We start from the raw sequence: 111,874 nt of genomic DNA, 5'->3' as shown, positions 1-111,874 counted from the left end.
CCGCCGCGAAGCCCCAGCCGGCGCGGCCGCCGATCGACCCCGACAAGAACTACGCGACGATGCGCGTGTTCTACGCCACCGACCGCGCCGCCGCGGACGACTTCGCCAACCTCCCACCGGCCGAACGTTACGGCGGCGCGCGCGGCAAGCTCGACTACGGCCTGGCCGAGGTCAGCATCCCGCGCGGGCACGTGCCCGGCCTGCTCGAGGCGCCGTCGGTGTGGCGGCTGGAGTTCAGCGAGGATCCGTCGCGGCACGTGGTGCTGATGTCGGTGACGCGGCGCAGCGGCCCGCTGTTCTTCCGCGAGCTGTCAGACCGCGTGGCCCGCTCCGGCGGCCGCAACGCCTTCCTGTTCGTGCACGGCTACAACGTCAGCTTCGCCGACGCGGCGCGGCGCACCGCGCAGATGGCCTACGACCTCTCCTTCGACGGCGCGCCGGTGTTCTACAGCTGGCCCTCGCAGGCGGCGCTGACCGGCTACACGGTGGACGAATCGAACATCGAATGGTCCACCGCCCACATCAAGCAGTTCCTGGTCGACTTCGCCGAGAAGTCGGACGCCGAGAACCTGTACCTGATCGCGCACAGCATGGGCAACCGCGGCCTGACGCGCGCGCTGCAGATGCTGATGCTCGAGCGTCCGGACCTGCGCGGGCGTTTCCGCGAGATCATCCTCGCGGCGCCGGACGTCGACGCCGAAGTCTTCCGCCGCGACCTGGTGCCGGCGCTGCGCCAGGCCGGCCAGCGCGTGACGCTGTACGCCTCGTCCAACGACCTGGCGCTGAAGGCTTCGAAGGAAGTGCATGGTTACGCCCGCGCCGGCGACAGCGGCGACGGCCTGGTGGTGCTGCCGGGCCTGGAGACCATCGACGCCTCGGGCGTGGACGAAAGCATCCTCGCGCATTCCTACTTCGTCGAATCCAAGCCAGTGATCCGCGACATCCTCAACCTGCTGCGGCACAGCCTGCCGGCGGGGCGGCGCGAGGGCCTGGTCGGCGAAGAGGGCGAACGCGGGCCGTTCTGGCGCTTCGAGAAGACCGAAACGCCCTGAGCCGCGCTACTTGCCGATGCAGAAGCTGCTGAAGATCCGCCCCAGCAGCGCATCGGCGTCGACGCGGCCGGTGATCTCGCCCAGCGCGTCCTGGGCCTGGCGAAGTTCTTCGGCCGCGAGTTCGCCGGCGCCGTGGTGCAGCTGGGTCGCGGCGCGTTCGAGCCAGGCGGCCGCGCGGTCCAGCGCCTCGAGGTGACGGGCGCGGGCGCTGAAGGCGCCGTCGCTGCCTTCGCCCTGGCCCGCGGCCTCGCGCAGTTCGCGCCGCAGCAGGTCGAGGCCGTCGCCGGTCTGCGCCGACAGCCACAGGTGCCGGCCATCGCCGCGGCGTTCGGCCGCCACTGAATGTCCGCTCAGGTCGCACTTGTTGTGCAGCCACAGCACCGGCACGCCGTCGGGGAGCGGCAGCGCGGCGGCGTCGGCGCGGCTGTCGTCGAGCACGGCCAGCACCAGGTCGGCGCGCGCGAGTTCGGCGCGGGCGCGGCGGATGCCTTCCTGCTCGACGCGTTCGGGCGTGTCGCGCAGGCCGGCGGTGTCGACCAGGGTGAGTTCGATGCCGTCCACGACGATGCGCTCGCGCAGCAGGTCGCGGGTGGTGCCGGCGATGTCGGTGACGATGGCGCGCTCTTCGCCGGCCAGCGCATTGAGCAGGGACGACTTGCCGGCATTGGGCGCGCCGGCGATCACCACGTGCAGGCCATCCACCAGGCGCTTGCCGCGTTCGGCGGCGGCGCGCAGCGCGGCGAGCTCGCCGGCGACGGTCTGCAGGCGATCGCGCAGTTCGGGCGCGGCCAGGAAGTCCACTTCCTCTTCCGGGAAATCGAGCGCGGCCTCGATCCAGACGCGCAGCCCGGTCAGCCCGTCGACGACGGCGTCCACGCGCCGCGAGAACTCGCCCTCCAGCGAACGCCGGGCTGCACGCGCCGCGGCGTCGCTGCCGGCGCTTACCAGGTCGGCCACGGCTTCGGCCTGGGCGAGGTCCAGCCGGCCTTCCAGGAACGCGCGTTCGGTGAATTCGCCGGGCCGCGCGGCGCGCGCGCCGAGGTCGAGGCAGCGGCGCAGCAGACGCGCCAGCAGCACGGGGCTGCCGTGGCCCTGCAGTTCGAGCACGTCTTCGCCGGTGTAGGAATGCGGCGCCGGGAAATGGATCAGCAGGCCGTCGTCGATCAGCTCGCCGTCGCCGTCGCGGAAGCGCAGGTAGTGCGCGTGCCTGGGCTGCGGCGCGCGGCCCAGCAGGGTGGCGGCGATGGCCCGGCAGCCGGGCCCGCTCAGGCGCACGATGCCGACGCCGGCGGCGCCGGCGGCGGTGGCGATCGCGGCGATGGTGTCGCGGGAGCTCATGCCGGAATGGTGGCAGAAAACCCGGCCGCCGGAATCACGGGCGCGGCCGCGCAAAGAAAAAGGGAGGCGGTTTCCCGCCTCCCTTCGTGCCTGCGGCGCGGGGCGCCCGGTTTATTTCGCGGCGACCGGGGTGCCCGCTTCCGGCTTGTCGCCGTGGCGCTTGGTGATCACCCACTGCTGCAGCAGGCCCAGGATGCCGTTGGTGCACCAGTACAGCACCAGGCCGGACGGGAAGAAGGCCATCATCACGCCGAACACCAGCGGCATGAAGGTCATGATCTTCTTCTGCATCGGGTCCATGCCCGGCGTCGGCGTCATCTTCTGGGTCAGGTACATCACCGCCAGGTTGATCGCCGGCAGGATGAAGTACGGATCCGGCGCGGTCAGGTTCTGGATCCAGCCGATCCACGGTGCCTGGCGCATCTCGACGCTCTCGAGCAGCATCCAGTACAACGCGATGAAGACCGGGATGGTGACCAGGATCGGCAGGCAGCCGGCCGCCGGGTTCACCTTCTCCTTCTTGTACAGCTCCATCATCGCCATCTGGAACTTCTGCTTGTCGTCGCCGTAACGCTCCTTCAGCGCCTCGATGCGCGGCTGGATCGCGCGCATCTTGGCGAAGCTGCGGTACTGCTTGGCCGACAGCCAGTACAGCGCGATCTTGATGATCAGCACCGTCAGGATGATCGCCCAACCCCAGTTGCCGGTCAGGTCGTGCAGCGGCTTGAGCACGTAGTCGAACATCGGCTGGGCGAGGAAGGTGAAGATGCCGTAGTCCAGCGTCAGCTTCAGGCCGGGGGCGATCTGCTCGAGTTGCTTCTGCAGCTTCGGGCCGACCCACAGCACGGACTCGCGCGTGGTGCTCAGGCCCGGCGCGACCTGGATCGGCGCGCTGACGCCGCGCACCAGGTAGCGGTTGTTGTCGGGCAGGGGCGCCATCTCGAAACGCTGCGCCTCGGCCTTGTTCGGCACCCAGGCCAGCACGAAGTGGTGCTGCAGCATCGCGATCCAGCCACCGGTGACGTCGCGCGACTGCGCGCCGTCTTCGAACAGGTCGGCGATGGCGATCTTCTCGAACTTCTCCGACGGGCTGTACCAGGCGGCGCCGACGAAGCTGTAGGCCTCGGGATTGGTGAGGCCGGACGTGCTCGACTTCTCCGGCGGCACCACGCGCTGCAGCTGTTCGTAGGGCGAGGCGCTCCACGGCTGCGCGCCCTGGTTGCGGATCTCCAGGCGCTGGGTGATGGCGTAGGAGCCGCGCTCGAGCACCAGGGTCTTGCGCACGGTCACGCCGCTGGCGGCGTCGGTCCAAACCAGGGGCACTTCCAGGGTCTGCGCGCCGTCGGCCAGGCGGTAGTCGCTGCGGCCGTCCTCGGTGCGGAAGACCGCCTCGTGGTTGGGCGCGCTGCTGCCGGCGGTGGCCAGCAGGCCGGACTGGGCCACGGAGTAGTGCGCGGTGGTGCTGTCGAGCAGGCGCACCTTGGTGTCCGGCTGCTCCTTGGTGACCGGGTAGGCCAACAGGTCGGCGCCGACCAGGTTGCCGCCGCGTGGATCGAGCTGCAGGCGCAGCACATTGGTGGTGACGGTGATCGGCGCGAGCGTCGCCGCGGCCGGTGCGGCGGTCGGCGGCGTACCGGCCGGAGCGACCGGGACCGCGCCAGCCGAGGGCAGGGCCGCTGCCGACGGAGTCTCGCCGGCGGTAGGCAGGCTCGCGGTGGCCGGGGCGTCGACGACAGCGGGCGCCACGGGACCCTTGTTCCATTCCATGAACAGCAGGACGGCGACAAAGAGCCAGGCGATCAGCAGGAAGGAGCGGGTCTGGTTCATGGGCAGGCGGCGGGCGCCGGCGGGAGAGCCGGGGCCGCGCAGGGGGTCTCGGTCAGGAATCGGAGGCGGGGCGTTCGCACGCGCCCGGGGAGGCCGGCATTGTGCCGGGCGTGGCCGCGGGCTTCAACGACCGGGCACGTTCCAGCAGCTGCAGGAACTGGGTGCGAAGCTCGCCGGATTCAAGTTTCGCGGCGCCGGGCTGGGCGATCAGCACATAGTCGCCGGCCGGCAGCGCGGCGCGCTGGTCGCGGAAGACTTCACGCGCGAGCCGCTTGATGCGGTTGCGGCCGACCGCGCGCTTGTCGACCTTCTTGGACACGGCTACGCCGAGCCGTGGCGCGGTGGCCTCGGCCCGGACGTGGGCATGCAGCTTCAGGTGTGAGCTGGAGAGCTTGCGCCCCGCCTTGAACACCGCCTGGAACTCGGCGGAAGCGCGCAGGCGCGCACTGGGCGGGAACGGGCTCGGTGCCGCGGGTGGGAGCGTCATCACGGTCCCGGGGAACAACCCGCGAGTCGCCGCCGGGAACCCGGCGGCAACGGGGTCAGACCGCCAGGCGGGCGCGGCCCTTGGCACGACGACGCGACAGCACCTTGCGGCCGTCGGCGGTCTTCATGCGGGCGCGGAAGCCGTGGTCACGCTTACGCTTGAGGTTGCTGGGCTGGTAGGTACGCTTGGTGGCCATGGTGGCACCCCGGTTGAAGTTTTGGGCGGAAAAGACCGCGGACTATAGCCATCCTCCCCCTGGGCCGTCAAGCCAAATCGGCATGGCGGGCGCTGCCCCGCGGCGCTAGACTGCGCCCCCGACCACTTATCCACAGCAGCGCCCCGGCGCCGCTGTCGCTTGGACTTTCGCTTGAACATGGATGCTGCCTGGCCCCGCTGCCTGGAACGACTGGAAGCCGAACTGCCGGCGGACGAGGTCCACACCTGGCTCCGCCCCCTGCAGGCCGAGGCCCACGCCGACGGCCTGACCCTCTACGCCCCCAACGCCTTCGTGGTGGACCGGGTGCGCGAACACTACCTGGCCCGCATCCGCGAGCTGATGGTCCACTTCGTCGGCGGACCGGCCCCGGTGGCCGTCGCCGTGGGCTCGATCAAGCGCGCCGAAGCGGCGCCGGCGCCGGCCGCGGGCGGCTCCCGGCCGGCCGCGCCGCCGGTGGAGTTCGCCGGCAACCTCGACAGCCACTACACCTTCGACAACTTCGTCGAGGGCCGCAGCAACCAGCTCGGCCGCGCCGCCGCGCTGCAGGTGGCCCAGAACCCGGGCCGCGCCTACAACCCGCTGCTGCTCTACGGCGGTTCGGGCCTGGGCAAGACCCATCTGATGTACGCCGCCGGCAACCTGATGCGGAAGAACAACCCCGGCATGCGTGTGCTCTACCTGCGCTCGGAGCAGTTCTTCAGCGCGATGATGAAGTCGCTGCAGGACAAGTCGATGGACCAGTTCAAGCGCCAGTTCCAGCAGGTGGACGCGCTGCTGATCGACGACATCCAGTTCTTCGCCGGCAAGAACACCACGCAGGAGGAGTTCTTCCACACCTTCAACGCCCTGTTCGACGGCAAGCAGCAGATCATCCTCACCTGCGACCGCTACCCGCGCGAGGTGGAGAACCTGGAAACGCGGCTCAAGACCCGCCTGACCTGGGGCCTGAGCGTGGCGATCGAACCGCCCGACTTCGAGACCCGCGCGGCCATCATCACCGCCAAGGCGGTCGAGCGCGGGGTCAAGATCCCGGACGACGTCGCCTACCTGATCGCCAAGCGCATGCGTTCGAACGTGCGCGACCTGGAAGGCGCGCTCAACACCCTGGCGGCGCGCTCGAACTTCATGGCCAAGCCGATCACCGCCGAATTCGCCCAGGAGACCCTGCGCGACCTGCTGCGGGCCCAGCAGCAGGCCGTGTCGATCAGCAATATCCAGAAGACCGTGGCAGACTACTATCAGCTGCGCATGGCGGACCTGTTGTCGAAGCGGCGGACGCGCTCCCTGGCGCGCCCGCGGCAGATGGCGATGGCCCTTTCCAAGGAACTGACCGAGCACAGCCTGCCCGAGATCGGCGATGCCTTCGGTGGCCGCGACCACACCACCGTGATGCACGCCTGCAAGGTGATGCGCGAACTGCGCGAACTGGACGGCAAGCTGCGCGAGGACTGGGACAAGCTGCTGCGCAAGTTGAGCGAATGAGCCGTGGAACCCGTTTGGGGACGGCCTGTGGACAAGTTGGGGACGCCGGAAACGGCAAAAAACTATCCACAGCTTGTCCCGGTGCCCCGGGGGCCTGACCCACACGCTTGTCGCTGGCTGAAAACCTAATAGATTCAATGCGTTGATGGTGTTATCCGGCGTTTTTCGCGGCTCTACCACCACCAGTTTTTTGTTATATCCACTCTTTGGAGCTTGGGGATCCGCATGCGTTTCAGCCTGACGCGAGAAGTTCTGCTCAAACCCCTTCAGCAGGTCGTGAACGTGGTCGAACGCCGGCAGACCCTGCCCGTTCTGGCCAACCTGCTGGTCAGCGTCGAAGGCCACAAGCTCTCGATGACCGGCACCGACCTCGAGGTCGAGATGGTCGCGCGCACCGACGTGGACGACGCCCAGGCCGGCGAAACGACCATCCCGGCGCGCAAGCTGTTCGAGATCGTGCGCGCCCTGCCCGACGGCAGCCGCGTCACCATCAGCCAGGCGGCCGAGAAGGTCACCGTCCAGGCCGGCCGCAGCCGCTTCACCCTGGCCACCCTGCCCGGCAACGATTTCCCAGCGGTCGAGGACCTGGACCTGGTGGAACGCATCCGGGTTCCGGAAGCCGCGCTCAAGGAGCTGATCGAGCGCACCGCGTTCGCCATGGCCCAGCAGGACGTGCGCTATTACCTCAACGGCCTGCTGCTGGACCTGCGCGAGACCTCGCTGCGCTGCGTGGCCACCGACGGCCATCGTCTGGCGCTGTGTGAAGCCCCGCTGCCGGCCGGTGCCCAGACCCGCAAGCAGATCATCCTGCCCCGGAAGGGCGTGCTGGAGCTGCAGCGCCTGCTCGAGGGCGGCGACCGCGAGGTCGAGCTGGAAGTCGGCCGCAACCACCTGCGCATGCGCCGGGAGGACGTGACCTTCACCTCCAAGCTCATCGACGGCCGTTTCCCGGACTACGACGCGGTGATCCCGATCGGCGCCGACAAGGAAGTGAAGGTGGACCGCGAGGTCCTGCGGGCCGCCCTGCAGCGCGCCGCGATCCTGTCCAACGAGAAGTACCGCGGCGTGAAGCTGGAGATCAGCCCGGGCCAGCTGCGCATCGTCGCGCACAACCCGGAGCAGGAAGAGGCCCAGGAAGAAGTCGAGGCCGAAACCAAGGTCGACGGCCTGTCCATCGGCTTCAACGTCACCTACCTGCTGGACGCCCTGAGCGCCCTGCGCGAGGAGCACGTCATCATCAACCTGCGCGACGCCAACTCCTCGGCCCTGGTCCGCGAGGCCAGCCACGAGCGCAGCCGCCACGTGGTGATGCCGCTGCGGCTGTGACCCGGGCGCGTTCCGTTCCCCCTCACCGCCCGGCCCGTGCCGGGCGGTGCCGTTTTGAAGCCCTGGGTTCGCGCGGGCCCGATGGCCTGGCGCCGCCGCCAGGAGGCCCCGCGTGCAGCTGACCCGGCTCGACATCCGCCGGCTGCGCTGCCTGGAGCTGGCCGAGTTCCGCCCCGCCCCCGGCCTGAACCTGATCACCGGCGGCAACGGCGCCGGCAAGACCAGCCTGATCGAGGCCGTGCACCTGCTGGGCTATGGCCGCTCCTTCCGCGGCCGGGTGCGGGACGGCCTGATCCGCAGCGGCAGCCCGAACCTGGAGCTGTACGCCGAATGGCTGGACGGGCAGGGCCGTCCCCGCCGGGCCGGCCTGCGCCACGCCGGGGGCGACTGGGAGGCCCGCCTGGACGGCGCCCCCGCCCCCAGCCTGACCGAACTCTGCGCCGAACTGGCCGTGGTGACCTTCGAACCGGGCAGCCACGAGCTGATCGCCGGCGGCGCCGAGCACCGGCGCCGGTTTCTGGACTGGGCGCTGTTCCACGTGGAACCGGGCTTCCTGCCGGTCTGGCGGCGGTATGCCCGCGCCCTGAAGCAGCGAAACGCCCTGCTAAAGCGCGGCCCGGCGGCGTCTGCCCTGGTGCCCTGGGACCGGGAGCTGGCCGAGGCCGGGGAAACCCTGAGCGCCTTGCGCGCCGACTACCTCGCCCGGCTGGAGCCGGTACTGGTGGCCACGGCCGGGGAGTTCCTGCCGGAGCTCGGGGCGGCGGGCCTGCGGTTCCTGCCCGGCTGGCGCCGCGACGAGAGCTCCCTGGAGGACGCCCTGCTGCTGGGCCGGGAGCGCGACCTGGCCTTGGGCTACACCTCCCAGGGGCCTCACCGCGCCGATTGGCGGGTGGACTATCTGGGCCTGCCCGGCCGCGAGGCCCTGTCGCGCGGCCAAGAGAAACTGACCGCCTTGGCCTGTGTGCTGGCCCAGGCCCGCGCCTTTGCCGCCGACCGGGGGGAATGGCCGCTGGTCTGCCTGGACGACCTTGGTTCGGAGCTGGACCGACCCCATCAACACCAGGCCCTGGCTTCGGTGCTGGCCTCGGGCGCCCAGGTGCTGTTGACCGCCACGGAAACCCCCGATCTGCCCGAAGGCCTGACAGCCAACGCCGTGTTCCACGTGGAACGCGGCCAGCTGACCCGGCGCTGAGGCCGGCCCAGGCTGCGCCAGCCGCCCGCCTGCGCGGTATACTCGGCACACATTATTTATAGGCGCGCGGCCGTCCCTCCGGGAGGTCGAACGCCCCAGCGTGGACCAACGCGAGACTGCCCCCGCAATGACCGATACCCCGAACCTGCCGCAAGCCCCGAACAGCACCTACGATTCCAGCAAGATCACCGTCCTGCGCGGCCTGGAAGCGGTCCGCAAGCGTCCCGGCATGTACATCGGCGATGTGCACGACGGTACCGGCCTGCACCACATGGTCTTCGAGGTCGTGGACAACGGCATCGACGAAGCTCTGGCCGGCCACTGCGACCACTTGATCGTGACCCTGCACAACGACGGGTCCTGCTCGGTGTCGGACAACGGCCGCGGCATCCCGGTCGACATCCACAAGGAAGAGGGCGTGTCCGCGGCCGAGGTCATCATGACCGTGCTGCACGCCGGCGGTAAGTTCGACGACAACAGCTACAAGGTGTCCGGTGGCCTGCATGGCGTCGGCGTGTCCGTGGTCAACGCGCTCTCCTCGAAGCTGTGGCTCGACATCTGGCGCGACGGCCAGCATCACCAGCAGGAATACGCGGTCGGCGAACCGGTGTATCCGCTCAAGGTGGTCGGCCCGTCGGCCAAGCGCGGCACCGAGCTGCGCTTCCTGCCGAACCCGGAGATATTCACCGACACCGAGTTCCACTACGACATCCTGGCCAAGCGCCTGCGCGAGCTGAGCTTCCTCAACTCGGGCGTCAAGATCGAGCTGATCGACGAGCGCGCCGACGGCAAGCGCGACCTGTTCGAGTACGAAGGTGGCATCCGCAGCTTCGTGGAACACCTTGCGGCACTAAAAACCCCGCTGCATCAATCGGTTATCTCCGCAAGCGGCGAAAAGGACGGTATCACCGTCGACATCGCCCTGCAGTGGACCGACGCCTACCAGGAAACGATGTTCTGCTTCACCAACAACATCCCGCAGAAGGACGGCGGCACCCACCTGCAGGGTTTCCGCGCTGCGCTCACCCGCACGCTGACCAACTACATCGAACAGAACGGCATCGCCAAGCAGGCCAAGGTCGCGCTGAGCGGCGACGACATGCGCGAAGGCATGATCGCCGTGCTGTCGGTGAAGGTGCCCGACCCGAGCTTCTCGTCGCAGACCAAGGAAAAGCTGGTCAGCTCGGAAGTGCGCCCGGCGGTGGAAGCCGTCATCGGCCAGAAGCTCGAGGAATTCCTGCAGGAGCGTCCGAACGAAGCGCGCGCGATCGCCGGAAAGATCGTCGACGCCGCGCGTGCGCGCGAAGCCGCGCGCAAGGCCCGCGACCTCACCCGCCGCAAGGGCGCGCTCGACATCGCCGGACTGCCGGGCAAGCTCGCCGACTGCCAGGAAAAGGATCCGGCGCTGTCGGAACTTTTCATCGTCGAGGGTGACTCGGCCGGCGGCTCCGCCAAACAGGGTCGCAACCGCAAGACCCAGGCGATCCTGCCGCTCAAGGGCAAGATCCTCAACGTCGAACGCGCGCGTTTCGACCGCATGCTCGCGTCCGCGGAAGTCGGCACGCTGATCACCGCGCTCGGCACCGGCATCGGCAAGGACGAGTACAACCCGGACAAGCTGCGCTACCACCGCATCATCCTGATGACCGACGCCGACGTCGACGGCTCGCACATCCGCACTCTGCTGCTGACCTTCTTCTACCGGCAGATGCCGGAGCTGATCGAGCGCGGCCACGTCTACATCGGCCTGCCGCCGCTGTACAAGATCAAGCAGGGCAAGAACGAGCAGTACCTCAAGGACGACGGCGCGCTCAACGCCTATCTTGCCAACAACGCGGTCGAAAACGCCGAGCTGCGCCCGGCCGAAGGTGCGCCGCCGATCACCGGCACCGCGCTGGAAAAGCTGCTGCTCGACTTCGTCGCCGCGCGCGAGACCATCGCCCGCTTCGCCCACCGCATCGATCCGCCGGTGCTCGAGGCGATGATGGAAATGGCGCCGTTGAGCGCCGACGACTTCGCCGCCGAAGGCCGCCTCGACGCCTGGTGCCGCGAGCTCGAACGCCGCCTCAACGCGACCGGCCTGGGCCGTGCGCGCTACAGTTTCACCGTGCAACCGGCCGCCGGCGAAGGCCATTCCGGTGCGCTGCTGGTGCACCGCCAGCACCACGGCCTGGCGTCCACCCAGGCGCTGGCCGCGAGCCAGCTGCTGGGCGGCGAACTGCGCATGGTCACGGAAGTGGCCAGCGCCCTGCACGGCCTGCTGCAGCCCGGCGCCAGCGTGTCGCGCGGCGGCAAGCAGCAGCCGGTGTCCACTTTCGTGCAGGCCCAGGAATGGCTGCTCGAGGAAGCCAAGAAGGGCCGCACCATCCAGCGCTTCAAGGGCCTGGGCGAAATGAATCCGGAGCAGCTGTGGGACACGACGGTCAACCCGGAGACGCGCCGCCTGCTCAAGGTGCGCATCGAGGATGCCGTCGCCGCCGACCAGATCTTCGCCACCCTCATGGGCGACGTGGTCGAACCGCGCCGCGAGTTCATCGAAGACAACGCCCTGCGCGTCGCCAACCTCGACGTCTGACCCCGGCGGGCGGGCCCCGGCCCGCCCGTTCCGGCTTCCGGCCGGTCATGTAAACTGCCGCGACGCCCGCCCCGACCGACAAGAAGCGGGCCCGACGCCGCGCACGGGGACACCGGAACAACATGAGCAAACGCCACCTTTACCTGCTGGCCTTCGCGATCGTCGCGGTCGCGTTCGCCGCGATGTACTACAAGTGGAGCGTGCTCAAGTTCCCGCTGCAGCCCAACGCGCAGGTCCAGGTCTGGACCGTGCAGGCGCACGTCGAGTTCCAGCCGCGCAAGGGCGCCAACACCGTCACCCTGCAGCTCCCGGCGAACACGCCTGGCTACACCGTGCTCGACGAACGTTTCGTCGCCCGCAACTACTCGCAGCTCGAGGAAGCCAACAGCGACGGCCGCGAAGTGCAGTGGGCGATCCGGCGCGCGCTGGGCGAGCAGGACCTGTACTACCGCGCCACCATCGTGCGCGCCGACGACCACCAGCAGGCCGGGCTCGACTTCGACCCGCTGATCGGCGAACCACCGGTGCTGGAGGAACCCTACGCCACCGCCGCGCAGACCCTGCTCGATCAGGTGCGCGACCGCTCGTCCAACACCGTCACCTTCGCCCGCGAGCTGGTGCGCCGCCTCGGCGAAAGCGGCGAGCTGAGCGAAGAGGTCAAGCTGCTGGCCGAACGTTACGGCCAGGACGACGTCGCCCGCAGCGAGTTCATCGTGCAGCTGCTGGCCACGCGCAACATTCCGGCGCGGGTGATCTACGGCATCCAGCTCACCGACGCCGACGCCGACCTCGAAGCGAAGATGCAGACCTGGCTGATCGTGCACGACGGCCTGGCCTGGGCCACGCTCGATCCGCGCACCGCCGCCGAAGGCACGCCGCCCGACCTGTTCACCTGGAGTGCCAGCGGCAAGCCGCTTCTGTCGATCGAGGGTGAGCCGCCGTCCGCACTGATGTTCACCGTCAGCCGCAATCTGGCCGACGCCATGGCCACCGCCGAGCGCCGGCTGGAAGTGCAGGACGCCAACCTGGTGCGCTACTCGCTGCTGAGCCTGCCGCTGCAGGCGCAGGAGACCTACCGCATCCTGCTGATGGTGCCGATCGGCGCCTTCATCATGCTGCTGCTGCGCAACCTGGTCGGCATCAAGACCTACGGCACCTTCATGCCGGTGCTGATCGCCCTGGCCTTCCGCGAGACCGCCCTGGTCGCGGGCATCTCGCTGTTCGTGGTGGTCGTCGGCTTCGGCCTGCTGGTGCGCTTCTACCTCGAGCGCCTGCGCCTGCTGCTGGTGCCGCGTCTGACCGCGATCCTGATCCTCGTCGTGCTGCTGATGGCTGCGGTCAGCGTGCTGTCGAACCGCCTGGGCATCGAGGTCGGCCTGTCCGTGGCGCTGTTCCCGATGGTCATCATGGCCATGACCATCGAGCGCATGTCGGTGGCCTGGGACGAACGCGGCGCCGGCACCGCGATCCGCGAAGGCATCGGCACCCTGATCGTCGCGGCGCTCGCCTACGTGGTGATGAGCTGGCCGCCGCTGGAGCACCTGGTGTTCGTCTACCCGGAGACGCTGCTGGTGCTGTTCGCCCTGGCGCTGCTGCTGGGTCGCTACTCGGGCTACCGCCTCAACGAGCTGTTCCGCTTCCGCGCGCTCGCCCGCGAACCCGATCCGATCGTGCCGCCGCCGGCCGCCAGCGACGCGACCGACACCGCCACCCCGGACGCCAAGGCCTGACGCCGTGGGCTGGTTCAATCCCTTCCGGGTCGCCAAGCGCCTGCGCCAGATCGGCCTGGTCGGCATAGGCCAGCGCAACGCCCACTACGTGCTGATGCACAACCCACGCAAGTTCTATCCGCGTGTGGACGACAAGCTGTTGACCAAGAAGCTGGCCCTGCAGGCCGGCCTGCCCGTGCCGGACCTGTACGCCGTGGTCCGCGAGGAACACGAGATCGCCGAGCTGCACGAGAAGCTAAAGTGCCGCGAAAGTTTCGTCGTGAAACCCGCGCATGGCTCCGGCGGCGACGGCATCCTCGTGATCTCGGGCCGACGCGGCGACAAGTACCGGCGCGCCAACGGTTCGCTGATGAGCCGCGAGGAGTTCGAACACCATCTGTCGAACGGCCTCTCCGGCCTGTTCTCGCTCGGCGGCCAGCCCGACCACCTGATCGTCGAATACTGCGTGCAGTTCGACCCGGTCTTTGACAACGTCAGCTACAAGGGTGTGCCGGACATACGCATCATCGTGTTCCTGGGTTACCCGGTGATGGCGATGATCCGCCTGCCCACCCGCCTGTCCGACGGCAAGGCCAACCTGCACCAGGGCGCGATCGGCGTCGGCATCGACATCCCGACGGGCAAGACCAAACGCGGCGTCTGGGGCACCGAGATCATCCGCGACCATCCCGACACCGAACACAGCATCGTCGGCCTCAACATCCCGCACTGGAACAGCCTGCTGCAGATGGCCTCGCGCTGTTACGAGCTGTCGGGCCTGGGCTACGTGGGCGTGGACTTCGTGCTCGACCGCGACAAGGGCCCGCTGATCCTCGAACTCAATGCCCGCCCCGGCCTGGCCATCCAGATGGCCAACGGCAACGGACTCGAGCACCGCCTGCGCAAGGTCGAGGCGCTGCGCGACCGGGGCGGCATGTCCAGGGATCCGGCCGAGCGTGTCGCCTTCGCGCTGGCGAACTTTCCCACCACCGGCTGAACGGCGCCGCGCTTCTTAACGCCGTTTTAAGATCGTGCTCCGCGCCAGCCGGCAAGCTTGCGCCCAAGAGATGTCAGTACGGGGGCGAAGGGGAATTCCGGCCAAGCCTTGGCTTGAGCCGGCGGCGCGTTCCCCGTTACCCTAGTTGGCCCATGACCGCGCCGGGCGCGGTTGAAAGGAGTTTTTATGAATTCTCTGCACCCCCTCAAGCTGGCGGCGCTCGTCCTGCTGGTGACTTCGATGTCGGCCACGGATGTGGATGCGGCGCGCCGCGACAAGAAGGAAGAAGCGGCCGCGCTCTATCCGGACGCGACCCGCGAATCGCCGGAGGCGGTCTACACGCAGCGACTGTCCAAGCAGATCCAGAAGCTGCAGGACGCCTACAACGCCGACGGCAAGGAAGAAGAGACGATCGCCGCGGCCCAGGCCATCCTCGACAACAAGATGGCCAAGGCCTACGACCGCGGCATCGCCCTGCTGCTGGCCGGCAGTGCGTCCATCGACCTGGGGAACGACGACCAGGCGATCGACTACCTCAAGCGCGCCATCGACGAGAACGGCCTGCCGAACGACAACCACTACTCGGCGATGCTCAGCCTGGCGTCGGTCTACATCAACACCGACCGCAACGACGAGGCCGCGGTGCTGCTGCAGCGCGTGGTCGACGAGACCAAGACCACCAAGCCCGAGGTGTTCGCGCTCCAGGGAGCCAACCTCTACAACGCCGGCAAGTACGCCGAAGCCATCGCGCCGCTCAAGCGCGCGATCGAGCTCAAGACCGACGGCGAGGACCAGCAGTCGATGAACATGCTGCTTTCGGCCTACGCCGAGACCGGCAACGACACCGCCGCCATCGCCACGGCCGAAGAGCTGCACCGCAAGAACCCGGACGACAAGCGCGCGCTGATGAACCTGGCCACCCTGTACGGCAATGCCGACATGCAGGACAAGGCGGTCGCGCTGCTCGACAGTGCCCGCCAGCGCGGCATGCTCACCGACGCCAACGACTACCAGCGCCTGTACAGCACCTATTTCGGCATGCAGCGCGAGAAGGAAGCGGCCGCGGTGATCGAGGAAGGCCTGGCCAAGAACATCCTTCCGGCCGACGGCAAGACCTATGCCGTGCTGGCCCAGGCCCATTACTTCAGCGACAACGTTCCGGCCGCGATCGCCGCTGCGCAGAAGGGCGCCCCGCTGGCCAGCGATGGCGAGCTCGCCCTGTTCCTGGCCCAGGTGCTGGGCCAGGAAGACCGCAATGCCGAGGCCAAGGCGGCCGGCCAGCAGGCGCTGGCCAAGGGTCTGAAGAACCCCGGCGAAGCCTGGATGACCATCGCCCGGGCCGAATACAACATGGAGAACGTCGCGGCCGCCCAGGCGGCCTACCGCGAGGCCGCGAAGGATCCGAGCACCCGGTCACAGGCCCAGAAAAACCTGGCCCAGATCAGCCGTTGATCGGTTGGTAAACCAGGCCCCTTGGTATAAGCTAACAAGTTCCCGCCGGTCCCCGGCGGGTCACGGCTGAACGCCGGCAGACCCAGAGAGCTCGAGCCGCCACCCGCATGACGGACAAGAACTACAAATACGACGACAAGCCCCAGGGAATCAGCTGGGCACGCATCGGCGGCAACGCGTTCGCGATCGCGCTCCACGCGGTCGCCTTCATGCTGATGCTGGCCCCGGTGAATGCCCCGGACCTGGAGAAGGCGGAAGAGGAAGTGACCCAGGTCAGCTTCATCGAGCCCCCGCCGCCGCCCCCGCCGCCGCCGCCGCCGCCGCCGGAACCGCCCAAGGTGGTCCAGAAGATCATCGAGCAGCCCAAGCCGACGCCGGTTCCGCCGCCGCCGGAAGAGCCGCCGGTGGTGTTCGACGACCCGAGCCCGATCGACATCGAGGCTCCGCCGCCGGCCCCGCCCGCGCCGCCCGCGCCCCCGGCCGACTTCGCGCCTTCCGAGGACATCAGCGGCCGTGCCATGAACCCGCCGCGCTATCCCGCCAAGGAACAGCGCGAAGGCGTGGGCGGCACCGTGATCCTGCGCGTCACGATCGACGCCAACGGTCAGGTGCTCGACGTCGCCGTGCAGCGCTCCAGCCGTAATCGCAACCTCGACCGTGCGGCAATGGACGCCGCGCGCCGCTGGCGCTTCAACCCCGGCTCGCGCAACGGTGTGAAGGTGGGTGGCGATGTTCTCGTCCCCGTTAAGTTCACTCCCCCGTAACGCCCAGTCCCACATCCCGTAACGGTCAATCACAAAGAAAGGCACACTTATGCTGCAGGACATCCTCCTCAACGCCGCCGCCGCTGCCGCGGGTGGCGCTGCCAACAACGCCGAAGCCCTGTCCCAGATGGGCTTCTCCCACCTGATGAAGGCGATGATGGCCGACCCGGCCGAGTTCGCCGTCTCCTGGATCGTGCTGATCATCCTGGTGATCATGTCGTTCGGTTCCTGGTGGTACACGGTGGTCAACGCCATCAAGAACACCGTGGTGGCGAGCCGCGCCGATTCGGTCGTCCGCACCTTCTGGGAGACCCCGAATGCGCAGGACGCGATTCGCTTCATGGAAGAGCAGCCGGCCAACGAGCCGTTCTCCAAGATCGCCCTCGACTGCGCCCAGGCCGCCGCCCACCACCAGCGCCATGAAGGCAGCCGCCTGGTCGACGCCCTGAACCGCTCGGAGTTCATCGACCGCGCCCTGCGCCAGGCCGTGACCCGCGAGAGCGCCAAGCTCGAGAACGGCCTGACCTGGCTCGCCACCGTCGGTGCGACCGCTCCTTTCGTCGGTCTGCTCGGCACCGTGTGGGGCATCTACGGCGCGCTGATCAAGATCGGTGCGACCGGCCAGGCCTCCATCGACGCCGTTGCCGGCCCGGTCGGCGAGGCGCTGATCATGACCGCGCTCGGCCTGTTCGTCGCGATCCCGGCGGTGCTGGCGTACAACGCCTTCGTCCGCGCCAATCGCAACACCTACGCCAAGTTCGACACCTTCGCGCACGACCTGCACGACTTCTTCGCCACCGGTTCGCGCGTCGGCGACGCGCCGGCCAAGCGCTGAGCGAACATCGTCTAACCAGGAGCCGCAGTCATGGCCTTTTCCAGCAATTCCTCCGGTGGCGGCCCGATGGCCGACATCAACGTCACGCCCCTGGTGGACGTGATGCTGGTGCTGCTGATCATCTTCATGATCACCGCGCCGCTGATGTCGCATAAGGTCAAGGTCGAGCTTCCGCAGGCGACCCTGGAAGAGAAGCCGAAGATCGACCAGCCGCCGATCACCCTCGCGGTGACGGCGAACGGCAAGATCTACTGGAACGACGAGCCGGTCAGCCGCGACGCTCTCGACGCCCGGTTGGCGATCCTGGCGCAGCGCACCCCGCAGCCGCAGGTCGACGTCCGCGCCGACAACATCACCAAGTACGGCGTCATCGCCGAAGTGGTGAAGCAGGTGCGTATGGCCGGCATCCGCAAGGTGGGCTTCGTGTCCACTCCCGAGCGCTGAGGAGCAACGAGCATGGCTTTCACCTCCAACTCCGGCGGCGGCCCGATGGCCGACATCAACGTCACGCCCCTCGTGGACGTGATGCTGGTGCTGCTGATCATCTTCATGGTCACCGCCCCGGCCCTGTCCTATCAGATCCAGGTCGACCTGCCGCAGCGCACCACCAATCCGCCGCCGCAGCCGAAGGATCCGCCGGAGCCGATCCGCCTGCGGATCGAGGCCGGTGGCACCGTCACCTGGAACAACTCGCCGATTCCGCTTTCGGTGCTGCAGTCGTCGCTGGAGGTCGAAGCCGAACGCTCGATCCAGCCGACGCTGGAGATCGAGACGGACCCGGATGCGCAGTACGAAACGCTGGCCAAGGTCCTCTCGCGGGCCAAGAACTCCGGCATGGAAAAGATCGCTTTCGTGGATCCGGGCCAGTAAGGCCGCTTCCCGCACCCTGCAGCAACGCCGCCTCCGGGCGGCGTTTTTTTTGCTTGCGCGGCAACCCGTTCCGGGCGTAGAAGGAAATCGACCACCCCGGAAGGAGACGCGCCATGGCTTTCGCCGCCGCACGACCCGAGTCCGACACGATGGCCGACATGAACATCACGCCCCTGGTGGACGTCATGCTCGTGCTGCTGATCATCTTCATGGTCACCGCGCCATTGCTCGACCTGCGCATCCCGATGACCCTGCCCGGCCCGGCGAAGGAAGCGCCGCCCCCGGCCGAAACCCGCCTGCTGCAGGTCGAGCGTGGCGACCTGTTCCGCCTCGACGGCGCGGCGGTAACGCCGCCCGAGCTCGAACGCAGCCTCGCCGATTGGCGTCTGGTCCGGCCCGATGGCGTGCTCAAGCTCGCCGTCGATGCCGACGCCGACTACCAGTCGGCCGCCACCGCGATGGCGACGGCGCGGCGCGCCGGCATCGAGCACATCGGCCTGGTCGAACCTTGAACCCGGGGGTCGCGGCTCAGCGGCGGCCCGCTCCGGCGATGATCGCCAGGTAGGCGCGCACGGTGGGGCCCAGCCCGTCGTGCAGCGCCTCGCCGATCAGGGCGTGACCGATCGACACCTCCAGCACGCCAGGCACGCCGCGCAGGAAATCGCCCAGGTTGGCCTGCCCAAGGTCGTGTCCGGCGTTCACCCCCAGGCCCAGCGACTGCGCTTCACGCGCCGTCGCGGCGCAGCGGGCGAGTTCGGCCGAGGCGTCGCCGGCGGCATGGGCCTCGGCATAAGGCCCGGTATAGAGCTCGATGCGGTCCGCGCCCAGCTCGGCCGCCAGATGCAGGTTCGGCGCACCCGCGTCCATGAAGAGCGACACCCGGGTGCCCAGGGCCTTGAGCTCGGCCACCAAGGGCCGAAGCCTGTTGGCATCGCGGGCCAGGTCGAAACCGTGGTCCGAGGTCAGCTGGCCGTCGCCATCGGGGACCAGGGTCGCCTGCTGCGGCCGCACCGCCGCCACCAGGGCCAGGAAGCCCGGATAACCGTCCCGGGGCGGGGCGAAGGGATTGCCCTCGAGGTTGTATTCGGCCCGGCCGCCGACCAGGCCGGCGAGGGCAAACACATCGTCCGGACGGATGTGACGCTGGTCCGGCCGCGGATGCACGGTGATGCCGCCGGCCCCGGCGACCAGCGCGGCCTCGGCGGCGGCAAGCACGCTGGGTAGGGCCCCGCCCCGGGAGTTCCTGAGCACGGCCACCTTGTTGACGTTGACGCTGAGCATGGTCATCCGGGCAGCCTACCCTGACGGCCGGCGGTCGGAAAACCCTGCGCCAGGCCCGGTTCCGGGCCGGGCCTTTAAGGGATAATCCCGCGATGTTCCTGAACCGCCTGTTCATGGTCGGCCTGCTGGCCGCCGCGTGTTTCGCACCCACGGTCGCCCTCGCCAAGGCAGTGCCGGGCGCACCGCTTCTCCGGCATTTCTCCAACGACGAAACCAAGACACCGCCGAGCCACCTCGCCATCGCCACCGGCGTCAACGGCGAGATGTACATCGGCAACGTCGAGGGCGTGCTGCGCTACGACGGCGTCGATTGGCTGCTCACGCCTCTGCCCGGCCGATCGCCCGCGCGTTCCCTCGCCACCGGCGCCGACGGCCAGGTCTATGTCGGCGGCTACGACACGTTCGGCAAACTGGTGCGCAAAGACGACGGCAGCCTCGCCTACGAAGAGCTGCTGACGCGCGCCGGCCTGCGCAACGGCCAACGCCACGTCGGCATCGTCTGGGAAGTGGTTCCGATGGCGGACGGCGTCTACTTCCGCGCCGAATCGGCGCTGCACTTCCTGCCTTACGACAACACGCCGGCGAAGCGCTGGCCGCTGGCCGAGCAGGTGCGGAGTTTCTATCCCGCCGGCGGGCAGCTGTACACGCGCGTGCACGGCCGTGGCCTGTGCCGATTCATCGATGGCCGTCTCGAACTGGTGCCGGGCGGCGGCGTGTTCGCCGAGCAGTCGCTGCCGGGCCTGGTGGACCGCGGCGACTGGCGCCTGCTCGTCGGGCGCGACGGACTCTACCGCGCCGACGCCGACGGCATCCGGCCGCTCCCCGGCCCGGCCAGCCGGCTGCTGGCCGCCAAGCGCAGCTACGTCACGCAGGCGCTGGGCGACGGCAGCGTCGTCGTCGGCACCCACGACGGCGAGCTGTACCGCTTCGGCGCGGAGTTCGACCTGCGCGAACGCATCGACCTGGGCGCCTTCGGCATCCAGGCCCTCGGCCTGGATCGCGAAGGCGGCCTGTGGGCGGCGACGGAAGGCGACCTGGTGCGGCTGTCGCTGCCTTCGCCCTGGTCCTTCCTCGGCGAAGTGCAGGGCCTGGCCGGAAACCCCAACGATTTCGAATGGCACGAAGGCGCACTCTGGCTGGCCAGCAGCCGAGGCATCTCGCGCCTGACCATCGGCGCCGACGGCGACACCCGCCACAGCGCCCTGCCCTGGACCGAATACGAAGGCTACGCCCTGCATTCCAGCGAAGCCGGCCTGCTCGTGGGCCTGCGCGAAGGCCTGCAGGTGCTCGACCCGGGCGCGAACGCGCCGCGAGTGCTGTACGAACACGCCAACCACGGCGTGTACTCGATGCAGGCGTCGACCCACGTGCCCGGCCTCGTCTACGCAGTCACCGCGACCGAGCTGCTCCTGGTCGAAGAGCGCGATGGCCGCTGGCACATGGACAAGCAGATTCCGCTCGACGGCATCAGCATCAGCGGCCTCGAGGAAACAGCGCCCGGCGAACTCTGGCTGGGCGACACCCGCGGCCCGCTGCAGCACTGGACCGTCGATCTCACCACCGGCAAGGTGGCGACGCGCGAAACCTTCGCCGACGACCGCGGCCTGGCCGTGGACGCGCAGGGCGGCACCAGCGTCTTCCAGCTCGATGGCCGCATCCACGCGATCAGCGGCGAAGCCGGCTATCGCCTCGAGGGCGCGCGTTTCGTCCCGGACAAAGGCCCGCCCTTCACGCTCGTCGACCGCCCGCACGAACTGGTCGTTCACGCGACGCCGCTCGGCGACTTCGCCTACACCACCCGCCAGCTGTGGCGACGCGCCACGCCCGACGCGGAGTGGCAGCCCCTTTATCCGGGCGCGCAGGCGGCCGCCGGCTACTCCTACCTTCGCGTCAGTCGCGACGGCGTGCTGCGCATCGCCACCTGGAACGGGCTGCTGCAGTACGACCCGGACGAACACGCCGTTCCGCCGCAGCCGCTGCGCCTGAGCATGGAAAGCGTGGTCGCGCGCAGCGTCGAGGGCGGCGTGCTGCGCCTGCCGACCCGCAGCGCCAACGCGCCGGTGCGGGTGCCGCCGGGCCACAGCCTCAACCTGCGTTTCGGCATGGTCAGCATGGAAAGCGGCGCCGAGTTCCGCTACCTGCTGCACGGGGTGACGCCGGAATGGAGCGGCTGGACCGACCGCGACCTGTTCATCCGCGCCCTCGCCGCTGGCGACTACGTGCTGGAAGTGCAGGCCCGCACGCGCAACGGCCGCCAGGCGGCGTCGATCAGCTACCGTTTCCAGGTGTTGCCGCGCTGGTATGAACAGTGGTGGCTGATGGCGCTGGGTCTGCTGGCGCTGGCCGGCCTGGCGGTGGCGATCACGCTGTGGGCGGTGCGCCAGCGTACCGAACGGTACCTCGCCGCCAACCGCCGCCTGGAAGCGCGCATCGCCGAGCGCACGCGCGAGCTGGAGGACGTGAACCGCAAGCTCGCCGAGCTGGTGACCGAAGACGCGCTGACCGGTGTCTCCAACCGCCGCGCGCTCGAGAACGGCCTGCGCCGCGAATGGTTCCGCTGCCTCGACCAGCGCCGGCCGCTGTCGGTGCTGATGATCGACGTGGACCACTTCAAGGCCTACAACGACGCCCACGGCCACCTCGAGGGCGACATCCAGCTCAAGGGCATCGCCCAGCGCCTGCACCAGCAGCACGATCCGCAGCGCGAACTGCTGGCACGCTACGGCGGCGAGGAGTTCGCCCTGCTGCTGCCCGGCGTGCACCAGGAGGAAGCGGTTCGCCGCGCCGAAAGCATCCGCGCCGCGATCGCCGCCAGCGACGCCGGCATGACCGTCAGCATCGGCGTCGCCGGCTTCATGCCCGACGTGCAGGCCGAGCCCGACAGCCTGCTGCGCCGTGCCGATGCCGCGCTCTATGCCGCCAAGCGCGCCGGGCGCAACCGCGTGCAGGCCGATGGCGGCTGAGCGCCGCGACCCGCGCCAGCCCCGGCCCGAGAAGACCTGCCCGGTCTGCCAGCGCCCGTTCCAATGGCGGAAAAAGTGGGAGCGCGACTGGGACCGGGTGGTCTACTGCTCCGACGCCTGCCGCCGCGGCACGCCGCGCTGACGCCGGAAAAGGAAACGGCGGCCGAAGCCGCCGTTCGGATCGGGCTTGCCGTGCGCTCAGGCTTTCTTGATCAGCCCGATGATCGCCAGCAGGATCACCGCGCCGATGAAGGCCGTGATGAACAGGCCGACGTCGCCGCCGCCGAAGCCGATGCCCAGGCGCGGCAGCAGCCAGCCGCCGAAAAACGCGCCGATCACGCCGACGACCATGTTGATGACCACGCCGAAACCGCGGCCCTTCATCACCACGCCGGCCAACCAGCCGGCCAGTGCGCCGATGAGCAGGAAAATGAGCAGGTGCATGGGTTCCTCCCCGGATTGATTTTTTTGTCCGGCCCGGCGCGGGAGCGCCGCGACCGGACTCAGGCTACCACGCCGCTCAGGGCGCGCTGTCGCCCTGCGCGCGTGCGCGGCGGTTGGCTTCCGCGCGCTCGCGCAGCTGCCGCAATTCCTCGGGGCTCATGATGTGGCCGATGTCGCGCGTATTGCTGGAGATGCGCGACGACATCCAGCCCAGGATCCACGCGACCATCAGGCCCAGCGAACAGGCCAGGAAAAACAGCACCCCGATCGAGGGCATGCTGCGGACCATGGCCAGGCCCAGGCAGACCAGCGACGCCAGAAGGTAGAGCCAATGCATGGGACACCTCGGGGGGATTTTGCCGGGAGTTTAGCCCAAGCCGGCCCGGTCGCGGCTAGCCCCCCGCCGGTTCACAGCAGGGGCGAAAACAGGCGGGCGCAGGCCTCGCCCAGGCGCGAAAGGAAAGGCGCCTTGGGCCGGTCGGCGCGGATCTCCCGGCACTGCGCCAGGTCGGCCTGGAGCTGGGTTTCCAGGCGGCCGGCCAGGTCGGCGTCGTGAAGCAGCAGGCACAGCTCGAAGTTCAGCCGGAAGCTGCGGTGGTCGAAATTGGCGCTGCCCACCAGGCAGGTGTCCTCGTCCACGAGCAGGGCCTTGCTGTGCAGCATGCGCGGGCCGTACTCGAACACCTTCACGCCGGCGGCGATCAGTTCGTCGTAGTAGGAACGCGCCGCGGCGCTGACGATGCGCGAGTCGCTGCGTTCGGGCACGATCACCCGTACGTCCAGCCCGCGCAGCGCCGCCGACGACAGCGCCATCCGCGCCGCCTCGCCCGGTACGAAATAGGGCGTGACCAGCCAGACGCGGCGGTTGGCCTGGTGGATGGCCTCGACCTGCACGCGGTGGATCGCCTCCCAGGGCGAATCCGGGCCTGCCGGCAGCACCTGGGCGAGGATGCGGCCGGCCGGCAGGGCCGGCCAGAGCTGCTCGTCGCGCAGGGCGACGCGGGTGGCGTAGTGCCAGTCCTCGAGGAAGGCCAGCTGCAGCCAGCGCACCACCTCGCCTTCCAGCCGCAGGTGCAGGTCGTGGAAGGCGGCCGGGTCCAGGGCTTCGTTTTCCTCGTCGGTGACGTTGATGCCGCCGGTGAAGGCGACCACGCCGTCCACCACCACCAGCTTGCGGTGGTTGCGCAGGTTCACCCGCGGCCGCCACAACCAGCGCAGCCGCGCCGGGTGGAACCAGGCCAGTTCGATGCCCGCGGCGAGCAGCGGCGCGAGGAAGGCGCGCGACAGCCGCGACGAGCCGATCGCGTCGAGCAGCAGCCGCACGCGCACGCCGGCGTTCGCGCGTTCGACGAGGGCGTCGCGCAGCAGGGTGCCGGTGCGGTCGGGCTCGAAGATGTAGTACTCGACGTGCAGGTGGTGGCGCGCGCCGGCGATCGCTTCGAGCAGGGCGCCATAGGTCGCGGCGCCGTCCACCAGCAGGTCCACGCGGGTGGCGGTGGAGGCCGCGTAGCCGGTGCTGGACTGGCCCAGGCGAGCGACGGTGGCGCAGTCGGCGCTGGGCGCGAGCCCGGCGGGCAGCGCCGCGTTCAGCCCGGCGCGCGAGCGCGAGCGGCGCAGCGCCTGGCGTTTGATCCGCTGTGGGCCGAGGAAGTGGTAGATGATCAGGCCCAGCACCGGCAGCAGGGCCAGCGACATGATCCAGCTCAGGGTCGCGATCGGCTCGCGCTTCTGCAGCACGATCCAGCCCGCCAGCACCACCAGGTAGGCGATCCATACCGCGGCCAGCACGGGCTTGATCTGGGGCCAGACGTCGTGAAAGTCCATCCACTCTCCTTGCGCGTCTCAGCCCGGGAGACCGGACCGGCGTAGGCTGCCGTCATGATGTCAGACAATCCACCGTCCAAGGCGACCAAGGGCCGCGGCGCGGTCGCCAACACGGCAGGCCGCTACGCCAGGACCGTGCACCAGGCCGAAGACGACGGCTGGTTCCAGGACGGCGAACCGGCCCCGAACCCGCGCACCACCGTCACCGAAGAGCGCGCCCGCAGCGTGCTCAGCCGCAACGACTCGCCCGACCTGCCCTTCGACCGTTCGGTGAACGCCTACCGCGGCTGCGAGCATGGCTGCTCCTACTGTTTCGCCCGGCCCTCGCACAGCTACCTCGAACTCTCGCCGGGCCTGGACTTCGAAACGAAACTGTTCGCCAAGACCAATGCCGCCGAGGTGCTGCGCGCCGAACTGGCCAAACCGTCCTACCGCTGCGCACCGATCGCGATGGGCACCAATACCGACCCCTACCAGCCGGTCGAGCGCCGCTACCGCATCACCCGCGACATCATCGAGCTGCTGGCCGAGACCCGGCACCCCTTCACCCTGCTCACCAAGAACGCCCTGATCGAACGCGACCTCGACCTGCTGGCGCCGCTGGCGCGCGAGGGGCTGGTCAGCGCGGCGTTGTCGGTGACCACGCTCGACAACCACCTGGCGGCGAAACTCGAACCGCGCGCCAGCGCCCCGCACCGGCGCATCGCGGCGATCCGCCGGCTGGCCGAAGCCGGCATCCCCACCGGCGTGATGTTCGCGCCGGTGATCCCGGCGGTGAACGACCACGAGCTGGAGGCCGTGCTCGAGGCCGCGCGCGAGGCCGGCGCCACCCGCGCCGGCTTCGTGCTGCTGCGCCTGCCGCACGAACTCAAGCAGCATTTCCGCGACTGGCTCGACGCGCACGTGCCCGAACGCGCCGGGCACGTGATGAGCCTGGTGCGGCAGAGCCGCGGCGGCCGCGACTACGACGCCACGTTCGGCCAGCGCCAGCGCGGCACCGGCGCCTGGGCGCAGCTCGTGGAGTCGCGCTTCAAGCTGGCCTGGCGCAGGCTGGGCTACTCGGAATGGCGGTCCAAGCCGCTGGACTGCTCGCGCTTCATGCCGCCGCGCCCGCGTTCGCCGCAGGCCGAGCTGTTCTGATCGGGCCTAGAGCTTTCCCAACAACAGCAGGATGACGACGATCACCACGACCAGGCCGAGGCCGCCGGTCGGGCCGTAGCCCCAGTTCCGGCTGTGCGGCCAGCTGGGCAGGGCGCCCACCAGCAGCAGGATCAGGATGACTAGAAGGATGGTGCCGACGCTCATGGTGATGTCTCCGGCGGCGTTGCGCCGCCGGCTGGCGGAGCAGAGCCGGAACCCAGCATGGGCGTGCGGCCCGCGGCTTTCCGTTCGCCGCCGCACACAGTGCGTCCGGGCGGCCTGTGTGCGCTGTCGAACATACGTCCGGCGCGCCCAGGCGTATGCTGCGGATACGGGCGAATCCCGCAGCATCCTGGAGCCCGCCGTGACCGATCCGTCGTCCCGTTTCATCCCCCAGCACAACCACCTGCTGGCCGCCCTGCCGCTGGAAGTGCAGGATCGCCTGTACCCGCACCTCGAGTTGATCGCGCTGCCGCTGGGCGAGGTGCTGTACGAGTCCGGCGACAGCCTGCGCCACGTGTTCTTCCCCGTGGACTCGATCGTGTCGCTGCTCTACGTGATGGAAAGCGGCGCCTCGGCCGAGATCTCGGTGGTGGGCAACGAAGGCCTGATCGGCGTCGCGGTGTTCATGGGCGGCGAAAGCACGTCCAGCCGCGCCCTGGTGCAGAGCGGCGGTTACGCCTACCGCCTGCTGGGACAGCGCCTGAAGGACGAGTTCAACCGCCATGGCGAACTGCTGCATCTGATCCTGCGCTACACACAGGCCCTGATCACCCAGATGGCGCAGACGGCGGTCTGCAACCGCCACCACTCCATCGACCAGCAGCTGTGCCGCTGGCTGCTGCTGTCGCTCGACCGGCTGCCCAGCAACAAGCTCACGATGACCCAGGAGCTGATCGCCAACATGCTGGGCGTGCGCCGCGAGGGCGTCACCGACGCCGCCGGCAAGCTGCAGCGCCTGGGCATCATCGAATACAGTCGCGGTCATATCACGGTGCTCGACCGCAAGGGGCTAGAGCGCCTCAGCTGCGAGTGTTATGCCGTGGTGAAGCGCGAGACCGACCGGCTTCTGCCCTATATCGCCACGCGTCAGCCGCTGTGATTCCGCACGTCGCCGCCACTGCAACGTGGCGCAGCGAACCGACAGCCCACCGCGGCATCGCCCACAGTCCCCGCAAGGACGCGGGCAGCATCGCGTCCCGCCACCCCGGCCCCGACGCTGCTGCAAGGGAAACAGACTTGTTGCCCAGCCCGCTGAAAAACCGCCTGATCGCCGACCTGCCGCGACGCGAACGCGACAACCTGATGCCCTTTGCAAAACGCTTGCCGCTCGCCTTCGGCGACACGCTTTGCATGGCCGGCGAACCGCACCGGCGCGTCTACTTCCCGCTCAGCGGGTTCATTTCCCTGGTGGTGTCGGTGCCCGGGCACCCGCCCATGGAAATGGGCCTGATTGGCAGCGAGGGCGCACTGGGCGCGTCGCTTGCCCTGGGCGTGGACCAGGCGCCGCTGCAGGCGGTGGTCCAGGGAATCGGCCAGGCGCTGAGCTTCGCGGTCCGGCCCTTCCAGCGGCTGCTGCGTGAAAGTCCAGCCCTGCAGGCGAGCCTGCGCCGCTACCTCTACGTCACCCAGCGCCAGCTGGCGCAGACGGCCGCGTGCACGCGCTTCCACGCGGTCGAACAGCGGCTGGCGCGCTGGCTGCTGATGAGCGACGACCGCGCCGGCGGGGAAAGCATTCACCTGACCCACCAGTTCCTGGCCGACATGCTGGGCGTGCGCCGCAGCGCCGTCACCATCGCCGCCGGCGGACTGCAGGACCGTGGCCTGATCCACTATCGGCGTGGCGAGATCCGCGTCCTGGACCGCACCGGCCTGGAAGCGGCGAGCTGCGCCTGCTACGCCGAAGTCCGCCGGGAGTACGCCGAACAGTTTCCCTGATCCGGCCTGTGTGCGCTGTCGAACAGACGGGCCCCCGCCCGCGGCGCATGCTCCCACCGGCTGATAGCTCCGGGTTCGCGGTCTTCTCTCTCCCCCCGCGCGAGCCTGTACCGGTGGTACCGCTTCGGCGGCGCTGTTCGCCGGGGCGCGGACCCGGGCCCGACCCGCGATTGCGCGAAACGCAACCGCGGGTTGTTTTTTCAGCCGCCGAACGGCAGCAGGGGCCCGTCCAGCCAGAGCCAGCGCGCCATCCAGGCGCTCACCGCGCTGATCAGCACCGTCAGCGGCACGCCGATGCGCAGGAAGTCGCCGAAGGTATAGCGGCCCGGGTTGAGGATCAGCAGGTTGCCGTGGTGGCCGATCGGCGTCAGGAAGGACGCGACCGCGCCCAGCGCCGTGCACACCACGAACGGTTCCGGCGGAAGGCCCAGCGCGGTTGCCACCGAAAACGCCACCGGCGCCAGCAGCACCGTGGTGGCGGCGTCGGACAGGATCTGCGTGAGCAGCGCGGCCGCCCAGAACATCACCAGCAGCACCGTCAGCGCCGGCCAGTCGGCGGCGAAACGCAGCAGCTGGTCGGCGAACAGCTGGGCGGTGCCGGTCTTCTGCATCGCCACGCCGAGGGGAATGACGCCGGCGATCATCACGAAGATGCGCACCTCGACGTTGCGGTAGGCGTCTTCGATGTCCACGCAGCGGGTGAGCACCATCGCCACCGCGCCGGCCAGGAAGGCGATCTGCGCCGGCAGGATCTCGGTGGCGGCGGCGACGATCGACATCGCCATGATGCCCAGGGCCAGCGGCGCCCGCGTGCGCTGCCGGCCGGCGGCGGTGAACGGCATCAGCATCAGGAAGCCGCGGTGCGCCGACAGCTCCGACAGCGTCTGCTGCCGGCCCCAGAGCACCAGCAGGTCGCCCTCGCGAAGTACGACCTGCGACACCTCGTCGCGCAGCCAGCCGTCGCGGCGCCACAGCCCGACCACCACCACGCCCAGCGTGCGCACGAAGTCGATCTCGCCGACGGTGCGGCCCAGGAACTCCGAGTCCGGCGCGACCACCGCCTGCACGATCTGCTCTTCGCCCAGAAGTTCGGACTTGCCCTCGTCGCCGCCGGACTCGCCGTACTTGGCGACCGAATGCAGGGCGACGCCGGGCTCGTTCTTGATCGAGGCGATCTCGTCGGGCGAGGTGCGCACCAGCAGCACGTCGCCGGCCAGCAGCGGTTCGTCGCCGGCGCGGCGGCGGCGGCGCATGCCCTGGCGCAGCCAGTCCACCACCGCCAGGCGGTCGACGAAGGCCTTCTGGAACTCGGCATAGGGCTTGCCGACCCAGGGCGAGCCGTCTTCGATCAGCAGCTCGGTGTAGTAGTGGTCCAGGCGCAGGTAGTCGGTTTCGCCGGCGTTGCCGGTGCGGCGCGGCAGCACCCAGCGGCCCAGCAGCATGTAGACCAGGCCCAGCAGCACCAGCGCGGCGCCGATCGGCGTGATCGAGAAGACGTGCAGGCCTTCGCCGCCATTGCGCTCGAGCAGGTCGGCGGCGAGCAGGAAGGCCGGCGCGCTGAACAGCGTCAGCGTCGTGCCCAGCGAAGCCGCCAGCGACATCGGCATCAGCAGCCGCGATGCCGGGATGGACTTGTCGCGCGCCAGCCGCAGCATGATCGGCAGCATCATGGCCGTCACCATCAGGTGGTGCGAGACCGCGGCGAGCGCGGCGACGGCCGGAATGGTGATGGCGATCGCCCGCCATTCGCTGCCGCCGGCCGCCCGCCCGATCAGCGCGCCGATGCGGTCGGTGACGCCGGTGGCGGCCAGCCCCGCCGACAGCACGAACACCGCCGCGACGATGATCGCCGGCTCGCTGCTGAAGCCCGACAGCGCCTCCTTGCCGTCGAGGATGCCGGTGAGCGTGAGCGCCATCAGGGTCAGCATCGCGGTGACGTCCACCCGCAGCTTTTCGCTGATGAACAGCACCAGGGCGCCGGCGAGGATGATCAGGAACAGGATCTGCTGCGTGTCCATGGACATCCTGGAAGAAGCGGCGGGACAAGGCGCGGACAGTCGCCGCGGCCGGGAACGGCAGCTTGCCGCCCGGTGCGTGCCCGGCGCAAGCTGCCAACAGTCCGCAGGGAGAATTCGGGATGGGTCGGGCAAACATTACGTGGTGCGCGCTGTTGCTGGCATCTTTCGCGGCGGCCGGCGACGCGGCTGACGGGGGCGGGAAGCGCCGCGACTCCCACGTCCAGAACGAAGCCGGGCTCGCGGTGCGCCAGCCCGGGCCGCACGACGGCGAGGGCACCAGCACCGCCTATCCGTTCTTCGACGACGCCGAGGATTTCCGCGTGGTGTTCCGCAAGCGCGCCCTTCACAAGGGCGCCACCATCGGCCTGCACACCAACGACAAGGACGAGATCTACTACGTGCTCAGCGGCCGCGGCGAGCTGACGCTCGAGGGCGAGGTGAGCGAAGTCGGCCCGGGCGACGCCATCCTCACCCGCGACGGCGACAGCCACGGCTTGCGCCAGCTGGGCGACGAGGACCTGGTGATCCTGGTCGTCTTCCCAAAACGCCCCGGCGACCCTTGAAAAAATCCGGGGCCAGAGAGCATCTATCTTCCGGCGAAGATAAGTGCACTCTGACCCCGGACTGATGCCGGATCGGCGATCAGCGGGCCAGCCAGCCGCCGTCGACGGGAATCACCGCGCCGTTGACGTAGTCCGACGCGCGCGAGGCCAGGAACACCGCCGTGCCCGCCAGGTCCGCGGCTTCGCCCCAGCGGTTGGCCGGGATGCGGTCCAGGATGGACTTGTTGCGGTCGGCGTCCGCGCGCAGCTGCGCGGTGTTGTCGGTGGCCATGTAGCCAGGCGCGATGGCATTGATGTTCACGCCCTTGGCCGCCCACTCGTTCGCCAGCAGCCGCGTGATGCCGGCGATGCCCGACTTGCTGGCGGTGTAGGACGGCACGCGGATGCCGCCCTGGAAGGACAGCATCGAGGCGATGTTGATGATCTTGCCGCGGCCCTGGGCGATGAAATGCCGGCCCGCCGCCTGCGACATGAAGAAGGCGGACTTGATGTTGACGTTCATCACGTCGTCCCAGTCCTTCTCGCTGAAGTCGACGGCATCCGCGCGGCGGATCAGGCCGGCGTTGTTGACCAGGATGTCGAGGCCGCCGAGCCCGGCCAGCGTTTCCGCGACGATGCGCGCGACCGGCTCGATGCTGATCAGGTTGGCTTCGATGTTGACGAAGCGCCGGCCCAGCGCCTTCACCTTCGCCTCGGTCTCCGTGGCCGCGACGATGCCCGCCGCGGCGATGTCGGCGCCGGCTTCGGCCAGCGCCAGCGCGATGCCCTGGCCCAGCCCGGTGTTCGCGCCGGTGACCAGCGCGACCTTGCCCTTCAGGTTGAACAGTTCGGTGGACATGGTTCCCTCACTTGAGCTGGCAGATGTCGAGCTGGTGCATGTCGGTGTAGTCGAGGTTCTCGCCGCCCATCGCCCAGAGGAAGCAGTAGTTCTTCGTGCCCGAGCCCATGTGGATGGACCACGGCGGCGAGACCACGGCTTCGTCGTTGCCGACAACCAAGTGCCGCGTCGCGGCGGGCTCGCCCATGAAGTGCATCACCTTCTGGTCGTCCAGGTCGAAGTAGAAATAGACCTCGCTGCGGCGGTCGTGCAGGTGCGGCGGCATGGTGTTCCAGACGCTGCCCGGCTTGAGCACGGTCAGGCCCAGCAGCAGCTGGCAGCTGGTGCAGGTGGCCGGCACGATGTACTGGTAGATCGTGCGCTGGTTCGAAGTCTCGAGCGCGCCGCGCTCCAGCGGCACCGCCTGGGCGATCGACAGGTGTTTGAGCGCGTGCCGCGTGTGCGCCGGCGTCGAGGCCAGGTAGAACTTGGCGGGATTGCCGGCATCGGCCGAGGCGAACACCACCTCGGCGCTGCCCATCGGGACGTACAGGCCGTCCTTGGGCGCCAGGGTGAAGGCCTCGCCGTCCACGGTGACGGTGCCGGTGCCGGCGCCCACGTTCACCACGCCCAGCTCGCGGCGCTCGAGGAAGGGTTTGCCCTTGGCCGAGGCCGGCTCGGTCTGCACCGGCAGCGCCACCGGGGCCGTCGTCGGCGCGGCGCCGCCGATCACGAAGCGCTCGTTGTGCGAATAGTTCAGGACCACCTGGCCCGGGACGAACAGGCCGCTGATCAGGTAGCGGTCGCGCAGCTGGTCGTTGCTGGCGCCGGCCATCATGTCGGGGTGGGTGGCGTGGTAGGTCTTGGCGAACATGTGTCTCTCCAGGGGCGGCACCGGCGCTCTTCTACCGGTGTCATTCGAAAGCGGAACGGGCGGGGGAGGCGGTCGTCGGGGGTCAGGCCTGGGGTGGCTGGCAGGAGTCGCGCACCACCAGGTGCGGCGACACCGAAATGCCGGCCTGGGCCTGGGCCGCACGCGGCCAGTTCTCGGCCAGCAGCATCGCGGCGGCCTGGCGGCCCAGGTCGCGCACCGGCAGGCGCAGCGTGGTCAGGGCCGGCCACAGCTGCGACGCCAGCGGGCTGTCGTCGTAGCCCACCACCGACAGGTCGCCGGGAATGGACAGGCCCATGCGCAGCGCGGCCTTGTACACGCCCGCGGCCATTTCGTCGTTGCAGGCGAAGATGGCGGTCGGGCGCGGGTGGCGGGTCAGCAGCGCCTCGGCGCCGGCGACGCCGGACTCGAAGGTGTAGCCGCCCTCGTAGACGCGCTCGGGCGGCAGCTCGATGCCGCGTTTGGCCAGCGCTTCGGTGAAGCCGCCGCCACGCTCGATCGAGCTGCGGTAGCGCTTGGGGCCGGTGATCAGGGCGACGCGGCGGTGGCCCAGCGATTCCAGATAGTTCGCCGCTTCGGCGCCGGCCTGGCGGTCGTGGGTGAGCACCATGTTGGCCGGCTCGTCCATCGGCACCGAGGCGATGCGCACATAGCGGCAGCCGATCTCCTTGAGCGCGTCGGCCAGGGCCTGGTCCTCGGATACGCGCGGGATCAGGATCACGCCGTAGAGCTTCTGCTGCTGGGCGAAACGCTTGATGCCCTCGATGTAACCCTCGCTCTTTGAGTCGCAGGGATGCACCACCAGCTCGAAGCCGGAATCGCGCAGCGCGTCGAGCGCGCCATACTGCAGGTTGACGATGTACTGCGCGGTCGGGTTGTCGAACACCAGGCCGATCAGGAAGGAGCGCCGGAACGCCAGGCCGCGCGCCTGCGGGTCGGGCGCGTAGCCCATCTCCTGCATCAGGCTCAGGATCTTCTGGCGGGTGTCGGGCCGCACCAGCGGCGAGTCGTTGATCACGCGCGACACGGTCTTCTTCGACACGCCGGCCAGGCGCGCGACGTCGTTGATGGTGCTCTTGCCGTGCGTGCCGCTGCCGGTCGCGGGTGCGGCGGCCTCGTGGGCGCGGGTCTTGGCGTCGTTGCTCATGGTCATTGGATTCTAACCGTCCGTCCGGGCGTGTGCCGGTTCACTTCAACAGGCCCGGCAGGCCCAGGCTCAGGCCCGGCACGAAGGCCACCAGCAGCAGCACCACCAGCGCCGCCAGCCAGAACGGCCAGATCGTGCGCAGGCTCTGGCCGATGCTGATGCCGCCGATCGCCGTGCCCACGAACAGCACCGAACCCACCGGCGGCGTCACCAGGCCGATGCCGCCGGTGAGGATCAGCACCACGCCGAAATGGATCGGGTCGATGCCGTAGGCCCTGGCCACCGGCAGGAAGATCGGCGTGCAGATCAGGATCATCGGCGCCAGGTCCATGAAGGTGCCCAGCAGGAGCAGCAGCAGGATGATCACCAGCAGCACGGTGGTCGGCCGGTCGGCCACCGACTGCAGCGCGTCCACCGCCGCCGCCGGCACCTGCAGGTAGGCCAGCAGCCAGCCGAACACCGCCGCCGCCGCGATCACGAACAGGATGGCGCCGGTGGTGCGCGCCGCGCCCATCACGGTCTCGAGAAAATCGCGCCAGCGCAGCTTGCGGTAGACCAGGGTGGTGACCCCCAGCGCGTACACCACCGCCACCGCCGCGCTTTCCACCGCGGTGAACACGCCGGCGCGGATGCCGACGAAGATCAGGGTCACCAGGCCCAGGCCCGGCAGCGCGGCGACGAAACGCAGCGCCAGCGCCGGCCAGCCCGGGAAGGCTTCGGTACCGTAGCCGCGCCGCCGCGCCACCGCGTAGCCGGTGACCATCAGCGCCAGCGTCATCAGCAGCGCCGGCACGATGCCCGCGGCGAACAGGTCGGTGATCGACAGCCCGCCGCCGGCCGCCGCCGAAAACAGGATCAGGTTGTGCGACGGCGGCACCAGCAGCGCCACCAGCGCGGCGGTGATGCTGACGTTGACGGCGTAGTCGCGGTCGTACCCGCGCTTGATCATCTGCGGGATCATCGCGCCGCCCACCGCCGACACGTCGGCGATGGCCGAACCCGACACGCCGCCGAAAAACAGCGAGGACAGGATGCTGACCTGGCCCAGGCCGCCGCGCAGCCGGCCGACCAGGGCCGCGGCGAGGCCGATCAGGCGTTCGGAGATGCCGCCGCGCATCATGATCTCGCCGGCGAAGATGAAGAGCGGGATCGCGATCAGCGAGGCCGAGCCGGTGCCGGCCGCGGTCTGCTGCACCAGCACGATCGCCGGCAGGTCGAGCCAGAACAGCGCCGCCAGCGCCGACGCGGCCAGCGCGAAGGCGACCGGCACGCCGATCAGCAGCAGCAGGGCGAACACGCCGAACAGGATGGCGACGGCCATGGTTCAGTGCTCCCCGCCCGGACGCAATGCGCGATGCAGGCGCGACAGCGCGAACACCACCATCAGCGCGCCGCCCGCGCACAGCGGCAGGTAGGCGCTGCTCTGCGGCAGCGGCGCGCCGGCCATGCGCACGCCCAGGCCATCGACCCAGAGCACGCCGGCGCCGACCGCCAGGCAGGCGCCGATGCCCGCGACCACCGTTTCGCCCAGCACCGCCATCGCGCGCTTCGCGCGCGGCCCGGCGGCATCCGCCAGCAGCGAGAAGGCGAAATGGCGGCCGGTGCGCACGCCGGCGGCGGCGGACAGGCTCATCGCGGTGCTCAGCAGCAGCAGGGTCACCGGCTCGGTCCAGCTCGGCGAATCGTTGATCACGTAGCGCGCGAACACCTGCCAGCCCTGCACCATCACCAGCGCGACCAGGGCCAGGGCGGCCACGGCGGTCGCGGCCCGGGCCAGGTGGTCGAGCGGACCCGGAGGAGCGGTGGCGGGGAGTGACTCGGACATCGTTCGGTCTCAGGCCAGGTCGCGGATGCGACGGTGCAGGGAAGCGAGCTCGGGCGACGCGAGGTAGTCGCGCAGCAGCGGTTCGGCGGCGGCTCGGAAGGCGGCGGTGTCGACGGTGTTGAAGGCGACGCCGTGCGCCTGCGCGGCGTCGCGCGCCGCCTGTTCGGAGGTGTCCCAGGCCTGGCGCATCACGGCCACCGAGCGCCGGGCGGCATCGAGAAGCCGCTCGCGGTCGTCGGCACGCAGCGATTCGAAGCTGCGCCGCGACATCAGCAGCACGTCGGGGGCGTACGAATGCTCCGACTGCGACCAGAAGCCCGCGGCCTCGAAGTGGCGGCTGGAGTGGAAGCTGCGGATGTTGTTCTCGGCACCATCGATCAGCCGCGTCTCCAGCGCCGAGAACACTTCGCCGTAGGCCAGCGGCGTCGGATTCGCGCCCAGGTCGCGCAGCAGGCGGATGAAGATGTCCGACGGCGGAACGCGCAGCTTCAGTCCGTGCAGGTCGCGCGGCACGTCCAGCGCGCGCTGCGTGTTGTAGAAGCAGCGCGCCCCGCAGTCGTAGACCGCCAGGCCGACCAGGTCGCGCTGCGCGAAGCCGGCCAGCACCGCGGCCCCGACCTCGCCGTCGATGGCGCGGCGCAGGTGCGCCACCGAATCGAAGACGTAGGGCAGGCACAGCGCCTGCGTCAGCGGGAACGGGTTGTTCAAGCCGCCGGTGTAGACGCGGGTGAGGTCGATGGCGCCGAAACGGGCCATGTCGATCGCCTCGGATTCGCGGCCGAGCTGGCCCGAGTGGTACTGGCGCAGGCGCACGCGCCCGTCGGTCTCGCGCGCCAGGGTTTCGCCCAGCCACTCGACCGCGGCGACGGTGGGGTAGCCCTTCACGTGTACGTCGGAGGCGGTGAGCAGGCGGCCGCCGTCGGTGGCGAGGCCCGGGCGGGCGAGGGCGAGGCCGGCGCAGGCGGCGCCCAGTCCGGCGAGGAAACGGCGGCGATCGGTCATGGCGTGATGCTGTCGGAAAGGGCCGGCACGGCGCGGCAGCGCAGCTCACCGGCCGCGCCGAAACTGATGCGCGCCTGCTGCCCGGCGAGGATGTCATGGATGCCGGTGGCGGCGCCGGTGGTCACCAGCATGCCGGCGCGCAGCGGCAACCCGCGGCGCGCGCAGCGGCCCAGCGCGAAGGCCAGGGCGGCGCCGAGGCCGCCCGGCACCGAGCCGGCGCCGCCCCGACCCACGCTGCGGTCGTCGATGAAGGTCTCGCAGGCCAGGCTGGATTCGGCGCGGCGGCGCCAGTCGGCGATCTCCGGGCCCAGCACCAGGCCGGCGTTGTTGCCGAAGTCCGACACCACCACGGTCGGGCCCAGCACGTTGATGGTGGCCAGCGGACTGCCGGCGGTCTCGATGCCGATGTGCAGGGCGGCGACCAGGGCCAGCGCTTCCTCGGCGGTCCACAGGGTCTTGCCGCCGGGCGCATCGGCGCCGAGCCGGAACACGTATTCGGCCTCGACCGCCGCGAAGCCGCCGACGAAGACCGGCACGTCCACATTCCCGCCCACGGCCTGGGGCCAGACCGCGCGGGAGAAGATCGGGCCGACCAGGCGGTCGTCGCCGGAGCCGTCGCGTCGGTCCGGCGCGATGTAGCCGACCTTCCAGCCGGCGATGCGGTCGGGCCAGAGCGCGATGGCCGCATCCTGGCAGGCGTAACCGGCGGCCAGGTCCTGCGGCACCGCGCCCGGGAAGCCGGGCAGGGCCTGCCCGGCCTGCCGCGCCTGCACGAAGCGGGCGGCGATGGCGGCCGGCGCGGGGTCGGTGCCCGGGGGACTGGCTGCGCTCACAGGGATCTCCTGGCCATCAAGGCCGCGTTGGCCCCGCCGGCACTAGCCAGGACAGGGCGGGGATTGGTATAGAGGAAACCGGTGTCATTTACAACATGGCCGCACGCGGACCAAGCTCGGGCCGACGATGCGGACCGGCCTCCTGGGAGGGAGACATGCCCAAGCACCACCGACCCGCCGGCCTCGACCGGCGCGCCAGCGACCGCGTCACGCTCGCCGCCTGGCTGCTCTTCGTCCTGGCGCTGGCCGGCGTGCCGCTGGCCGAATCGAGGGCTGCCGAAACCGCCCCCCTGGCCTTCCCCGGCGCCCAGGGCTGGGCCGCGCATACCCCGGGCGGGCGCGGCGGCAAGATCCTGCGCGTGACCACGCTCGCGGCCGAGGGTCCGGGTTCGTTCGCCGAAGCGGTGAACACGCCCGGCCCGCGCATCGTGGTGTTCGAGGTCGGCGGCGTCATCGACCTGGGGCGCAAGGAAGTGCGCATCACCGAACCCTTCCTCACCATCGCCGGCCAGACCGCGCCGATGCCCGGCATCACCTTCATCCGCGGCGGTTTCATCATCGCCACGCACGACGTGGTGGTGCGGCACATCCGCCTGCGGCCCGGCAGCACCGGCCTGCCGAAGCGGGCCGGGCTCGACTTCGACGCCATCACCACCGTGCGCGGCGCCCGCGACGTGATCGTCGACCACTGTTCCCTGACCTGGGCCACCGACGAGAACCTGTCGGCCTCGAGCACGCGTTTCGAGGGCGAAAACCGCGAGGACTGGCAACGCAACGCCTCGCGCCGCATCACCTTCAGCCACAACCTGCTGGCCGAGGGCCTGGCCGATTCCACCCACGCCAAGGGCGAGCACAGCAAGGGCACGCTGATCCACGACCACGTCAATGACGTGCTGATCGTCGGCAACCTGTACGCGCACAACTACGAGCGCAATCCGCTGTTCAAGGGCGGCGCGCGCGGGCAGGTGATCAACAACCTGGTCTACAACCCGGGCCAGCGCGCCGTGCACTACAACCTGATCGCCGAAGAGTGGCTGGGCCGCGAGCCCTACCAGGCCGGCCAGGTGGTGATGCGCGGCAACGTGCTGCGCGCCGGCCGCGACACCGAGCCGACCGCCTTCTTCATGGCCGGCGGCTCCGGCGACGTCGAGGTGTTCGCCGACGACAACCTGGCGGTGGACCGCCTGGGCGCACCGCTGCCGCAGCGCGGCCGCTACACCACCGCGCCGATCCGCGTCACCGACATCGCCGCGCCGGCCCTGCCCTTCGGCGTGCGCGTGCTGCCCTCGGCGCAGGTGCAGGACCACGTGGTCGCGAATGCCGGGGCGCGTCCCTGGGACCGCGACGACATCGACCGGCGCATCGTCGCCGACGTCATCGAAGGCCGCGGCGGCATCATCGACCACGAAGACGAGGTCGGCGGTTATCCGAAACACCCGGAAACCCGCCAGGCCTTCGTGCCCGCGGACTGGGACCTGGCGACGATGGAGCCGCTCAAGCCGCTGCCGCGGCGCGAGCCGCTGCGCTGAAGAAGGCGGGCTGACGGCGCGGGGCGGGCGGCACGGCATCGTCCGCTCCGGGCGGGCCGCGCCATCGCGCGACCGGCGGCCGGTCCGGATTCCGGCATCGGGCCCGAGGTTCGCCGGCCAATCCGGGATCGCCCTCATGTACCAGGCTCCCAGCCGTCCAGCACGCGCGCGGGCGCATACGCCGCAGCCTGCGCCGCATCGAGCCAGCGTCGGTTGTGCGAGCGCGCCGCGCCCGGGCCGCGGCTGTCGAACTCGAACAGGCGCGCGTCCTGCGGCTCCAGCATGACGCGCTGGCCGTCGCGCGCCGTGTAGGCCATCGGATCCCAGCCCGCCGCCGCATCGATGTGCGCGTCCATCCAGCACGAAAGATAGACGGCGCTGCCGAGCGCGCCGGGATCGCCGTACTGGCCGTCGGAAAACGTCCTGCCGGGCCGCCAGGCCCGGCCGAGCGCGACGCTGCCGTCCGGCACGCCGGCTTCGCGCGTCAGCCGGCAGCGGTCGAACACCAGGCCGCAGTCCTGCGCCGCCGGCGTGCTGGGCACGGCGATATAGCCTTGCCGCGGTTTGCTGGCGGGGCGCGCGCGCGACTGCAGCTCGCAGTCCTGGAACAGCGCCCGCCCGCTTCCGAAAACGAAGTCCACGCTGCCGGCGATCCGGCAGCGCCGGAAAACGCTGCGGCCGGCATCGACGAACAGCGTGTCCTGGTGTCCGCGCAGGTCCACGTCGGCAAGGGTGCAGCGGTCGGCGCCCTGGTCGAGCATCAGCGCCACCGCCTGCAGGCCGTTCGGGCCCATCGGCTGGAAATCCGGCGAATCGAGATTGCCCAGGTAGTCGAAGGTGTTGGCGATGCTTAGGCGGCTCGCGGAAAAATCGCGCGCACGCACGATCACGCTGGCGCAGCCCCAGGTGCCCCAGGGCTGGCCGTCGGGCCGCGCCTGTCCGGCGGCGGCGTCGAAGAAGAGCACGCTGGCGGCGCGGTCGGCGCCGACCAGATGGATGTTGGGGCGGTCGATCACCAGCTTCTCGCGCCAGCGGCCGGCGCCCACGAGCACGCGATACGGGCGCACGCCGTCGGCCGGCGCATCGGCGACGGCGGCGGCGAGCGTGCGGTGGCTGCCGCGGCCGTCGGCCAATACGGTGGCGTCGAACTCCTCGCGGGATGCGGACCGCGGCGCGGTGCGGCACGCGGCCAGCGTGGCCGCGGCGAGACCGGCGCCGAGAAACTGTCTGCGCAGCATCGGTAGGCTCCGTCGCGCGCCGCGCGGCACCGGGGCGGCATTCGCCCCGGTGCCGAGCGGCCAGCGGACTCAGAACTTGTAGCGCAGGCCGACGAAATACTGGCGGCCGGTGTGGTGGTAGACCGACGGGCGGTCGCCCACCGAATCGATCCACTGGTCGTTGTATTCGTCGGTCAGGTTCAGGCCTTCGATGCTGACTTCGAGGTGGTCGTTGATCTTCCACGACGCCGAGGCGTCGATGGTGGTGGTTTCCGCCGTGCCTTCGACGTCGTTGTTGTTGCGGCCGGGCACCGTGGTCAGGTACTCGTCGCGGTAGGCCGCCGACGCGCGCGCCGAGAAGCGCGGGCCCTCGTAGTACAGCGTGAAGTTGTAGGCGGTCTTGGACAGGCCGGTGAGGTCGGTGTTGAGCGAGGGCACGCCGGCCGCCGTCACGTACTGGATCTTGGAATCGACGTAGGTGTAGTTCGCCTGCATGCCGAAGTTGCTCCAGAAGCCCGGCAGGAAGGTGAAGGGCTGCTGGTAGCTGAGCTCGAAGCCGGTGAGCTCGCCGCCCGGGGTGTTGACCGGGATGTTGAACTGGAACTCGTCGGTGGGCAGCGCACCGGTGCCGATCAGCAGGCTGTCGGGCAGGCCGGAAGTGTTGAACGGACGGGTTTCGCGCGAGGTCTGCACGAAGGTGTCGATGTCCTTGTAGAACACGCCGATGCCCAGCAGCGACTCTTCGGCGAAGTACCACTCCAGGCCGAGGTCGGCGGTCTTGGCGCGGAACGGGTTGAGCAGCGGGTTGCCGCCGGTCACCACGCGGTTGCCGCCGCTGACGCTGACCGTCACGCCGGGGGTCAGGTTGCCCAGGCCCGGGCGCGCCATCACCTTGGCGGCGCCGAAGCGCAGCAGCAGGTCGTCGGTGAGGTCGAACACCAGGTTGAGCGAGGGCAGCGTGTCGGAGTAGTCGCGCTCGACCGTGGTCAGCACCGGCGTCCCGCTGGTCACGGCGTAGCCGGTGGACACCTGCTCGGTGCGCACGTGGCGAACGCCGACGTTGCCGGTCACCGGCACGGCGCCGAGCTCGGCGCGGAAATCGAGCTGCAGGTAGCCGCCGTTGGCCTTCTCGCCGACGTCGCGGTTGTTGCCACGCACGCTGGCCACGTCCTGCGACACGGTGAAGCTGCCGCTGTTGCTGTAGATGTCGAACACGTCGTTGAAGGCGCCGATGTCCGGGATCAGCCAGTAGCTGTCGTTGCCGGCGCCGACCGAGGTGTTGTTGAGGCCGATCAGGCGGGTCAGGTCGGCCAGCGTCGTGCCGGGCGGCAGGGCAGGCACGGCCAGTTCGTTGGCGCGGCGCCATTCGCGCGATTCGAAGGTGTAGTCCTTGGCGTTCAGGCCGCCCTTGAGCGACATGCTGTCGTGGAAGTCCCAGTCGAAGTCCACCTGGCCGGTGTCGAAGGTGTTGATCGCCTGCTGCGGGCGCAGGCGGATCTCGGAGACGCCGTTGACGAAGCTCCACTGGCCCGGGTCGGTGACGTCGAAGCCGTTGTCGATGATCGGCAGGCGGTTGTTGCCGCGGTAGTCGTAGCTGTAGCCCTGCACGTTCAGCCGGTCCATCGTGATCGTGGTCTGGATCGGGTTGTCGAACTCCGAGCTGGAGCGGCCGAGCTGGCCGGTCAGGCTGAAGCGATCGCTGAACTTGTGCCGGATGTTGCCCACCAGCTGGTAGAAGCGCGTGTTGAGCTCGTCGTAGCGCGATTCCGACCGCACGTCCACGTTGTTGAACACGCCGTAGACCAGGTTGCCGTTGGCATCCACCTCGCCGTCCACCACCACGGTCTCGGGCTTGCCGGTGGCGCCGGTGCGGCTGAAGGACAGGCCGTTGATGAAGTTCTCGGTGCGCTTGGCGTCGAACTCCGCCCAGAGCATGTCCACGCCGAAGCTGGTGCGGTCGGTCGGTGCGAACTGCAGCGAGCCGGTGATGCCGGTGCGCTCCTGCTCGTGCTCGAGCACGCCGTAGCGCGGGATGCGCGGATGGAACGTGGCGGCGTCGAGGGCAGGCGTGTACGGCGAGGCCGGGCTGAAGCCGCCGCTGCTGTTGCCTCGGTCCCAGCGCACAGTGCTGTGGCCTTCCTCGACCAGGCGGCGGTCGGTGTAGGCCAGCGACAGCAGGGCGCCGATGGTGCCGTCGGCCCAGGTGTTGCTGATCAGGAAGGACGCACGCGGGTCGGTGTCGCCGGAGAGGTCGTTGTAGCCGTACTGCGCGGCGGTGACGAAGGTGAAGCCGCCGTAGTCGAACGGGCGCGCGGTCTGCAGGTCGACCGTGGCGCCGAGCGAACCTTCCTCGACCTCGGCGGCGGCGGTCTTGCGCACCTTCAGGCTGTTGAAAAGTTCGGAGGCGAACACGTTGAAGTCGAAGCCGCGGCCGCGGTTGGCGCCGCCGGAGCTGTCGGTGCCGCCGGTGGTGGTCAGCGCCTCCATGCCGTTGATGCGCACGCGGGTGAACTGGCTGTCGAGGCCGCGCACCGAGATGTTGCGGCCCTCGCCGGCGTCGCGGGCGATCGACACGCCCGGGATGCGCTGCAGCGACTCGGCCAGGTTCAGGTCGGGGAAATCGGCGATGTCCTCGGCGACGATGGCGTCCACCACGCCCACTTCGTCCCGCTTGATGTCCAGGGCGCGCTCGAGACTGCCGCGGAAACCGGTGACATTGACGGTGTCGAGGGTGGTGGTCTCGGCCTGCGCTTCGGCCGCGGCCAGCGCGTCCGCGTCGGCCTTGGCCTTGGCCTCTTCAGCGGTCGGTGCCGGTTCCGCGGCCTGGGCGCGCGAGGGCGCAGGAACGGCATACAGGGCGACGGCGATCGCCGAACTGAGTACGGCAAGCAGCGGGCCACGCGGGCCGCGATGGGTCGACTTCATGTTGTTCCCCTCCCAGGGATCGTGGACCGACTTTGGTGCCAGTTCCAATTTGTGTGTTGACACCGGTGGCAATCGCAGACAACGATTTCCCTGACACCGGTGGTCATCCGAGCCTAGCAAAAGATTTCGCGATCTGCGACAACTGCTCCCGGACCCTGCCGCACCGGTTTTCCGGGGGCACCGGGCCTGTCCCGGGACAGGCTGCCGAGCCGCCGGGCCGATCGCCCAGAAGGAAGGAATATGCCGAGCCGCTTTGTCTGTTTCGGGGAAGTTCTGCTCCGCCTGGGGGCTCCAGGCCGGCAGATGCTGCTGCAATCGCCGCAGTTCGAGGTTTTTGTCGGCGGGGCCGAAGCCAATGTGGCCGTGTCCCTGGCCCGCTTCGGCCATGCCGCGGCCCAGGTGGGCGTGCTGCCCGACAACCCCCTGGGTGCGGCCGCCGCTGGTGAACTGCGACGGCACGGCGTCGACACCCGGGCCCTGGCCACCGGCCCCGGCCGCATGGGCCTGTATTTCCTGACCCCGGGCGCCGTGCACCGGCCCAGCGAAGTGTTCTACGACCGCGCCGGCTCCGCCTTCGCCCTGGCCGACCCCGACCGGTACGACTGGCCGGCCCTGCTGGCCGGCGTCGACTGGCTGCATCTGTCCGGGGTCACCCCGGCTCTGGGCGAACGCGCGGCCGCGGCCGCCATCGCCGCCGCGGCCACCGCGCGCCGGCTGGGCGTGAAGGTCTCCTTCGACGGCAACTACCGGCCCAAGCTCTGGGAAGCCTGGCGCGGCGATGCGCCCGGCCTGCTCAAGCAGATCCTGGCCAACACCGACCTGCTCTTCGCCGACCATCGCGACATGGCGGTCGTGCTCGGCACCGAATTCAACGAGGCCACGACCGAGGCGCGCGTCGAAGCCGCCGCCCGCGCCGCCTTCGCCGCCTTCCCGGGCCTGGGCCGGCTGGCGACCACACTGCGCACCCAGCACAGCGTCGACCACCACGCGCTCTGCGCCCGCATGGTCTCGCGCGACGGCGCGGTATGCGCCACCGGCTCGCACGAGATCGCCCCGATCGTCGACCGCATCGGCGCCGGCGACGCCTTCGCCGCCGGCGTGCTGCATGGCCTGGCCAGCGGCCTGGACGACGGCGCCGCGCTGAACTTCGGCCTGGGCGCGGCCTGCCTGAAACATTCCCTGCCCGGCGACTTCAACCTGCTCGGCGCGGACGACGTCGCGGCCTTCGTGCACCAGGGGCGCTTCGATGTCCGCCGCTGATTCCCCGCTGCGCGCCTTCCTCCGGCTCGCGCCGGTCATCCCTGTCTACACGCCGGCAGATGCCGCGGAAGCGGTGCAGGTGGGGCGCGCGCTGCAGCGTGGCGGATTGCCCGTCATCGAGGTGACGCTGCGCACGCCCGCCGCGCTGGATGCGGTCCGCGCGATAACGGCCGAAGTGCCGGACATGGTCGTCGCCGTCGGCACCGTGCTCGACGCCGCCCAGCTCGCCGCCGCGCGCCAGGCCGGCGCGCGGTTCGCGGTTTCCCCGGGCGCCACGCCGCGCCTGCTCGCCGCCGCGCGCGAAGTCGGCCTGCCGCTGCTGCCCGGCGTCGCCACCGCGTCGGAGCTGATGGCGGCGATGGAAACAGGGCTCGACACCTTCAAGTTCTTCCCGGCCGTGCCTGCCGGGGGCGTCGCGATGCTGCAGGCGCTGGCCGGCCCGTTCCCGGCGGCGCGCTTCTGCCCGACCGGCGGCATCACGCCCGCCAGCGCGCCCGACTTTCTGGCCCAGCCGAACGTGCTGTGCATCGGCGGCTCCTGGCTCACGCCCAAGGGCCTGCTCGCCGCCGCCGACTGGCCGGCCATCGGACAGCTCGCGCGCGCCACCGCCACGCTGCGGGCATGAATCCCTGCTCCGCCTGACGCCGCTTTGCGGGAAGCCCCCCTTGGCAAGGGCGCACGCCGACAGGCGCAGGGATCGGAAGGAAAGCCTCGAGGCCTGCGATTCGCGCAGTGAATCGTGGGGCCGCTCAGCCTCCGAAAATCTGTTCGGCGCGCTGGAACAGGATCCAGCTGGTGGCGATGTACTTGTCGCCGCCCTCGGGACGGTTGCCGCGGTGCGTGTGCGTGAACGCGGCGGGGGCGATCAGCAGGCTGCCGGTCCGCGGCGCGATCTTGCGGCCCTGGTACAGGAACTCGGTTTCGCCGGCGGCGAAGCCGTCGTTGAGGTAGAGCGTCCACAGCACGTGCCGGTGCAGGGTCTCGCAGCTCGGGTCGCGCGGGTAGAGCTCGCAGTGCCAGTACGGGTAGCCGCCCTGGCCGGCGGTGTAGCGCTGCAGGTTGATCGCGCCGGGGCGCATGACGGCGCGCACCAGGTTGGCCAGCGCCTCGTCGTCCATGGTGTCGAAGTCTTCGGCGGCGATGCGGCGCAGCTTTCCGTCCGCGCCGGGCACCTGCAGCATCAGCGGCGCGATCAGCGCGTAGCGGTACTTGCGCAGGTAGGCGAGCAGGCCGGCGAACACCGCGCGGTTGAGGGCGTTCTCGGCCTCGCGCCAGGCTTGGTTGCCGGTGATCTGGATGTCGCGGCTGTCCTTGAGTTCGGGCAGCACGCCGCCGCCGACGCGCCCGGGTACCGCCGCACCGCTGGCCTCGAAGGCCGCGACGATCTGCGCGCAGGTGTCGCGCGACAGCACGTCCGGATAGATCTCGATGAAGTCGGATTCGCTCATGTGGCGTCCTGGCTGGCCCCTCTCCCCGGCCCTCTCCCGCCAGGGGAGAGGTAGAAAAGCGGGTCCTGCTTGCGGAGGATCGGCGGATCAGGCCCGGTCGTGTTCGGCGTGGTAGCGCACCGCTTCGGCGACCTCGTTGCGCGAACCCAGCATCACCGGCACGCGCTGGTGCAGGCCGGTGGGCTGCACTTCGAGCATGCGCTGGCGGCCGGTGCTGGCGGCGCCGCCGGCCTGCTCGACGATGAAGCTCATGGGGTTGGCTTCGTACATCAGGCGCAGCTTGCCGCCCTTGTCGCGGCACTTGGCGTCGAGCGGGTAGAAGAACACGCCGCCGCGGGTCAGGATGCGGTGCACGTCGGCGACCATGCTGGCGACCCAGCGCATGTTGAAGTCCTTGCCGCGCGGGCCGTCCTTGCCGGCCAGCAGGTCGGCCACGTAGCGCTGCATCGGCGGCTCCCAGTGCCGCTGGTTCGACATGTTGATGGCGAACTCCTTGGTGTCGGCCGGGATCTGGATGTCGCGCGCGGTCATGATGAAGCTGCCGACCTCGCGGTCGAGCGTGAAGGCGTGGGTGCCATGGCCGACGGTGAGCACCAGCATCGTGCTGGGCCCGTAGGTGGTGTAGCCGGCGCAGACCTGGGTGGTGCCGGGCTGCAGGAAATGTTCGTCGCCCGGCGAGGTGACGCCGTCCGGGCAGCGCAGCACCGAGAAGATGGTGCCGACCGAGATGTTCACGTCGATGTTGCTGCTGCCGTCCAGCGGATCGAACAGCAGCAGGTAGTTGCCGCGCTGGAAGGCGTCGGGGATCGGCTGGCTGTGGTCCATTTCCTCGGACGCCAGACCCGCGAGATGGCCGCCCCAGGCGTTGGCCTCCAGCAGTACGTCGTTGGCGATGACGTCGAGCTTCTTCTGCGCCTCGCCCTGGATGTTGCCGGTGCCGGCGTCGCCCAGCACCCCGCCCAGCGCGCCCTTGCCCACCGACATCGAGATGGTCTTGCAGGCGCGGGCCACCACCTCGATCAGCAGCCGCAGGTCGGCGTTGATCCGGCCGGCATGCTGCTCCTCGATCAAGTAGCGGGTCAGGGAAATGGGTTTGGCGGGCTTCATGGCGGTCCGGGCGGCTGGGGCGACCCGCGCATTGTCCGGGCCCCGCCCCGCCGCGCAACCCGCAATCCGCGAAATCCGGGGTCAGAGTGCATTTATTCTCGGCGGGGCGCCGGCCGCTCGGGCCGATGGCGAAAATAAATGCACTCTGACCCCGGATTTGGAGGGCTTGGGGCACAATCCGGGCCATGGACCCGACCCTGCCCGGTTTCGAGCCTGCCCGCCTGCTGCCCCTGGCCAGCGCCCTGGGCCTGGGCCTGCTGATCGGCGTGGTGCGCGAGCGCCGCAAGCCCGAGGTGGCGGTGGTGGCCGGCGTGCGCACCCACGCCCTGGTGGCCCTGGGCGGCGCGATCGCGATGGGCCTGCACCTGGCGGTGTTCATCGCCCTGCTGCTGCTGATCGGCGGGCTGAGCGCCCTGAGCTACCGCCGCAGCCGCGACGAAGACCCGGGCCTGACCGGCGAGATCGCCCTGGTCCTCACCGCGGTGCTGGGCGGCCTGGCGGTGGAGTTCCCGGCCCTGGCGGGCGCGCTGGGCGTGGTGGTCGCGGGCCTGCTGTACGCCAAGTCGACCCTGCACAAGCTCACCCGCGAACTGATCAGCGAGAAGGAGCTGCGCGACGGCCTGCTGCTGCTCGGCTGCGCCCTGGTGGTGCTGCCCCTGCTGCCGGATGCGGCGATCGGGCCCTTCGACGTCTTCAACCCCAGCACGCTCTGGAAACTGGTGGTGCTGGTGATGGCGATCGGCGCGCTGGGCCACGTGGCGCTGCGCGCCAGCGGCAACCGCTGGGGCCTGGCGGTGGCGGGATTTTTCGCCGGCTTCGTGTCCTCGACCGCTGCGGTCGCCGGCTTCGGCCAGCGGGTGAAGGAAACGCCGGCCATGCTGCGCGCCGCCACCGGCGCGGCGATGCTGGCCAACCTGGCGTCGCTGCTGCTGTTCGTGCCGATCCTGCTCACCATCGCGCCCGAGCTGCTGGGCCTGCTGTGGCCGGAAATGCTGGCGGCCGGCGCAGTGCTGGGCGTGGGCGGCCTGGTCGGCGTGCACCGGGGCGACGACGACGGCGTGCCGATGCCGACCGCGCAGTCGCGCATGTTCAGTTTCCGGCAGGCGCTGGTGTTCGCCGCGCTGATCACCGGCGTGCTGTTCCTCTCCGCTGCGCTCGGGGCCTGGTGGGGCCCGCGCGGCTCGATCGTCGCGGCGACGCTGGCGGCACTCGCGGAACTCCATGCGGCAGTGGCGACCGTCGGCAACCTGTTCCGCGGCGGCAAGCTCGACGCCGAGCAGGCACGCTGGGCCCTGGTGGGCCTGCTGGCGGCGGCCTGGGTTTCCAAGAGCATCGTGGCCTGGACCAGCGGCGGCCGCGGCTACGGTCTGCGCGTCTGCCTGGGCCTGGGCGCGGCCACCGCGGCCGCGGCCGCCGCGCTGGTGGTGATGGGCCAGGCCCCCTGAAACAAGGAGAACCGTGATGCGCAAGCTCGTGCTCTGCAGTGTCCTTGGTCTGGCGGCCTGCACGCCGCCGGCGCCTCCCGCGGACGAAGCGGCCCAGGCCGCGGAGACCGCGGAAGTGAGCCTGGCCGCTCCGCCGGCCGAACCGCCGCCGCCCGACGCCGCGCCGCCGGAAACGCCGGAAGCGGCGCCACCGGAAACCGCTGGCCCCGCGTCGCCGCACGCGATCCTGCGCGGCCGCGTCAGCTACCCCAGCGAAGAGCTGCCGGCCATGCGCGTCTGCGCGCTGGCCACCGAAGACGTGGGCCTGGGCTACTGCGCCGACACCGCGGTGAACGCACCGCACTACGAACTGCGCGTGCCGCCCGGCACCTGGATCCTGCTGGCCTGGCCGCAGGACACCGGTACCGAGGGCGCGCCGGGCCTGCTCAGCATGGCCAGCGAATGCCTGGCCACCAGCGGCGTGAACTGCGACGACCACGACTTCTTCGAGCTCACGCTCAATGCCGGCGAGACGCGCGAAGGCCTGGACATCAACGACTGGTACTACCCGCCGGAAGCGCCGCCGCTGCCGATGGAGCCGCGCGGCGAAGTGCTGGAATGAAGCGGGGCGGCACCGCTCAGATGATGCGCAGCGTGATCGCCTTGAGCACCGCACGCGTGCGATCGCGCGTGCCCAGCTTGTCCAGGATCTCGGACACGTAATTCTTCACCGTGCCCTCGGACAGGAACACCGCGCGCGCGATCTCCTTGTTCGAATATCCGCCGGCCAGCAGGCGCAGGATCGACACCTCGCGCTCGCTGAAGGTGTCGCTGGGCGCGGCCTGGTCGCGGTAGGCGAAACGTGCGCGCACCGGGTCGGTCGGCACCGGCGCCAGCAGGGTCTCGCCGGCGGCGACGCGGGTGATCGCCTCGAACAGGTCCTCGGGCGAGGCGTCCTTGAGCAGGAATCCCTGCGCGCCGGCCTCGGCCGCGCGCAGCGGCAGCGCCTCGTCGTCGAAGGTGGTCAGCAGAACCACCGGCGTGCCGATGCCGCGTTCGCGCAGCGTGCGCACCAGGCCGAAGCCGTCGAGCCCGGGCATGCGGATGTCGGACAGGATCACGTCCACCGGCGTCGCCGCAAGCGCGTCGATCAGGGCCTGGCCGTCGCCGGCCTCGACCGCCACCTGCAGCGAAGGGAAGCCGCCCAGCAGGGCCTTCAGGCCGCTGCGCACCAGGGCCTGGTCGTCGGCCAGGGCGATGCGCAGCACGCCCGCCTCCTTCGCAGGCGCGCTCATGCCGCCACCGGCAGCCAGGCCTGCAGGTGTACGCCGCCGGTGTCGGTGCGCGACACGTCCAGGCCGCCGCCGACGCCTTCGAGGCGCTCGCGCATGCCGCGCAGGCCGTTGCCGGCGCGCAGCTCGGCGCTGCCGCTGCCGCGGCCGTCGTCGCGGATGTCCAGGCGCAGCGTGCCGGCCTCGCGCCGCAGCACCACCCACAGGTTGTTCGCCTGCGAGTGGCGCACCGCATTGGTAAGGCCTTCCTGCACCGCGCGCAGCACCGCCTCGGCCTGCGCGACTGAAGCCACGCGCGCCTGCGGCTCGATCTGCAGGTGCATGCGCGGGCGTTCGAACGGCGTGGCCAGCGCTTCCATCGCCGCCGCCAGGTCCAGGCCCTCGTCGCGGCGCATCTGCATCACCACGCCGCGGATGTCGGCCAGCAGCTCGTCGGCCAGGCGCGCACACAGCCGCACCTGCTCGTCGGCGGAGAACCGCGGGTCGCGGGCCAGCGCCGCGAGGTTGAGCTTCAATGCGGTCAGTTTGTGGCCAGCCACGTCGTGCAGCTCGCGCGACAGGCGCAGGCGTTCGGAGTCGCGCGCGGTCTCGGCCAGCAGCGAACGTGTCGCCAGCAGGTCGGCATTGGCGGCGGCGAGCTCGTCGCGCGCCTGTTCGGCGCGGAAGGCGAACCAGGCGGTCAGCGCGGCGAAGGCCTGGAAGCTCAGGTTCATCACCGTGCCGATCACCGGCGCACGGTGCTCCCAGATGTCGCGGTACACGAAGTAGATGGCGACGTTGGACGCGGCGATCACCAGCAGCGCACCGCGCGGGCGCCACAGGTGCACCACCTGGATCGCGCACAGGATCAGCAGGATCGGCAGCGTGCTGTTGCGCGCCAGCATCATCAGCGCGAAGGCCAGGCCGTACTGCAGCAGCACCATCGCGCGTTTGCCCGCGTCGGCCACCGGCACGCTGCTGACCACCATGAACAGCAGCAGAAAAGCGACCTGCATGGCCACCAGCAGCGCCACCGGCGCAGGCGCAGCCAGCACGGGCGGCGGCGTCCAGCGGGTGAAGACCAGCTCCCAGCCGATCGCGGCCCAGGCCACGTAGGCGGCGAAGTTCAGGGGCGAAAGCAGGGTTTTCAGCGGTTCCTTCATGCCGGCAGCTTGAGCCCAGCGCAGGCACCGCTCAAGGGCCCGCAGGCAGAAAGTGACTTCCGGCACCACGCGCCGATGACCGCCGGCACCTGATCGGCCGCGCACGGCGCGGAACACTGGCGGCACACCGGAGGACACCGACATGAGCGCCTATTCCATCCTTGCCCTGCTGCACGCCGGCCTCGGCACCCTGGCCCTGCTGGCCTTCTGGACCGCGGGCCTGAGCCGCAAGGGCGGCCCGCTGCATCGCGCCGCCGGCAAGCTCTATCTGCTGGCGATGAGCGCCCTGCTCGCCGTCGCCGTGCCGATGAGCGGCGTGGTGCTGGTGCAGCGCAGCCAGGTCGGCGGCGCCTTCCTGCTGTACCTGCTGGTCATCACGGTCACCGCGGTCTGGCTGAGCTGGCGCGCCATCCGCGACAGGCGCGACTGGGCGCGCTACACCGGCCCGGTCTATCGAGGGCTGATGTGGCTCAACCTGGTCAGCGCCCTGGCGATCGCCGCCATCGGGCTGCTGCTGGCGAAGAACATGCAGCTGATCATCGTCGCGTTCGCCGGCATCGGCCTGTTCTCCTTCGTGTCGATGCGGCGTTTCGCCCGCGCCCGTCCCGAGGATCCGCGCTGGTGGCTGCGCGAGCATCTGAACGCGATGCTCGGCAACGGCGTCGCCACCCACATCGCCTTCCTGAGCATCGGCCTGCCGAAGGTGCTGCCGATGCTCGCCGGCCCGACCCTGCAGAACCTTGCCTGGCTCGGCCCGCTGGTGGTCGCCTTCGTCGCGGGCAGCTACCTCACCCGCAAATTCCTGCCCAAGCGCCCGGCGCCGAAGGACGCGCGCCAGCCGGTGGCGGGCTAGACGTCGCCGCCGTCGAGCCAGCCTTCGCCGGTGCCGCGCTGGAAGATGCTGTCGCCGGGCTGGACCGAGCCGGCCGGGAAACTTTCCTGCGCGGCCAGGCGCGCGTAGATCGGCGTGAAGTCCGGCCGCGTCGCCTCCATCAGCTGCTCGTAGCTGTCGATGACGAAATAGGTCTTCTGGAAGGTATCGATGCGGTAGCGCGTGCGCATGATGCGCTCGAGGTCGAAGCCGATGCGGTTGGGCGCGGCGCTTTCCAGGCAGTGGATGGACTCGGACTTGGACGAGACGATGCCGCTGCCGTAGATGCGCAGGCCGTCGGGCTGGCGGATCAGGCCGAACTCCACCGTGTACCAGTACAGCCGCGTCAGGTTCACCAGCGCGTCCGGGCCGATGGCGTGCGCCTTCACGCCGCCGCGGCCGTAGGCCTGCATGTAGTCGGCGAACACCGGGTTCATCAGCAGCGGCACGTGGCCGAACAGGTCGTGGAAAAGGTCGGGTTCCGCGAGGTAGTCGAGCTGCTCGGGCTTGCGGATCCACCAGGTGACCGGAAAACGCCGGTTGGCCAGGTGTTCGAAGAAGGTCAGCTCCGGCAGCAGGCCCTCGACGCCGATCAGCTCCCAGCCGGTGGCCTTGCGCAGCACGGCGTTGAGCTCGTCGAACTTCGGGATGCGGTCGGGCGCCATGCCCATTGCGCGCTGCTGGTGCAGGAACTCGTCGCTGGCGCGGCCGACCAGCACCTGCTGCTGGCGCTCGAACAGCGTCGCCCAGACCTGGTGGTCGGTCGCCGTGTAGTCCGCCCAGGGCTGCTCGACCACGGTCGTGGTGTAGACCGGCACGTAGCCCTTGTCGGTGAGCTGGTGTTCGACGCGCTGGGGCTGGTTCATGGCGGGCTCCGGAGGCTGACGCCAGTCTAGCGCCGGGGCCGCGCAAGGGGCTTGCGTTGTTGCGCGTATCGGCCAGAAAGGCGCAATATTGTTGCGCACTAAAGCCCGAATGAGCCACGAATGGACGCTCCCAGCCTCGACCGCACCGACCTGGCCCTGCTCGCCATCCTCCAGCGCGAGGGCCGCATCAGCAATGCCGAACTGGCCGAGCGGGTCAGCCTGTCGGCCTCGGCCTGCCTGCGCCGGGTGCAGCGGCTCGAGCAGGCGGGCGTGCTGTCGGGTTATGCCGGCCTGATCGACCCGGCCCGCGTCGGCCTGGGCCTGCAGGCCTTCGTGCGCGTGCAGCTGGCGCGCCACGACGCCGCGGCCATCGCCGAGTTCACCGACCGCATCAACACCTGGGACGAGGTGGTGGCCTGCCACGCGCTCACCGGCGACATGGATTACCTGCTGCAGGTCGTCGTGCAGGACCTGGCGCATTTCTCCCGCTTCCTGCTCGACCACCTGCTCAACGCCAGCGGCGTGGCGGACGTGAACTCGAGCTTCGTGCTGCGCACGGTGAAGCAGGCGCGGGCGCTGCCCTTGGGGCACCTGGCCGGCTAGGGCGCGGCCTGCCCGCCGAACTTCTGCCCGAAGAAGTCGCCGTCCTTCCAGCGCGGCCGCCCGTCCGCATTCCCCACCCGCCGCCCGATGGCGGCATTGAGCCGCGCCAGCATGGCGGCGCTGGGGTAGTGGATGGGCAGGTCGGTCTGGTCGCTGGGCTGGTGGTAGTGGCCGGTGAGGAAATCCTCGTACAGGGCCAGCGCGTCGATGTCGGGATCCTTCGCCTTGATGCCGGCGTCCAGGTACACCGCCGGGATGCCCTGGCGCACGAAGGCGTACTGGTCGGAGCGCACGAACACCACTTCCTCGGGCTTGGGGTCCGGCGTCAGGCCCACGCCCAGCTGCTGCGCGGCGGCCTGCACGTCGGCCTCGAGCGTGCTGTGTTCGATGCCGATCGGCACCACGTCGCTGACGTCGGCCAAAAACACCGGCATGTCCATGTTGATGTTGGCCACCAGCGATTCCCGCGGCACGGTGGGGAAACGCGCGTAGTAGTCGGCGCCGAGCAGGCCGCGCTCCTCGGCGGTCACCGCCACGAACAGCATCGATCGGCGCGGCGCGGCCGGGTCGGCCGCCAGTTCGGCGGCTGCCTGCAGCATCACCGCGATGCCCAGCGCATTGTCGAGCGCGCCGTTGTAGATGCCGTCGCCCTCGACTTCGGCGCCCCGGCCGATGTGGTCGAGGTGGGCGCTGAAGACCACGTGTTCGCCGGCCAGGGCGGCGTCGCTGCCCGGCAGGCGGCCGACGACGTTGCGGCTGTCCACCCGCTGCAGCGTGGTGGCGCCGGCCAGCGTCACCTCGCCCGGCAGGTCGAAGGACTGCAGCGTGCCCTTCTCGCGGCGCTCGAAGATCTCGTCGGCCGGCATCGGTGCGCCGGCCAGTAGGCGGCGGGCGCCGGCCACGCTCAGGGTGGCGGTGGCCTGCAGTCCGGGCCAGCTGTCCACCGGGCGGCCGGCGGCGTCCACCAGGCGCATGCCCGGCATTTCCCAGGTGCGGGCGCCGCGCGCCCACGGGTATTTCGCCTCGTCCACCGGATTGCCCAGCGCGATGGCGCCGACCGCGCCGCGCGCTTCCAGCTGCGCCGCCTTCTCGCGGCCCGAGGCGTGGAAGGCGCGCTGGGTGTTGGAGAACGACGCCGGCGCGCCGGAGAAGTACACGGCCACCTTGCCGCGTACGTCCACGCCGGCGAAGTCGTCGCGGCCCAGCTCCGGCGCGTGCACCGCCTGGCCGACGAAGACCAGGGGCGCGGTGACCGAATGGCTGGCGGCGTTGAAGTTCAGGCCCGGCAGGAACTCCTCCTGGAACCCGAAGGCCAGGTCGCCGTCGGCGCGCCGCACCGTGAAGGACGCGGCCTCGCGCTGGCGCCGGCCCTCGAGCAGCGGCACCGCCTGGAAATAGCCGCCGTCGTCGCCGGCCGGGGCCAGGCCGATGGCGCGGTAGCGGTTGGCGACGTAGAGCGCCGCCAGGTCGTAGCCGCGGGTGCCGGCGGCGCGGCCTTCGAGCAGGTCGTCGGCGAGGAAGCGCACGTCGGCTTCGATGCGGCGGGCGCCACCGTCGTGCACGTTCGCGGCGGGTGCGGTCGCCGCCTCCGGCGTGGCCGCGGGTTCGGGCGCCCGGCCGCAGGCGGTGAGCAGGCAGAGCGCGAGCGGAGCGAAGGCGGCTTTCATCGGCGGTCCCGGGGTAAAAACTGCGCCGACGCTAACACCGCGCCCGTCGCCGTGGAATGATGCCGGCACATCCCCGCGGGAGCAGGACATGGCCGGAACCGGAACTGTGCAGTCGCCGTCGCGCGCGGAGGGCGGGCTGCTGCTGGCGATCGTGCTCGGCGCGCTCGTGTGGTCCGGCATCGCGCCGCACGACCGCCTCACCTGGCTGCTCGAGGTGGTCTGGGTGCTGCTGGGCCTGCCGCTGGTGCTGGCCCTGCGCCACCGCTTCCCGCTGACGCGGCTGCTGTGCTGGCTGCTGGCGGTCCACGCGGTGATCCTGATCTACGGTGGCGCCCACACCTACGCGCTGACGCCGCTGGGGCTGTGGGCGCAGGAATCCTTCGACTTCGCCCGCAACCACTACGACCGCCTCGGCCACTTCGCCCAGGGTTTCGTGCCGGCGATCCTGGCGCGCGAGCTGCTGCTGAGGAACACGCCGCTGCGGCCCGGCGGCTGGCTGGCCTATCTGTGCGTCGCCGCGGCGCTGTCATTCAGCGCCTTCTTCGAGATGATCGAATGGTGGGCGGCCCTGGTCTGGGGCGGCGAGGCCGACGCGTTCCTGGCGACCCAGGGCGACGTCTGGGACACGCAGTGGGACATGTTCCTGGCGATGTGCGGGGCCGTGCTGTCGTTGGCGCTGCTGTCGCGCCTGCACGGCCGCCAGCTGGGCCAGGCGCCGCGCTAGGCGCGCGGCGCCCGCTCGCCCGGCGCGTTCTCCCAGCCGCTCATCGCATCGGCCATGACCAGATCGCGGCCGGCGTTCTTGGCCGCGTACATGGCGCGGTCGGCGCGCTGCAGCAGCTGCGAGAACTTCCGGTCGGCCGGCGCCAGCACCGCCGCGCCGATCGACAGCGTCACCGTGCGCGCGTCCTCGCCCAGCCGCAGCGGCGTGCCGGAGAACGCCTGGCGGATGCGTTCGGCGGCGCTCACCGCGCTGGCGCTGTCGGTATTGGGCAGCAGCAGGATGAACTCCTCGCCGCCCAGGCGCCCGAGCACGTCCTCGGTGCGCAAGTCCTCGCGCAGACGGTGCACGGCCTGCACCAGGGCCTCGTCGCCGGCGGCGTGGCCGAGCTCGTCGTTGATGCGCTTGAAGTGGTCGATGTCCAGCACCAGCACCGCCAGCGGGGTGCCGTGCCGGCGCGCAGCCGCCATGGCCTGCGCGCCGAGTTCCTCGATCGCGCGGCGGTTGTAGCAGCCGGTCAGGTAGTCGACCCGCGCCGCCCGCTCGAGCTCGCGCTGGCTGCGCTCGGTGCACAGCAGCAGGAAGCCGACCGTCGCCACCACCGGCAGCACCGCACCCACCGCATAGGTGAGCAGCTGCACGTGGGTGAGCTGGAAGATCGTGGTCACCTGGGTCGGGTCGAACAGCAGGATCACGGCGCGGTAGGCCATGATCGCCGCCGCCACCGCGAACGCGCCGCCGGCGACGTGGCGCAGCGGGCCGCGTGCGTCGGCGCGCCGGTACAGGATCCAGGCGCAGTAGCCCAGCACCGCCGACATCACCACGGAGATCGCGATCAGGCGTTCGGTGAAGCGCGGCTGCAGCACGCCCCAGTGCAGCGAGATGGCGAGCGCGACCAGGGTCAGCCCGCCCAGCAGCACCGGCCGCGGCGGCAGCCGGTAGAAGCGCAGCAGCGAGGTCGCGTAGGCGGCGAAGGCCAGGGCGATGCAGCCATTGGCGATCACGATCGAGATCCAGGGCGACACCTGGTCGCGCAGGCTCAGCAGCACGAAACCGGCGGGCTGCAGCAGGGTCGCCAGCACCCACCAGTTCAGGCTCGACCGGTAGTCGGCCGGCAGCGCGCGCGCGACCACCAGCAGCACCGCGCCGATCAGCAGCGTCAGCAGCGCCCCGACGAGCAGGGCCGAACGAATGTCGAAGCTCCAGTCCATCGGTGGCTGCCGCCCGGTGCGGCGACCGGCAGGGTCGCGGGGCTAGGGTTTCATCGCCCCGGCGCGCGCGCAAGCGGGCCCAGGCTCATTCCTGCGGCGGCGGTGTTTCCGGGCGCGGGCGTGGCCGGAAGGGCAGGACCACACCGTTCGGATCGGCCGGCCGCTGCCAGAGCACCGGCACGGCGTCCGGCGCCGGCGGCTCGAGTTCGTCGGCGTCCGGGGACGGCTCCGGTTCGTCTTCCCAGCTGTAGCGGCGGCGCGGCGGTTCCGGATCGGCGCACCGCCAGACGAAGGCCGCGAGGATGCCGGCCAGCGCGCCGCTGAGGTGGTACTCCCAGGAGATGCCCGCTTCCCGCGGCAGCACCGTCAGCAGCATGCCGCCGTAGAAGAAGAAACCGATCAGGGCCGCGGCGATCGCCGCACGGTCGCGCCGCAGCAGGCCCAGGAACAGCAGCAGGAACAACAGGCCGTGGGTGAGGCCGCTGGCGCCGATGTGCAGCGAAGGCCGGCCGATGATCCAGGTACCCAGCCCCGACAGGATCCAGATCAGGGGCAGGGCGCGCAGGCTGGCCCGCGGGTACACCGTGCCCACCAGCGGCCCGAGGATGAGCAGGGCGCTGGCGTTGGCCAGCCAGTGCCCGGCAGAGCCGTGCAGCAGCGGGGCGGTGATCACACCGGCCAGGCCGGGCCAGGACTGCGGCACCAGGGCCAAGGCCCTGGTGTCGCCCAGCCAGGGGCCGGCAAAGAAGATCGCGCCCAGCGCCGCCACGAAGGCCATGCTGGCCAGCAGCGCGCGCCGGAAGCGGGCGCGCACGGCCTCGGCGTGGGTCAGGTTCGGATCGTCCATCCGGGGCAGATTGGGGCCGGCGCGGCGTCGCGCAAGCCCCGCCGGATCAGGCCGCGCCGGCCGCTTCCTTGTTGCGCGGCTTGATCACCAGGCTCAGCACCATGGCCGTGGCCAGGGTGACGGCCACCACGCCCAGCGAGATGGCGATCGGGATCTTCACCACGTCGATCAGCAGCATCTTGGCGCCGATGAACACCAGCACCGTCGCCAGGCCGTAGGCCAGCAGGTGGAAGCGGTCGGCCAGGTCGGCCAGCAGGAAGTACAGCGCGCGCAGGCCCAGCACCGCGAAGACGTTCGAGGTGAGCACGATGAAGGGGTCGGTGGTGATGGCGAAGATGGCCGGAATCGAGTCCACCGCGAAGATGACGTCGGTGACCGCGATCATCACCAGCACCACGAACAGCGGCGTGTACTTGCGGCGGCTGCCCTGGCCGATCCACAGCGCCTCGCCGTGGTAGCGGCGGATCAGCGGCAGGTGGGCGGTGATCCAGCGCAGGATCGGGTTCTTGTCCATGTCCGGCTCCTGGCCGGCGGCCCAGTACATCTTCAGGCCGGTGACCAGCAGGAACAGGCCGAAGAAATACAGGATCCAGTGGAACTGGGCGATCAGGGCAGCGCCGATGAAGATCATGATCGCGCGCAGCACGATCGCGCCCAGCACGCCGAAGATCAGCACCCGCTGCTGGCTCTGCGCCGGCACGCCGAAATAGGTGAACAGCATCAGGAACACGAAGATGTTGTCGACCGCCAGCGCTTTCTCGACCACATAGCCGGTGAGGAATTCGAGCGCGATGCGTTCGGCCTCGGGCCCGGGCATGCGCTCCTGCAGGTACCACCAGAGCCCGGCGTTGAAGACCAGGGCCAGACCGATCCAGGCGGCCGACCAGACCAGGGCCTCGCGGCCGCTGACCTTGTGCGGGCCGTTCTGGCGCAGCACGAGCAGGTCGACGACCAGGGCGGCGATGACGAAGGCCGTGAACACGGCCCACATGAAGGGGGTGGCGATGGTTTCCAATGGCGTCTCCGGGAACGTGGCCTCGCAACCGCAGGCGCGCGCGACGTTCCGGGACGGAACGACCTTCGCCGCTGGCGGGCGAAGGTCTCGCTCACAGGTCCTGGGACCTGTCTGCCGTACCGGGGCTTTGGACGTGGATCCGGGCCCGTGATGACGATAGCGGCAGCGGGAGCTACTCCCCTTCTACGGGCCGGAGTCTGCCATGGAAACGGCCGGCCGCGGTGAAATTGACGTCAATCACACCCGGCTGCCGCCGGCCGGGTTTAGTCTGGGGACAGGCGGCCAATGGCCGGGGCACGGGGGCGGCATGGATCTGGACGTCCGGTCGGTGATGTTGGTGGGGGTGCTGCTGAGCGCCCTGACCGTGCTGTTGCTGGCCCAGGCCGGCCGGGCTTTCCCGGTCGAGCGGCGCCGCCACCTGCGGATCTGGACCGTCGGCCTGATGCTGCACCCGGCGGCCTGGGCGATGCTGGCCTCGCGCGGCCTGGTGCCCGATACGCTGTCGATCGCCCTGGGCAACGGCCTGCTGCTGTTCGGCTTCGCCGAGATGTGCCGGGCGGTGCGCGGATTCCAGGAGTTGCCGGAATGGCGCGGGCGGCTGTGGGGCGGCGTCGCGCTGGCAGTGCTGCTGCTGACGGTGTTCGCGGAGTGGCGACCGAACTACAGCGCGCGCGTGCTGGTCAACTCCACCAGCGCGATGCTGCTGCTGGGCGGCATCGCCTGGGCCCTGCTGCCGGCCCTGGGCCGCGGGGGGTTCAGCGCGGCGCGGCTGACCGGCATCTTCGCGGCGCTGGGCGTGGCGGTGGCGCTTTGGCGGTTCGCCGAACACGCGCTGGCGCCGCGGGTTTCGGGCAGCCTGCTCGAGGCCGGTCCCAGCGACCTGGTGGTCTTCGTCTACGCCTGCGTGGGCGTGATGTTCCTCAGCCTGGGCTTCGTGCTGATGCATACCGAGCGCGCCTACGAGGACCTGCGCCGGCTGGCGTCGGTGGACAGCCTCACCGGCGTGTTGGCGCGCAGCGGCCTGGCCGACCAGGGCCTGCGCCTGATCGCCGAGGCCCGCCGCCACGGCCGGCCGCTGTCGGCCCTGCTGATGGACATGGACCACTTCAAGTCGGTCAACGACAGCCTGGGCCACCAGGCCGGCGACAGCCTGCTGCGCCACCTGGCGGAACGTGCCCGCCGGGTTCTGCGCGGCGAGGACGCGCTGGCGCGGCTGGGCGGCGACGAGTTCGTGGCCCTGCTGCCCAATACCGACGCGGCCGGCGCGCGCGTGGTCGCCGAGCGGCTGCGCGAGGCCCTGGGCCAGCTGCACATGCGCTTCCACGGCGAGGAGGTGCCGGCGCCGCTGTCGATCGGCGTTGCCCAGCTGCGCGACGACGACGACAGCCTCGAGGCCCTGCTCAAGCGCGCCGACCAGGCCATGTACCGCGCCAAACGCGCCGGTGGCGACCGGGTCGAGCTGGCTCCCGCCGGCTGATGGCCGCGCCCGGGGGCGGGCCCCGGTACAATTGCGCGATGAATACGCCCGCCCTGCCCGTCGTCCAGCTCAAGATCGAACGCCGCTCCAACCACCCCTGGATCTTCCAGAAGATGGTGGAGAAGCCTGTGGCCAAGCCCAAGCCGGGCAGCCTGGTGGACATCGTGGACAACACCGGCGCCTGGGTCGGCCGCGGCTTCTACAACGGCCACTCGCGCATCGCCCTGCGGGTGCTCACCGCGGACCCGGACGAGGCGATCGACGAGGCCTGGTTCGCGCGCAAGATCCGCGCCGCCGTGGCCCTGCGCCGCGATCTGCTCAAGCTCGACCAGACCACCGACGCCTGGCGCGTCGTGCATTCCGAAGGCGACGGCATCTCCGGCCTGGTGGTGGACCGTTACGGCGACCTGCTGGTGGTCGAGTTCTTCTCGGCCGGCCCGTTCCGCTACCGCGAATGGATCTATGCCGCGCTGTCGAAGGAGTTCCCGGGCTGCCGCTTCTACAGTTTCTCGGAAGAACACGTGCAGAAGCAGGAGAGCTTCGACTTCCGCTCGCCGCCGGCGCCCGAGCCCAGCGTCATCAGCGAACACGGCCTGAAGTTCCGCGCCAGCCCGGGCAGCGGCCACAAGACCGGCTTCTTCGCCGACCAGCGCGACAACCGCGAATACCTGACGCGTTTCACCGAAGGCAAGCGCGTGCTCGACATCTGCTGCAACTCGGGCGGCTTCGCCATCTACGCCAAGGCCCGCGGCGGCGCCGAGGAGGTGATCGGCATCGACCTGGACGAGGAAATCCTCGAGATCGCCGAGAAGAACGCCCGCCTGAACAACGCCAAGGTGAAGTTCGTGCAGGCCGACCTGTTCCCCTACCTGCGCGACGCGCAGCAGCGCGGCGAACATTTCGACGTGGTGATCCTGGACCCGGCCAAGCTCACTCGCGACCGCGAACAGGTGATCGCCGCGCTCAAGAAGTACAACGACATGAACAAGCTGGCCATGCAGGTGGTCAAGCCCGGCGGCATCCTGCTGACCTGTTCCTGCACCGGCCTGGTGAGCGAGGACGAGTTCCTGGACATGATCCGCCGCGCCGCCTTCTACGCCGGCCGCACCGTGCAGATCCTGAAGGTCGCCGGCGCCGGCGCCGACCATCCGGTGATGGCGCATGTGAAGGAAAGCCGTTACCTCAAGGCGGTCTTCTGCCGGGTGGATTGAGCCCGGCGTCGGCTAGACTGCGCGCTTTCCGTTTCCGGTAACGCTCCCTTGGACGCCCCCGCCCCCGCCGCGCCGACCGTGCGCCGCGCCGCGATGATCTTCATCTTCATCACGGTGCTGATCGACATCCTCGCCTTCGGCCTGATCATCCCGGTGCTGCCGCACCTGATCGAGGATTTCGTCGGCGGCGACACCGCGACCGCGGCCGGATGGGTCGGCATCTTCGGCACCACGTTCGCGGCGATCCAGTTCATCAGCTCGCCGATCCAGGGCGCGCTGTCGGACCGCTTCGGGCGCCGGCCGGTGATCCTGCTGTCCTGCCTGGGCCTGGGCGTGGACTTCATCTTCATGGCGGTGGCCGACTCGCTGCCCTGGCTGTTCGTGGGCCGCGTGATCTCGGGATTCACCGCCGCCAGCTTCTCGATCGCCAACGCCTACATCGCCGACGTGGTCGCGCCGGAGAACCGCGCGAAGAGCTACGGCATGCTCGGCGCCGCCTTCGGCCTGGGTTTCATCATCGGCCCGGTGGTCGGCGGCCTGCTCGGCGACATCGACCTGCGCGCGCCGTTCTGGGCCGCGTCGGTGCTGGCGCTGGCGAACTTCGTCTACGGCTGGTTCGTGCTGCCCGAGTCGCTGCCGCCGGAAAAGCGCTCGCCGCGGTTCGACTGGAGCCACGCCAACCCGATCGGCTCGCTGGTGCTGATCAAGCGCTACCCGCACGTGCTGGGCCTGGCCGCGGTGATCATGCTCGACAACCTGGCGCATTACGTATTCCCCAGCGTCTTCGTCCTGTACGCCGACTACCGCTACGACTGGGGCATCAAGGAAGTCGGCTACGTGCTCGCGGCCGTCGGCATCTGCACCGCGATCGTGCAGGCCGGCCTGATCGGGCGCCTGGTCAAGGCGCTGGGCGAGCGGCGCGCGCTGCTGGTGGGGCAGGCCTGCGGCCTGGCCGGCTTCACGCTGTATGCGTTCGCGCCCAGCGGCTGGATGTTCCTGGCCGGCATCCCGGTGATGGCGTTCTGGGGCCTGGCCAATCCGGCCGTGCAGGCCCTGGCCACCCGCCAGGTGGACCCGGCCGAACAGGGACGGCTGCAGGGTGCCTTCATGAGCCTGGCCAGCCTGGCCGGCGTCGCCGCCCCGGTGATGTTCACCGGCGTGTTCGCGGCCGCCATCGGCGACTATGCCGACTGGCATTTCCCCGGCGCGCCCTTCCTGCTTTCGGCGCTGATCGTCGCGCTGGCGCTGTGGGTCTCGCACCGCGCCACCCGCGCCCGCTGAAAAATCCGGGGTCAGAGTGCATTTATCCGGCCGCCGCCGGATAAATGCACTCTGACCCCGGATCTGATTGGGGCGTCATCGCGGCGCGTGCACGGGCGGGCGCTAAACTGGGGGCCTGCCGCCAGGAGCGTCGCCGATGAGTACCCAGGACAAACCCGCCGTCACCCAGGCCGAGGCCGAAGACGCCGTGCGCGTGCTGCTGCGCTGGGCCGGCGAGGATCCCACGCGCGAAGGCCTGCTCGACACCCCCAAGCGCGTGGCCAAGGCCTACGGCGACTGGTTCAGCGGCTATGCGACCGAACCGCGGGAATACCTGGCGCGCACCTTCAAGGAAGTCGCCGGCTACGACGAGATGATCGTGCTGCGCGACATCGAGTTCGAGTCGCACTGCGAGCACCACATGGCGCCGATCGTCGGCAAGGCGCATATCGGCTACCTGCCGGACGGCAAGGTGGTCGGCATCAGCAAGCTGGCGCGGGTGGTCGAAGCCTACGCGCGCCGCTTCCAGGTGCAGGAGAAGATGACCGCGCAGATCGCCCAGTGCATCCAGCACGTGCTGGCGCCGCGCGGCGTCGGCGTGGTGATCGAGGGCGCGCACGAATGCATGACCACCCGCGGCATCCACAAGCGCGGCGTCAGCATGATCACCTCGAAGATGCTGGGCACCTTCCGCGAGGACGCCCGCACCCGCGCCGAGTTCCTGGCCTTCATCGACGTCGGCCCCGGCCGCTGAGGCTGGAGTACCGCGACTGCCGTCGCGGTTCGCTTCGGGGTGGCTGACCGCGGTCATGCGGCCGGCCTATACTCGGCCCCCATGAGCGACCCCCGCGCCCAGCTGCAGTCCCTCCGGTTCATGATCTCGGCCGCGCCCGGCCTGCGCGAGCGCGACGACTGGCTCGCGCGCCTGGACGTGATCGCCAAGGCGCTGGAGCCGCCCCCGCGCACCGACGCCACCATCGCCGGCAACCCGGCCGAAGTCGCCCGCCTGCGCCAGGACGTCGAGGACGCCGAACACGCCCGCGACGCCGCCAACCTGCAGCGCATGAAGGTCGCCGGCCAGCTCAACACCCTGCAGAAGGCGCTGGCCGCCGCCGCGCCCGACGTCCCGCCCGCCAAGGACGCGCAGAGCCACGCGCTGGCCCGCATTTCCTGGCTGGCCGACCACGGCGGCGCCGACCCGCAGGCGGCCGTGGCCGCCAAGACCGCGGAGATGGATGCGCCGATGCCCGGCCGCGCCGTGCTCGAGGCGGTCATCGCCGGCGAGCGCAAGTTCACCAAGGCCCAGCTCGAGTTCACCATCGCCGAGGCCATGGTGCTCACCGGCTGGGCCCAGACCCCGCTGGAGCTGATGGAGCAGGGCGAAGCCTGGCTGGCCGAGCTGATCCTCAAGAACCAGGCGGACGCGGTTTGAGCCGGCCTGCCGAGGAGCGCGAACTTCGAAGCGCACGACGACCTGGTGCCCTCAACGCGGCGGCAGCGAACGCATACGCCCTTGATCAGTCGGCGCGGTCGGGCGCCTGCTCCAGCGCCGCCAGCTCCTGCTGCGCGGCGCGCAGCGAACCGCCCACCGCTTCACGCTCGAACCAGTCCCGGCAGCGGTAGCTCAGCCAGGCCACGCCCGCGGACATGGCCAGGCCGGCGCCGAGGTTGATCAGCACCACCGACGGCCGGCTCAGCCAGATGTCCCAGCCCCCCCAGGCCAGGCCCGCGAACACCGCCGGCACCCAGGCCGTGAAGCCGGCCACCAGGCCCCAGCGTTCGCCCCAGATCCGCACCCGCCGAACCAGCAGCAGGCGCTTCTGCACCTTCGCCACCGGCTGCCGGTAATCGAGGATGGCGATCGCCAGCAGCTGCACCACCGCGGTGATCAGCAGCAGCAGGCCATAGGCGTGCAGGCCGATGCCGTAGGCCACCAGGTGCCACTGGCCCCAGCGTTCGATCCACCACGGCGCGATCGTCACCACCAGGGCGGCGCCGGCCAGCAGCTGCAGCCCCTGGCCCAGGCCCAGCAGGCGGATGCGCGAACGCAGCGCGTCCAGGCGGCGGTGCAGGCGCTGTTCGCGCGCCTGCGCCTCCAGTCCGGCCAGGCGCGTGTCGAGCTGGCGCCAGGCGTTTTGAAGTTCAGTCAGTTCCATGGTCGTCTCCGGAGGGATCGCCGGCGAGCCGGCGCAGGTGTTGGCGGATGCGGCCCAGGCGGGTCGCGGCATTGGTTTCGCTGATGCCCAGCACGTCGCCGCTGGCGCGGTGGCTGCAGCCCTCCAGGTGCAGCAGCAGCAGCGCGCGGTCGAGCGCGCCCAGCGAGTGCATCGCCTGCTGCACCAGGGCCAGGCGCTGGTGGCTCTCGGCGTCCACGTCGCGGGCGCCGACCAGGTCCTCGTGTTCGCTGCCCAGCGATTCGTGCGGCGCCCGCGGTTGCCGGCGCCGCCACGAGATCGCCACGTTCAGCGCGACCCGGTACATCCAGGTGGCGAAGGGCCGGGCCGGGTCGTAGCCGGACCAGCCGTGCCAGAGCTGCAGGCGGATCTCCTGGGCCAGGTCGGCGCGGTCGTGCCGGTCGAAGGCATAGCTGGCCGCGACCTTGGCGACGATGCCGGGGTGCTCGGCGAGCAGGCGTTCGAAATCGGCGGTATCGGCGGGGCGCGGCATCGGGGTGGCGTAGGTGTCCATGCCGGGGTGATTCGCCGCGGCGCGGACATCATCACACCCGCCCGGCCGGCCCAGCCGGCGGGAGGCCGGCGCCGACCCGGGGCCGGAGCAGCCTGGTGGCCGGCAACCATGACTTCCGGCCCGTGTTTACCGAGCGGCTATCTTCTACAACTGTCGTACGACACCTGTAGAGGAAGGCCATGGCCCGCGAGCCACACACCGACGACATCGCCCTGAGCGAGCTGCAGCTCGACGTCATGCGCGTGCTCTGGCGCGGCGAGGCCAGCGTGGCGGATGTCGCCGCGGCCCTGGTCACCTCGCGCGGGCTGGCCCACACCACCATCGCCACCGTGCTGACCCGCCTGGCCAAACGCGGCCTGGTGGACGCCAACCGCGACGGCCGGCAGCTGATCTACCGCGCCCTGGTGGACGAATCCCAGGTGCGCCGCTCCATGGTCGGCGACCTGATCCAGAGCCTGTTCCGCGGCGACCCCAAGGCCCTGCTGGCGCACCTGGTCAGCGAAAAGGAAGTCGCGCCCGGCGACCTCGAGCGCGTGCAGGCCCTGCTGGCGAAAGCGCCGAAGGACCGCCCATGAGCGCGCTCGATCTCGGCCTGTCCCTGCTGCTCACCTTCGTACTGCACGCCAGCCTTCTGCTGGGTGCGGCTTGGCTGGCCGAACGCGCGGGCCTGCTGCGCCATCCCGGCGTAGCCGAGCTGGCCTGGCGGATCGCGCTGTTCGGCGCCCTGGTCTCGACCGGGCTGCAGTTCGCGCCGCTGCCGGCCATGCCCGAGCTTCCGGCCGACACCTTCGCCGCCGCACGCGGCGATGCCTCGCGCCTGCCGCTGGCGGCGCCGCCGGCGCAGCTGCCGACGCCGCGGCAGATGCCGGCCGCGACCATCGTTCCGGACGCCCCGGCACGCGAGGCAGCGGGCGAAGCGGCCGCGACGACGGCGCCCGCCGACGCGTCGCGCGCCAACACGCCGCGCCGCGCCGACCCGCTGGACCTGCGTGCGCTGCGCCTGCCGTCCTGGTCCGCCGGCGCCCTGATCGCGCTGTGGGCGCTGGTCACCGGCGTGGCGGCCCTGCGCCTGTTCTCGCAGCTGCTCGCGCTGCGCCGCCTCCGCCGCGAAAGCGGGGTGCTGCGGGCGGACGCGCCGCCGCAGCGGCATGCCGAGGATCTCGCGCGCGGCTTTGGTCTCGCGCCGCCGCCGCTGCGCTGCCACGCCGCGATCAGCAGCCCGATGGCCCTGCCCGGCGGCGCCGTGCTGCTGCCGGCCTGGGCGACGGCGATGCCGGACGCGCAGCAGCGCGCCCTGCTCGCCCACGAAATCGCCCACCTGCACCGCCGCGATCCGGCCTGGCGCCTGCTGCAGCGCCTGGCCCTGCTGCCGCTGAGCTTCCATCCGCTGGCCCACCACGCCGTGCGCCGCCTCGAGTCGCTGGCCGAAGACGCCTGCGACGCGCACGCCGTGCAGCGCCTGGGCAGCGGTCGCCCGCTGGCCGAATGCCTGGCCGCCTGCCTCACCCACGCCGGCGCCCGCGCCGCGCATCCCGCCCTCGCGGTGGCCATGGCCGGCGACGCCGGCCCGGTGGTCCGCCGCGTCACGAACCTGCTGGAGGAATTCCCGATGAGCCCGCGTTCCCTGTCCCCCGCCGTGCACCGCACCGCCCTCACGCTCGCGCTCGCCGCCGCCATCGCCCTGCCCGGGCTGGCCGTGTCCACCTACGCCGGGCCCGCGCTCGCGGCCGGCGGCTGGCTGGAGAACATCTTCGACGACAAGGGCGACAACTACAGCTATCGCGCCTCCGACAACGGCGAGAGCCTGGCGGTGAACCTGCGCGGCAAGGTCGGCTTCGACGCCACCGAAACCGATGTGGTCAGCCTGGGCGCCGGTGCCCGCCTGCAGATCACCGAGACCCGCGAAGGCGTCACCCGCGCCATCCTCTTCCACGGCGTCGACGGCCGGATCGTGCGCGACTACCGCGTGGACGGCGACGAAACGACCCTCGACGCCGCCGGCCGCGCGTGGCTCGCCGCCGCGCTGCCGCGCATCCTGCGCGAGACCGGCATCGACGCCGAGGCCCGCGGCAAGCGTTTCCTCGCCCGCGGTGGCGCCGACGCGCTGCTGGCCGAGATCGCCCTGATCAATTCCGACTACGCGGCGCGCCGCTACCTGCAGGTGCTGTTCGCCAACACCGCGCTCGACGACGCCCAGCTCAAGCGCGCGCTGGCGCTGACCGGCGCCATCGGCTCGGACTTCGAGATGCGCCATGCGCTGCAGGCCGCCTTCGACAGCCAGAAGCTGACGCCCGCGCACCAGGCCCAGGTGCTGGCTACGGCCGAGGACATCGGCTCGGACTTCGAGCTGGCCGAGCTGCTGGGCCACTTCGCGGAAACCCAGTCAGTGCAGGGCGCGGCGCTGCCGGCCTGGCAGCGCGCGCTGGCCACCATCGGCAGCGACTTCGAACACCGCCGCGTGCTCGAGAGCCTGATCGCGAACGGCAAGGACACGCCGGGCGCGGCCCGCGTCGCGCTGGAAAGCGCCGCCGGCATCGGCAGCGACTTCGAGCTGCGCCAGGTGCTGGAATCGGCCGCGCCGGCCACCCGCGCCGACACGGCCACCCTGGGGGCCTGGCTGCGTGCGGCCGGCGGCATCGGCTCCGACTTCGAACATCGCGAGGCGCTGGTCGCGCTGATCGAGGCCGGCCCGGTCGACGTGCCGCTGGCGACCGGCGTGCTGGTGTCGCTGGGCGACGTCGGCAGCGATTTCGAGGCGCGCCAGGTGCTCGAGTCCCTGGCCGAACACATGCCCAACGATGCCGCGCTGATCGAACGTTTCCGCGCCGCCGCGCGCACGCTGGGCGACTTCGAGCGCGGCCAGGCCGAAAAAGCGCTCGACCGCTTCTACGCCGCCAACTGACAACCCAATCCGGGGTCAGAGTGCATTTATCTTCGGGGCCAAGATAAATGCACTCTGACCCCTGATCGGTGAACCCGGACCGGCGCTCCGGGAAAAGAAAAACCCCGGCCTGCGCCGGGGTTTTCTTTTCACGCCGGAAGTCCGGGCCTCAGGCCGCCGCCGCCGGCGCCTTCGGGTTGCGCCACGTCGCCAGCAGCTCGGCCTCGCGGGCCTTGGCCTTGGCGAAGTGCGCTTCCTTGACGTGGCCGTAGCCGCGGATGTGTTCCGGCACCGAGGCGATCTGCGCGGCCAGGTCGACATTGCCGCCGTCGAGCGCGGCCAGCAGCTCTTCCACCGTCCTGGCGTAGTCCACGATCAGCTGGCGCTCCATGCGGCGCTCCTCGGTCTTGCCGAAGACGTCGAAGGCGCCGCCGCGCAGGAACTTCAGCTTGGCGAGGAACCCGAAGGCCGTGAACATCCACGGGCCGTATTCCTTCTTGATCAGGTGGCCGTCGGCGTCGCGCTTGGCGAACAGCGGCGGCGCCAGGTTGAAGTGGATGGTGTAGTCGCCGTCGAACTGCTGCTCGATGCGGCGCTTGAACTCGCCCGAGGTGTACAGGCGCGCCACTTCGTACTCGTCCTTGTAGGCCATGAGCTTGAAGTAATAACGCGCCACGGCTTCGGTGAGCGCGGTCGAACCCGGCGCCTTGCGCGCCTCGGCCTGGCGCACCTTGTCCACCAGCGCGACGTATCGGCCGGCGTAGGCGGTGTCCTGGTAGTCGGTGAGGAACTTGACGCGGCGCTCGATGGTTTCGTCGAGGTTGCGGGAGAGGCGCTCGTCGTCCAGCGGCAGGGCGATCACGTCGGTCTGCGGCGCTTCCGCCAGGCCGGCGGCTTCCAGCACCGCCTGCGGGTTGATGGCAGCCAGGCGGCCCCAGGCGAAGGCGGTCTTGTTCATCTCGATCGCCGCGCCGTTGAGCTCGATCGCGCGCACCAGGGCCTCGTAGCTGATCGGCACCAGGCCGCGCTGCCAGGCCACGCCCAGCATGAACAGGTTGGTGGCGATGGCATCGCCCATCAGCGTGGTGGCGATCTCGGTGGCGGCGACCTGCACCGGCTCGCGCCCGCCCAGCGCGGTGCGGATGGCCTCGACGATGCCCGCGGCCGGGAACTGCATGTCCGGCTGGCGGGTGAAGGGGCCCGGCATCGCCTGGTAGTCGTTGATCACGACTTCGGTACGGTCGGCGCGGATCTTAGACAGCGCCCAGTAGTCGTTCACCACGACCATGTCGCAGCCCAGCACCAGGTCGGCTTCGCCAGCGGCGATGCGCACGGCGTGGATGTCGGCCGGGCTTTTCGCGATGCGCACGTGCGTGGTCACCGCGCCGCCCTTCTGCGCCAGGCCGGTCTGGTCGAGCACCGAGGCGCCCTTGTGTTCGAGGTGCGCGGCCATGCCCAGCAGGGCGCCGATGGTCACCACGCCGGTGCCGCCGACGCCGGTGATCAGGATGTTCCAGGGCTGGTCGAGGCTGCTGCGGATCTGCGGCTCCGGCAGGTTGGCCAGCAGCTCCTTGTTGCCGGTGGCCTTGCGCTTGCGCGGCCCGCCGCCCTTGATGGTGACGAAGCTCGGGCAGAAGCCCTTCACGCAGCTGAAATCCTTGTTGCAGTTGCTCTGGTCGATCTCGCGCTTGCGGCCGTATTCGGTTTCCTTCGGCAGCACGCTGACGCAGTTCGACTTCACGCCGCAGTCGCCGCAGCCTTCGCAGACCAGCGAGTTGATCGCGGTGCGCTTGGCCGGATCCGGCATCTTGCCGCGCTTGCGGCGGCGGCGCTTTTCGGCGGCGCAGGTCTGGTCGAAGATCAGCACCGAGGTGCCCGGCACTTCGCGCAGGCGCTTCTGCTGGGCGTCGAGCTCGGCGCGGTCGTAGAACTCCACGCCGGACGGGAAGATCGAACGGTCGGACCATTTCTCGATGTCGTCGCTGAGCACGACGATGGTCTTCACGCCCTCGCTGCGCACCTGGTGCGCGATGTCGGGCACGGTGAGCGTGCCGTCCACCGGCTGGCCGCCGGTCATCGCCACCGCGTCGTTGTAGAGGATCTTGTAGGTGATGTTCACCTTCGCGGCGATCGACTGACGGATCGCCAGCGAGCCGGAATGGAAGTAGGTGCCGTCGCCGAGGTTCTGGAAGACGTGCTTTTCGTCGGTGAACGGCGCCTGGCCGCTCCAGGTCACGCCTTCGCCGCCCATGTGCGTGAACGTATCGGTCTTCCGATCCATCCAGGTCACCATGTAGTGGCAGCCGATGCCGCCCAGCGCGCGCGAGCCTTCCGGCACCACGGTGGACGAGTTGTGCGGGCAGCCCGAGCAGTAGTGCGGCACGCGCGGGAAGTTGGCGCGCGGCGCGGCCAGCTCCTTCTCCTTGGCGGCGATCCACTGCAGGCGGCTGTCCATCTGCTCGGAGCGGAAGAAACGCTGCACGCGCGCGGCGATCACGCGGGCGATGCGGGCCGGGGTGAGCTCGTTGGTGCTGGGCAGGACCCAGTTCTCTTCCTCATCGTACTTTCCGATGATGCTGGGACGCGCACCATGCTCCCAGTTGTACATGTATTCCTTCATCTGCCGCTCGATGAAGCTGCGCTTCTCCTCGACGACGATGATGTCCTCCAGCCCGCGCGCGAACTCGCGGATGCCGACCGGCTCCAGCGGCCAGGTCATGCCGACCTTGTAGACGCGGATGCCGATGTCCTCGGCCACCTTGCGGTCGATGCCCAGGTATTCCAGCGCCTGCAGCACGTCCAGGTAGCTCTTGCCGGTAGTGACGATGCCCAGGCGCGCCTTGGGCGAGTCCACCACGACCTTGTCGATGTGGTTGGCGCGGGCGAAGGCCTGCGCGGCCTTCACCGCGTACTGGTGCAGGCGCATCTCCTGGTCCAGCGGCGGGTCCGGCCAGCGGATGTTGAGGCCGCCCGGCGGCAGTTCGAAATCGCCCGGCAGCAGGATGTCGAGCTGGTGCGGGTTGACGTTCACCGACGCCGACGACTCCACCGTTTCCGCGATCGTCTTGAAGCCGATCCAGCGTCCGGTATAGCGGCTCATCGCCCAGCCCAGCAGGCCCATGTCCAGGATGTCCTGCACGCCGGCCGGGTTGAGCACCGGCATCATCGCGCTCTCGAACTCGCCTTCCGAACCGTGCGGCAGGGTGGACGAGCGGCAGGCGTGGTCGTCGGCCGCCAGGGCCAGCACGCCGCCCATGCGCGAGGTGCCGGCGGCATTGCCGTGCTTGAACACGTCGCCGCAGCGGTCCACGCCCGGGCCCTTGCCGTACCACATCGAAAACACGCCGTCGTACTTGGCGCCCTGGAACAGGTTGGTCTGCTGCGAGCCCCAGACCATCGTCGCGCCCAGGTCCTCATTCAGGCCCGGGGTGAACTCGATACCCGAGGCCTTCAAATGCTTGCGCGCCTTCCACAGCTCCAGGTCGAAGCCGCCCAGAGGCGAGCCGCGGTAGCCGGAGATGAAGCCGGCCGTATTGGCGCCGGCGGCGCGGTCGCGCATCTGCTGCATCAGCGGCAGGCGCACCAGGGCCTGGACGCCGGACAGGTAGATGCGGCCTTCCTCGCGGGTGTACTTCGACTCGAGGTCGTACCCGAGGTCGAGGGCGGGGGCGGTGAGCGGGGCTGGCACGGACATGGCGGGCTTCCGGGGTACTTGAGCAAAGACTCGGAATTATAGCAGCGGGGCCTGTCCCGGCCGGGACACGATCCCGGCGCCGTCCGGGCCCGGCCCGGCCGCCCGGCTGCGCCGTCCGCGTTGAAGCGGACACAAGGGGACTTCACGCGACCGCCATGCGGGGCTGAACGCCGTGCTTCCCCGCTCACCGGCCGACCGGTAGAGTCGGCGGACGCGTTCAGGGCACGGGCTTTCGGGGGAAAGGCATGAGTCTGGCGGGTCTTAGCATCCTTCTGGTGGAGGACCACGGCTTCCAGCGCCGTCTGGGCCTGCGCCTGCTCGCCGACCTGGGACTGACCCAGCTGCACGAAGCGGCCGACGGTTTCCAGGCCCTGGACCTGCTGCGCGCCCTGCCCGGACCGCCCGATGTCGTTCTGGTCGACCTGGACATGCCGGGCATGGACGGCGTCGAGTTCATCGGCATCGTCGCCCAGGAGCGCCTGGCCCGCTCGATCGCCGTGGTCAGCGCGATGGAGCCGGCCCTGCTGCATACCGTGCAGGTGATGGCCAAGGCCTCGGGCCTGCGCGTGCTGGGCTGCATCGAGAAGCCGCTGACGCCCGGCAAGCTGACCACGGTGCTGTCGCTGTTCGAGACCGAAGCCGGCGCCGGCCATGTCGTCAGCGACGTCGAGGTGAGCCTGGACGAAGCCCGCACGGCCCTGGCCCGCGGCGAGATCGTTCCCTGGTTCCAGCCGCAGGCCGAATTCGGCAACGGCAAGATCATCGGCGTCGAGGCGCTGGCGCGCTGGCGCCTGGCCGACGGCCAGATGGTGCCACCGGCGGTGTTCGTGCCGGTGATGGAGGCCGGCGGCCTGATCGACGAACTGACCAGCCTGATGCTGGTGCAGAGCTGCGCCTGGTGGAAACGCTGGCAGGCGCGCGGCCTGGACCTGAAGATCTCGGTCAACGTCTCGGCCCACAACCTCACCGGCCCGGAAGTGGCCGACCGCTACGAGGCGGTGCTGCGCGAACACGGCCTGAGCCCCGAACAGGTGATCCTGGAGATCACCGAAAGTTCGGTGATGAGCGACACCGCGCGCGGCCTGGGCATGCTGGCGCGCCTGCGCCTGAAGGGCTTCGGCCTGAGCGTGGACGACTTCGGCACCGGCTATTCCTCGCTGTCGCAGCTCTCGCAGATCCCCTTCACCGAACTCAAGATCGACCGCGGCTTCGTCAGCGGCGCGCCGGGCCAGCCGCGCAAGCGCGCGATGATCGAAACCAGCCTGGACCTGGCCCGCAAGCTCGACCTCAAGGTGGTCGCCGAAGGTGTCGAGACCATCGAAGAATGGCAGCTGTTGGCCGGGCTGGGCTGCGACTTCGCCCAGGGCTACCTGATTTCGCCGCCGGTGCCGGGCGAGCAGCTGCCCGACGCCATCCAGCGCTGGCGCCAGACGCACCACTAGGCCGCGCATGCCGCGACCGGGGCCCACGTTCGGCATCCGACTGCAGCTGCTGGGCCTGTTCGGCCTGCTCCTGCTGACCGGTGCCGGCGTACTGACGCTCGACGAAATCGAGCGCCGCCAGAACCAGCAGGCCCTGCAGGAGCTCAAGGACGAATCCCTGGCCGGCCTGCGCCGCATCAAGGCGGTGTCGGACGCCTACGGCCTGGACATCGTCGACACCGCCTTCCGCGTGCGCAACGACCTGATCGCCTGGGAAGAGGGCGTGCAGGTCGTGGACAACGCCCGCATGCGCATCCGCGAACACTGGGCGGCGCTGGAGAAGCTGCCGCAGACGCCGGAGCAGGCCAAGCTGTTCCAGCAGATCAGCCGCGCCCGCATCCGCGCCGACACCGCCGCGGAAACGCTGCGCGGCATCCTGGTGCAGCAGGACATCGTCGCCCTGGGCCGTTTCGCCGACACCGAGCTGTACCCGGCCATCGACCCGGTGACCACGCGCATGAAGCACCTGAGCGACCTGGAGATGATCGAGGCCGAGCAGCGCGTGCGCGAACAGGACCGACGCGCCAGCCGCGCCGCTTGGATCCGCACCCTGCTGAGCCTGTTCACCCTGGCCGTGGTCGCCGTGGTCGGCGCCAAGCTGGTGCGCAACATCTACAAGGGCGTCGAGAGCCTGACCGCGCTGGCGCACCAGATGCGCCGGCACGACTACCAGGCGGTGCCGCGCTACAAGCCCTCGGGTGAACTGGGCGAGGTGCTCGACTCCTTCCTGGGCATGCGCGACGACGTGCGCAAGTTCGAGGGCGAGCTCAACCAGCAGCTGGCGCGCAACGAGCAGGTGCGCGCGGTGCTGCAGGAGCGCGAGGTGTTCCAGCGCTCGCTGTTCGCGGCGGCGCGGGTGGCGATCATGTCGCTCGACCTCGAGGGCCGCTTCACCAGCTTCAACCCCTATGCCGAACGCCTGACCGGCTACCGCGCCGAGGAGATGATCGGCAAGCGCGGCGTCGACCGCCTGCTGCTGGCCGAAGAGGCGCAGCGCGTCGCGGCCGACCTCACCGCCGCCCGCGACCAGCGCGTGCCGCCGGACGCGCGCATGATCACCGCGATGATCGAGCAGGGCACGCCGCCGCTGGAGTGGACGGTGGTGCGCAAGGACGGCAGCCACGTGCCGGTGCTGCTGGCGACCTCGGCGATGCGCGACGGCACCGGCAAGACCGTCGGTTACCTCGGCGTCGGCACCGACCTCACCCAGATCAAGCAGCTCGAGCAGCGCCTGCGCAGCAGCGAGGCCCGCGCCCGCGAGGCCAGCGACGCCAAGTCCAGCTTCGTCGCCGCGATGAGCCACGAGATCCGCACGCCGATGATCGGCGTCACCGGCATGCTCGAGGTGCTGCAGCACAGCGAGCTGAGCGACGACCAGCGCCGCACGATCCAGGTGATCCAGCAGTCGGCGCGTTCGCTGCTGCAGATCATCGGCGACATCCTGGACTTCTCGAAGGTCGAAGCCGGGCGGCTGGAACTCTCGCCCACCACGATCTCGCTGCCGCGGCTGCTGCAGTCCACCGTCGCCAACTTCAGCGGCTCGGCTTCGAGCAAGGGCCTGGTGCTGACCTGCGAGGTCGACGACCGCATCGGCCCCGCACATGTCGCCGACGGCCTGCGCCTGCGCCAGGTGCTGAGCAACTTCCTGTCGAACGCGATCAAGTTCACCGAAAAGGGCGTGGTCGAGGCCGCGCTGGAATGGCAGGGCCGCGACGGCGACGGCGACCGCGTGTGTTTCCGCATCACCGACACCGGCATCGGCGTCACGCCCGAGCAGCAGGCGCGCCTGTTCCAGCCGTTCTCGCAGGCCGAGGGCAGCACCACGCGGCGCTTCGGCGGCACCGGCCTGGGCCTGGTGATCTCGCGCCGCCTGGCCGAGCTGATGGGCGCCCAGGTCGAGATGGACAGCACGCCCGGCGCCGGCACCACGCTGCGGCTGACGGTGACGCTGCCGCGCGGCAAGGTCGAGGAGCTGGAGCCGGAGCTGGCCCCCGATGCCTCGCAGGGTTTCATGGCGCGGCCATTGCCGACGGTCGAACAGGCCCTGGCCGAACGCAGCCTGATCCTGATCGTCGACGACCATCCGACCAACCGCCTGGTGGTCGCGCGCCAGCTCGCGCTGGCCGGTTACGCCAGCGAAGCGGCCGAGGACGGCGTGCAGGGCCTGGCCGCCTGGCGCAGCGGCCGTTACGCCCTGATCCTGTCCGACGTGCACATGCCCGAGATGGACGGCTACGAAATGGCGCGCGCGCTGCGCGACGAAGAGGCGCGCACGCACAAGCCGCGCACGCCGGTGATCGCCCTGACCGCCGCGGCGCTCAAGGGCGAAGCCGAACGCTGCCTGGCCGCCGGCATGGACCAGTACCTGGCCAAACCCGTGAGCATTCCGGAGCTGGTGCAGGCCCTGCAGCGCTGGCTGCCGCACACCGCGCCGCTGGCCGGCGACATGCGCGCGCCGGCGCCGCTGCCGCAGCTCGGCGGCGACCCGACCCCGCTGGACCCGTCGGTGCTGATGCCGCTGACCGGCGGCGATGCTGCGGAGACCCGCGCCCTGCTCGACGACTACCTCGCCGCCACCGAGGCCGACCTCGTCGAACTGCGCACCGCCCAGGCCGCCGGCGATCTCGAGCGCCTCGCCCGCCAGGCCCACAAGCTCAAGGGCGCGGCGCGCCTGGTCGGCGCGCATCCGCTGGCCGAAGCCGCCGCGTCACTGGAACACGCCGCCAAGCAGGCGGACTGGCCGCAGGTGCTGCCGCATGCGGCCGATGTGGCGACGGCCTTCGAGCGGTTGAAGCGGCATGTGATGGAACGGTACTAGGAGCGAGGAAATAGGAAGTAGTGAATAGGAAGTAGAGAGAAGCCGGATCCGCCTTCTCTACTTCCTATTCACTACTTCCTACTTCCTCGCTTCAGTATCCCGCCGCCTGCCCGTCCTTGCGGCTCTCGCTGGCACCGACGTACACGCCGTTCGCATGGTCGCGCATGATCGCCTGGTAGCCGCCGTAGGGGCCGTCGGCAAACTCGACCACATGGCCCTTGCGCATCAGGGCGCGGATCGTTTCATACGGGAAGCCCGTTTCCAGGTTCACCACGCCGCCGTCGCTCATCGCCACCATCTGGCCGGCGGGTTCGGTGCTGCCGTCGTGCTGGATGCGCGGGGCGTCGCCGGCTTCCTGCAGGTTCATGCCGAAGTCGACCAGGTTCATCACGATCTGGGCGTGGCCCTGCGGCTGCATCGCGCCGCCCATCACGCCGAAGCTGACCCAGGGCTTGCCGTCCTTGGTCAGGAACGCCGGAATGATGGTGTGGAAGGGACGCTTGCCGGGTTCGAAGGAATTCGGATGGCCGGCTTTCAACACGAACTGCTCGCCGCGGTCCTGGAAGATGAAGCCCAGCCCCGGCGGCGCCATGCCGCTGCCCATGCCGCGGTAGTTGGACTGGATCAGCGACACCATCATGCCGTCCTTGTCGGCGACGGTCATGTAGATGGTGTCGCCCTGGTTGAGCGGGCCGCCGGCGTCGACGGCCTTGGCGGCGCGGTCGGGGTCGATCAGCTTGCGGCGCTCCGCGGCGTAATCGTCCGAGATCAGGCGCGCGACCGGCGCGGGATGGAAGGCCGGGTCGGCGTAATAGCGCGCGCGGTCGGCGAAGGCGAGCTTCTTGGCCTCGACGAACAGGTGCACGTGTTCGGCGCTGCCGAAGGGAATCTTCGAGAAGTCATAACCCTCGAGGAGGTTGAGGATCTGCAGCGCCGCGATGCCCTGGCCGTTGGGCGGCAGCTCCCAGACGTCGACGCCGCGGTAGTTGCTGCTCACCGGCTCGACCCACTCGCCGGTGTGCGCGGCCAGGTCCTCGTAACGCAGGAAGCCGTCGTTGGCGGTGAAGTAGGCGTCGATGCGCCGCGCGATGTCGCCCTTGTAGAAGGCGTCGCGGCCCTCGCGGCCGATGGTCTCCAGCGTGTTCGCCAGGTTCGGGTTGCGCCACAGCTCGCCCTTGCGCGGTGCGCGGCCGTCGATGGTGAACTGCTCGGCGAAGCCCGGCCACTTCGACAGCACCGGCACGCTGCGGCCCCAGTAGTAGGCGATCACCTCGTGCACCGGATGGCCATCGCGCGCGTACTTCACGGTCGGCGCCAGGTTCTGGGCCATGCTGCGGCGGCCGAAGCGTTCGTGCAGGGCGAACCAGGCGTCCACGGTGCCCGGCACGGTCACCGGCAGCGGGCCGTGCGGCGGGATGTCGGTATACCCGTTCTGCGCGAACCATTGCCGCGACAGCGCTTTCGGCGAGCGGCCCGAGCCGTTGTAGCCGTGCAGCTTCTGCGTCTTCGGGTCCCAGACGATGGCGAACAGGTCGCCGCCGATGCCGTTGCCGGTCGGCTCCATCAGGCCCAGGGCCGCGTTCGCGGCGATGGCCGCGTCCACCGCGCTGCCGCCCTGGCGCATCGTGTCGAGCGCGATCTGGGTGGCCAGCGGGTGCGAGGTGGCGGCCATGGCCTCGGGCGCGAACACCTCGGAGCGGGTGGCGAAGGGCAGGCCGGTGATGCGGTCGGCGCCGTGGACAGGCGGGGACATCAGCCCGACGGCGGCCACGGACGTGGCGATCAGGCAGGAAAGCATGACTTTCATCGGTAGGCTCCGGGCCGGGACTGGGCGAAGATAGCGCAACCGCCCCCTGCCCAAGCGAAGGAACCGTGATGCGCACCCTGGTCCTGATGTTGTCCCTGCTGCTCACGGTCGCCTGCAGCCGCGAACCGGCCCCGGTGGCCGAGGCCGCGCCCAAGGCCGACCCGGCCGCGGTCGCCGCCGAACTCGACGCCCTGCTCGAGGAATGGCACCAGGCCGAACTCAAGGCCAACCCGATCTTCGCCACCGCCCTGGGCGACCTGCGCTACAACGACCAGCTGCCCAACTTCTATTCGGCCGAGTACCGAGCCGAAGCCGAAGCGCGCGAACGCGACTTCCTGGCCCGGGTGCAGAAGCTCGACCGCGAGGCCCTGACGGGCCAGCACCGCCTGAGCCGCGACGTCTTCGTCAGCGACCGCGAGCTGTCGCTGGAAGGCAACCAGTTCCCGGGCTGGATGCTGCCGGTGCACCAGTTCGGCAACTACGGCAGCTTCTTCGCCCAGCTCGGCTCCGGCCAGGGCATCCAGCCCTTCCGTGAGGTCAAGCACTACGACGACTTCCTGGCCCGCATCGCCCGCTTCCCCGAGATCAACCAGAGCGCCATCGCCAACATGCGCGAAGGCATCCAGGCTGGCGTGGTGCAGCCGCGGCCCGTGGTGGAGAAGTCGATTCCGCAGTTCGCCGCGCACATCGTCGCCAAGCCCGAGGACAGCGTGTTCTGGGGCCCGATCAAGGCCATGCCGGAATCCTTCAGCGCCGAAGACCGCGAGCGCCTGACCGCCTCCTACCGCGCCGCGATCACCGACGTGATCGTGCCTGGCTACACCGCCATGCGCGATTTCCTGCGCGACGAATACCTGCCGGCCGCGCGCGAAGGCGTCGGCCAGATGCACCTGCCGCAGGGCAAGGAGTGGTACGCCTTCAACGTGCGCACCAACACCACCACCGACCTCACGCCCGAGCAGATCCACCAGTTCGGCCTGGACGAGGTGGCGCGCATCCTGGCCGAGATGAACGCGGTGCGCGAGCAGGTCGGTTTCCAGGGCGACCTGAAGGCTTTCTTCGAACACCTCAAGACTGGCGACCAGTTCTACTTCAAGACCGAGGAAGAGGCGCTGCAGGCCTACCGCGACGCCCAGAAGAAGATCAATCCGCTGCTGCCCCAGCTGTTCGACATCTTCCCCAAGGCCGACTACGAAGTGCGGCCGGTCGAGGCCTTCCGCGCCGAATCCGACGCCGGCGCGTCCTACCAGGCGCCGTCGCCGGACGGTTCGCGCCCGGGCGTGTTCTACCTCAACACCTTCAACCTCAAGGCCCAGCCCAACTTCCTGGTCGAGACGCTGTCGATCCACGAAGCCTCGCCGGGCCACCACTTCCAGATCTCGATCCAGCAGGAAGTGGAATCGCTGCCGGCCTTCCGCCGCTTCGGCGGCTATACCGCCTATGCCGAGGGCTGGGCGCTGTACGCCGAGTCGCTGGGCAAGGAGCTCGGCCTGTTCACCGATCCCTACCAGTGGTACGGCCGCCTGAGCGACGAGCAGCTGCGCGCGATGCGCCTGGTCGTGGACACCGGCCTGCACTACTACGGCTGGAGCCGGCAGCAGGCGATCGACTACATGCTGGCCAATTCTTCGATGGCCGAATCGGACGTGGTCGCCGAAGTCGAGCGCTACATCGTCATCCCCGGCCAGGCCCTGGCCTACAAGGTTGGCCAGCGCGTGATCCGCGAGCTGCGCGAGGAGGCCGAGGCCGAGCTGGGCGCGGCCTTCGACGTGCGCGCCTTCCATCGCCAGATCCTGGTCGACGGTGCGCTGCCGATGGGCGTGCTGCAGACCAAGATCCGCGAATGGATCGCGGCCGAGAAGGCGAAGGCGGCCAAGGCCGGCTGATCCGTACGCTCCGATGGCCTTCGACGCCTTCGCCCTGATCCTGGCGATGCTGGCGCTGGGACTGGGGTTCCAGCGCCTGCGGCTGTTCCCGGAGAACGCCGCCGAAGTGCTGAACAAGGTGGTGCTGTACGTCTGCCTGCCGGCCTCGGTGCTGATCTACGCGCCGCGGCTGGAGCTGGGCGCCGACGTGCTGGCGATCGCCGCCGTGCCCTGGCTGCTGCTGGCCGCGACGGTGCTGCTGGTCGGCGGCGTCACGCGGCTGCTGAAGCTGCGGCCCGACGAACATGCGGTGCTGTTGCTCACCGTGGCCCTGGGCAATACCAGCTTTCTAGGCTATCCGCTGGTGCGCGCGCTTATCGGTGAACAGGCGCTGCCGTTCGCGGTGATCTACGACCAGTTCGGCGCCTTCCTGATCCTGTCGACGTTCGGGCTGTATGTGCTGGCGCGTTACGGCGGCGACCAGAAACCGACAGCGGCGACGATCGTTCGCCGCGTCCTCACCTTCCCGCCGTTTATCGCCCTGGTCGTTGGCCTCACGGTGATGCCGGAAACGCCGCCCGCGTGGATCGGCGGCGGCCTGCAGCGCCTGGCCGACGCCCTGCTGCCCCTGGTGGTGCTGGCGATCGGCCTGAGCATGAAACTCGCGCTGCCGCGCGATGAACTCAAGCCGCTGGCCGCCGGACTGACGCTGAAGCTGGCGGTGATGCCGCTGATCGCGCTGGCCATCGCGCCGCTGCTCGGCCTGGACGGTGCCATGCACGACACGGTGGTGCTGGAATCGGCGATGCCACCGATGATCACCGCCGCGGCGCTGGCCATCTCGCACCGGCTCGCGCCGGGCCTCGCGGCCGCGATGGTCGGTTATGGCATCCTGCTGTCGCTGGCGACCCTGCCGGCGTGGACCTGGTTGCTGCAGCACCTCGGCTGATCGGACGATGAGCGAACCTTCCCCCACCCCCGGTGTGCGTTTTCCGCCGCCGCTGATCTTCCTGCTCGGCCTCGGCGCCGGGCTGGCGCTGGAACATCTGCTGTTTCCCTGGGAGCTGGTCAGCCCTCCGGTGCTGCCGGTGCTGCGCGGCCTGGCCGCAGCGTTCGCGCTGGCCGCGGCCTGGCTGCTGCTGAGCGCGCTCGGCGGCTTCCGCCGCAAGGGCAACGACCCGCGTCCCTGGCGCGAGGACACCGCCTTCGTCGAGGACGGCATCTACCGCCACACCCGCAACCCGATGTACCTGGGCATGGCCCTGGCCTACGTCGCGATCACGCTGGCCTGCAACAGCCTGTGGCCGCTGCTCACGCTCGGCCCGGTGCTGTTCGTGATCCGCCACTACGTGATCGGCCGCGAGGAGGCCTATCTGACGCAGCGTTTCGGCCAGACCTACACCGACTACTGCCGGCGCGTCGGCCGCTGGTTCTGAGTCCGGAGCACTTAGTCGGCGGGCACCGTGCGGGAGCGCGCCCACTCGCGAAGCCCGTTGACCTGTTCGGCCATCAGCACGCTCAGCGGACGGGTGGCTTTCACCTCCGCGATCACGCGGGACTCGTCCACCGGCAGCCCTTCGGCGTGGGCGGAATAGAGCGCGCTGACCACGGCCTGTTCGATCTCGGCGCCGGAAAAGCCGTCGGCGGCACCGGCCAGCGCGTCCAGCGAAAACCCCTCCCAGTCCACCTCGCGCTTGGCCAGGTGGATGCGGAAGATCTCGGCGCGGGCGGCGTGGTCGGGCAGGTCCACGAAAAAGATCTCGTCGAAGCGGCCCTTGCGCAGCAGCTCCGGCGGCAGGTCCTGCACGGCGTTGGCGGTGGCGACCAGGAAGACCTTGGACTTGCGTTCGGCCATCCAGGTGAGGAAATAACCGAGCACGCGCCGCGACACGCCGCCGTCCTCGCTGCTGCCCGACGCGGCCAGGCCCTTCTCCAGCTCGTCGATCCACAGCACGCAGGGCGAGAGCTGCTCGGCCGAAGTCAGCGCATCGCGCAGGTTCTTCTCGGTCTCGCCGTGGTACTTGTTGTAGAGCGTGCCGAAATCCAGCCGCACCAGCGGCACGCCGAAACCGCCGGCCACGGCCTTGGCCGCCAGCGACTTGCCGCAGCCCTGCACGCCCAGCAGCAGCATGCCCTTGGGCGGATCGAGGCCCGGCGGCAGCGCGTCGGCGGTGAAGGCGCCGCGGCGCTGGTTCACCCAGGCCTTGAGGCGGGTCAGGCCGGCGACGTCGGCGAAACGCGCGGTGTCGAACTCGAAATGCAGGTGGCCGGACTTGTTGAGCAGCTCGAACTTGAGCTTGGCCAGCTCGGGCAGGTCGTGCGCGCCGATCGCGCCATCGCGGAAAATCAGGTGCCGGGCGATGCGCCGGGCCTCGTTGAGCGACAGGCCGCGCAGGTTGCGCACGATCGCCTTCAGCGCCTCCTGGTCGACCTCGACGCGCTTGCCGCCGTGTTCGCGCATGTAGATCGCGGCTTCGTCCTGCACCAGCTTCAGCAGCGCCTTTTCGTCCGGCAGGCGCAGCGAGAAACGCACCGCCAGGTGCTCCAGGTCCGGCGGCAGTTCGATCTTGGCGCCGACCAGGACCAGGGTGTGTTCCTTGCAGCCGCGGCGGTCGAGCGTCTCGCGCACCATGCGCTGCGTGGTCGCGTAGCCGAGGTAGGGGTGGAAATCGAGCAGCAGGTGGATGCCGCGCTGGTCCATCTCACGGATCGCGCGCAGGGTGGCGGTGGCGTCGGGCGGCGCGATCGGCGCGTCCTCGCCGTCCAGGTCGACGCGACGCAGGCCCTCGGTGATCGACCAGCGGAACAGCGGCCGCCAGACGTTCATCAGCAGGTGCCGGAACAGGTCCACCACGCGGCCCTCGTCGGGCGTTTCGATCACGATCAGCGCCGTGTTGGCGCGGACGAGGGAGGTGAGGTCCTGCAGTTCGCTCATCGGGGTTCCTTCGCGGGAACGCGGATGATACCGGAGCCGCCTGCGTCGGCTAGGCGTCGCGGCGCCGGTGCAGGCCGGCGGCCAGCAGCAGGCAGGCCAGCGCCACGACATCGGCGACCACCACGCGCTGCACCGCCGCGCCGTAACCGCCCACGTTCCAGGCCAGGGCAAGGAAGGACAGCACGCTGACCAGGCCCACCAGCAGCGCCGCGCCGCGCAGCCGCACGTGGAAGGCCGCCGCGACCAGCAGGGCGCCGACCAGGCCGAACAGCACCGCGCGGTGCCGCATCAGGATCTCGAGGTTGGGGTCGCCGAAGTCCAGGCCGTAGAGCCGCGTCAGCGCTTCGGCGCCCATCAGCCCCGACAGCGGCAGCAGGTGGATGATGCCCGGCACCAGGAACAGGATCGCGATCAGCGCACCGTTTCGCTTCATGGGAATCACCAGTTCAGGGTCGGATGATCTTAACGATTGAAGCAGCTGCTTCAATCGTTAAGATCATCCGATCCCGAATTGGCGGGCGATGGCCAGGCCGGCCTCGCGGCCGTCGTGCACCGCGGTCACCACCAGGTCGGCGCCGCGCACGTTGTCGCCGCCGGCGAACACCTTCGGGTGCGAGGTGGCGCCGCCGACGCCGGCCGTGGCCACGCGACCGCCGTCGTCGAGCGCGATGCCGTGTTCGCCCCACCAGGGCGCCGGGCTGGCGCGGAAGCCGAAGGCCAGGATGACGACGTCGGCGGCGATCACCGTCTCGCTGCCCGGCACGGCCTCGGTGGACGAGGCGCGCCCACCGGCGGCGCGGGTCTCGACCAGGCGCACGCCGTTGGCGCGCACCGCACCCTCGATCGCCAGCGGCTGGCGGTTGAACAGGAAACGCACGCCTTCCTCGCGCGCGTTTTTCACCTCGCGGCGCGAACCGGGCATGTCGGCTTCGCCGCGGCGGTAGGCGCAGGTCACCTCGGCCGCGCCCAGGCGCATCGCCGAACGCACGCAGTCCATCGCGGTGTCGCCGCCGCCGAGCACGAGCACGCGTTTGCCGGCCAGGTCGAGCGCCGGATCGCCGGACGGCGCCCGGCCGAACTGCCGCCGCGCATTGGCGACCAGGAAGGGCAGGGCCGACAGCACGCCCGACAGGTCCTGGCCGGGCAGCCGGCCGTCGACCGCCGTGTAGGCGCCGGTGCCGAGAAACACCGCGTCGAAATCCCGCAGCAGCTCGGCGCCCAGCGCGCCGTCCACTTCCGTGCCCAGGTGGAAAGACACGCCCATGGCCTCGAGCACGCCGCGCCGGGTGCCGATCACCGACTTCTCCAGCTTGAAGGCAGGGATGCCGAAACTCAGCAGGCCGCCGATCTCCTCGTAGCGGTCGAACACGTGCGCGGCGATGCCGGCGCGCGCCAGCCGGTCGGCGCAGGACAGGCCGGCGGGGCCGGCGCCGATCACCGCCACGCGCTTGCCGGACGGCCGCACCGCCGACAGGTCCGGGCGCCAGCCCTGCCGGAACGCCTCGTCGACGATGTACTTCTCGACCGCGCCGATGGTCACCGCCTCGAAGCCGGTATTGAGCGTACAGTCGCCCTCGCACAGCCGGTCCTGCGGGCAGACGCGGCCGCAGATCTCGGGCAGCGGGTTGGTCTGGTGCGCCAGTTCGGCGGCCTCGAACAGCCGGCCCTCGCGCACCAGGGCCAGCCAGTCCGGGATGTAGTTGTGGACCGGGCATTTCCACTCGCAGTAGGGATTGCCGCAGTCCAGGCAGCGGCCGGCCTGGTCGGCGGCCTCGGGCGCGGAAAAACCGCCGTAGATCTCCTGCCAGCCGAGTACGCGCATGCTGGCGGGGAGTTCGCGCGGCAGTCGGCGCGGCAGGTCGAGGAACTGGAACGGTCTGGACTTCATGCCGCGCGCCTCAGCTCTTCGGCAAGCTGCTCGAGCGAGGCGGCCTTGGGCTTGACCAGCCAGAAGCGGCCGGCGACGTCGCGGAACTCCTCCAGCAGCTGGGTGCCCCAGGCGCTGCCGGTGAACTCGACGTGGGCCCGCAGCAGCGCGCGCAGGTGGTGACGGTGGTGCTCCATGCCCTCGGGCGTGATGCGCAGCACGTCGATCAGCTCGTGGTTGTAGCGGTCGACGAAGTCGCGGTCGATGTCGAGCACATACGCCAACCCGCCCGTCAGGCCGGCGCCGAAGTTCAGGCCGGTGCGGCCGAGCACGGCCACCACGCCGCCGGTCATGTATTCGCAGCCGTGGTCGCCCACGCCTTCCACCACGGCCTGCGCGCCGGAGTTGCGCACGCCGAAACGTTCGCCGGCGCGGCCCGCGGCGTAGAGCTCGCCGCCGGTGGCGCCGTACAGGCAGGTGTTGCCCATGATCGGCGTGTCGCGGGCGACGAAGCGCGCGCCCGCGGGCGGCTGCAGCACGATGCGGCCACCGGCCATGCCCTTGCCGACGTAGTCGTTGGCGTCGCCGCGCAGGTGCAGGTGCAGGCCGCCGGCGTTCCAGGCGCCGAAACTCTGGCCGGCATTGCCCTGCAGGCGCACGTCCAGCGGCGCGTCGGCCATGCCGTGGTTGCCGTGCACGCGGGCGATCTCGCCCGACAGCCGCGCGCCGAGGCTGCGGTCGGAATTGCGCACCGCATAGCTGAACTGGCCGCCGGCGCCGGCGTGGATCGCGGCGCGCATCTCCTCGAGCATGCGCGTGGCCAGCAGGCCGGTGTCGCGCGGGCGGTTGCGCGCTTCGGTGCAGTGGCGCGCGGCGGCACCGCGGCCGTCGGCGGCGGCGAGCAGGGGCGCCAGGTCCAGGCCGCGCTGGCGCGGCGTCTGGCCTTCGGCCAGCGCCAGCAGGTCGGTGCGGCCGATCAGGTCCTCGAGCTTCGCCACACCCAGCTGCGCCAGCCAGCGGCGCACGTCCTCGGCCACGAAGCGGAAGAAGTGCATCGCCATCTCGGGCAGGCCAATGAAATGGTTCGCGCGCAGGCGCGCATCCTGGGTGGCGACGCCGGTGGCGCAGTTGTTGAGATGGCAGATGCGCAGGTACTTGCAGCCCAGCGCCACCATCGGCGCGGTGCCGAAGCCGAAACTCTCGGCGCCCAGGATCGCGGCCTTGACCACATCCAGGCCGGTCTTGAGGCCGCCGTCGGCCTGCACGCGCACGCGGTGCCGCAGTTCGTTCCGGCGCAGGGTCTGCTGCACTTCGGCCAGGCCCAGCTCCCAGGGCGTGCCGGCGTGGTGGATGGACGAGAGCGGCGAGGCGCCGGTGCCGCCGTCGTAGCCCGACACCGTGATCAGATCGGCATAGGCCTTCACCACGCCCGCGGCGATCGTGCCGATGCCGGCGTGCGACACCAGCTTCACGCTGACCAGCGCGTCCGGGTTCACTTCCTTGAGGTCGAAAATGAGCTGGGCGAGATCTTCGATCGAATAGATGTCGTGGTGCGGCGGCGGCGAAATCAGTCCGATGCCCGGCTTGGCGTAGCGCAGCCGCGCGATCATCGGATTGACCTTGTGGCCCGGCAGCTGGCCGCCTTCGCCGGGCTTGGCGCCCTGGGCGATCTTGATCTGCAGCACCTCGGCATTGACCAGGTATTCGGGCGTGACGCCGAAACGGCCCGAGGCGACCTGCTTGATCTTGCTGCGCTTCTCGGTGCCGTGGCGGGCCGGGTCTTCGCCGCCTTCGCCGGAGTTCGAGCGCGCACCCAGGCGGTTCATCGCCGTCGCCAGCGCCTCGTGCGCCTCGGGAGAGAGCGCGCCCAGCGACATGCCGGCGGAATCGAAGCGGGCCAGGATGGCCTCGGCCGGTTCGACGGCGTCGAGCGGAATCGGCGCCACGTCGGCACGCAGGGCCAGCAGGTCGCGCAGCGTGGACGCCGGACGGCCGTCGACGTGGTCGGCGTAGACCCGGTAGTCGGCCGCGTCGCCGCTGCGCACCGCGCGCTGCAGGCTGGCGATCACGTCCGGGTTGTACATGTGGTATTCGCCGCCGTGCATCAGCTTGTGGCGGCCGCCGGGCTCGATCTCCTCCGCGTCCAGCCAGGCGCGCCGCGACAGCTGCCAGGCCTCCGCCTCCAGCTCGGCGAAACCCGCGCCCTGGATCCGGCTCACCATGCCCGGGAAGCACAGGTCCACCACCTCGTCCTTCAGGCCGACGATCTCGAACAGCTGCGCCGCGCGGTAGCTGGCAATGGCGCTGATGCCCATCTTCGAGAGGATCTTCAGCAGGCCCTTCTTGATGCCGCGCCGGTAGCTGCGGCCCAGCTCGGCCGGCTCGTTGCCGGCCTTGCCGTCGACCACGCCGGCGCGGCCCAGGGCCGACAGCGTCTGGTAGGCGAGATAGGGATACACCGCGGTGGCGCCGACGCCGATCAGGCAGGCGACCTGGTGCGCGTCGCGCGCGGTGCCGGTCTCGATCACCAGGTTGGCGCGGCAGCGCAGGCCGGCGGCGACCAGGTGGTGGTGCACGGCGCCGGTCGCCAGCAATGCCGGCACGACCGCGTGCCCGCGCTCGGGGTAGCGGTCGGACAGCAGCAGGATGACCGCGCCGGCGCGCACCGCGGCTTCGGCTTCGGCCTGCAGGCGCCGCAGCGCCTCGGGCAGCGTCTCGCCCGCGCGCAGGTGCAGGTGGACCAGCGCATTGGCGGATTCGAACTGCGGCAGCGCCAGCAGCTGGCGCAGCTTGCGCTGGCTCAGCACGGGCGAGTTCAGCATCACCTGCACGGCGTTGTCGGCCGAGGCCTCGAACACGTTGCCTTCCGGGCCCAGCTGGGTGGTGAGCGACATCACGATCTGTTCGCGCAGCGGGTCGATCGGCGGGTTGGTCACCTGCGCGAAGGCCTGGCGGAAGTAGTCGCTGACCGGACGGATCCTGTGCGACAGCACCGCGAAGGGCGTGTCGTCGCCCATCGAGCCGGTGGCTTCCTGTTCGGTCTCGGCCAGCACGCGCAGTTCGGCCTCGCGCTCCTCGCGGGTGAGCTGGAACAGCTTCTGGAAGCGCCGCAGCGTCGCCGCATCGAAGGGCTCGGCCGCCAGCGAGGGATCGACCAGGCTGGTGCTGAGGTAGGTGACGCCCTGTTTGAGCCAGGCCTTGAACGGCGCGCGCGCCTTGTTGATGGCGTCGATGGCGTCGGTGTCGAGCAGCTGCCCGCGCTGCAGGTCCACCGCCAGCATCTCGCCGGGCCCGAGCTTGCCCTTGGCGACGATGTCCTCGTCGCGCACGTCGTACACGCCGATCTCCGAGGCCACCACCAGGGTGTGGTCGGCGGTGAGCAGCCAGCGCGCCGGGCGCAGGCCGTTACGGTCGAGCGTGCAGGCGGCGTAGCGCGCGTCGCACATCACGATGCCGGCCGGGCCGTCCCAGGGGTCGGTGGACAGGCCGTAGTACTCGTAGAAGGCGGCGAGGTCGGGGTCCTTGTATTCCAGCGACGCGGTCGCCGGCGGGATCAGGATGCGGATGGCCTGCAGCAGGTCCATGCCGCCGGCCAGCAGCAGCTCGAGCATGTTGTCCAGGCTCTGCGAATCCGAGCCTTGAAGGCACACCAGCGGCGCCAGCGCGCGCAGGTCCAGCCGCGGCGTGCGCCAGTGCGCGGCGCGGGCCTTGGCCCAGTGCCGGTTGCCTTCGATGGTGTTGATCTCGCCGTTGTGCGCGAGCAGGCGGAAGGGCTGGGCCAGCTTCCAGGCCGGCGCGGTATTGGTGGAGAAGCGCTGGTGGAACAGCACCACCGACGACGCCAGCTCCGGCCGCGCCAGGTCGGGAAAGACCTTGGGCAGCGCATCGGGCAGCACCATGGCCTTGTAGCCCAGGCTCGCGGCCGACAGCGTCACCACGTAGAAGTCGGGATCGTCGGCCAGCGCCTGCTCGGCGGCGCGGCGGGCCAGGAACAAGGCGCGCTCGAAACTCTCGGCGCTGCCGCGCGCCGCCACGAACACCTGTTCGATGCGCGGCAGCCCGCGCCGCGCGATTGCGCCGCAGTCCGCGTGCGACACCGGCACCACGCGCCAGCCCGACACCGCCAGGCCCTGCGCCTGCAGCGCCGCCGCCAGCGCGGCGCGTGCGCGCGCCGCGGCGTCTTCGGCCAGGGGCAGGAACACCATGCCGCAGGCGTCGCCGGGGCCGAAGGCCAGGCCGGCCTCGCGCGCGATCGTTTCCAGGAAGGCCTGCGGCCGCCGCAGCAGCAGGCCGCAGCCGTCGCCGCTCAGGCCGTCGGCGCCGACGGCGCCGCGATGGGTCAGCCGCGCCAGGGCCCGCAGCCCGGCATCGACCAGGGCCCGCGAGGGCCGGTCATCGATCTGGGCGATCAGCCCGAACCCGCAACTGTCGCGCTCGAAATCCGGGGAATGCAGGCCCGGCACCGGGGCAGCGTTCATGCGCCCTCCACGGGAAGTAATGGAGACCCGGCCGCGCGGGACGTGCGGGCGTCTAAGGGCAGGGTCGACCCCACGGTCACACAGCGGATTAGAGTTTCTGCTCTGGCTGCCTTCCTTGCCGCGTCCGGGGCGGGTTAGAGTGCAGTCTCTTCCCGAAAGCGGAGGTCCGGCATGCGCACGATCCTGGTCGCCAGCTCGAAGGGAGGCGCCGGCAAGACGACCGTCGCCACCAACCTCGCCGCCTGGTTCGCGGTCGACGGCAAGGCGACCGCCATCCTGGACGCCGACCCCCAGAAGTCCTCGACCCACTGGTGCGAAAAACGCGCCGCCCTCGACACCGCCGTGCTGCCCATCGACGGCAGCCGCCGCGGCTGGGAAAAGCACCTGCCCGACGGCGTGCAGCGCCTGGTCATCGACGCCCGCGCCGGCGCCATGGCCGAGGACCTCGAAGCCTTCCTCGAGCGCGCCGACGCCGTCATCGTGCCGGTGCAGCCCTCGACCATCGACCTCGAGGCCACCGTGGTCTTCCTCAACTCCCTGGTCACCCACCCGCGGGTGAAGAAGGGCAAGCTGCCGGTCGGCATCGTCGGCAACCGCCTCAAGCCCTGGACCAGCAATTCCCAGCAGGCGGTCGCCCAGCTCGGCACCTGGCCCTACCCGGTGGTCGCCGAACTGCGCGACACCCAGGCCTACGTGCTGATGGCGGCGCTGGGCAAGTCGGTGTTCGACTACCACTCCGAACAGATCCGCAGCCACCAGGACGACTGGGCGCCGCTGCTGAAATGGCTCAAGAAACTGCTCTGACCTCCGCCGCCGACAAGGACTGCCATGCGCGAACTGATCCTGCTCCGCCACGCCCACGCCGAACCTCCCGCCCCCGGCCAGGAGGATTTCGACCGGCCGCTTTCGCTGCAGGGCCAGGCCGAGGCGGAGGCCGCGGGGCGCTGGCTGCGCGACCATGGCTACCTGCCCGACCGCGTGGTCTGCTCGCCGGCCCGCCGCGCCCGCGAGACCACCGAGCAGGCGCTGGCCGCGCTCGGTTACGTCGAGCTGCGCCAGGACCAGCGCATCTACGACGCCACCCCGGGCATGCTGATGCAGGTCGCCGACGACCACCGCGACATCGCCCGCGTGCTGCTGGTCGGCCACAACCCCGGTTTCGAACAGCTCGCGGCCCTGCTCAGCTCGGGCCAGTCGGGCGATTTCCGCGGCATGCCGGCCGGCGGCATCGCCGTGCTGTCCCTGCCCGCGGAGGCCGCGCTGGAGCCGGGCATCGCCCGTCTCGCGGCCTTCTGGTGGCCCTGACCGGATGATCCGCGCCTGGGCCGGCGGGCTGTGCCTGGCCGGGCTGGTCGGCGCGGTCGCCGCGGCGGTTCCCGTGCCTGAATCCTTCGATCCCGCGACCTCGCGCGCCAGCTTCGAGGTCGGCCTGCGCATGGCCGGCCAGGTGCAGGGCCGGTTCCGCCAGCTCGAGGGCGAACTGCATCCCGAGGCCGGCCGCTGGCGGGTGCGGGTGCGCCTGGACGCGCGCGAACTCGATCTCGACGGCCCGGCCTGGATGGTGCGCGCGACCCGCTCGGACAAGTTCCTGGACGTCGACCGCCATCCCGACATCCGCTTCGAGTCCGCGCCCTTCACGCGCGGCCTGCTGCGCCAGGGCGGCGAGCTCGGCGGCCAACTGCGCCTGCGCGGGCGCAGCCGGCCGGTCAGCTTCCGGATCGAACCGGCGACCTGCGCCCAGCCCGGCCGCGGCTGCGACATCCGCGTGATCGGCCGGGTCAGCCGGCGTGAATTCGGCATGACCGCCCAGCGCCTGTGGGTGCGCGACGACGTCGGCTTCGACTTCCGGGTGCGTTTGCGCGACCCTGTGCGGCCATGACCCCCCGTACCCTCGCCCTCCTGTTCAGCCTGCTGGTCCTTGCGGGCTGCTCCACCCTGTCGCCGCGCGAACGCCGGGACGCCGCCGAACTCGCGGTCGCGGGCCGCAGCGCTGCGCTCGACTGCGAGCCCGTGCAGGACTGTGCCGCCGACTCGCCCCTGCTGGCGCTGGGCCACGCCGCGGTCGCCGCCTCCACGCCGGAGGCGCCGCGCCACCACGTGATGCTGCTCGACCGCGGCCAGGACGCCCTGCTGGCCCGCGTGCACCTGATCCGCGCGGCGCGCGAGAGCATCGAGCTGCAGAGCTTCATCTTCGACGCCGACGAGACCGGCGGCCTGGTGCTGGAGGAGCTGCTGCGCGCGGCCCGCCGCGGCGTGAAGGTGCGGGTGCTGCTGGACCAGCTCTACGGCCTGCCCGACCCGAACCTGCAGGCCAGCCTGGCCGGCCAGCACCGCAACTTCGAGCTGCGCCTGTACAACCCGACCTTCGACGAGGCCAAGACCCAGGCCCTGCAGTACGCCGCCGGCATCCTGTGCTGCTTCCGCAAGTTCAACCAGCGCATGCACACCAAACTGCTGCGGGTGGACGGCGTGGTCGGCGTCACCGGCGGCCGCAACATCCAGGACCGCTATTTCGACTGGGCCCAGGAATACAACTACCGCGACCGCGACATCCTGGTCGCCGGGCCGGTGGTGCGGGCGATGGGCGAAAACTTCGACGCCTTCTGGACCTACGGCCGCACCCAGCGGGCCGAGCAGCTCTCGGATGTCGCCGAACGCCTGCTGCGCGCCAACGGCGTGCCGCCGCACCCGCTGCTGGCGGCCGACCGCGAGCGCTCGCCGCGCGTGCTGGCGATGGCGGCGACCGCGGCCGACGGCAAGGCGGTGATCGAGCACCTGCGGCCGCTGGGCCTGGACGTGGGCCGGGTCGAGTTCTTCGCCGATCTGCCGGAAAAACACGAGGGCGAGCTGGCCGCCGACGAGGACGCCTCGATCGCGATGCGCGACCTGGTCGCCGGCGCGCGGGACGAACTGGTTCTGCAGACGCCCTACCTGGTGCTGTCGCGGCCGGCGCGCAAGCTGTTCCGCGAACTGCAGAAGCGCGAGCGCCGGCCGGTGGTCTGGGTCTCGACCAACTCCCTGGCCGCCACCGACGCCTTCCCGGTCTACGCGATGAGCCACAAGTACAAGCGCCTGTACCTGCGCGAGCTGGGCTTCGAGATCTTCGAGTACAAACCCTATCCGGCCGATGCGCCGATCGACGTGGCCGCGACCGGCGCCCTGGGCGAGCAGCGCGCGGCGCACCTGCCGATGTTCGGATCGGGTTCGGCGGGCTCGGCCAGCGGGCCGGTGCCGCTCAAGCGCGCCGGCGTCCGGGTCGGACTGCACGCCAAGTCGCTGGTGGTGGACAGCCGCATCGGCGTGGTCGGCAGCCACAACTTCGACCCGCGCTCGGACAACTTCAACACCGAGTCCATGGTGGTGGTGCACGACGCCGAGTTCGCCGGCGCGCTGCGCGCCAGCATCGAGCGCGACATGCAGCCCGACAACGCCTGGCGGGTGGCGCGCCAGGAGAAGCCGCCGATCTTCTCGGGCCTGAACTACAGCCTGGGCAAGCTCTCCGAGAAGCTGCCGATCTTCGACATCTGGCCCTTCCCTTACGCCGCCAGCTTCGAGCTGCGCGAGGGCTGCAACCCGATGCCGCCCTCCGATCCCCGGTTCTACGCGTGTTACGAGGACGTCGGCGCCTTCCCGGAAGTGGACCTGCCGCTCAAGACCGTCTACACCCGCATCCTGACCGCCTTCGGCGCCGGCCTGACACCGATCCTCTGAGCCCGCGGCGGGGCGCGTTCGATTGACGCCGCCCCCCGCCGGGCCTAGGCTGCATCCCTCCCGCAAACGCAACGCCGGACCCGCCCGCATGCCCCTTTCGATCAGCTTCGAACTCTCCGACCGCGATCTCGAGCACTTCACCCAGGCCCTGAACGCCGCCCGCGCGACCGCCGGCCATAAAAGCGCCGACGAGATCATCGCCGCCGCATCGACCCTGCTGCTCGAGGCCGACAAGATCGAGGTCCCGGACTTCATCGCCCAGCGCCTCGACCGCCTGGACGCCCTGATCGCCATGGTCCGCGACGACGGCTGGCACCTGCCGGAAGAGGACAAGCAGCGCGTGCTCTCGGCCCTGGTCTACTTCGCCGACCCCAAGGACGTGATCCCGGACCACGTGCCGGTGCTGGGCTACTTCGACGACGCCATCGCCATCGAGATGTGCGTGAAGGAGCTGACCCACGAGATCGCCGCCTACGACGAGTTCTGCGATTTCCGCCAGGGCGAGGCCGAGCGCCGCGGCCTGGACCCGGCCAAGGTCGGCCGCGCCGACTGGCTGGAAGCCCGCCGCGACGAGCTGGTGGACCGCATGCACCGCCGCCGCAACCGCGACCTGGGCGGCGGCTACGGCGACAGCTCCGGCTACGCCCGCAAGGGTTACACCAGCTCCTACCGCCCGGGCATGCTGCGGGTCCGCTGACCCCCGGCTGCCGTGGAAGGCCCTTTCCGCCAGCGGATCGACCCCGCCGTCATCACCCGCATGCTCAAGGGCACCGCGGGTGAAAGCCTCGGCATCCAGATCACCGAGCAGGGTCCCGATTACCTGCGCGGCACCATGCCGGTGGACGCCCGCACCAAGCAGCCCTTCGGGCTGCTGCACGGCGGCTCGTCGGTGGCGCTGGCCGAGACCCTGGCCAGCTTTGCCGGTTTCCTGTGCCTGGACCCGGACGCGAAACAGCAGGCCGCCGGCCTGGAGATCAACGCCAACCACCTGCGCGCCGTCACCGAAGGCGTGGTGACCGGCACCGCGCGCCCCATCCACCTGGGTCGCACCACCCAGGTCTGGGAAGTCCGCATCGAGGACGACAAGGGCCGCCTCACCTGCATCTCGCGCATGACCGCCGCGGTGGTCGGACGCTGAGTCGCGGCGGCGATACTGCGGCGTCGGGTGTTTACTCGGCGCGGCTGCGGCACAATCGCCGCATGTCTGCCCACCCCGATACGGTCCGCCCGTCGACCGACTGGCGTCGTCCGCTGCGCTACCTCTGGCGTCTGCCGCTGCTCGCCCTGCACCTGGGGCTGGGCTTGCCGCTGACCCTGCTGATGATCAACCCGCTGTCGGCCCGGATCGAGATGCGCGGCGAGCGCCTGGACCACCGCACGGTGCGCTGGTGGTCGGGCACTCTGATGCGCATCTTCGGCTTCACGCTCAAGCGCTACGGCACGCCGCTGCCGGGCGCGGCGCTGTTCGTCGCCAACCACGTCAGCTGGATCGACATCGAGCTGATGCACAGCCAGCGCATGATGGGCTTCGTCGCCAAGGCCGAGATCGCCCGCTGGCCGCTGGTGGGCTGGCTGGCCAGCCGCGGCGGCACCATCTACCACCACCGCGGCAGCAACGACTCGCTGCACGGCGTGATGCACCAGATGGTGCAGCGCCTGGAGCAGGGCCTGGCGGTCGGCGTGTTCCCGGAAGGCCGCACCACCGGCGGCGACGCCATCGGCACCTTCCACGCGCGCATCTTCCAGCCGGCGGTGCTGGCGAACGTGCCGGCGCAGCCGGTGGCGCTCAAGTACGGCGCGCGCGGCAGCGCCCAGACCATCGTCGCCTTCGGTCCGCGCGAGAACTTCTTCCAGAACTTCGTGCGCCTGCTCGGCGAACCCGGCCGCGTGGCCGAAGTACATTTCCTGGAACCGGTGGCGTCCAGCGAGGACGGCCGCCGGCGCATGGCCGAAACCTGCCGCGAGCGCATCATCGCGGCGATGGCGGGCTGAGGGCGCGACGATGATGAGCGCCGCCGACTACCGCCCGCCGCGCTGGCTGCGCAATCCGCACGTCCAGTCGGTGCTCAGTTCGATGCCGCTGCGCCGCGCCAGCGGCCAGCGTGCGCTGCAGCGGCTGGGCGCGGTCACCACCGAACACATCATCGCCGTCGAGGACGGCGTGCGCCTGCAGGGCTTCCACAGCGCCGTACCCGGCACCGAGCCGCGCGGACTGGCCCTGCTGCTGCACGGCTGGGAAGGCAGCAGTGAATCGAGCTACATGCGCCACACCGCGGCGGCGTTGCTGGGCAAGGGCTTCGAGGTGTTCCGGCTCAACTTCCGCGACCACGGCGACACCCACCACCTCAACAAGGACCTCTTCCACTCCTGCCGCCTGGCCGAAGTGGTGCAGGCCGCGGCGGAAGTGTCGCGACGCTTCCCGGCGCGGCCGATGCTGGCAGCGGGGTATTCGCTGGGCGGCAATTTCGCGCTGCGGCTGGCGCTGTCGGCGCCGGGTGCCGGCATCCCACTGGTGCACGCGGCCGCGGTGTGCCCGGCGATCGATCCGTCCGGCGTGCTGCGCACGCTCGAGTCCGGGCACCCGTTCTACCACTGGTACTTCATGAAGAAGTGGCGGCGCTCGCTGCAGCGCAAGCGCGCGCTGTTCCCCGAACACCACGACTTCGACGACCAGGTGCTGGCCCTGGACATGCGCGGCCTCACCCACTGGATGGTGCGGCGGCACACGACCATGGCCGACATCGAGGAGTACTTCGACGGCTACAGCGTCGCCGGCGACCGCCTGGCGGCGCTGCAGGTGCCGGTGAGCGTGCTCGCCTCCGCCGACGATCCGGTGATCCCGGCCGACGGCTTCCCGCACCTGTCCCTGCCCGCGCATTCGACGCTGGAGCTCGCCGATTTCGGCGGCCACTGCGGCTTCCTCGAGGGCGCCGACCTGCGCGGCTATGCCGAGCGCTGGGTCGCCGCGCGCCTGGAGGCCGCGGCCCAGGCCGCCCGGGCTACAATGCCGCTTTCCGCTCCAGCCTGAAGACCTTCCCATGCTTGCCCAGATCACCGAGGCGCTGCGCCGCGGCGACACCGCCGCCGCCCTCGCCGCCGCCCGCTCCGCCGTGGCCGCCGAACCCGAAAACGCCCACGCCCAGCACCTGCTCGGCCTGAGCGCCCAGCGCGCCGGCGACGTCGGCACCGCCCGCGCCGCTTTCGAGCGCGCCGTCGAGCTGGCCCCGGACCGCGCGCCCTACCAGTTCAGCCTGGCCTCGCTGGCCCTGTCCGAAGGCGACGTGGCCGCGGCCACCCAGGGCCTCAAGCAGACCCTGGCCACCGACCCGAACCAGCTGCCGGCCTACCTGACCCTGGTGCACCTGGCCCTGGCCAAGGGCGACCGCGACGAGGCCGCGCGCAACCTGCGCCTGGCCCAGCGCGTGGACGCCGAGCACCCGCAGGTGCTGGTGGCCGAAGGCTACGTGGCCCAGGCCGGCGGCGACGCCGAGCGGGCGCTGAAATGCTTCACCGCCGCGGTGCAGGCCAATCCGCAGCTTGCCGGCGCCCAGCACGCGCTCGGCATGGCCTATGTCGGCCGCGGCCTGTGGCCGTTCGCCGAGCAGGCGCTCAACAACGCCCTGGCCCTGGAGCCGAACAACCCGGGCGGCCTGCGCGCCCTGGCCGAAGCCTGCCGCCGCCAGGACAAACCCGCCGAGGCCGTGGCCGCGCTCGACCGCCTGCTGGCCCTGCGTCCTGACGACGTCTTCGCCCGCGCCATGCGCGCCGACCAGCGCCAGGCCCTGGGCCAGGAGGACGAGGCCCTGGCCGACCTGCTGGCCCTGCTCGACGCCCACCCGGCCCAGACCCGCGTGGTCGAATCGGCCCTGCCCCTGCTGGTCCAGCGCCACCGCGGCGAAGAGGCCCTGGCGCGGATCGAGACCGCCCTGGCGCTGGCGCCGGGCAACGACCGCCTCTGGATCGCCCGGCTCTGGCTTTCGGGCCTGCTGCAGGAAGATCCGCTGGTCCTGCTGCAGCGCTGGCACGGCACCGTGCCCGGCAGCCTGGCCTGCCTGGAATTCCTGGCCGAGTACCACGAAGCCGCCGGCGACACCGCCCAGGCCGTCGCCTACGCCGACCAGGCCCTGGCCCGCGACCCGAACCGTTTCGCCAGCCGCCTGGTGAAGCTGCGCGCCGACTTCCGCGCCGACCCGGCCGCCGCGCTCGCGCAGGCGCAGGCCCTGGCGCCGATCGCCCGCAGCGGCCAGGAACAGCGCACCGCCTATGCCTGGCAGGGCCTGGCCCTGGACCAGCTGGGCCGGCATGACGAAGCCGCGGCCTGCTGGCGCGAGATGGCCCGCCGGGTCGCCTCGGCCCATCCGCTGCCGCAGCCGCAGCCCGCCGACGCCGCGCCCGAGGGCGAGACCGGCGGCGGCACCCTGCTGTGGTCGCCGACCGGCGTGCGCCTGGACAACCTGCTGCCGGCGCTGCAGCGCCAGCTCGGCCCGCGCCTGCTGCTCGACCGCATCGGCCAGATGGTGCGCGGCGACGGCTTCGGCCTGGCCCGGCGCGCGCCCGGCCATCCGGCGTCCGGCAATGCCGGCAGCTGGCGCGCCGGCATCCAGGCCCGCGGCCTCGACCCGGCCACGGCCGTGGACTGGCTGCCGCAGATCGACGGCTACACCCTGGCGGCCCTGCGCGGCGCCCACCTGCTGGCCGTGGTCGCCGATCCGCGTGACGCCTTCCTGAGCTGGATGGTCCAGGGCAGCACCCAGGACTACATCTTCGCCGCCGAACCCGAACGTGCCGCCGAATGGCTGGCCCTGGGCCTGGAGGCCCTGGCCGCACACCGCGAGGCGAACCCGGGCCAGGTCTCGCTGGTGCGCATCGACGGCGACGCCGGCGTGGCCGCGGCGGCGCTGGAACAGGCTCTGGGCCTGGGCGAGCCGCTGGCGGCGGTCAGCCACGGCGCGCTCGGTTTCGCGCCGGGCCACTGGCGCCAGTACCGGCAGGCCTTCGCCGGCGAATTCGCCCGGCTCTCGCCGGTCGCGGTGCGGCTGGGTTACCCGGCCGACTGACCGCCGCGCATTCCGCCGGCCTCAGCTGCCGGCGGGCAGGCCCAGCAGCAGGGCCGCGCCCAGGCCGATGCGGTACCAAGCGAAGGGCGCGAAGCGGTGCGTGGCGATGTAACCCAGCAGCCAGCGCACGGTCGCGAAGCCGGTGACCGTGGCCGCCGCGAACGCCACGGCCAGGCCGGTCCAGTCCTCGCTGCCGGCGCGGCCCTCGCCCACGGTTTCCAGCAGCGCGTAGCCGCTGGCCGCGAACATGGTCGGGATGCCGACCAGGAACACGAACTCCGCCGCGGCCGGCTTGCGGGTCAGGCCGAGCAGCATGGCGATGAAGATCGCCGCCGCCGAGCGCGAGGTGCCCGGGAACACGCCGGCCAGCACCTGGGCCAGGCCCACGGCGACGACGATGGTCCAGGTGATCGTGGTCGAGTCCGGCCGCGATTCGGCGAAACGTTCCGCAAGCAGCATCCACACGCCGCCGATGATCAGCGCCCAGGCCACCGGGCCGACCGTTTCCGGCAATTCCCAGCCCAGCAGCCGCACCGGCAAACCGACCACCGCGGTGACGGCGAAGGCGGCCGCGATCTTGAGCGCGTAGTCGCGCGACGCCGCGTCGCGCCACCCGGTGGCCAGCGACCAGATCCGCTGCCGGTACACCAGGCTGATGGCGAGGATGGCGCCGGCCTGGATGACGATGTTGAACAGGTCCGAACGCGCGCCCAGCCAGTGCTGGGCGATCAGCAGGTGGCCGGTGCTGGAGATCGGCAGGAATTCGGTCAGGCCTTCGAGGATGCCGAGCAGCAGGGCGGAGAGCAGATCGTTCACGGGCGGGGTTGGCGGTGCGGGGCGGCCAGCATACGTCAGCCCCCGGGTAGTGCGGATGCACCATAACGGGGATATCTATTAATAATGTATCCCCGATTCAGGGCAAATCGGGTCATCGTTGGCGAGTGAAGCACGAAAAATCAACAACTTACATTGCCGCTCAGGCTGGCACGGGCCTTGCTATCAAGAGCCATCCCACCCTGCCGGAGCTGTTCGCATGTCCCTCGCCCATATCGAAAAACTGATCAAGGACCACGGCGTCGAGTTCGTGGACCTGCGCTTCGCCGACATGCGCGGCGTGCAGCACCACGTCACCTTCCCGGTCTCGATCATCGAGCCGGCGCTGTTCGAGGACGGCAAGATGTTCGACGGCTCGTCGATCTCGGGCTGGAAGGGCATCAACGAGTCCGACATGGTCCTGCTGCCGGACGCCGACACCGCGGTGATCGACCCCTTCACCGCCGACCCGACCCTGATCCTGGTCTGCGACGTGCTCGACCCGGCCACCATGCAGGGCTACTCGCGCGACCCGCGCGGCATCGCCAAGCGCGCCGAGGCCTACCTCAAGGCGTCGGGCATCGCCGACCAGGCCTTCTTCGGTCCCGAGCCCGAGTTCTTCATCTTCGACTCCGTTCGCTGGGCCAACGAGCAGGGCAACACCTTCTTCGAGGTCGACTCCGAGGAAGCGCACTGGAACAGCAAGAAGAAGTACGAAGGCGGCAACAGCGGCTACCGTCCGGGCCTGAAGGGCGGCTACTTCCCGGTCGCGCCGACCGACCAGCTGCACGACATCCGCGCCGAGATGTGCAAGCTGCTGATGGCCGCCGGCCAGGAAGTGGAAGTGCACCACCACGAAGTGGCCAACGCCGGCCAGTGCGAGATCGGCACCAAGTTCAACTCGCTGGTGAAGAAGGCCGACGAGCTGCTGATGATGAAGTACATCATCAAGAACGTCGCCCACCGCAACGGCAAGACCGCCACCTTCCTGCCCAAGCCGCTGGTCGGCGACAACGGCAGCGGCATGCACGTGCACCAGTCGCTGTCCAAGGGCGGCGTGAACCTGTTCTCCGGTGACGGTTACGGCGGCCTGAGCCAGATGGCGCTGTGGTACATCGGCGGCATCTTCAAGCACGCGCGCGCCATCAACGCCTTCGCCAACTCCACCACCAACAGCTACAAGCGCCTGGTGCCGGGCTTCGAAGCGCCGGTGATGCTGGCCTATTCGGCCCGCAACCGCTCGGCCAGCTGCCGCATCCCCTACGTGTCCAACCCGAAGGCGCGCCGCATCGAGATCCGCTTCCCGGATCCGATGAACACCGGCTACCTCACCTTCACCGCGCTGATGATGGCCGGCCTGGACGGCATCAAGAACAAGATCGACCCGGGTGCGCCCAGCGACAAGGACCTGTACGACCTGCCGCCGGAAGAAGAGAAGAACATCCCGACCGTCTGCCACTCGCTCGATCAGGCCCTCGAGGCGCTGGACAAGGACCGCGAGTTCCTCAAGGCCGGCGGCGTGATGAGCGACGACTTCATCGACGGCTACATCGCCCTGAAGATGGGCGAAGTGACCAAGTTCCGCGCGGCCACGCACCCGCTCGAGTACGCGATGTACTACGGCATCTGATCCTCCCCCGGATCACGTCGGATGCCCGCGGCCCGGAGAAATCCGGGCCGCTTTTTTGCCTTGATAGGGGCAGGCGCCAGGGGGGGGCTTGCATTTGTGTAGCCACGGCATAAAATGAGCACCAACTCAGTGAGTTGGTTGTCATCTAAGATAATGACCCGTTCCACCTCTCTTCAATGACAGGCCGGCGCGCTGACCACCGGCTTCGGATAGGCGACTTCATCGTGGATTTGGCCCTCCGGGAAGTCTCGGAGGCGAAGGGACATCGGGCGCCTGTTCGCATCACCGTTAAGGCGCAAGGCGTGTTGCTCCTGCTGGCCGAGCACGCCGGGCGCGTGGTGAGCCGAGAGACGCTGATGGAACGCGTCTGGGCGGGCACGCTGCCCAACGACGAAGTGCTGACCCAGGCTGTGGCCGTGCTGCGGAAGGCGTTCGATGCCCGTAAGCGCAAGGACTACATCCAGACCATCCCCAAGCATGGTTATCGCCTGCTGGCGCCAGTCAGCAGGCTCGCCTCTGGCGCGACGGTCGCCGAGGCTCCCTTGTCCGCCCGTACCGCGCTCGAAAACGCTGAATCACTCCGGGGGGCGACAGTGGTCACTCCAGATCCGCCGACGGTGGCGCTCCCGGCGCTGTGGCGCCGCACCGCTCGGATCATGGGCCTGATGAGCGCAACGATCCTCTGGATGCTGCTTGGCCCACCCATCTCGTCCATCTACGGGGCAGGGAATGCCCTAGTCGTGATCGAAGATGTCGCCCGAGCGTCCCTGCCGCATCGGCAGTCCGTCAAAGGCGGTAGGGGGTCAGAACCAGCGCCGGACGAACCGCTGGCGGTTCTTCTAAAACGCTTCCCCACGAACCCACTGCTTCATGTCGCGACGGCTTTGCTGCCAGTGTCGCCCGTGACCGGCGTGATAGCGGGGGGCACTGGCATCGTGCCCGACATTGACGGCTGCGGCGCTGCGTCGGTCCAGCATGCCACGACCTTTGGCGATCACCCGCCTACATCGGTTGGCTTGTCCAGTGTTGCGGCGGATGCGCCGGATTTGTCGCGTGGAACCCAAACCGCGCTTTGCACCCATGCCCCAATTAAAATGAGCAAAAGCTCATTGAGCGACAAGCCATGACTATCCAAGCGACACCCCGAGGCCAGAGCCGGCAGCGGCAACGCGAAAACACCCGCCGGCAGCTTCTAGAAGCGGGACTGCGAATGGTAGCCGTCCATGGTTTCGCCGGAACGACCACGGCAGCAATTGCGAAGGAGACCGGGAAGGCCCACGGCACGGTATTCGTACACTTCCAGACTCGCGACGCGCTGGTAACCGAACTCGTGGAGGAGGTGGGCCGCGAGATGTCGCGGCGGCTGGCTGAAATGCCCAGCGACACCCCGACGTTGAGCGAAGTATTGGACGCGCATCTGCTCGCTCTGGCGGAACATGAAGTGCTCTATGCCTGCCTTCTCCGGGAAGCCTCGACTCTTCCGCTCGCGGCGCGGGCGCGGGTTTTTGCGCTACAGGCGGGAGTGGCTTGGCGCCTGCGCGAAGCCCATGAACGCGATCTGGCGACAGGAACAGTCCGCGCTGGCAGCTCGGCCGCGCTTTCCAACCTCTGGATCGCTTGGACGAACCACTTCCTGATGAACCGCGATCTGCTGGCGCCCGATGCCAGCGTAATCCGCGCCCGAGGCGCCGAACTCAAAGCGCAGTTCCTCGACTTCGTCCGTCCCTGAGAGACCGCCATGTCCGAACCCTATTGCCCGTCCTGCGGATCCTGCGGCTTTCCGATGCGGACCCCGGAAGACTTCGCCGGCGGACGGATCGGAGCGCTTTACTGCTCCACCTGCGGCGACGATTCCGGCGAACTCAAGCCCTACGACGAGGTACTGCGCGCGAACGCGGACTACTTCATCCGCCAGCAGGATCTAGATGCCGGCGTGGCTCGGGAAATGGCGAGGGCGCTGTTGGCGACCATGCCGGCGTGGCGAGCTGATCCCAAGCGCCACTGACCCCATGAGGTGACAGACATGAACTCGATCGGCCTGATTGCGCCACTGCTCGTCGTCACCGGACTTCTCGCCGAAGCCAGCGACACCGTTGACGCCCCCACCGAAGCGTTGGCAGAAGTACAACTGCGCGCGTTGACCCAAAAGATGGCCGATGCCCGTCGACTGGGCGACAGCCGCTTCTTCAGGGAACTGGTAGCTCCAGACTTCCTGCAGACCACCGACGATGGACGGTGGCTGGACCGGGATGCCTTCCTCGTGCGGACGGCCGAAGAGTCTCGGCACCGCGGGCTTTCGTACAACGATATTCGCGTGCGCGTGTTCGGACCGGTCGCGCTGCTTCACTCCACCGCCCGCATCACCAGCGCGACCGGCGAAGTCGAAAATGTCCGCAACAGCGAAGTGTACGTATGGAGCGGGTCGCGTTGGCGGTTGGTCAGCACGCAGAGTACATCCATACTGCCCGGCGTCGGGCTTGCGCTGCAGACGGCATTAGCCACGCCAGATAGCCCCTGGGAAGGGGCCTGGCATCACGATGACGATCCAGCGGCGCTTCGCGAACTCAACGAAAGCTACGTGCAAGCGTTCCGAGACGCCGACGTCGCCTGGTACGGCGCGCACCTTTCGCCAGACTATTTGGTCGTGAACGGCGACGGATCCTTCTACGACAGGGCGGTCGCGCTGACCGATTTCGCGAAACCTACCTACGCCACGCAAATCAGCGCGTTCCCGGTGGACAAGGTCAATATCCGCCGCTTCAACGATGTTGCGTTGGTCCACGCCGAAAACGCCTATCTCCTCAAGGACGGCCGCTCCGGGGTCAATCGATACACCGACGTCTGGGTAAGGAGAGATGGACGGTGGACCTGCGTCGCCGCACACATCACCGTGCACCGGCCCGCCGCATAAGCATGGACACGTTCCCGCCGCCATGATCTGGCAGGTCATCGCCAGCGGACGCCACGCGACCTATGCTGGAGCCGCGGAATGACCCGCGGTTGGCAAGACCCCATGTCCACGGTTCCCATCGGCCGGCTGCTGCGCGAATGGCGCGCAGCGCGGCGCCTGAGCCAGCTCGACCTGTCCCTGGCCGCCGGCGTCTCGACGCGCCACATCAGCTATGTCGAAACCGGCAAGGCGCGCCCCAGCCGCGAGCTGGTCACGCGCCTGGCCGACACGCTGGAAATGCCGCTGCGCGAACGCAACGCGCTGCTGGTGGCCGCCGGCTTCGCGCCGAAATACCCCGAGACGGTGCTGGCGACGCCGGCGCTGGCGGCGGTGCGGCGCGCGATCGACTCGATCCTGCGGCAGCAGGAGCCCTATCCCGCCTTCCTGCTCAACCGGCATTGGGACATCCTCGCCGCCAATGACGCCGCGGCGCGGGTCACCGGCCATCTGCTCGACGGCCGCGCGCCGGCGAGCGGCAACATGATCCGCCAGTTCTTCGATCCGCAGGGCCTGCGCCCCGCGGTGGAAAACTGGGAGGAGATCGCCCGCGACCTGATCCGCCACCTGCACATCGAAGTCGCCGCCGCGCCGTCGGATGCGAAGGCGCGCGAGCTGCTGGCCGACGTGCTGGCCTATCCCGGCGTGCCCGCCAGCTGGCGCCTGCGCGACGTCGGCGCTTCGCCGGCGCCGCTGCTGACCACCGTGTTCGGCAAGGGCGGGCGCCGGCTGCGCTTCTTCTCCACCATCACGACCTTCGGCACGCCGCACGACGTGACCCTGGACGAACTGCGCATCGAATGCGCCTTCCCCGAGGACGAAGCGACGGCGGACTTCTGCCGCCAGCTGCGCGACGCCGCGCCGGGCTGAGCCTCAGGCGTGGTCGGCCAGGCCCTGCACGCCGGCCTGTTCCGCGCAGTGCGCGCAGCAGTAGAAGTGGCCCCGCGATTCCGAGCCGTGGCCCAGGATCCGGCAGCCGCAGTGCGCGCAGGTCGGCGCGAAGGCGTGGATGGCGCATTCGAAGCTGTCGAAGGTGCCGGTGCGCTCGCCCTGGGTCAGGGTGAAGGTCTTGTCGTAGTCGTTGCCGCAGACGTCGCAGGTCTTCATGGCGGTTCTCCTTGGTGAGGCGGCGGCAGCCCGCGGTACCAGGCCTGCAGCGCCGCGGGCAGATGGCCGGACACGCCGACGCCGAAGCGCCGGTACGCATCCACGGTGTCGAGCAGCAGCGCGGCGTCGTCGTCGGGCAGGGGCTCGGGAAGGTCGTGGTCGGGGTCGTGCAGGTACTGGCGCAGCAGGGTGCGGGACCAGTCGAACAGCGCGCCGCGCTCGTCCTGCAGCGCGGCCGCGAACCAGGCGTGTGCCGGCGCATGCAGCGCCTGGCCGAGCGCCGCCTGTTCGCGCAGCGCCGCCGCCGCGCGGAGAGAGTCGCGCGACGGCGGCACCGCCTGGCTCAGTGCTTTTTCTTGGGCTGATTCGAGCCTTCGTTGCCGCGGGCCGAGGAGCCGGCCGCGCCGGAATCCTCGTCGTCGGCGTCCGGGCGGCCGCCCTGCGAACCACGCTTGACGCTGATGCGGTTCTGGATGTCCTGCACGCCCTGGCAGCGTTCGGCCAGGTCCTCGATGCGGTGCTTCATGCGCCGGTCGGTCACCGAACCCTCCAGCGTCACGACGCCATCGCGGCACTGCACCGTCACGTCGCTGGCGTCGATGTAGTCGTCGTCCATCAGGCGCTCGTTGAGGTCTTCCTGCAGGCGCTCGTCGGAGCGCTTGTAGCCCTTCGGGCCCTTGCCGCGGAAGCTCTGCGGCTGGGCGCCGCTGCGGCTTCCGTACTGCGCGCCGGACTGGCTGCCCGACGGGCCGCCGAAGTCCTCGCCACCGTAGCCGCCTTCGTACTGGCCGAAGTTCTGCGGGCCCTGGGCGAAGCCCCGGCGGCCGTCCTGCGACTGGCCGCTGTAGTAGCCGCCGCCCTGGTCGCCGGCATACCCCTGGTTGTCGTAGTTGCGGTTGCCGTGGCCCTGGTTGCCGAAACCCTGGTTGCCGTAGCCGTGAGAACCCGAGGTCATGGAGGTCATGTAGCTGCGGCCCGGGTCCTGGCTGCCGTAACCACGCTGGCTGCCATAGTCCCGGCCAGCGCCAAAGTCCTGACTGCCGTAGTCCTGGCGGCCGCCGCGCCCGCCCGGGCCGGCCCATTCGCGCAGGTAGTGTTCGCCGGGGCCGCGCGAACCGGGGTTGCGACCCGGATCGTCGTAGCCGCGATCGCCGCCGTTGTACTGGTCGTCGGGGTTGTATTGGCCGCCGCGGCTGAACTGGCCGCCCTGGCCACGGCCGCCCCAGTCGCCCTCATCGTTGCCCTGGCGGGAACGGCCGCCGCTGGGGTCCTCGTTGCGGCTGCGGCCGTCCTGCGGATTTCCATAACGCTGGTTCATTACGTCTCTCCTCAGCTTTGCTCGGGGGGATGGAATGAGCCGGGGGACCCATTCGCTTAGGTAACGAAGCAATGCACATGCCACGCCGGCGCCGGAGGTGGAAAAAATCTCCTGGCGCCGGTATGCGGATCGCGGCGGCGGATTCACGCGCCGGCGCCTGCCGTGCTGTTCCGTTGCCCGGGGAAGCAATTGCGGTGCCGCGCAGGAAGTTCTGCGGCCATGCGCGCATGGCACGGATGCTGCAAGCCCTCCGTTGTCCCCCGACGGAGAACGCCATGAGCCTGAAGGAAGCGCAGATGCTGCCCGACGCCGCCGCCGATGCGATCGAGGCGCTGGCCCACCTGGTGATCTTCGCCACGGCCGAAGGCCATGGCGGATTCGCGGCCACCGCCATGGGCTGCCTGGAACAGCTGATCGTCGCGCCCGAGGCGCGCCGGATCATCCCCGCCGAATACTTCGACGCCGGCGTGCATTCCCTGGTCGGCGACTGACGCTCCCCACGCCAGGAAGGAACTGCACATGAAGGAAAAGAAGAAACTGCAGCCCGCCCAGCACCAGGACACGCAGCCGGGCGAGCAGATGCAGATGCATCCGCGCCCCGTCACCATCCGCGAGGGCTATCGCGGCAGCGGCAAGCTCGAGGGCCGGCGCGCCTTCATCACCGGCGGCGACAGCGGCATCGGCCGCGCGATCGCCGTGCACTTCGCCCGCGAAGGCGCCGACATCGCCATCGCCTACCTGGAAGAGGACGCCGACGCGCGCGAGACCGCACGCCTGGTGGAGAAGGAAGGCCGGCGCTGCCTGCGGATGCCCGGCGATCTCGCGCTTGCGGGTGCGGCCACCGAAGCGGTGGCGCAGGCGGCCCGGCGCCTCGGCGGCCTGGACATCCTGGTCAACAACATCGCCGAGCAGCATCCGGTCGAGGATCCCGCCGAACTGGACGAAGACCAGGTGCGCGAGACCTTCGACACCAACGTGCTCACCTACTACATGGCGACCGTGGCGGCGCTGGACCATCTCGGGCGTGGCGGCGTGATCCTCAACACCAGTTCGATCACCGGCGTGCGCGGCCACAAGACCCTGCTCGACTACGCCGGCACCAAGGGCGCGATCAATGCGATGACGCTGTCCTTCGCCCAGGCCGTCGCCGACCGCGGCATCCGCGTCAACGCGGTCGCGCCGGGGCCGGTGTGGACGCCGCTGATCCCGGCCAGCTTCGACGCGGAGAAGGTCGCGAGCTTCGGCTCCGACACCCTGGTCGGCCGCGCCGGCCAGCCGGCGGAGATCGCGCCGGCCTTCGTCTTCCTGGCCAGCGAAGACGCCAGCTTCATCACCGGGCAGATCCTGCACGTGAACGGCGGCGCCCACCTGTCCACCTGAAGTTGCCCCGGGGGCGGCCTCGAACGCCGCCCCGGGGGCCACGGCCGCCGGTAGCCGGCGCGCCGCGGAGCGCGGGCCGCAGGCACCGCCCTCCGGGAGAAGGCTGCAAGGTCGGTGCCAGTCCGGCCGCGGGCGCGACTATTTGCCGCTTCGCGAAGCCATTACCCGCCCCAACCCGCGCAGGATCTCGGCGGCGATCGCCCGCGGCGTCGCCGGCTTGGTGAGATGGGTGTCGAAGCCCGCCGCCAGCGAGCGCGCCACGTCCTCGCGCGAGCCGTAGCCGCTGTATGCGCACAGATGGATGTCGTCGCCGCGCGCCGCGCGCAGGCGCTTCGCCACCTGCAGACCGTCCAGCGGCGGCGGCAGGCCGAGGTCGCAGATCACCACGTCCGGCCGCAGCGATTCGGCCAGCGCGATCGCCGCGACGCCGTCCTCGGCCACCGACACGTCGTGCCCCTCCAGCGCCAGCAGGTACTGCAGCGCGACCGCGTTGTCGGTTTCGTCCTCGACGATCAACACCTTGCCGACCAGGCTCTCGGCCGACCGGGCCGGCTCGTCCGCCGGCGGCGCGGCGGAAGCCGCCGCGCCGCCCTTGGCCACCGGCAGCCGGATACCGAAGGTGGCGCCGCAGTGCCGGCCGTCGCTGTCCACCCAGACCGAGCCGCCGTGCAGCTCCACCAGCTTGCTGACGATGCTCAGGCCCAGGCCCAGGCCCCGGTTGCGCCAGTCGTCGGCCTGCGAGAAGGGCAGGAAGATCGTCGCCTTCGCGTCCTGCTCGATGCCCACGCCTTCGTCGCGCACGATGATCTCGGCGAAACGTTCGGCCACGCGCGTCGAGACGTGCACGCGCATGCCCGGCATGCTGGCCTTGATCGCGTTCGACACCAGGTTGTCCACGCACTGGCGGATGCGCGAAGGGTCGCCGTTGACCAGGATCGGATCGTCGGGCACGTCGCAGTCCAGTTCGACCTCGTGGCGCTGGGCCTTCTCGGAAAAGTCCCGGCACACGTGCTGGCAGACCTCGCGCAGGTCGATGGTGTCGCTGCTGATCTGGATCTTGCCCAGGGTGATGCGCGAGATGTCGAGCAGGTCGTCGGTGAGGCGCTTGAGGTGCCACGCCTGGCGCTGGATCGCCTGCCGGACCTCGAAGCGGCGGTTCTCGTCCAGCGCAGCGTGCTCGAGCACCTCGACGCTGGCCATCAGCGCCGCCAGCGGATTGCGCAGCTCGTGGCTGAGCGTGGCCAGGAAATGCGTGGTGCGCGAATGCGCCTCGCGCAGCGTCTCCTGGGCGATGCGCTGGTCCTCGATGTCGGTGCAGGTGCCGTACCAGCGCAGTACGCGGTCCTCGCCATCGAGCAGGGGCAGCGCCCGCACCAGGTGCCAGCGGAAGGCGCCGTCGGTGGCGCGGCAGTAGCGCACTTCGATGTTGAGCTCGGTGCGCGACTGCGCGGCCTGCTGCAGCGCCGCTTCGGCCGCCTGGCGGTCCGCGGGGTGCGCCGGGTCGGTCCAGCGGCCGCTGGAGTCCTGGCCGGTGAACTCGTGCCAGCGCGCGTTGCAGTACTGCAGCCGGCCCTCGGCGTCGGACATCCAGACCATGTGCGGCACGTTCTCGGCCAGGGTGCGGTGTTCGGCATCGCTGCGCCGCAGCGCGTCCTCGGCCTCGTGGCGGTCGGTGCTGTCCATGCACAGGCTGATCACGCCGCGCACGCGCCCGCGTTCGTCCAGGTCCGGCGAAAACGTGGTCGTGGTCCAGCGCAGGCCCAGCGTGGGGTGATTCTCCAGCCACTCCTGCTGGCTGACGAAACCGCGCCGCGCCACCTGCAGCGAGCGGTAGAGCGTGGACACCGCGTCGGGCGGCAGCACCTCGGCCAGCGGCCGGCCCTTGACGTCGCCGGCAACCCCGAACCACTGGGTGAAGTTGCCGTTGGCCCACTGGAACACCGCGTCCGCATCCATGTAGGCGATGCGCGCCGGCATGGCGTTGAGGATCAGGCGCAGCTCGACTTCCTTCGAGGCCAGCGCCTCCTCGGCCTGGCGGCGCTGGTGGATGTCGCGCAGGGTGCCGATCCATTCGATGGCGCCGGTGGCCGGACCGTCGAGCACCACGCCGCGCACGCCGACATGGCGGTAGTCGCCGGAGGCATGGCGGAAGCGCAGCTCGGCCTCGACGCCGTCGCGCTGGGTGTGCAGCGCCTGCACGAGCTGCCGCGCCGCGTCCTGGTCGGCCGGGTGCACCCAGTCGGGCCACTGGTCGAACGAGGCCAGCGGCGGCGCGCCGGTGAATTCGCTCCAGCCGATCTGCGCGGTCAGCGCGCCCGAGGCCCGCGCCTGCCAGACCACTGCCGCGGACGCCTCCGCCAGCTGCCGGAAGCGCGCCTCGCTGCTGTCCACCGCGCTTTCGGCGCGCTTGCGGGCGCCGATGTCGATGGCGAAGACCATGCGCTCGCGCGGCGTGATCGGCACCACGCCCAGCGACACCCACACTTCACCCGAGGGGCCCGACAGCCGGCAGTCGAAGGGACCGAAGGCGATCGCGTTTTCGGTGCCGTCGACGCCCAGCTGCGACAGCAGGTCCTCGTCGGCGATCTGCGCCAGCGCCTCCGGCGAGCCGGCGTCGGCGCCGTAACCCAGCAAGCGGCGCATGCCGTCGTTCATGGCGCTGATGCGGCCGCGGCCATCGATGCTGAACAGGCCGACGATGTCGGAGTCGAACAGCGCACGCATGCGCCGCTCGGTCGCCTCGATCCGGCGCGTGGCCTCGCGCAGGGCGTGGATGTCCTGCACCGACACCACGGCCGCGTCGCCGTAGTCGGGGTCGCGGACGCGCGAGACGCTGCCGACGACCGGCACCCGCCGCGCACCGGCGCGCACCTCCAGCCCCAGCGGAAGCTCCCAGCTGCCCTCGTTGTCGCGGATCAGCTCGCCCAGGCCGTCGAAGGGCGCGTCGCGGCCCTCGTGCCACAGCACCACCGCCAGGCCGACGTCACGGTCGAGGTGGCTGGCGTCCAGCGCCCAGAGGCCGGCGGCGTGGCTGTTGAAATAGCGCAGGCGGCCAGCGTCGTCCACCACCAGCACCGCCTCGCCGACGCGGTCGAGGATGCGTTCGTACCAGCCGCGGTCCTTCTCGATCACGTCGGTGGACGCGCGCAGCCGCGCGCAGGCGTAGGCGCCCACCACGCAGACCGCGAACACGAAGCCCAGCGCAACCAGGTCGCGCCAGTCCCAGGGCGGACGGGTGATCGGGAAGACGGTGACGCCGCAGACGATGGTGAGCGCCGAGGCCAGCAGGCCGGCGCGCCAGCCGCCGACCCAGGCCGACAGGAACACGGCCAGGAAGAAGGTCGGGAAGGGCACGCGCGAGCCCAGGCCCTCGGGCAGCGCCCAGCGCACGACCACCGCGCCCAGGATCATCGCGGCGGCGAAGACATAGGCCCGCCACCCGGTGAGGCTGAGTCGGCTGATGGGCTGGCTGAGCGTGCGGAAGAACTCGGGGAAGCTCATTCGCCCGCCGCGGTCACAGATAGCGGTCGGACAGGTTCCGCAGCGCCTGGGCGCATTTCTCGCCGTCGTCCTCGAGCTGGGCGGCATGGCGGGCCGACGACGGATTGGCGCGGCTTTGCACCGCCAGAACTCCGGCGTTCATCAGCATGGAATTGAGGTGGTTGCGGATGTCGTGCACCAGGGCCTGCAGCTCCTGGCGAGGGATCGTCACCAGCTCACCCGGTGGCGGGCGCGACACCGCCAGGCCTTCAGGTGCCGGTTTCGCATCGAGACGGCGTGTCGGGGCGTTCATCGGTGCGCTCCCTGGGTTCGTTGGACGACTGGTAGGCGGTGAGGCGGTTGTAGATGGTCTTGGTGGTGACGCCCAGGGCCTGCGCGGCCTTGGCCTTGTTGTTCTCGAAGAAGGCCAGGGTCTTGAACAGCATGCGCCTTTCGATCTCGTGCATGGGCGTTCCGACCGCGAAGGTGATTGTGCTTTCGGTTTCCGCCAGCGGGCGTGCGTTGCCGGTGGGCAGGGTCGGCGTCATCAGGTCGCCGTCGGCCAGGATGTAGGAGCGCTGGATGATGTTCTTGAGCTCGCGGATGTTGCCCGGCCAGCTGTAGCGCTGCAGGCGGTCGGCGCCTTCCTTCGACAGTGCGCGGCGGGTGCCGTAGCGCTCGTTCAGGCGCTGCAGGAACAGGTCGGCGATCGGCAGCACGTCCTCCGGCCGCTCGCGCAGCGAGGGCAGGGTCATCGGGAATTCGGCCAGCCGGTAGTACAGGTCCTCGCGCAGCTTCGCCGCCTCGATCGCCTCGGCATGCGGCCGGTTGGTGGCCGAGATCACCCGCACGTCCACCGGGATGTCCTCGCTGCCGCCGACCCGGCGGATGGTCCGCGTCTCGAGCGCGCGCAGCAGGTGCACCTGCAGGTGGATCGGCATCTCGGTCAGCTCGTCCAGGAACAGGGTGCCGCCCTGCGCCTGCTCGAACAGGCCGACGTGGCGGCTGTTGGCGCCGGTGAAGCTGCCGCGCTCGTGCCCGAACAGCTGGCTGGTGAGCAGTTCGGCCGGCACGGCGCCGCAGTTGAGCGCGACGAAGGGTCCGGTGCGTCCGCTCTCGGCATGGATCGCGCCGGCCACCAGCTCCTTGCCCACGCCGCTTTCGCCTTCGATGAACACCGAAGCGTCGGTCGGCGCCACGCGGCAGATCTGCTGGCGCACGTCGGCCATCGCCGCCGAGGGCCCGGCCAGGCCGTGCCACTGTTCGCCCTGCGTGCCGACCACGCGGCGCTGCTTCGCCGCCGACTGCAGCAGGTCGGTGAACTGGGCCGCGCGCAGCGGCTTGACCACGTAGTCGACGATCGGCAGGTGCATCGCCTTGAGCGCCGATTCCACGGTGGGATGGCCGGTGATCAGGATGACCTGGGTGCTTCCGCCCAGGTCCAGGTGCTCGAGCAGCTCCAGCCCGCTGCCGTCGGGCAGCGACAGGTCGATCAGCGCGACGTCGAAGCTGGTGTCCTTGAGCCGCGTCAGCGCCTGTTCGACGCTGCCGGCCACGGTGATGATGAAACCCTGCTCGCGCGCCAGCTCGGCGGCGGCGTGAACGAATCCAACGTCGTCGTCGACGATGAACAGTGTCTGTTGCTCGGTCATGGGCAGCCTCCGACGGAGCCGTAGTGTGCACCTCAACGGTTAACCCACAGTTAAAAAAACCGCCGATTCCCGCCGCGACCAGGAAAGCCTTTCCGGGCCGGTAAAACTTACCGACGGCGCGGCCGCTGGCACCGCTCTTGCTTCCTTTCCCCCGGACCCCCGTCCACCGATCGGCTATTGGAGAAGAGCCTTTCTCCACGGACCCTGTCCGGGGCTGCCGCGCTTCCCCTGGCGCTCCCTGTCACCGGCAGGGTCCGCACTTTTTCCATGCCGAGCCTGCCACCCCCATCGCGGAGCAACCCATGAAGAACACCCTGATTCCCGTTGCCCTGGTCCTGCTGGCGCTTTCGGCCTGCCGCGAA

General features: G+C 70.2%; 100 protein-coding genes (2 of these 100 cut by a window edge). 57 read left to right on the top strand and 43 right to left on the bottom strand.

All coding sequences use genetic code 11. The features are described 5' to 3' along the window. On the top strand, positions 1-1,052 hold the 3' portion of the coding sequence (locus E1B00_RS13735; RefSeq protein ID WP_220396294.1) for an alpha/beta hydrolase. The gene continues 181 nt to the left of window position 1, outside the view; 1,052 of the gene's 1,233 nt are visible here — the last part of the coding sequence; the start codon falls outside the window, past its left edge; it ends in the stop codon at positions 1,050-1,052. A gap of 6 nt (positions 1,053-1,058) precedes the next feature. Here E1B00_RS13735 and mnmE read toward each other — a convergent pair whose 3' ends face one another. The 4 genes from mnmE to rpmH all read right to left on the bottom strand — a co-directional run bounded on the left by mnmE (position 1,059) and on the right by rpmH (position 4,900). Next, positions 1,059-2,390, bottom strand: coding sequence for a tRNA uridine-5-carboxymethylaminomethyl(34) synthesis GTPase MnmE (gene mnmE / locus E1B00_RS13730; protein WP_139449720.1), 1,332 nt, complete (start codon positions 2,388-2,390; stop codon positions 1,059-1,061). A gap of 111 nt (positions 2,391-2,501) precedes the next feature. Continuing rightward, positions 2,502-4,217, bottom strand: a complete 1,716-nt coding sequence (gene yidC / locus E1B00_RS13725) for a membrane protein insertase YidC (protein WP_139449718.1) — start codon at positions 4,215-4,217, stop codon at positions 2,502-2,504. Positions 4,218-4,269: 52 nt separating this feature from the next. Beyond that, positions 4,270-4,704 (bottom strand): ribonuclease P protein component, encoded by a 435-nt coding sequence (gene rnpA, locus E1B00_RS13720; RefSeq protein WP_139449716.1) that lies wholly within the window; start codon positions 4,702-4,704, stop codon positions 4,270-4,272. 55 nt (positions 4,705-4,759) lie between these two features. Further along, the gene (gene rpmH, locus E1B00_RS13715; protein ID WP_043805469.1) at positions 4,760-4,900 is read right to left on the bottom strand and encodes a 50S ribosomal protein L34; all 141 of its coding nucleotides are present in this window, start codon (positions 4,898-4,900) and stop codon (positions 4,760-4,762) included. 177 nt (positions 4,901-5,077) lie between these two features. Here rpmH and dnaA point away from each other — a divergent pair, with 177 nt between their 5' ends. From dnaA to E1B00_RS13655, 12 genes are all read left to right on the top strand, one after another. Further along, positions 5,078-6,403, top strand: a complete 1,326-nt coding sequence (gene dnaA, locus E1B00_RS13710; protein WP_139449714.1) for a chromosomal replication initiator protein DnaA — start codon at positions 5,078-5,080, stop codon at positions 6,401-6,403. 225 nt (positions 6,404-6,628) lie between these two features. Next, entirely contained in the window at positions 6,629-7,729 is a 1,101-nt protein-coding gene (dnaN, locus tag E1B00_RS13705; RefSeq protein ID WP_139449712.1) for a DNA polymerase III subunit beta, read from the top strand. 112 nt (positions 7,730-7,841) lie between these two features. Then, the gene (gene recF, locus E1B00_RS13700; protein ID WP_139449711.1) at positions 7,842-8,921 is read left to right on the top strand and encodes a DNA replication/repair protein RecF; all 1,080 of its coding nucleotides are present in this window, start codon (positions 7,842-7,844) and stop codon (positions 8,919-8,921) included. Positions 8,922-9,048: 127 nt separating this feature from the next. Continuing rightward, a complete protein-coding gene (gyrB, locus tag E1B00_RS13695) occupies positions 9,049-11,496 on the top strand; it encodes a DNA topoisomerase (ATP-hydrolyzing) subunit B (protein ID WP_139449709.1) in 2,448 nt (815 codons plus the stop codon). 122 nt (positions 11,497-11,618) lie between these two features. Beyond that, the gene (locus E1B00_RS13690) at positions 11,619-13,226 is read left to right on the top strand and encodes a UUP1 family membrane protein (protein WP_139449707.1); all 1,608 of its coding nucleotides are present in this window, start codon (positions 11,619-11,621) and stop codon (positions 13,224-13,226) included. 4 nt (positions 13,227-13,230) lie between these two features. Beyond that, positions 13,231-14,202 carry an alpha-L-glutamate ligase-like protein gene (locus E1B00_RS13685; protein ID WP_139449705.1) on the top strand — a complete coding sequence of 324 codons (972 nt, stop codon included), beginning with the start codon at positions 13,231-13,233 and terminating at the stop codon, positions 14,200-14,202. 186 nt (positions 14,203-14,388) lie between these two features. Next, the gene (locus tag E1B00_RS13680; RefSeq protein ID WP_139449703.1) at positions 14,389-15,654 is read left to right on the top strand and encodes a tetratricopeptide repeat protein; all 1,266 of its coding nucleotides are present in this window, start codon (positions 14,389-14,391) and stop codon (positions 15,652-15,654) included. Between the two features lie 107 nt (positions 15,655-15,761). Next, positions 15,762-16,418, top strand: a complete 657-nt coding sequence (locus E1B00_RS13675) for an energy transducer TonB (RefSeq protein ID WP_139449701.1) — start codon at positions 15,762-15,764, stop codon at positions 16,416-16,418. Positions 16,419-16,467: 49 nt separating this feature from the next. Then, on the top strand, positions 16,468-17,253 hold the full coding sequence (locus E1B00_RS13670) for a MotA/TolQ/ExbB proton channel family protein (RefSeq protein ID WP_139449698.1): 786 nt from the start codon (positions 16,468-16,470) through the stop codon (positions 17,251-17,253). Positions 17,254-17,283: 30 nt separating this feature from the next. Continuing rightward, on the top strand, positions 17,284-17,697 hold the full coding sequence (locus E1B00_RS13665) for an ExbD/TolR family protein (protein ID WP_139449696.1): 414 nt from the start codon (positions 17,284-17,286) through the stop codon (positions 17,695-17,697). Positions 17,698-17,709: 12 nt separating this feature from the next. Next, positions 17,710-18,123 (top strand): ExbD/TolR family protein, encoded by a 414-nt coding sequence (locus tag E1B00_RS13660; protein ID WP_139449694.1) that lies wholly within the window; start codon positions 17,710-17,712, stop codon positions 18,121-18,123. A 113-nt stretch (positions 18,124-18,236) separates the two neighbouring features. After that, positions 18,237-18,635 carry an ExbD/TolR family protein gene (locus E1B00_RS13655; RefSeq protein ID WP_139449693.1) on the top strand — a complete coding sequence of 133 codons (399 nt, stop codon included), beginning with the start codon at positions 18,237-18,239 and terminating at the stop codon, positions 18,633-18,635. A 16-nt stretch (positions 18,636-18,651) separates the two neighbouring features. Here E1B00_RS13655 and E1B00_RS13650 read toward each other — a convergent pair whose 3' ends face one another. Beyond that, entirely contained in the window at positions 18,652-19,410 is a 759-nt protein-coding gene (locus E1B00_RS13650; RefSeq protein WP_139449691.1) for a pyridoxine 5'-phosphate synthase, read from the bottom strand. Between the two features lie 86 nt (positions 19,411-19,496). Here E1B00_RS13650 and E1B00_RS13645 point away from each other — a divergent pair, with 86 nt between their 5' ends. Continuing rightward, positions 19,497-22,367, top strand: coding sequence for a ligand-binding sensor domain-containing diguanylate cyclase (locus tag E1B00_RS13645; RefSeq protein ID WP_139449689.1), 2,871 nt, complete (start codon positions 19,497-19,499; stop codon positions 22,365-22,367). Continuing rightward, a complete protein-coding gene (locus E1B00_RS13640; protein ID WP_139449687.1) occupies positions 22,357-22,509 on the top strand; it encodes a DUF2256 domain-containing protein in 153 nt (50 codons plus the stop codon). The genes E1B00_RS13645 and E1B00_RS13640 overlap by 11 nt, the downstream gene beginning before the upstream one ends. A 56-nt stretch (positions 22,510-22,565) precedes the next feature. On the opposite strand, the gene E1B00_RS13635 is transcribed toward E1B00_RS13640, so the two are convergent. From E1B00_RS13635 to cls, 3 genes are all read right to left on the bottom strand, one after another. Continuing rightward, positions 22,566-22,811, bottom strand: a complete 246-nt coding sequence (locus E1B00_RS13635; protein WP_139449685.1) for a GlsB/YeaQ/YmgE family stress response membrane protein — start codon at positions 22,809-22,811, stop codon at positions 22,566-22,568. A gap of 76 nt (positions 22,812-22,887) precedes the next feature. Then, positions 22,888-23,148: a hypothetical protein gene (locus E1B00_RS13630; protein WP_139449683.1), complete on the bottom strand. Its 261-nt coding sequence runs from the start codon at positions 23,146-23,148 to the stop codon at positions 22,888-22,890. A 71-nt stretch (positions 23,149-23,219) separates the two neighbouring features. Beyond that, positions 23,220-24,635 (bottom strand): cardiolipin synthase, encoded by a 1,416-nt coding sequence (cls, locus tag E1B00_RS13625; RefSeq protein WP_139449681.1) that lies wholly within the window; start codon positions 24,633-24,635, stop codon positions 23,220-23,222. A 54-nt stretch (positions 24,636-24,689) separates the two neighbouring features. Between cls and E1B00_RS13620 the strand changes: the two genes are divergently transcribed. Next, on the top strand, positions 24,690-25,775 hold the full coding sequence (locus tag E1B00_RS13620; RefSeq protein ID WP_425456514.1) for a PA0069 family radical SAM protein: 1,086 nt from the start codon (positions 24,690-24,692) through the stop codon (positions 25,773-25,775). 6 nt (positions 25,776-25,781) lie between these two features. Here the strand turns inward: E1B00_RS13620 and E1B00_RS13615 are convergent, their stop codons facing one another. Further along, positions 25,782-25,940 (bottom strand): DUF3309 family protein, encoded by a 159-nt coding sequence (locus E1B00_RS13615; protein ID WP_139449679.1) that lies wholly within the window; start codon positions 25,938-25,940, stop codon positions 25,782-25,784. A gap of 199 nt (positions 25,941-26,139) precedes the next feature. Here E1B00_RS13615 and E1B00_RS13610 point away from each other — a divergent pair, with 199 nt between their 5' ends. Together E1B00_RS13610 and E1B00_RS13605 are read left to right on the top strand one after the other, a co-directional pair. Then, positions 26,140-26,877, top strand: coding sequence for a Crp/Fnr family transcriptional regulator (locus E1B00_RS13610; RefSeq protein WP_176693266.1), 738 nt, complete (start codon positions 26,140-26,142; stop codon positions 26,875-26,877). A 137-nt stretch (positions 26,878-27,014) separates the two neighbouring features. Next, on the top strand, positions 27,015-27,713 hold the full coding sequence (locus tag E1B00_RS13605; RefSeq protein ID WP_246048716.1) for a Crp/Fnr family transcriptional regulator: 699 nt from the start codon (positions 27,015-27,017) through the stop codon (positions 27,711-27,713). A 200-nt stretch (positions 27,714-27,913) separates the two neighbouring features. Here E1B00_RS13605 and E1B00_RS13600 read toward each other — a convergent pair whose 3' ends face one another. After that, positions 27,914-29,731 (bottom strand): SLC13 family permease, encoded by a 1,818-nt coding sequence (locus E1B00_RS13600; protein WP_139449677.1) that lies wholly within the window; start codon positions 29,729-29,731, stop codon positions 27,914-27,916. A gap of 152 nt (positions 29,732-29,883) precedes the next feature. Here E1B00_RS13600 and E1B00_RS13595 point away from each other — a divergent pair, with 152 nt between their 5' ends. Beyond that, a complete protein-coding gene (locus E1B00_RS13595; protein ID WP_246048714.1) occupies positions 29,884-30,294 on the top strand; it encodes a cupin domain-containing protein in 411 nt (136 codons plus the stop codon). A 79-nt stretch (positions 30,295-30,373) separates the two neighbouring features. On the opposite strand, the gene kduD is transcribed toward E1B00_RS13595, so the two are convergent. The 7 genes from kduD to E1B00_RS13560 form a co-directional block, all read right to left on the bottom strand. Next, positions 30,374-31,132, bottom strand: coding sequence for a 2-dehydro-3-deoxy-D-gluconate 5-dehydrogenase KduD (gene kduD, locus E1B00_RS13590; RefSeq protein WP_139449673.1), 759 nt, complete (start codon positions 31,130-31,132; stop codon positions 30,374-30,376). A gap of 7 nt (positions 31,133-31,139) precedes the next feature. Further along, positions 31,140-31,985, bottom strand: coding sequence for a 5-dehydro-4-deoxy-D-glucuronate isomerase (gene kduI, locus E1B00_RS13585; RefSeq protein ID WP_139449671.1), 846 nt, complete (start codon positions 31,983-31,985; stop codon positions 31,140-31,142). A gap of 82 nt (positions 31,986-32,067) precedes the next feature. Continuing rightward, positions 32,068-33,150, bottom strand: a complete 1,083-nt coding sequence (locus E1B00_RS13580) for a LacI family DNA-binding transcriptional regulator (protein ID WP_139449669.1) — start codon at positions 33,148-33,150, stop codon at positions 32,068-32,070. A 40-nt stretch (positions 33,151-33,190) separates the two neighbouring features. Next, positions 33,191-34,471: a TRAP transporter large permease gene (locus E1B00_RS13575; protein ID WP_139449667.1), complete on the bottom strand. Its 1,281-nt coding sequence runs from the start codon at positions 34,469-34,471 to the stop codon at positions 33,191-33,193. A gap of 3 nt (positions 34,472-34,474) precedes the next feature. Continuing rightward, complete coding sequence (locus tag E1B00_RS13570; protein ID WP_139449665.1) at positions 34,475-34,975, bottom strand: TRAP transporter small permease; 501 nt, start codon at positions 34,973-34,975, stop codon at positions 34,475-34,477. A 9-nt stretch (positions 34,976-34,984) separates the two neighbouring features. After that, entirely contained in the window at positions 34,985-35,977 is a 993-nt protein-coding gene (locus tag E1B00_RS13565) for a TRAP transporter substrate-binding protein (protein WP_139449655.1), read from the bottom strand. After that, on the bottom strand, positions 35,974-36,810 hold the full coding sequence (locus tag E1B00_RS13560) for a 2-keto-4-pentenoate hydratase (protein WP_425456513.1): 837 nt from the start codon (positions 36,808-36,810) through the stop codon (positions 35,974-35,976). The genes E1B00_RS13565 and E1B00_RS13560 overlap by 4 nt, the downstream gene beginning before the upstream one ends. A 155-nt stretch (positions 36,811-36,965) precedes the next feature. On the opposite strand from E1B00_RS13560, the gene E1B00_RS13555 reads away from it, so the two are divergent. Then, positions 36,966-38,339, top strand: a complete 1,374-nt coding sequence (locus E1B00_RS13555) for a pectate lyase family protein (protein ID WP_139449651.1) — start codon at positions 36,966-36,968, stop codon at positions 38,337-38,339. A gap of 134 nt (positions 38,340-38,473) precedes the next feature. On the opposite strand, the gene E1B00_RS13550 is transcribed toward E1B00_RS13555, so the two are convergent. Further along, a complete protein-coding gene (locus tag E1B00_RS13550; RefSeq protein ID WP_139449649.1) occupies positions 38,474-39,577 on the bottom strand; it encodes a pectinesterase family protein in 1,104 nt (367 codons plus the stop codon). A 69-nt stretch (positions 39,578-39,646) separates the two neighbouring features. Then, positions 39,647-42,481 (bottom strand): TonB-dependent receptor, encoded by a 2,835-nt coding sequence (locus E1B00_RS13545; RefSeq protein ID WP_139449647.1) that lies wholly within the window; start codon positions 42,479-42,481, stop codon positions 39,647-39,649. A gap of 240 nt (positions 42,482-42,721) precedes the next feature. Between E1B00_RS13545 and E1B00_RS13540 the strand changes: the two genes are divergently transcribed. Together E1B00_RS13540 and eda are read left to right on the top strand one after the other, a co-directional pair. Beyond that, positions 42,722-43,741 carry a sugar kinase gene (locus E1B00_RS13540; protein WP_139449645.1) on the top strand — a complete coding sequence of 340 codons (1,020 nt, stop codon included), beginning with the start codon at positions 42,722-42,724 and terminating at the stop codon, positions 43,739-43,741. Then, a complete protein-coding gene (gene eda, locus E1B00_RS13535) occupies positions 43,728-44,366 on the top strand; it encodes a bifunctional 4-hydroxy-2-oxoglutarate aldolase/2-dehydro-3-deoxy-phosphogluconate aldolase (protein WP_139449643.1) in 639 nt (212 codons plus the stop codon). Before E1B00_RS13540 ends, eda begins: the two co-directional genes overlap by 14 nt. 124 nt (positions 44,367-44,490) lie before the next feature. Here the strand turns inward: eda and E1B00_RS13530 are convergent, their stop codons facing one another. Beyond that, positions 44,491-45,189 (bottom strand): 2OG-Fe(II) oxygenase, encoded by a 699-nt coding sequence (locus E1B00_RS13530; protein WP_139449641.1) that lies wholly within the window; start codon positions 45,187-45,189, stop codon positions 44,491-44,493. Between the two features lie 87 nt (positions 45,190-45,276). Continuing rightward, a complete protein-coding gene (locus E1B00_RS13525) occupies positions 45,277-46,296 on the bottom strand; it encodes a class 1 fructose-bisphosphatase (protein WP_139449639.1) in 1,020 nt (339 codons plus the stop codon). A gap of 185 nt (positions 46,297-46,481) precedes the next feature. On the opposite strand from E1B00_RS13525, the gene E1B00_RS13520 reads away from it, so the two are divergent. Beyond that, complete coding sequence (locus E1B00_RS13520) at positions 46,482-47,741, top strand: MgtC/SapB family protein (RefSeq protein ID WP_139449638.1); 1,260 nt, start codon at positions 46,482-46,484, stop codon at positions 47,739-47,741. Positions 47,742-47,757: 16 nt separating this feature from the next. Further along, positions 47,758-48,342 (top strand): hypothetical protein, encoded by a 585-nt coding sequence (locus tag E1B00_RS13515; protein WP_139449636.1) that lies wholly within the window; start codon positions 47,758-47,760, stop codon positions 48,340-48,342. Between the two features lie 16 nt (positions 48,343-48,358). On the opposite strand, the gene E1B00_RS13510 is transcribed toward E1B00_RS13515, so the two are convergent. Next, on the bottom strand, positions 48,359-49,015 hold the full coding sequence (locus E1B00_RS13510) for a response regulator (RefSeq protein ID WP_139449634.1): 657 nt from the start codon (positions 49,013-49,015) through the stop codon (positions 48,359-48,361). Next, positions 49,012-50,154, bottom strand: coding sequence for a sensor histidine kinase (locus E1B00_RS13505; RefSeq protein WP_176693265.1), 1,143 nt, complete (start codon positions 50,152-50,154; stop codon positions 49,012-49,014). The genes E1B00_RS13510 and E1B00_RS13505 overlap by 4 nt, the downstream gene beginning before the upstream one ends. A gap of 142 nt (positions 50,155-50,296) precedes the next feature. On the opposite strand from E1B00_RS13505, the gene E1B00_RS13500 reads away from it, so the two are divergent. After that, positions 50,297-51,007 (top strand): DUF2306 domain-containing protein, encoded by a 711-nt coding sequence (locus E1B00_RS13500; RefSeq protein WP_139449631.1) that lies wholly within the window; start codon positions 50,297-50,299, stop codon positions 51,005-51,007. Here E1B00_RS13500 and phhA read toward each other — a convergent pair. Then, positions 51,004-51,891 carry a phenylalanine 4-monooxygenase gene (phhA, locus tag E1B00_RS13495; RefSeq protein WP_139449629.1) on the bottom strand — a complete coding sequence of 296 codons (888 nt, stop codon included), beginning with the start codon at positions 51,889-51,891 and terminating at the stop codon, positions 51,004-51,006. The genes E1B00_RS13500 and phhA overlap by 4 nt on opposite strands. Before the next feature lie 120 nt (positions 51,892-52,011). Here phhA and E1B00_RS13490 point away from each other — a divergent pair, with 120 nt between their 5' ends. Continuing rightward, the gene (locus tag E1B00_RS13490; protein WP_139449628.1) at positions 52,012-52,494 is read left to right on the top strand and encodes an Lrp/AsnC family transcriptional regulator; all 483 of its coding nucleotides are present in this window, start codon (positions 52,012-52,014) and stop codon (positions 52,492-52,494) included. Here E1B00_RS13490 and E1B00_RS13485 read toward each other — a convergent pair. Then, the gene (locus tag E1B00_RS13485) at positions 52,491-54,161 is read right to left on the bottom strand and encodes a M28 family metallopeptidase (RefSeq protein ID WP_139449626.1); all 1,671 of its coding nucleotides are present in this window, start codon (positions 54,159-54,161) and stop codon (positions 52,491-52,493) included. The genes E1B00_RS13490 and E1B00_RS13485 overlap by 4 nt on opposite strands. A gap of 88 nt (positions 54,162-54,249) precedes the next feature. Between E1B00_RS13485 and E1B00_RS13480 the strand changes: the two genes are divergently transcribed. Further along, on the top strand, positions 54,250-54,885 hold the full coding sequence (locus tag E1B00_RS13480; protein ID WP_139449624.1) for a DUF2238 domain-containing protein: 636 nt from the start codon (positions 54,250-54,252) through the stop codon (positions 54,883-54,885). Here the strand turns inward: E1B00_RS13480 and E1B00_RS13475 are convergent. The 3 genes from E1B00_RS13475 to E1B00_RS13465 form a co-directional block, all read right to left on the bottom strand. Beyond that, the gene (locus E1B00_RS13475; RefSeq protein ID WP_139449623.1) at positions 54,882-56,093 is read right to left on the bottom strand and encodes a GGDEF domain-containing protein; all 1,212 of its coding nucleotides are present in this window, start codon (positions 56,091-56,093) and stop codon (positions 54,882-54,884) included. The two genes, E1B00_RS13480 and E1B00_RS13475, sit on opposite strands and share 4 nt — an antisense overlap. An 85-nt stretch (positions 56,094-56,178) precedes the next feature. Further along, positions 56,179-56,940, bottom strand: coding sequence for a rhomboid family intramembrane serine protease (locus tag E1B00_RS13470; protein ID WP_139449621.1), 762 nt, complete (start codon positions 56,938-56,940; stop codon positions 56,179-56,181). A gap of 46 nt (positions 56,941-56,986) precedes the next feature. Further along, positions 56,987-57,955, bottom strand: a complete 969-nt coding sequence (locus E1B00_RS13465; RefSeq protein WP_139449619.1) for a TerC family protein — start codon at positions 57,953-57,955, stop codon at positions 56,987-56,989. Between the two features lie 307 nt (positions 57,956-58,262). On the opposite strand from E1B00_RS13465, the gene E1B00_RS13460 reads away from it, so the two are divergent. The 5 genes from E1B00_RS13460 to E1B00_RS13440 all read left to right on the top strand — a co-directional run bounded on the left by E1B00_RS13460 (position 58,263) and on the right by E1B00_RS13440 (position 63,335). Next, positions 58,263-59,432, top strand: a complete 1,170-nt coding sequence (locus E1B00_RS13460; RefSeq protein WP_176693264.1) for a GGDEF domain-containing protein — start codon at positions 58,263-58,265, stop codon at positions 59,430-59,432. A 38-nt stretch (positions 59,433-59,470) separates the two neighbouring features. Further along, positions 59,471-60,643, top strand: a complete 1,173-nt coding sequence (locus E1B00_RS13455; RefSeq protein ID WP_139449615.1) for a class I SAM-dependent rRNA methyltransferase — start codon at positions 59,471-59,473, stop codon at positions 60,641-60,643. Between the two features lie 93 nt (positions 60,644-60,736). After that, positions 60,737-61,924 (top strand): TCR/Tet family MFS transporter, encoded by a 1,188-nt coding sequence (locus E1B00_RS13450; RefSeq protein ID WP_220396298.1) that lies wholly within the window; start codon positions 60,737-60,739, stop codon positions 61,922-61,924. A gap of 136 nt (positions 61,925-62,060) precedes the next feature. Continuing rightward, positions 62,061-62,657 carry a GTP cyclohydrolase I FolE gene (gene folE, locus E1B00_RS13445; RefSeq protein ID WP_139449612.1) on the top strand — a complete coding sequence of 199 codons (597 nt, stop codon included), beginning with the start codon at positions 62,061-62,063 and terminating at the stop codon, positions 62,655-62,657. Between the two features lie 81 nt (positions 62,658-62,738). Further along, on the top strand, positions 62,739-63,335 hold the full coding sequence (locus E1B00_RS13440; protein ID WP_139449610.1) for a hypothetical protein: 597 nt from the start codon (positions 62,739-62,741) through the stop codon (positions 63,333-63,335). Between the two features lie 85 nt (positions 63,336-63,420). On the opposite strand, the gene E1B00_RS13435 is transcribed toward E1B00_RS13440, so the two are convergent. Next, positions 63,421-64,059 (bottom strand): DUF2721 domain-containing protein, encoded by a 639-nt coding sequence (locus E1B00_RS13435; protein ID WP_176693263.1) that lies wholly within the window; start codon positions 64,057-64,059, stop codon positions 63,421-63,423. Then, a complete protein-coding gene (locus E1B00_RS13430) occupies positions 64,046-64,591 on the bottom strand; it encodes an RNA polymerase sigma factor (protein WP_246048713.1) in 546 nt (181 codons plus the stop codon). Before E1B00_RS13430 ends, E1B00_RS13435 begins: the two co-directional genes overlap by 14 nt. Before the next feature lie 179 nt (positions 64,592-64,770). Here E1B00_RS13430 and E1B00_RS13425 point away from each other — a divergent pair, with 179 nt between their 5' ends. Continuing rightward, positions 64,771-65,166: a BlaI/MecI/CopY family transcriptional regulator gene (locus E1B00_RS13425; protein WP_139449607.1), complete on the top strand. Its 396-nt coding sequence runs from the start codon at positions 64,771-64,773 to the stop codon at positions 65,164-65,166. After that, on the top strand, positions 65,163-67,493 hold the full coding sequence (locus E1B00_RS13420; RefSeq protein WP_139449606.1) for a M56 family metallopeptidase: 2,331 nt from the start codon (positions 65,163-65,165) through the stop codon (positions 67,491-67,493). Before E1B00_RS13425 ends, E1B00_RS13420 begins: the two co-directional genes overlap by 4 nt. Before the next feature lie 148 nt (positions 67,494-67,641). Here the strand turns inward: E1B00_RS13420 and E1B00_RS13415 are convergent, their stop codons facing one another. Beyond that, a complete protein-coding gene (locus tag E1B00_RS13415) occupies positions 67,642-71,166 on the bottom strand; it encodes an indolepyruvate ferredoxin oxidoreductase family protein (RefSeq protein ID WP_139449605.1) in 3,525 nt (1,174 codons plus the stop codon). Between the two features lie 245 nt (positions 71,167-71,411). Here E1B00_RS13415 and E1B00_RS13410 point away from each other — a divergent pair, with 245 nt between their 5' ends. Together E1B00_RS13410 and E1B00_RS13405 are read left to right on the top strand one after the other, a co-directional pair. Continuing rightward, a complete protein-coding gene (locus tag E1B00_RS13410) occupies positions 71,412-72,608 on the top strand; it encodes an EAL domain-containing response regulator (RefSeq protein ID WP_139449603.1) in 1,197 nt (398 codons plus the stop codon). Positions 72,609-72,615: 7 nt separating this feature from the next. After that, entirely contained in the window at positions 72,616-75,465 is a 2,850-nt protein-coding gene (locus tag E1B00_RS13405; protein ID WP_139449602.1) for an ATP-binding protein, read from the top strand. A 91-nt stretch (positions 75,466-75,556) separates the two neighbouring features. Here the strand turns inward: E1B00_RS13405 and ggt are convergent, their stop codons facing one another. After that, positions 75,557-77,272, bottom strand: a complete 1,716-nt coding sequence (gene ggt / locus E1B00_RS13400; protein ID WP_425456512.1) for a gamma-glutamyltransferase — start codon at positions 77,270-77,272, stop codon at positions 75,557-75,559. A 68-nt stretch (positions 77,273-77,340) separates the two neighbouring features. On the opposite strand from ggt, the gene E1B00_RS13395 reads away from it, so the two are divergent. The 3 genes from E1B00_RS13395 to E1B00_RS13385 are packed head-to-tail and all read left to right on the top strand — an operon-like array spanning position 77,341 to position 80,573. Then, positions 77,341-79,158 (top strand): DUF885 domain-containing protein, encoded by a 1,818-nt coding sequence (locus E1B00_RS13395; RefSeq protein ID WP_139449600.1) that lies wholly within the window; start codon positions 77,341-77,343, stop codon positions 79,156-79,158. A 13-nt stretch (positions 79,159-79,171) separates the two neighbouring features. Further along, positions 79,172-80,086 carry an AEC family transporter gene (locus E1B00_RS13390; RefSeq protein ID WP_139449598.1) on the top strand — a complete coding sequence of 305 codons (915 nt, stop codon included), beginning with the start codon at positions 79,172-79,174 and terminating at the stop codon, positions 80,084-80,086. Between the two features lie 7 nt (positions 80,087-80,093). Further along, on the top strand, positions 80,094-80,573 hold the full coding sequence (locus E1B00_RS13385; RefSeq protein ID WP_176693262.1) for a methyltransferase family protein: 480 nt from the start codon (positions 80,094-80,096) through the stop codon (positions 80,571-80,573). An 11-nt stretch (positions 80,574-80,584) separates the two neighbouring features. On the opposite strand, the gene E1B00_RS13380 is transcribed toward E1B00_RS13385, so the two are convergent. The 4 genes from E1B00_RS13380 to gltB all read right to left on the bottom strand — a co-directional run bounded on the left by E1B00_RS13380 (position 80,585) and on the right by gltB (position 88,417). Next, positions 80,585-82,072, bottom strand: a complete 1,488-nt coding sequence (locus E1B00_RS13380; protein WP_139449595.1) for an AAA family ATPase — start codon at positions 82,070-82,072, stop codon at positions 80,585-80,587. 49 nt (positions 82,073-82,121) lie between these two features. Further along, the gene (locus E1B00_RS13375; RefSeq protein WP_139449593.1) at positions 82,122-82,505 is read right to left on the bottom strand and encodes a phosphopantetheine adenylyltransferase; all 384 of its coding nucleotides are present in this window, start codon (positions 82,503-82,505) and stop codon (positions 82,122-82,124) included. A 63-nt stretch (positions 82,506-82,568) separates the two neighbouring features. Continuing rightward, positions 82,569-83,960 (bottom strand): FAD-dependent oxidoreductase, encoded by a 1,392-nt coding sequence (locus tag E1B00_RS13370; RefSeq protein ID WP_139449591.1) that lies wholly within the window; start codon positions 83,958-83,960, stop codon positions 82,569-82,571. Then, positions 83,957-88,417, bottom strand: a complete 4,461-nt coding sequence (gene gltB, locus E1B00_RS13365; protein ID WP_139449589.1) for a glutamate synthase large subunit — start codon at positions 88,415-88,417, stop codon at positions 83,957-83,959. Before gltB ends, E1B00_RS13370 begins: the two co-directional genes overlap by 4 nt. A gap of 171 nt (positions 88,418-88,588) precedes the next feature. On the opposite strand from gltB, the gene E1B00_RS13360 reads away from it, so the two are divergent. From E1B00_RS13360 to E1B00_RS13320, 9 genes are all read left to right on the top strand, one after another. Next, on the top strand, positions 88,589-89,221 hold the full coding sequence (locus E1B00_RS13360; RefSeq protein ID WP_139449588.1) for a ParA family protein: 633 nt from the start codon (positions 88,589-88,591) through the stop codon (positions 89,219-89,221). Between the two features lie 24 nt (positions 89,222-89,245). Continuing rightward, complete coding sequence (locus E1B00_RS13355) at positions 89,246-89,722, top strand: SixA phosphatase family protein (protein ID WP_139449586.1); 477 nt, start codon at positions 89,246-89,248, stop codon at positions 89,720-89,722. A gap of 4 nt (positions 89,723-89,726) precedes the next feature. Then, the gene (locus E1B00_RS13350; RefSeq protein ID WP_139449584.1) at positions 89,727-90,296 is read left to right on the top strand and encodes a YceI family protein; all 570 of its coding nucleotides are present in this window, start codon (positions 89,727-89,729) and stop codon (positions 90,294-90,296) included. Next, positions 90,293-92,128: a phospholipase D-like domain-containing protein gene (locus tag E1B00_RS13345; RefSeq protein ID WP_139449582.1), complete on the top strand. Its 1,836-nt coding sequence runs from the start codon at positions 90,293-90,295 to the stop codon at positions 92,126-92,128. Before E1B00_RS13350 ends, E1B00_RS13345 begins: the two co-directional genes overlap by 4 nt. A gap of 88 nt (positions 92,129-92,216) precedes the next feature. After that, a complete protein-coding gene (locus tag E1B00_RS13340) occupies positions 92,217-92,825 on the top strand; it encodes a YkvA family protein (protein ID WP_139449581.1) in 609 nt (202 codons plus the stop codon). Positions 92,826-92,885: 60 nt separating this feature from the next. Then, complete coding sequence (locus tag E1B00_RS13335; RefSeq protein ID WP_139449794.1) at positions 92,886-93,266, top strand: hotdog fold thioesterase; 381 nt, start codon at positions 92,886-92,888, stop codon at positions 93,264-93,266. A gap of 62 nt (positions 93,267-93,328) precedes the next feature. After that, on the top strand, positions 93,329-94,120 hold the full coding sequence (locus E1B00_RS13330) for a lysophospholipid acyltransferase family protein (RefSeq protein WP_139449578.1): 792 nt from the start codon (positions 93,329-93,331) through the stop codon (positions 94,118-94,120). 13 nt (positions 94,121-94,133) lie between these two features. Next, the gene (locus E1B00_RS13325) at positions 94,134-95,156 is read left to right on the top strand and encodes a YheT family hydrolase (protein WP_139449576.1); all 1,023 of its coding nucleotides are present in this window, start codon (positions 94,134-94,136) and stop codon (positions 95,154-95,156) included. A 10-nt stretch (positions 95,157-95,166) separates the two neighbouring features. Then, a complete protein-coding gene (locus E1B00_RS13320) occupies positions 95,167-97,185 on the top strand; it encodes a tetratricopeptide repeat protein (RefSeq protein WP_176693261.1) in 2,019 nt (672 codons plus the stop codon). Positions 97,186-97,206: 21 nt separating this feature from the next. On the opposite strand, the gene E1B00_RS13315 is transcribed toward E1B00_RS13320, so the two are convergent. Then, positions 97,207-98,001 carry an undecaprenyl-diphosphate phosphatase gene (locus E1B00_RS13315; RefSeq protein ID WP_139449572.1) on the bottom strand — a complete coding sequence of 265 codons (795 nt, stop codon included), beginning with the start codon at positions 97,999-98,001 and terminating at the stop codon, positions 97,207-97,209. Positions 98,002-98,218: 217 nt separating this feature from the next. Between E1B00_RS13315 and glnA the strand changes: the two genes are divergently transcribed. From glnA to E1B00_RS13285, 6 genes are all read left to right on the top strand, one after another. Further along, entirely contained in the window at positions 98,219-99,628 is a 1,410-nt protein-coding gene (gene glnA, locus E1B00_RS13310; protein ID WP_139449570.1) for a type I glutamate--ammonia ligase, read from the top strand. 176 nt (positions 99,629-99,804) lie between these two features. Further along, positions 99,805-100,755, top strand: coding sequence for a winged helix-turn-helix domain-containing protein (locus E1B00_RS13305; RefSeq protein ID WP_139449568.1), 951 nt, complete (start codon positions 99,805-99,807; stop codon positions 100,753-100,755). After that, on the top strand, positions 100,752-101,357 hold the full coding sequence (locus tag E1B00_RS13300) for a TetR/AcrR family transcriptional regulator (protein ID WP_139449566.1): 606 nt from the start codon (positions 100,752-100,754) through the stop codon (positions 101,355-101,357). The genes E1B00_RS13305 and E1B00_RS13300 overlap by 4 nt, the downstream gene beginning before the upstream one ends. Before the next feature lie 9 nt (positions 101,358-101,366). Beyond that, complete coding sequence (locus E1B00_RS13295; protein ID WP_139449564.1) at positions 101,367-101,633, top strand: zinc ribbon domain-containing protein; 267 nt, start codon at positions 101,367-101,369, stop codon at positions 101,631-101,633. Positions 101,634-101,651: 18 nt separating this feature from the next. After that, positions 101,652-102,539, top strand: coding sequence for a nuclear transport factor 2 family protein (locus tag E1B00_RS13290; protein WP_139449563.1), 888 nt, complete (start codon positions 101,652-101,654; stop codon positions 102,537-102,539). Positions 102,540-102,641: 102 nt separating this feature from the next. Beyond that, complete coding sequence (locus E1B00_RS13285) at positions 102,642-103,445, top strand: helix-turn-helix transcriptional regulator (protein WP_139449560.1); 804 nt, start codon at positions 102,642-102,644, stop codon at positions 103,443-103,445. Between the two features lie 3 nt (positions 103,446-103,448). On the opposite strand, the gene E1B00_RS13280 is transcribed toward E1B00_RS13285, so the two are convergent. The 3 genes from E1B00_RS13280 to E1B00_RS13270 are packed head-to-tail and all read right to left on the bottom strand — an operon-like array spanning position 103,449 to position 105,000. Next, the gene (locus E1B00_RS13280; RefSeq protein ID WP_139449558.1) at positions 103,449-103,682 is read right to left on the bottom strand and encodes a hypothetical protein; all 234 of its coding nucleotides are present in this window, start codon (positions 103,680-103,682) and stop codon (positions 103,449-103,451) included. Next, positions 103,679-104,017, bottom strand: coding sequence for a hypothetical protein (locus tag E1B00_RS13275; RefSeq protein ID WP_139449556.1), 339 nt, complete (start codon positions 104,015-104,017; stop codon positions 103,679-103,681). The genes E1B00_RS13280 and E1B00_RS13275 overlap by 4 nt, the downstream gene beginning before the upstream one ends. Positions 104,018-104,025: 8 nt before the next feature. Next, positions 104,026-105,000 carry a BON domain-containing protein gene (locus E1B00_RS13270; RefSeq protein ID WP_139449554.1) on the bottom strand — a complete coding sequence of 325 codons (975 nt, stop codon included), beginning with the start codon at positions 104,998-105,000 and terminating at the stop codon, positions 104,026-104,028. 275 nt (positions 105,001-105,275) lie between these two features. Here E1B00_RS13270 and E1B00_RS13265 point away from each other — a divergent pair, with 275 nt between their 5' ends. After that, the gene (locus E1B00_RS13265; protein WP_139449552.1) at positions 105,276-105,491 is read left to right on the top strand and encodes a hypothetical protein; all 216 of its coding nucleotides are present in this window, start codon (positions 105,276-105,278) and stop codon (positions 105,489-105,491) included. Positions 105,492-105,519: 28 nt separating this feature from the next. Further along, complete coding sequence (locus tag E1B00_RS13260; RefSeq protein WP_139449550.1) at positions 105,520-106,380, top strand: SDR family oxidoreductase; 861 nt, start codon at positions 105,520-105,522, stop codon at positions 106,378-106,380. Positions 106,381-106,518: 138 nt separating this feature from the next. Here E1B00_RS13260 and E1B00_RS13255 read toward each other — a convergent pair whose 3' ends face one another. The 3 genes from E1B00_RS13255 to E1B00_RS13245 are packed head-to-tail and all read right to left on the bottom strand — an operon-like array spanning position 106,519 to position 111,512. Beyond that, a complete protein-coding gene (locus tag E1B00_RS13255; RefSeq protein ID WP_176693258.1) occupies positions 106,519-109,881 on the bottom strand; it encodes a PAS domain S-box protein in 3,363 nt (1,120 codons plus the stop codon). A 13-nt stretch (positions 109,882-109,894) separates the two neighbouring features. Further along, complete coding sequence (locus tag E1B00_RS13250) at positions 109,895-110,092, bottom strand: hypothetical protein (RefSeq protein WP_139449547.1); 198 nt, start codon at positions 110,090-110,092, stop codon at positions 109,895-109,897. A gap of 37 nt (positions 110,093-110,129) precedes the next feature. Beyond that, the gene (locus tag E1B00_RS13245; protein ID WP_139449545.1) at positions 110,130-111,512 is read right to left on the bottom strand and encodes a sigma-54-dependent transcriptional regulator; all 1,383 of its coding nucleotides are present in this window, start codon (positions 111,510-111,512) and stop codon (positions 110,130-110,132) included. Positions 111,513-111,814: 302 nt separating this feature from the next. Between E1B00_RS13245 and E1B00_RS13240 the strand changes: the two genes are divergently transcribed. After that, on the top strand, positions 111,815-111,874 hold the beginning of the coding sequence (locus E1B00_RS13240; RefSeq protein WP_139449543.1) for a hypothetical protein. It continues 390 nt past the right edge of the window; the window shows 60 of its 450 coding nt (coding positions 1-60); it begins with the start codon at positions 111,815-111,817; its stop codon lies off the right edge, out of view.

The sequence above is a fragment of the Arenimonas terrae genome, from assembly GCF_006265115.1.
GTDB classification, from domain to species: Bacteria; Pseudomonadota; Gammaproteobacteria; order Xanthomonadales; family Xanthomonadaceae; genus Arenimonas; species Arenimonas terrae.
The sequence above is the reverse complement of the archived record's forward strand: the minus strand, read 5'-3'. Positions and strand labels throughout refer to the sequence as shown.

Excerpts from the sequence above, each read along its gene's own strand:
- E1B00_RS13420 (WP_139449606.1), top strand. The coding sequence starts at position 65,163 with ATGAGCGCGCTCGATCTCGGCCTGTCCCTGCTGCTCACCTTCGTACTG.
- E1B00_RS13575 (WP_139449667.1), bottom strand. The coding sequence starts at position 34,471 with ATGGCCGTCGCCATCCTGTTCGGCGTGTTCGCCCTGCTGCTGCTGATC.
- E1B00_RS13555 (WP_139449651.1), top strand. The coding sequence starts at position 36,966 with ATGCCCAAGCACCACCGACCCGCCGGCCTCGACCGGCGCGCCAGCGAC.
- E1B00_RS13290 (WP_139449563.1), top strand. The coding sequence starts at position 101,652 with ATGAACTCGATCGGCCTGATTGCGCCACTGCTCGTCGTCACCGGACTT.
- E1B00_RS13325 (WP_139449576.1), top strand. The coding sequence starts at position 94,134 with ATGAGCGCCGCCGACTACCGCCCGCCGCGCTGGCTGCGCAATCCGCAC.
- E1B00_RS13540 (WP_139449645.1), top strand. The coding sequence starts at position 42,722 with ATGCCGAGCCGCTTTGTCTGTTTCGGGGAAGTTCTGCTCCGCCTGGGG.
- E1B00_RS13475 (WP_139449623.1), bottom strand. The coding sequence starts at position 56,093 with ATGGACTGGAGCTTCGACATTCGTTCGGCCCTGCTCGTCGGGGCGCTG.
- phhA (WP_139449629.1), bottom strand. The coding sequence starts at position 51,891 with ATGAACCAGCCCCAGCGCGTCGAACACCAGCTCACCGACAAGGGCTAC.
- E1B00_RS13270 (WP_139449554.1), bottom strand. The coding sequence starts at position 105,000 with ATGAACCAGCGTTATGGAAATCCGCAGGACGGCCGCAGCCGCAACGAG.
- cls (WP_139449681.1), bottom strand. The coding sequence starts at position 24,635 with ATGGACTTTCACGACGTCTGGCCCCAGATCAAGCCCGTGCTGGCCGCG.
- E1B00_RS13570 (WP_139449665.1), bottom strand. The coding sequence starts at position 34,975 with ATGTCCGAGTCACTCCCCGCCACCGCTCCTCCGGGTCCGCTCGACCAC.
- E1B00_RS13675 (WP_139449701.1), top strand. The coding sequence starts at position 15,762 with ATGACGGACAAGAACTACAAATACGACGACAAGCCCCAGGGAATCAGC.
- E1B00_RS13345 (WP_139449582.1), top strand. The coding sequence starts at position 90,293 with ATGACCCCCCGTACCCTCGCCCTCCTGTTCAGCCTGCTGGTCCTTGCG.
- E1B00_RS13390 (WP_139449598.1), top strand. The coding sequence starts at position 79,172 with ATGGCCTTCGACGCCTTCGCCCTGATCCTGGCGATGCTGGCGCTGGGA.
- E1B00_RS13350 (WP_139449584.1), top strand. The coding sequence starts at position 89,727 with ATGATCCGCGCCTGGGCCGGCGGGCTGTGCCTGGCCGGGCTGGTCGGC.
- E1B00_RS13435 (WP_176693263.1), bottom strand. The coding sequence starts at position 64,059 with ATGGAACTGACTGAACTTCAAAACGCCTGGCGCCAGCTCGACACGCGC.
- E1B00_RS13650 (WP_139449691.1), bottom strand. The coding sequence starts at position 19,410 with ATGACCATGCTCAGCGTCAACGTCAACAAGGTGGCCGTGCTCAGGAAC.
- dnaN (WP_139449712.1), top strand. The coding sequence starts at position 6,629 with ATGCGTTTCAGCCTGACGCGAGAAGTTCTGCTCAAACCCCTTCAGCAG.
- gyrB (WP_139449709.1), top strand. The coding sequence starts at position 9,049 with ATGACCGATACCCCGAACCTGCCGCAAGCCCCGAACAGCACCTACGAT.
- E1B00_RS13530 (WP_139449641.1), bottom strand. The coding sequence starts at position 45,189 with ATGAGCGAATCCGACTTCATCGAGATCTATCCGGACGTGCTGTCGCGC.
- folE (WP_139449612.1), top strand. The coding sequence starts at position 62,061 with ATGAGTACCCAGGACAAACCCGCCGTCACCCAGGCCGAGGCCGAAGAC.
- E1B00_RS13425 (WP_139449607.1), top strand. The coding sequence starts at position 64,771 with ATGGCCCGCGAGCCACACACCGACGACATCGCCCTGAGCGAGCTGCAG.
- E1B00_RS13245 (WP_139449545.1), bottom strand. The coding sequence starts at position 111,512 with ATGACCGAGCAACAGACACTGTTCATCGTCGACGACGACGTTGGATTC.
- E1B00_RS13515 (WP_139449636.1), top strand. The coding sequence starts at position 47,758 with ATGCGCAAGCTCGTGCTCTGCAGTGTCCTTGGTCTGGCGGCCTGCACG.
- E1B00_RS13335 (WP_139449794.1), top strand. The coding sequence starts at position 92,886 with ATGCTCAAGGGCACCGCGGGTGAAAGCCTCGGCATCCAGATCACCGAG.
- E1B00_RS13490 (WP_139449628.1), top strand. The coding sequence starts at position 52,012 with ATGGACGCTCCCAGCCTCGACCGCACCGACCTGGCCCTGCTCGCCATC.
- E1B00_RS13380 (WP_139449595.1), bottom strand. The coding sequence starts at position 82,072 with ATGAGCGAACTGCAGGACCTCACCTCCCTCGTCCGCGCCAACACGGCG.
- E1B00_RS13450 (WP_220396298.1), top strand. The coding sequence starts at position 60,737 with ATGATCTTCATCTTCATCACGGTGCTGATCGACATCCTCGCCTTCGGC.
- E1B00_RS13500 (WP_139449631.1), top strand. The coding sequence starts at position 50,297 with ATGAGCGCCTATTCCATCCTTGCCCTGCTGCACGCCGGCCTCGGCACC.
- E1B00_RS13485 (WP_139449626.1), bottom strand. The coding sequence starts at position 54,161 with ATGAAAGCCGCCTTCGCTCCGCTCGCGCTCTGCCTGCTCACCGCCTGC.
- E1B00_RS13670 (WP_139449698.1), top strand. The coding sequence starts at position 16,468 with ATGCTGCAGGACATCCTCCTCAACGCCGCCGCCGCTGCCGCGGGTGGC.
- E1B00_RS13615 (WP_139449679.1), bottom strand. The coding sequence starts at position 25,940 with ATGAGCGTCGGCACCATCCTTCTAGTCATCCTGATCCTGCTGCTGGTG.
- mnmE (WP_139449720.1), bottom strand. The coding sequence starts at position 2,390 with ATGAGCTCCCGCGACACCATCGCCGCGATCGCCACCGCCGCCGGCGCC.
- E1B00_RS13600 (WP_139449677.1), bottom strand. The coding sequence starts at position 29,731 with ATGGACACGCAGCAGATCCTGTTCCTGATCATCCTCGCCGGCGCCCTG.
- E1B00_RS13645 (WP_139449689.1), top strand. The coding sequence starts at position 19,497 with ATGTTCCTGAACCGCCTGTTCATGGTCGGCCTGCTGGCCGCCGCGTGT.
- E1B00_RS13340 (WP_139449581.1), top strand. The coding sequence starts at position 92,217 with ATGCCCCTTTCGATCAGCTTCGAACTCTCCGACCGCGATCTCGAGCAC.
- E1B00_RS13480 (WP_139449624.1), top strand. The coding sequence starts at position 54,250 with ATGGCCGGAACCGGAACTGTGCAGTCGCCGTCGCGCGCGGAGGGCGGG.
- E1B00_RS13545 (WP_139449647.1), bottom strand. The coding sequence starts at position 42,481 with ATGAAGTCGACCCATCGCGGCCCGCGTGGCCCGCTGCTTGCCGTACTC.
- E1B00_RS13375 (WP_139449593.1), bottom strand. The coding sequence starts at position 82,505 with ATGAAGCGAAACGGTGCGCTGATCGCGATCCTGTTCCTGGTGCCGGGC.
- E1B00_RS13635 (WP_139449685.1), bottom strand. The coding sequence starts at position 22,811 with ATGCACCTGCTCATTTTCCTGCTCATCGGCGCACTGGCCGGCTGGTTG.
- E1B00_RS13405 (WP_139449602.1), top strand. The coding sequence starts at position 72,616 with ATGCCGCGACCGGGGCCCACGTTCGGCATCCGACTGCAGCTGCTGGGC.
- E1B00_RS13430 (WP_246048713.1), bottom strand. The coding sequence starts at position 64,591 with ATGGACACCTACGCCACCCCGATGCCGCGCCCCGCCGATACCGCCGAT.
- eda (WP_139449643.1), top strand. The coding sequence starts at position 43,728 with ATGTCCGCCGCTGATTCCCCGCTGCGCGCCTTCCTCCGGCTCGCGCCG.
- E1B00_RS13680 (WP_139449703.1), top strand. The coding sequence starts at position 14,389 with ATGAATTCTCTGCACCCCCTCAAGCTGGCGGCGCTCGTCCTGCTGGTG.
- E1B00_RS13305 (WP_139449568.1), top strand. The coding sequence starts at position 99,805 with ATGACAGGCCGGCGCGCTGACCACCGGCTTCGGATAGGCGACTTCATC.
- E1B00_RS13385 (WP_176693262.1), top strand. The coding sequence starts at position 80,094 with ATGAGCGAACCTTCCCCCACCCCCGGTGTGCGTTTTCCGCCGCCGCTG.
- E1B00_RS13285 (WP_139449560.1), top strand. The coding sequence starts at position 102,642 with ATGTCCACGGTTCCCATCGGCCGGCTGCTGCGCGAATGGCGCGCAGCG.
- E1B00_RS13525 (WP_139449639.1), bottom strand. The coding sequence starts at position 46,296 with ATGAAGCCCGCCAAACCCATTTCCCTGACCCGCTACTTGATCGAGGAG.
- kduI (WP_139449671.1), bottom strand. The coding sequence starts at position 31,985 with ATGTTCGCCAAGACCTACCACGCCACCCACCCCGACATGATGGCCGGC.
- E1B00_RS13330 (WP_139449578.1), top strand. The coding sequence starts at position 93,329 with ATGTCTGCCCACCCCGATACGGTCCGCCCGTCGACCGACTGGCGTCGT.
- gltB (WP_139449589.1), bottom strand. The coding sequence starts at position 88,417 with ATGAACGCTGCCCCGGTGCCGGGCCTGCATTCCCCGGATTTCGAGCGC.
- E1B00_RS13510 (WP_139449634.1), bottom strand. The coding sequence starts at position 49,015 with ATGAGCGCGCCTGCGAAGGAGGCGGGCGTGCTGCGCATCGCCCTGGCC.
- E1B00_RS13630 (WP_139449683.1), bottom strand. The coding sequence starts at position 23,148 with ATGCATTGGCTCTACCTTCTGGCGTCGCTGGTCTGCCTGGGCCTGGCC.
- ggt (WP_425456512.1), bottom strand. The coding sequence starts at position 77,272 with ATGAAAGTCATGCTTTCCTGCCTGATCGCCACGTCCGTGGCCGCCGTC.
- E1B00_RS13355 (WP_139449586.1), top strand. The coding sequence starts at position 89,246 with ATGCGCGAACTGATCCTGCTCCGCCACGCCCACGCCGAACCTCCCGCC.
- E1B00_RS13640 (WP_139449687.1), top strand. The coding sequence starts at position 22,357 with ATGGCGGCTGAGCGCCGCGACCCGCGCCAGCCCCGGCCCGAGAAGACC.
- E1B00_RS13370 (WP_139449591.1), bottom strand. The coding sequence starts at position 83,960 with ATGAAGTCCAGACCGTTCCAGTTCCTCGACCTGCCGCGCCGACTGCCG.
- E1B00_RS13565 (WP_139449655.1), bottom strand. The coding sequence starts at position 35,977 with ATGACCGATCGCCGCCGTTTCCTCGCCGGACTGGGCGCCGCCTGCGCC.
- E1B00_RS13265 (WP_139449552.1), top strand. The coding sequence starts at position 105,276 with ATGAGCCTGAAGGAAGCGCAGATGCTGCCCGACGCCGCCGCCGATGCG.
- E1B00_RS13300 (WP_139449566.1), top strand. The coding sequence starts at position 100,752 with ATGACTATCCAAGCGACACCCCGAGGCCAGAGCCGGCAGCGGCAACGC.
- rpmH (WP_043805469.1), bottom strand. The coding sequence starts at position 4,900 with ATGGCCACCAAGCGTACCTACCAGCCCAGCAACCTCAAGCGTAAGCGT.
- E1B00_RS13520 (WP_139449638.1), top strand. The coding sequence starts at position 46,482 with ATGGACCCGACCCTGCCCGGTTTCGAGCCTGCCCGCCTGCTGCCCCTG.
- yidC (WP_139449718.1), bottom strand. The coding sequence starts at position 4,217 with ATGAACCAGACCCGCTCCTTCCTGCTGATCGCCTGGCTCTTTGTCGCC.
- E1B00_RS13620 (WP_425456514.1), top strand. The coding sequence starts at position 24,690 with ATGATGTCAGACAATCCACCGTCCAAGGCGACCAAGGGCCGCGGCGCG.
- E1B00_RS13360 (WP_139449588.1), top strand. The coding sequence starts at position 88,589 with ATGCGCACGATCCTGGTCGCCAGCTCGAAGGGAGGCGCCGGCAAGACG.
- E1B00_RS13470 (WP_139449621.1), bottom strand. The coding sequence starts at position 56,940 with ATGGACGATCCGAACCTGACCCACGCCGAGGCCGTGCGCGCCCGCTTC.
- E1B00_RS13455 (WP_139449615.1), top strand. The coding sequence starts at position 59,471 with ATGAATACGCCCGCCCTGCCCGTCGTCCAGCTCAAGATCGAACGCCGC.
- glnA (WP_139449570.1), top strand. The coding sequence starts at position 98,219 with ATGTCCCTCGCCCATATCGAAAAACTGATCAAGGACCACGGCGTCGAG.
- kduD (WP_139449673.1), bottom strand. The coding sequence starts at position 31,132 with ATGTCCACCGAACTGTTCAACCTGAAGGGCAAGGTCGCGCTGGTCACC.
- rnpA (WP_139449716.1), bottom strand. The coding sequence starts at position 4,704 with ATGACGCTCCCACCCGCGGCACCGAGCCCGTTCCCGCCCAGTGCGCGC.
- dnaA (WP_139449714.1), top strand. The coding sequence starts at position 5,078 with ATGGATGCTGCCTGGCCCCGCTGCCTGGAACGACTGGAAGCCGAACTG.
- E1B00_RS13410 (WP_139449603.1), top strand. The coding sequence starts at position 71,412 with ATGAGTCTGGCGGGTCTTAGCATCCTTCTGGTGGAGGACCACGGCTTC.
- E1B00_RS13295 (WP_139449564.1), top strand. The coding sequence starts at position 101,367 with ATGTCCGAACCCTATTGCCCGTCCTGCGGATCCTGCGGCTTTCCGATG.
- E1B00_RS13580 (WP_139449669.1), bottom strand. The coding sequence starts at position 33,150 with ATGAGCAACGACGCCAAGACCCGCGCCCACGAGGCCGCCGCACCCGCG.
- E1B00_RS13665 (WP_139449696.1), top strand. The coding sequence starts at position 17,284 with ATGGCCTTTTCCAGCAATTCCTCCGGTGGCGGCCCGATGGCCGACATC.
- E1B00_RS13280 (WP_139449558.1), bottom strand. The coding sequence starts at position 103,682 with ATGAAGACCTGCGACGTCTGCGGCAACGACTACGACAAGACCTTCACC.
- E1B00_RS13660 (WP_139449694.1), top strand. The coding sequence starts at position 17,710 with ATGGCTTTCACCTCCAACTCCGGCGGCGGCCCGATGGCCGACATCAAC.
- E1B00_RS13260 (WP_139449550.1), top strand. The coding sequence starts at position 105,520 with ATGAAGGAAAAGAAGAAACTGCAGCCCGCCCAGCACCAGGACACGCAG.
- E1B00_RS13415 (WP_139449605.1), bottom strand. The coding sequence starts at position 71,166 with ATGTCCGTGCCAGCCCCGCTCACCGCCCCCGCCCTCGACCTCGGGTAC.
- E1B00_RS13460 (WP_176693264.1), top strand. The coding sequence starts at position 58,263 with ATGGATCTGGACGTCCGGTCGGTGATGTTGGTGGGGGTGCTGCTGAGC.
- E1B00_RS13690 (WP_139449707.1), top strand. The coding sequence starts at position 11,619 with ATGAGCAAACGCCACCTTTACCTGCTGGCCTTCGCGATCGTCGCGGTC.
- E1B00_RS13440 (WP_139449610.1), top strand. The coding sequence starts at position 62,739 with ATGAGCGACCCCCGCGCCCAGCTGCAGTCCCTCCGGTTCATGATCTCG.
- E1B00_RS13320 (WP_176693261.1), top strand. The coding sequence starts at position 95,167 with ATGCTTGCCCAGATCACCGAGGCGCTGCGCCGCGGCGACACCGCCGCC.
- E1B00_RS13655 (WP_139449693.1), top strand. The coding sequence starts at position 18,237 with ATGGCTTTCGCCGCCGCACGACCCGAGTCCGACACGATGGCCGACATG.
- E1B00_RS13395 (WP_139449600.1), top strand. The coding sequence starts at position 77,341 with ATGCGCACCCTGGTCCTGATGTTGTCCCTGCTGCTCACGGTCGCCTGC.
- E1B00_RS13505 (WP_176693265.1), bottom strand. The coding sequence starts at position 50,154 with ATGAAGGAACCGCTGAAAACCCTGCTTTCGCCCCTGAACTTCGCCGCC.
- E1B00_RS13550 (WP_139449649.1), bottom strand. The coding sequence starts at position 39,577 with ATGCTGCGCAGACAGTTTCTCGGCGCCGGTCTCGCCGCGGCCACGCTG.
- E1B00_RS13255 (WP_176693258.1), bottom strand. The coding sequence starts at position 109,881 with ATGAGCTTCCCCGAGTTCTTCCGCACGCTCAGCCAGCCCATCAGCCGA.